General features: G+C 43.0%; 89 protein-coding genes and 1 tRNA gene (1 of these 90 running past the window's edge). 48 read left to right on the plus strand and 42 right to left on the minus strand.

What is annotated here, in order from left to right; translation table 11 throughout:
* A partial coding sequence (locus tag AC1DXF_RS09370) for a transposase (protein WP_477448047.1) occupies positions 1-247 on the plus strand: 247 nt, incomplete at its 5' end.
* Between the two features lie 167 nt (positions 248-414).
* Here the strand turns inward: AC1DXF_RS09370 and AC1DXF_RS09375 are convergent.
* The 5 genes from AC1DXF_RS09375 to AC1DXF_RS09395 all read right to left on the minus strand — a co-directional run bounded on the left by AC1DXF_RS09375 (position 415) and on the right by AC1DXF_RS09395 (position 4,676).
* Positions 415-2,325 carry an AMP-dependent synthetase/ligase gene (locus tag AC1DXF_RS09375; protein ID WP_477448048.1) on the minus strand — a complete coding sequence of 637 codons (1,911 nt, stop codon included), beginning with the start codon at positions 2,323-2,325 and terminating at the stop codon, positions 415-417.
* A gap of 67 nt (positions 2,326-2,392) precedes the next feature.
* Positions 2,393-3,121, minus strand: a complete 729-nt coding sequence (locus AC1DXF_RS09380; protein WP_477448049.1) for a DUF2625 domain-containing protein — start codon at positions 3,119-3,121, stop codon at positions 2,393-2,395.
* A gap of 194 nt (positions 3,122-3,315) precedes the next feature.
* Positions 3,316-3,657, minus strand: a complete 342-nt coding sequence (locus AC1DXF_RS09385; RefSeq protein WP_477448050.1) for an RBBP9/YdeN family alpha/beta hydrolase — start codon at positions 3,655-3,657, stop codon at positions 3,316-3,318.
* Between the two features lie 44 nt (positions 3,658-3,701).
* Positions 3,702-3,872, minus strand: a complete 171-nt coding sequence (locus tag AC1DXF_RS09390; protein ID WP_477448051.1) for a hypothetical protein — start codon at positions 3,870-3,872, stop codon at positions 3,702-3,704.
* Entirely contained in the window at positions 3,873-4,676 is an 804-nt protein-coding gene (locus AC1DXF_RS09395; protein ID WP_477448052.1) for an alpha/beta fold hydrolase, read from the minus strand.
* Between the two features lie 382 nt (positions 4,677-5,058).
* On the opposite strand from AC1DXF_RS09395, the gene AC1DXF_RS09400 reads away from it, so the two are divergent.
* The 5 genes from AC1DXF_RS09400 to AC1DXF_RS09420 all read left to right on the plus strand — a co-directional run bounded on the left by AC1DXF_RS09400 (position 5,059) and on the right by AC1DXF_RS09420 (position 13,023).
* Positions 5,059-8,502 carry a ThuA domain-containing protein gene (locus tag AC1DXF_RS09400; RefSeq protein WP_477448053.1) on the plus strand — a complete coding sequence of 1,148 codons (3,444 nt, stop codon included), beginning with the start codon at positions 5,059-5,061 and terminating at the stop codon, positions 8,500-8,502.
* Between the two features lie 24 nt (positions 8,503-8,526).
* Complete coding sequence (locus tag AC1DXF_RS09405; RefSeq protein ID WP_477448054.1) at positions 8,527-9,387, plus strand: sugar phosphate isomerase/epimerase family protein; 861 nt, start codon at positions 8,527-8,529, stop codon at positions 9,385-9,387.
* A gap of 227 nt (positions 9,388-9,614) precedes the next feature.
* On the plus strand, positions 9,615-10,970 hold the full coding sequence (locus tag AC1DXF_RS09410; protein WP_477448055.1) for a Gfo/Idh/MocA family protein: 1,356 nt from the start codon (positions 9,615-9,617) through the stop codon (positions 10,968-10,970).
* Positions 10,971-10,976: 6 nt separating this feature from the next.
* On the plus strand, positions 10,977-12,026 hold the full coding sequence (locus AC1DXF_RS09415; RefSeq protein WP_477448056.1) for a DUF6807 domain-containing protein: 1,050 nt from the start codon (positions 10,977-10,979) through the stop codon (positions 12,024-12,026).
* A gap of 313 nt (positions 12,027-12,339) precedes the next feature.
* The gene (locus AC1DXF_RS09420) at positions 12,340-13,023 is read left to right on the plus strand and encodes a tetratricopeptide repeat protein (RefSeq protein ID WP_477448057.1); all 684 of its coding nucleotides are present in this window, start codon (positions 12,340-12,342) and stop codon (positions 13,021-13,023) included.
* A gap of 28 nt (positions 13,024-13,051) precedes the next feature.
* Here AC1DXF_RS09420 and AC1DXF_RS09425 read toward each other — a convergent pair whose 3' ends face one another.
* Complete coding sequence (locus AC1DXF_RS09425) at positions 13,052-14,140, minus strand: MBL fold metallo-hydrolase (RefSeq protein ID WP_477448058.1); 1,089 nt, start codon at positions 14,138-14,140, stop codon at positions 13,052-13,054.
* Positions 14,141-14,514: 374 nt separating this feature from the next.
* On the opposite strand from AC1DXF_RS09425, the gene AC1DXF_RS09430 reads away from it, so the two are divergent.
* The 7 genes from AC1DXF_RS09430 to AC1DXF_RS09460 all read left to right on the plus strand — a co-directional run bounded on the left by AC1DXF_RS09430 (position 14,515) and on the right by AC1DXF_RS09460 (position 28,685).
* Positions 14,515-15,384, plus strand: a complete 870-nt coding sequence (locus tag AC1DXF_RS09430; protein ID WP_477448059.1) for an OmpA/MotB family protein — start codon at positions 14,515-14,517, stop codon at positions 15,382-15,384.
* A 182-nt stretch (positions 15,385-15,566) separates the two neighbouring features.
* Positions 15,567-17,885: a PSD1 and planctomycete cytochrome C domain-containing protein gene (locus AC1DXF_RS09435; RefSeq protein ID WP_477448060.1), complete on the plus strand. Its 2,319-nt coding sequence runs from the start codon at positions 15,567-15,569 to the stop codon at positions 17,883-17,885.
* Between the two features lies 1 nt (position 17,886).
* Complete coding sequence (locus tag AC1DXF_RS09440) at positions 17,887-19,344, plus strand: DUF1501 domain-containing protein (RefSeq protein WP_477448061.1); 1,458 nt, start codon at positions 17,887-17,889, stop codon at positions 19,342-19,344.
* 150 nt (positions 19,345-19,494) lie between these two features.
* The gene (locus tag AC1DXF_RS09445; RefSeq protein WP_477448062.1) at positions 19,495-21,651 is read left to right on the plus strand and encodes a c-type cytochrome domain-containing protein; all 2,157 of its coding nucleotides are present in this window, start codon (positions 19,495-19,497) and stop codon (positions 21,649-21,651) included.
* Between the two features lie 167 nt (positions 21,652-21,818).
* On the plus strand, positions 21,819-25,178 hold the full coding sequence (locus AC1DXF_RS09450) for a transglutaminase family protein (protein ID WP_477448063.1): 3,360 nt from the start codon (positions 21,819-21,821) through the stop codon (positions 25,176-25,178).
* Positions 25,179-25,201: 23 nt separating this feature from the next.
* Entirely contained in the window at positions 25,202-27,754 is a 2,553-nt protein-coding gene (locus AC1DXF_RS09455) for a circularly permuted type 2 ATP-grasp protein (RefSeq protein WP_477448064.1), read from the plus strand.
* A 55-nt stretch (positions 27,755-27,809) separates the two neighbouring features.
* Entirely contained in the window at positions 27,810-28,685 is an 876-nt protein-coding gene (locus AC1DXF_RS09460) for a transglutaminase family protein (RefSeq protein WP_477448065.1), read from the plus strand.
* Between the two features lie 297 nt (positions 28,686-28,982).
* On the opposite strand, the gene AC1DXF_RS09465 is transcribed toward AC1DXF_RS09460, so the two are convergent.
* Together AC1DXF_RS09465 and AC1DXF_RS09470 are read right to left on the minus strand one after the other, a co-directional pair.
* Positions 28,983-30,080, minus strand: a complete 1,098-nt coding sequence (locus tag AC1DXF_RS09465; RefSeq protein WP_477448066.1) for a zinc-binding metallopeptidase family protein — start codon at positions 30,078-30,080, stop codon at positions 28,983-28,985.
* A gap of 116 nt (positions 30,081-30,196) precedes the next feature.
* Positions 30,197-30,278: transfer RNA gene (locus AC1DXF_RS09470), tRNA-Leu, on the minus strand.
* Between the two features lie 217 nt (positions 30,279-30,495).
* On the opposite strand from AC1DXF_RS09470, the gene AC1DXF_RS09475 reads away from it, so the two are divergent.
* The 6 genes from AC1DXF_RS09475 to AC1DXF_RS09500 all read left to right on the plus strand — a co-directional run bounded on the left by AC1DXF_RS09475 (position 30,496) and on the right by AC1DXF_RS09500 (position 36,930).
* Positions 30,496-30,837 (plus strand): hypothetical protein, encoded by a 342-nt coding sequence (locus tag AC1DXF_RS09475; RefSeq protein ID WP_477448067.1) that lies wholly within the window; start codon positions 30,496-30,498, stop codon positions 30,835-30,837.
* 35 nt (positions 30,838-30,872) lie between these two features.
* Positions 30,873-31,334 (plus strand): DUF4268 domain-containing protein, encoded by a 462-nt coding sequence (locus AC1DXF_RS09480; RefSeq protein ID WP_477448068.1) that lies wholly within the window; start codon positions 30,873-30,875, stop codon positions 31,332-31,334.
* A 287-nt stretch (positions 31,335-31,621) separates the two neighbouring features.
* Positions 31,622-34,090: a glutaminase family protein gene (locus AC1DXF_RS09485; RefSeq protein ID WP_477448069.1), complete on the plus strand. Its 2,469-nt coding sequence runs from the start codon at positions 31,622-31,624 to the stop codon at positions 34,088-34,090.
* A 173-nt stretch (positions 34,091-34,263) separates the two neighbouring features.
* A complete protein-coding gene (locus tag AC1DXF_RS09490) occupies positions 34,264-35,589 on the plus strand; it encodes an MFS transporter (protein WP_477448070.1) in 1,326 nt (441 codons plus the stop codon).
* A gap of 9 nt (positions 35,590-35,598) precedes the next feature.
* The gene (locus AC1DXF_RS09495) at positions 35,599-36,327 is read left to right on the plus strand and encodes a (Fe-S)-binding protein (protein ID WP_090647326.1); all 729 of its coding nucleotides are present in this window, start codon (positions 35,599-35,601) and stop codon (positions 36,325-36,327) included.
* Between the two features lie 63 nt (positions 36,328-36,390).
* Positions 36,391-36,930, plus strand: coding sequence for a DinB family protein (locus tag AC1DXF_RS09500; protein ID WP_477448071.1), 540 nt, complete (start codon positions 36,391-36,393; stop codon positions 36,928-36,930).
* Here the strand turns inward: AC1DXF_RS09500 and AC1DXF_RS09505 are convergent.
* Entirely contained in the window at positions 36,927-37,526 is a 600-nt protein-coding gene (locus AC1DXF_RS09505; RefSeq protein WP_477448072.1) for a hypothetical protein, read from the minus strand. The two genes, AC1DXF_RS09500 and AC1DXF_RS09505, sit on opposite strands and share 4 nt — an antisense overlap.
* Before the next feature lie 214 nt (positions 37,527-37,740).
* On the opposite strand from AC1DXF_RS09505, the gene AC1DXF_RS09510 reads away from it, so the two are divergent.
* From AC1DXF_RS09510 to rplT, 6 genes are all read left to right on the plus strand, one after another.
* A complete protein-coding gene (locus tag AC1DXF_RS09510) occupies positions 37,741-37,905 on the plus strand; it encodes a hypothetical protein (RefSeq protein WP_477448073.1) in 165 nt (54 codons plus the stop codon).
* 5 nt (positions 37,906-37,910) lie between these two features.
* A complete protein-coding gene (locus tag AC1DXF_RS09515) occupies positions 37,911-38,393 on the plus strand; it encodes a hypothetical protein (protein WP_477448074.1) in 483 nt (160 codons plus the stop codon).
* Positions 38,394-38,542: 149 nt separating this feature from the next.
* Positions 38,543-40,468: a threonine--tRNA ligase gene (gene thrS / locus AC1DXF_RS09520; RefSeq protein WP_477448075.1), complete on the plus strand. Its 1,926-nt coding sequence runs from the start codon at positions 38,543-38,545 to the stop codon at positions 40,466-40,468.
* Position 40,469: 1 nt separating this feature from the next.
* Positions 40,470-41,036, plus strand: coding sequence for a translation initiation factor IF-3 (gene infC / locus AC1DXF_RS09525; RefSeq protein WP_090647343.1), 567 nt, complete (start codon positions 40,470-40,472; stop codon positions 41,034-41,036).
* A 125-nt stretch (positions 41,037-41,161) separates the two neighbouring features.
* Positions 41,162-41,362 carry a 50S ribosomal protein L35 gene (rpmI, locus tag AC1DXF_RS09530; RefSeq protein WP_090647347.1) on the plus strand — a complete coding sequence of 67 codons (201 nt, stop codon included), beginning with the start codon at positions 41,162-41,164 and terminating at the stop codon, positions 41,360-41,362.
* Between the two features lie 79 nt (positions 41,363-41,441).
* Positions 41,442-41,786 (plus strand): 50S ribosomal protein L20, encoded by a 345-nt coding sequence (rplT, locus tag AC1DXF_RS09535; protein WP_076369188.1) that lies wholly within the window; start codon positions 41,442-41,444, stop codon positions 41,784-41,786.
* An 87-nt stretch (positions 41,787-41,873) separates the two neighbouring features.
* On the opposite strand, the gene AC1DXF_RS09540 is transcribed toward rplT, so the two are convergent.
* The 3 genes from AC1DXF_RS09540 to AC1DXF_RS09550 form a co-directional block, all read right to left on the minus strand.
* Positions 41,874-42,617 (minus strand): SRPBCC family protein, encoded by a 744-nt coding sequence (locus AC1DXF_RS09540; RefSeq protein WP_477448076.1) that lies wholly within the window; start codon positions 42,615-42,617, stop codon positions 41,874-41,876.
* A gap of 127 nt (positions 42,618-42,744) precedes the next feature.
* Entirely contained in the window at positions 42,745-44,001 is a 1,257-nt protein-coding gene (locus AC1DXF_RS09545; protein WP_477448077.1) for a serine hydrolase, read from the minus strand.
* A gap of 124 nt (positions 44,002-44,125) precedes the next feature.
* Complete coding sequence (locus AC1DXF_RS09550; protein ID WP_090647357.1) at positions 44,126-44,350, minus strand: CDGSH iron-sulfur domain-containing protein; 225 nt, start codon at positions 44,348-44,350, stop codon at positions 44,126-44,128.
* 262 nt (positions 44,351-44,612) lie between these two features.
* Here AC1DXF_RS09550 and AC1DXF_RS09555 point away from each other — a divergent pair, with 262 nt between their 5' ends.
* The 3 genes from AC1DXF_RS09555 to AC1DXF_RS09565 all read left to right on the plus strand — a co-directional run bounded on the left by AC1DXF_RS09555 (position 44,613) and on the right by AC1DXF_RS09565 (position 48,838).
* Positions 44,613-45,644 carry an aldo/keto reductase gene (locus tag AC1DXF_RS09555; protein WP_477448078.1) on the plus strand — a complete coding sequence of 344 codons (1,032 nt, stop codon included), beginning with the start codon at positions 44,613-44,615 and terminating at the stop codon, positions 45,642-45,644.
* 360 nt (positions 45,645-46,004) lie between these two features.
* Positions 46,005-47,336: a Gfo/Idh/MocA family protein gene (locus AC1DXF_RS09560; RefSeq protein ID WP_477448079.1), complete on the plus strand. Its 1,332-nt coding sequence runs from the start codon at positions 46,005-46,007 to the stop codon at positions 47,334-47,336.
* Between the two features lie 149 nt (positions 47,337-47,485).
* Positions 47,486-48,838 (plus strand): 3-keto-disaccharide hydrolase, encoded by a 1,353-nt coding sequence (locus AC1DXF_RS09565; RefSeq protein WP_477448080.1) that lies wholly within the window; start codon positions 47,486-47,488, stop codon positions 48,836-48,838.
* Between the two features lie 95 nt (positions 48,839-48,933).
* Here the strand turns inward: AC1DXF_RS09565 and AC1DXF_RS09570 are convergent, their stop codons facing one another.
* Both AC1DXF_RS09570 and AC1DXF_RS09575 read right to left on the minus strand, forming a co-directional pair.
* On the minus strand, positions 48,934-49,578 hold the full coding sequence (locus AC1DXF_RS09570) for an NAD(P)-dependent oxidoreductase (protein ID WP_477448081.1): 645 nt from the start codon (positions 49,576-49,578) through the stop codon (positions 48,934-48,936).
* A gap of 59 nt (positions 49,579-49,637) precedes the next feature.
* Positions 49,638-50,045 (minus strand): Rrf2 family transcriptional regulator, encoded by a 408-nt coding sequence (locus tag AC1DXF_RS09575; RefSeq protein WP_477448082.1) that lies wholly within the window; start codon positions 50,043-50,045, stop codon positions 49,638-49,640.
* A 203-nt stretch (positions 50,046-50,248) separates the two neighbouring features.
* Here AC1DXF_RS09575 and AC1DXF_RS09580 point away from each other — a divergent pair, with 203 nt between their 5' ends.
* Together AC1DXF_RS09580 and AC1DXF_RS09585 are read left to right on the plus strand one after the other, a co-directional pair.
* The gene (locus AC1DXF_RS09580; protein WP_477448083.1) at positions 50,249-51,106 is read left to right on the plus strand and encodes a DUF4261 domain-containing protein; all 858 of its coding nucleotides are present in this window, start codon (positions 50,249-50,251) and stop codon (positions 51,104-51,106) included.
* Between the two features lie 228 nt (positions 51,107-51,334).
* Positions 51,335-51,676 (plus strand): helix-turn-helix domain-containing protein, encoded by a 342-nt coding sequence (locus AC1DXF_RS09585; RefSeq protein ID WP_076378169.1) that lies wholly within the window; start codon positions 51,335-51,337, stop codon positions 51,674-51,676.
* Positions 51,677-51,704: 28 nt separating this feature from the next.
* Here AC1DXF_RS09585 and AC1DXF_RS09590 read toward each other — a convergent pair whose 3' ends face one another.
* From AC1DXF_RS09590 to mqnC, 4 genes are all read right to left on the minus strand, one after another.
* A complete protein-coding gene (locus AC1DXF_RS09590) occupies positions 51,705-52,823 on the minus strand; it encodes a GNAT family N-acetyltransferase (protein WP_477448084.1) in 1,119 nt (372 codons plus the stop codon).
* A 77-nt stretch (positions 52,824-52,900) separates the two neighbouring features.
* Positions 52,901-53,095 carry a hypothetical protein gene (locus AC1DXF_RS09595; RefSeq protein ID WP_477362982.1) on the minus strand — a complete coding sequence of 65 codons (195 nt, stop codon included), beginning with the start codon at positions 53,093-53,095 and terminating at the stop codon, positions 52,901-52,903.
* 140 nt (positions 53,096-53,235) lie between these two features.
* Positions 53,236-53,787 carry an SMC-Scp complex subunit ScpB gene (scpB, locus tag AC1DXF_RS09600; RefSeq protein ID WP_477448085.1) on the minus strand — a complete coding sequence of 184 codons (552 nt, stop codon included), beginning with the start codon at positions 53,785-53,787 and terminating at the stop codon, positions 53,236-53,238.
* A gap of 113 nt (positions 53,788-53,900) precedes the next feature.
* Entirely contained in the window at positions 53,901-55,025 is a 1,125-nt protein-coding gene (gene mqnC / locus AC1DXF_RS09605; RefSeq protein WP_477448086.1) for a cyclic dehypoxanthinyl futalosine synthase, read from the minus strand.
* A gap of 260 nt (positions 55,026-55,285) precedes the next feature.
* On the opposite strand from mqnC, the gene AC1DXF_RS09610 reads away from it, so the two are divergent.
* The 3 genes from AC1DXF_RS09610 (at position 55,286) to AC1DXF_RS09620 (ending at position 58,375) form a co-directional block, all read left to right on the plus strand.
* Positions 55,286-56,527: an acyltransferase family protein gene (locus AC1DXF_RS09610; protein ID WP_477448087.1), complete on the plus strand. Its 1,242-nt coding sequence runs from the start codon at positions 55,286-55,288 to the stop codon at positions 56,525-56,527.
* Between the two features lie 115 nt (positions 56,528-56,642).
* On the plus strand, positions 56,643-57,680 hold the full coding sequence (locus tag AC1DXF_RS09615) for a sensor histidine kinase (RefSeq protein ID WP_477448088.1): 1,038 nt from the start codon (positions 56,643-56,645) through the stop codon (positions 57,678-57,680).
* The gene (locus tag AC1DXF_RS09620; RefSeq protein ID WP_477448089.1) at positions 57,671-58,375 is read left to right on the plus strand and encodes a LytR/AlgR family response regulator transcription factor; all 705 of its coding nucleotides are present in this window, start codon (positions 57,671-57,673) and stop codon (positions 58,373-58,375) included. The genes AC1DXF_RS09615 and AC1DXF_RS09620 overlap by 10 nt, the downstream gene beginning before the upstream one ends.
* A 96-nt stretch (positions 58,376-58,471) precedes the next feature.
* Here AC1DXF_RS09620 and AC1DXF_RS09625 read toward each other — a convergent pair whose 3' ends face one another.
* The 5 genes from AC1DXF_RS09625 to AC1DXF_RS09645 form a co-directional block, all read right to left on the minus strand.
* The gene (locus AC1DXF_RS09625) at positions 58,472-59,062 is read right to left on the minus strand and encodes a hypothetical protein (RefSeq protein WP_090650382.1); all 591 of its coding nucleotides are present in this window, start codon (positions 59,060-59,062) and stop codon (positions 58,472-58,474) included.
* On the minus strand, positions 59,049-59,546 hold the full coding sequence (locus AC1DXF_RS09630; RefSeq protein WP_147060001.1) for an RNA polymerase sigma factor: 498 nt from the start codon (positions 59,544-59,546) through the stop codon (positions 59,049-59,051). Before AC1DXF_RS09630 ends, AC1DXF_RS09625 begins: the two co-directional genes overlap by 14 nt.
* A gap of 45 nt (positions 59,547-59,591) precedes the next feature.
* Entirely contained in the window at positions 59,592-60,119 is a 528-nt protein-coding gene (locus tag AC1DXF_RS09635; protein ID WP_477448090.1) for a hypothetical protein, read from the minus strand.
* 176 nt (positions 60,120-60,295) lie between these two features.
* Positions 60,296-62,167 carry a CocE/NonD family hydrolase gene (locus AC1DXF_RS09640; RefSeq protein ID WP_477448091.1) on the minus strand — a complete coding sequence of 624 codons (1,872 nt, stop codon included), beginning with the start codon at positions 62,165-62,167 and terminating at the stop codon, positions 60,296-60,298.
* 149 nt (positions 62,168-62,316) lie between these two features.
* Positions 62,317-62,799 (minus strand): VOC family protein, encoded by a 483-nt coding sequence (locus AC1DXF_RS09645; RefSeq protein WP_477448092.1) that lies wholly within the window; start codon positions 62,797-62,799, stop codon positions 62,317-62,319.
* A 310-nt stretch (positions 62,800-63,109) separates the two neighbouring features.
* On the opposite strand from AC1DXF_RS09645, the gene AC1DXF_RS09650 reads away from it, so the two are divergent.
* From AC1DXF_RS09650 to AC1DXF_RS09680, 7 genes are all read left to right on the plus strand, one after another.
* Positions 63,110-66,490, plus strand: a complete 3,381-nt coding sequence (locus tag AC1DXF_RS09650; RefSeq protein WP_477448093.1) for a SusC/RagA family TonB-linked outer membrane protein — start codon at positions 63,110-63,112, stop codon at positions 66,488-66,490.
* Between the two features lie 34 nt (positions 66,491-66,524).
* Positions 66,525-68,138: a SusD/RagB family nutrient-binding outer membrane lipoprotein gene (locus AC1DXF_RS09655; protein WP_477448094.1), complete on the plus strand. Its 1,614-nt coding sequence runs from the start codon at positions 66,525-66,527 to the stop codon at positions 68,136-68,138.
* Positions 68,139-68,216: 78 nt separating this feature from the next.
* On the plus strand, positions 68,217-69,032 hold the full coding sequence (locus AC1DXF_RS09660) for a tyrosine-protein phosphatase (RefSeq protein WP_477448095.1): 816 nt from the start codon (positions 68,217-68,219) through the stop codon (positions 69,030-69,032).
* A 102-nt stretch (positions 69,033-69,134) separates the two neighbouring features.
* Positions 69,135-70,196 carry a proline iminopeptidase-family hydrolase gene (locus tag AC1DXF_RS09665; protein ID WP_477448096.1) on the plus strand — a complete coding sequence of 354 codons (1,062 nt, stop codon included), beginning with the start codon at positions 69,135-69,137 and terminating at the stop codon, positions 70,194-70,196.
* 495 nt (positions 70,197-70,691) lie between these two features.
* The gene (locus tag AC1DXF_RS09670) at positions 70,692-72,986 is read left to right on the plus strand and encodes a GH92 family glycosyl hydrolase (RefSeq protein ID WP_477448097.1); all 2,295 of its coding nucleotides are present in this window, start codon (positions 70,692-70,694) and stop codon (positions 72,984-72,986) included.
* An 84-nt stretch (positions 72,987-73,070) separates the two neighbouring features.
* Positions 73,071-73,826 carry a glucosamine-6-phosphate deaminase gene (locus AC1DXF_RS09675; RefSeq protein WP_477448098.1) on the plus strand — a complete coding sequence of 252 codons (756 nt, stop codon included), beginning with the start codon at positions 73,071-73,073 and terminating at the stop codon, positions 73,824-73,826.
* Between the two features lie 61 nt (positions 73,827-73,887).
* Positions 73,888-75,426, plus strand: coding sequence for a beta-N-acetylhexosaminidase (locus tag AC1DXF_RS09680; protein WP_477448099.1), 1,539 nt, complete (start codon positions 73,888-73,890; stop codon positions 75,424-75,426).
* A 102-nt stretch (positions 75,427-75,528) separates the two neighbouring features.
* Here AC1DXF_RS09680 and AC1DXF_RS09685 read toward each other — a convergent pair whose 3' ends face one another.
* Entirely contained in the window at positions 75,529-76,557 is a 1,029-nt protein-coding gene (locus AC1DXF_RS09685) for a LacI family DNA-binding transcriptional regulator (RefSeq protein WP_477448100.1), read from the minus strand.
* A 272-nt stretch (positions 76,558-76,829) separates the two neighbouring features.
* Here AC1DXF_RS09685 and AC1DXF_RS09690 point away from each other — a divergent pair, with 272 nt between their 5' ends.
* From AC1DXF_RS09690 to AC1DXF_RS09700, 3 genes are all read left to right on the plus strand, one after another.
* A complete protein-coding gene (locus AC1DXF_RS09690) occupies positions 76,830-78,140 on the plus strand; it encodes a DUF3472 domain-containing protein (protein WP_477448101.1) in 1,311 nt (436 codons plus the stop codon).
* A gap of 192 nt (positions 78,141-78,332) precedes the next feature.
* Positions 78,333-79,685: a Gfo/Idh/MocA family protein gene (locus AC1DXF_RS09695; RefSeq protein WP_477448102.1), complete on the plus strand. Its 1,353-nt coding sequence runs from the start codon at positions 78,333-78,335 to the stop codon at positions 79,683-79,685.
* A gap of 260 nt (positions 79,686-79,945) precedes the next feature.
* The gene (locus AC1DXF_RS09700; RefSeq protein ID WP_477448103.1) at positions 79,946-82,936 is read left to right on the plus strand and encodes a glycoside hydrolase domain-containing protein; all 2,991 of its coding nucleotides are present in this window, start codon (positions 79,946-79,948) and stop codon (positions 82,934-82,936) included.
* 73 nt (positions 82,937-83,009) lie between these two features.
* On the opposite strand, the gene AC1DXF_RS09705 is transcribed toward AC1DXF_RS09700, so the two are convergent.
* The 7 genes from AC1DXF_RS09705 to AC1DXF_RS09735 form a co-directional block, all read right to left on the minus strand.
* Entirely contained in the window at positions 83,010-85,175 is a 2,166-nt protein-coding gene (locus AC1DXF_RS09705; RefSeq protein WP_477448104.1) for a glycoside hydrolase family 3 N-terminal domain-containing protein, read from the minus strand.
* A 57-nt stretch (positions 85,176-85,232) separates the two neighbouring features.
* A complete protein-coding gene (locus tag AC1DXF_RS09710; RefSeq protein ID WP_477448105.1) occupies positions 85,233-86,576 on the minus strand; it encodes a vanadium-dependent haloperoxidase in 1,344 nt (447 codons plus the stop codon).
* The gene (locus AC1DXF_RS09715) at positions 86,576-89,773 is read right to left on the minus strand and encodes a VCBS repeat-containing protein (RefSeq protein WP_477448106.1); all 3,198 of its coding nucleotides are present in this window, start codon (positions 89,771-89,773) and stop codon (positions 86,576-86,578) included. Before AC1DXF_RS09715 ends, AC1DXF_RS09710 begins: the two co-directional genes overlap by 1 nt.
* Positions 89,774-90,014: 241 nt before the next feature.
* On the minus strand, positions 90,015-91,604 hold the full coding sequence (locus AC1DXF_RS09720) for a SusD/RagB family nutrient-binding outer membrane lipoprotein (RefSeq protein ID WP_477448107.1): 1,590 nt from the start codon (positions 91,602-91,604) through the stop codon (positions 90,015-90,017).
* A gap of 5 nt (positions 91,605-91,609) precedes the next feature.
* On the minus strand, positions 91,610-94,924 hold the full coding sequence (locus tag AC1DXF_RS09725) for a SusC/RagA family TonB-linked outer membrane protein (protein WP_477448108.1): 3,315 nt from the start codon (positions 94,922-94,924) through the stop codon (positions 91,610-91,612).
* Positions 94,925-95,165: 241 nt separating this feature from the next.
* Complete coding sequence (locus AC1DXF_RS09730; protein WP_477448109.1) at positions 95,166-96,260, minus strand: FecR family protein; 1,095 nt, start codon at positions 96,258-96,260, stop codon at positions 95,166-95,168.
* Between the two features lie 92 nt (positions 96,261-96,352).
* Entirely contained in the window at positions 96,353-96,973 is a 621-nt protein-coding gene (locus AC1DXF_RS09735) for an RNA polymerase sigma-70 factor (protein WP_477448110.1), read from the minus strand.
* Positions 96,974-97,436: 463 nt separating this feature from the next.
* On the opposite strand from AC1DXF_RS09735, the gene AC1DXF_RS09740 reads away from it, so the two are divergent.
* Positions 97,437-98,876 carry an alpha-L-fucosidase gene (locus tag AC1DXF_RS09740; RefSeq protein ID WP_477448111.1) on the plus strand — a complete coding sequence of 480 codons (1,440 nt, stop codon included), beginning with the start codon at positions 97,437-97,439 and terminating at the stop codon, positions 98,874-98,876.
* A 56-nt stretch (positions 98,877-98,932) separates the two neighbouring features.
* Entirely contained in the window at positions 98,933-101,605 is a 2,673-nt protein-coding gene (locus AC1DXF_RS09745) for a glycoside hydrolase family 2 protein (protein ID WP_477448112.1), read from the plus strand.
* A 162-nt stretch (positions 101,606-101,767) separates the two neighbouring features.
* Here AC1DXF_RS09745 and AC1DXF_RS09750 read toward each other — a convergent pair whose 3' ends face one another.
* The 11 genes from AC1DXF_RS09750 to AC1DXF_RS09800 all read right to left on the minus strand — a co-directional run bounded on the left by AC1DXF_RS09750 (position 101,768) and on the right by AC1DXF_RS09800 (position 113,568).
* The gene (locus AC1DXF_RS09750) at positions 101,768-102,673 is read right to left on the minus strand and encodes a PepSY-like domain-containing protein (protein WP_477448113.1); all 906 of its coding nucleotides are present in this window, start codon (positions 102,671-102,673) and stop codon (positions 101,768-101,770) included.
* A gap of 133 nt (positions 102,674-102,806) precedes the next feature.
* Positions 102,807-103,904: a hypothetical protein gene (locus AC1DXF_RS09755; RefSeq protein ID WP_477448114.1), complete on the minus strand. Its 1,098-nt coding sequence runs from the start codon at positions 103,902-103,904 to the stop codon at positions 102,807-102,809.
* Positions 103,905-104,053: 149 nt separating this feature from the next.
* Positions 104,054-104,674: a tetratricopeptide repeat protein gene (locus AC1DXF_RS09760; protein WP_477448115.1), complete on the minus strand. Its 621-nt coding sequence runs from the start codon at positions 104,672-104,674 to the stop codon at positions 104,054-104,056.
* Positions 104,662-105,846 (minus strand): hypothetical protein, encoded by a 1,185-nt coding sequence (locus AC1DXF_RS09765; RefSeq protein WP_477448116.1) that lies wholly within the window; start codon positions 105,844-105,846, stop codon positions 104,662-104,664. Before AC1DXF_RS09765 ends, AC1DXF_RS09760 begins: the two co-directional genes overlap by 13 nt.
* Complete coding sequence (locus AC1DXF_RS09770) at positions 105,828-107,987, minus strand: urea transporter (RefSeq protein ID WP_477448117.1); 2,160 nt, start codon at positions 107,985-107,987, stop codon at positions 105,828-105,830. Before AC1DXF_RS09770 ends, AC1DXF_RS09765 begins: the two co-directional genes overlap by 19 nt.
* Positions 107,984-109,339 carry a hypothetical protein gene (locus AC1DXF_RS09775; RefSeq protein WP_477448118.1) on the minus strand — a complete coding sequence of 452 codons (1,356 nt, stop codon included), beginning with the start codon at positions 109,337-109,339 and terminating at the stop codon, positions 107,984-107,986. The genes AC1DXF_RS09770 and AC1DXF_RS09775 overlap by 4 nt, the downstream gene beginning before the upstream one ends.
* A gap of 8 nt (positions 109,340-109,347) precedes the next feature.
* A complete protein-coding gene (locus AC1DXF_RS09780) occupies positions 109,348-110,400 on the minus strand; it encodes an ATP-grasp domain-containing protein (RefSeq protein ID WP_477448119.1) in 1,053 nt (350 codons plus the stop codon).
* Complete coding sequence (locus AC1DXF_RS09785) at positions 110,400-110,648, minus strand: PqqD family protein (protein ID WP_477448120.1); 249 nt, start codon at positions 110,646-110,648, stop codon at positions 110,400-110,402. The genes AC1DXF_RS09780 and AC1DXF_RS09785 overlap by 1 nt, the downstream gene beginning before the upstream one ends.
* A 251-nt stretch (positions 110,649-110,899) precedes the next feature.
* Complete coding sequence (locus AC1DXF_RS09790) at positions 110,900-111,277, minus strand: response regulator (protein WP_477448121.1); 378 nt, start codon at positions 111,275-111,277, stop codon at positions 110,900-110,902.
* 275 nt (positions 111,278-111,552) lie between these two features.
* Entirely contained in the window at positions 111,553-112,248 is a 696-nt protein-coding gene (locus AC1DXF_RS09795) for a LytR/AlgR family response regulator transcription factor (protein ID WP_477448122.1), read from the minus strand.
* A 141-nt stretch (positions 112,249-112,389) separates the two neighbouring features.
* Positions 112,390-113,568 carry a sensor histidine kinase gene (locus AC1DXF_RS09800; RefSeq protein ID WP_477448123.1) on the minus strand — a complete coding sequence of 393 codons (1,179 nt, stop codon included), beginning with the start codon at positions 113,566-113,568 and terminating at the stop codon, positions 112,390-112,392.
* A 358-nt stretch (positions 113,569-113,926) separates the two neighbouring features.
* Here AC1DXF_RS09800 and AC1DXF_RS09805 point away from each other — a divergent pair, with 358 nt between their 5' ends.
* From AC1DXF_RS09805 to AC1DXF_RS09815, 3 genes are all read left to right on the plus strand, one after another.
* Entirely contained in the window at positions 113,927-114,373 is a 447-nt protein-coding gene (locus tag AC1DXF_RS09805; RefSeq protein ID WP_477448124.1) for a DUF421 domain-containing protein, read from the plus strand.
* A 201-nt stretch (positions 114,374-114,574) separates the two neighbouring features.
* Positions 114,575-115,105: a hypothetical protein gene (locus AC1DXF_RS09810; protein ID WP_477448125.1), complete on the plus strand. Its 531-nt coding sequence runs from the start codon at positions 114,575-114,577 to the stop codon at positions 115,103-115,105.
* 4 nt (positions 115,106-115,109) lie between these two features.
* Positions 115,110-115,343 carry the start of an alpha/beta hydrolase gene (locus AC1DXF_RS09815; protein WP_477448126.1) on the plus strand. The gene runs 708 nt beyond the window's last position, so the window shows 234 of its 942 coding nt (coding positions 1-234); the start codon lies at positions 115,110-115,112; its stop codon lies off the right edge, out of view.

A 115,343-nucleotide genomic window follows, 5' to 3' on the forward strand; every position in this document is an offset into this window, starting at 1 on the left:
AAAATATCCGGAAAATATCCGGCGACATTGGGCGATAGAAAACAAGCTGCATTGGACGCTTGACGTTGTCTTTCACGAAGATGCCGACAGAAAAAGGAACAAACACGCAGCCCAAAACTTTTCCCTGATCAATAAGGTAGCTTTAAATATACTTAAAAATGATCAAACGAAGAACATCAGTATCCGAAGAAAAAAGAACATTGCCGCATGGGATCTTAAATATTTACTTATGCTACTGAAATTTTAATGCGTTTGCCCTGGGATTAACAGGATTTTTTTCTGAACTCGGATTAAGCAGATTTTTCGGATTATTTGGATTTGATTTGGAATCCAATCCTGTCAATCCCCTTAATCCCCGAAATTGTGGTTCATACCAAAAGCATCTTCAAATTCTCAAATCTTCAAATTCTCAAATTAATCTTCTTCCGCTTCACCAGCGTACAACTCATCAATTTCTGCGGCGTACTTTTTCTCAATAACTTTGCGTTTGGCTTTCATGGTTGGGGTTATTTCGCCTTCTTCCATGCTGAAAGGGTTACGCTTTACTTTGAATGATTTGATGCGTTCAAACTTGGCCAGCTCGTTGCTGAATTTGCGAATATCCTGGCTTATCCAGTCCACAATTTCCTGATCATCGATAAATACTTCGGGACGTTCAAAAAAATCGTTCTGGAGGCCGAATTGTTCCTGCAGGCCTTCTTTGCCAGGCACTATGATAGCGGCAATGTATTCGCGTTTATCGCCCACTAAAAACACCTGCTCAATTTTAGGGCTCTTCAGGTAGGTATTCTCTACCGGGGTAGGGTATATGTTTTTACCGTAGGCGTTTACCAGCATGTTTTTAAGCCTGTCGGTAATTTGCAGGTTACCACGGAAGAACCTGCCGATATCACCGGTATGAAACCAGTTATCCGTGTCGATAACTGTCGCTGTTTCTTCGGGTTTGTTCCAGTAGCCTTTCATTACGCAATGGCCGCGTACAATAATCTCGCCTTCTTCGGTTTGCGTGTCCTCCTTAAAATTATTGTGGGTTTGTACAGAGTAGATTTCTTTAGTTTCTACATTTTGAATAGCTACTTCTATACCCGGAATAATGCGTCCCACGGTGCCATAAATAACCCTGTGCCTTTCGGTTACGGCCATTACAGGCGATGTTTCGGTTAATCCAAAACCTTCCAGTATCACAATACCCAGGTCGCCAAAAAATTCACCGATGTTTTTGGGCAAAGCCCCTCCGCCCGATACCATAAACTGTAACCGGCCGCCGGTTTTTTCCTTAATCTTGCTGAATACCAATTTTTCTGCAATATTATGCTGAGCTTTTAGCAGCAGGCCTGGCGATTTGCCGGCTTCCTGCACGTGGCGTACTTTTTTGCCAATTTCAAATGCCCATAAAAAAATCTTTGTTTTAATGCCACCCGCTGATGTTCCGCTTTTGATAGCCCTGTCATGAATGCGTTCCAATAGTCGCGGTACGCAGCATAATATGGTTGGCTTAATTTCGCCCATGTTTTTGGCCAACAACTCCAAACTTTGGGCAAAGGCAATTTGTGACCCTTTTAAAATAGCGATATGATAAATAGTACGCTCAAATACATGCGACAACGGCAGGAACGAAAGGAATCGATCATCCTTGGTTACATACGGAATCTGGATAACGCTGTTCAGTGCGTTTTGAGTAAGGTTATAATGTGTGAGCATAACGCCCTTTGGGATGCCTGTTGTGCCGGATGTGTAAATCAGGCAGGATAGGTCGGTTGGTAAAATGGCCTCGCGCGCCGCGTTAATGGCATGGCGGAATTGTTCAACCAAAACCAAACCCTCTTTGATTACCTCGTCGAAACCAATAACGCCGGCGTTAAGTTTATGCTTATCACTATGCTTTTCAAAATCATCAAAAGCAGGTATAATGCGGATGAGTTCGGGGCAGTTGTTGGCTATTTTAAGCACCTTGCGGAAAAGGAAGGGGTTGCCCACGATGATGGTTTTAGCGCCGGAATCGTTTAGGATATACTCAATCTCGTTTTCGGTAAGGGTAGGATATATCGAAGCATTAACCGCGCCTATCTGTTGCAGGGCCTGGTCGTAATAAACATAATTTGGTCCGTTCTCGATAATGAGCGAAAGCCGGTCGCCCTTTCGGATACCAAGGCCCAGTAACCAGGCCGATATAGCATCAATCTTTTCGATGGCCTCGTGGTAGCTAATCTCCACCCAGGCATCTTTAACCTTATGGATTAAAAAAGTATGATTTTCGGGATGGATATTGGCAACCGTGTTGCGGATAAACGACGGAACGGTTGTAAGTTGATTAGCCTGGCTCATTAAGTGATGAATTGGTTCTGTTCAAACATCAAACTTATGTTTTTTACCGAGAAAATGCAACGGTACTTTATGGTTTAATGGTTTGCATGGTTTCGGTTAAAAAAACATAAGCCTCCTCGATGGGTACAACTGTACGCGCAACTTTATTGATGTCTTTTCCTTCCGTAGTCCACAGATAAGGGTAGAAGTTAAAAGCCTGATCACCGTTTACTTTTTTTAAATCTTCCTGCCATTCTTTCCATCGCAGGCCGTCGTAAAACTGGTTCATATCACCGTACCAGCAAAAGCTCAAAAATTCGGTATACCCTATGTGTAGTGCTTCCCACTTTAAGCGCTCAGGTGCCAGGTAATAAATTTTACCCAAATCGGTACCAAATTTGCCACCGTTAATAGCAAAAAGCCCTCCGTCGGCATCATCTGCTATTAGCAAAAATGGCGGCTGTTCGCCCAACTCATTAAAGCTTTTACCTTTATTCCAGCCAGGCAAGCTTCGTTTTAATTTTTCGCTGCCAGATCCTAATATGCGGATCCAGCCATTGTCAACCAATATCCCACCAGTAAAATAAATAACCGCGCCCATGTAGGAGTGAGTGGTTACCTGTGTTTGATACAATGCATCTTTGCCCTTGGATGCAGGCAAAATTTCGATTTTGTTTTTTGCTGTTTTGATATCTTCTAAAAGCAGGGGCCAGGCAGATGTATCATTGGTTAATTCGTCAACAGACCGCAACTTTAATTGAGCGACTGCCGGAAGAGTAAAAGCAAAAAGAAAAAGGATTAGGATTTGTTTTTTCATCTTAAGTAATAGCCAAAAGTAAACAAATGGCTAAAATAACTTATTAAATATGTGTTAGCCCTAAATTATTGTGGTAAAAAAAGCCGCCGCCATTTTTTATGTCTCAATTGTTTGAACATCACCCAGAGGTGCATCCTTCATGATGCTTATGCTTTGATTTGCGCCTACGGCCAGATGCACTGCTTACCTTGAATCTATAGGTCTTTGATGTCATTTGCCACCATATTAATGCTATCGCCCAGCTGATGCCCGCCGCTTTCAATTTCGCGAAAAGTGGCTGCCGGGAGTTTTTGCATGTACATTTCGAGGTGATTAAATGGGACCTCTTCATCGTCGCGGCAATGGTAAAAGAAGAAAAGGCTGCCTTGGGGAAGGTTTTCTGCAAAACCTTCCTGAAGTTTTAATCCTTGTTTCCATTCCTCTCTGCCGCTCCAAAATGGCGTAGCTAAGAGGAAAATGCCGGCTAAATTTTTGGATACTTTATTTTCAGACAGGTATTTTAGCAGCAATGATGCGCCAAGCGAATGGGCTGCCAAAATAATACCGTCGGCAGTCTTATCAATTTCGTCTCCTATTTGCTTCAGCCAACCAAAATCGGGGCAGTATCGTCGGTTTGCATCCGGGGATAGTTGAGCTCGTAATTTGCTCCTAAAGCCTTTTGTAGCGAGCCTGCCAGCTTCGCATCGGCCTCATAGCCATCATCACCTCCGCCCTGGATAAAAAGCACTTGTTTTTTATCAGCCGGCTGCATTTATTTTGCTTCTAAAAACTCATTAATCAACGCCACAAATAACTCCGGTACTTTACTATCCGGGTTTGGCGTCATAACCTCGCCCATAAAAGCGCCGTGGCTGCCGGGCATTATGGTCAGCCGGCCGTGTGGCAATAACCGCGACAATTCTATGGCATGCTCGGGCGTTATCACATCCTGATCGCTCACGATGACCAGGGTAGGGGCCTGGATGGCTTTGATATCGTCGGTGTTCCAATCCTTAAAGGTCTGCATCCGTTTGGCATCTTTATCCTGCATGTTGAGCAGGCCCGCTTGCGTATTGCCCGGTATGCCCAGGTAAACGTCTTTATAAATCTGCGGCATTGAAGAGATATCTGCTTTGCTTATAAAATCCCAAAACCACGGAAACGTCCCGGCGCGTTTATAAAGTGCCGAAATGGCAACCAGTTTATGTACCAATTCGGGATACCTGATAGCCAATTGCAGGGTAGTGCTGCCGCCGTTGCTAAAACCCATAACATCGGCACCTTTAATATTTAATTGTTTTAGTAGTTCGGCTACATCATCGGCATCCTGCTCAAAAGTTTCGGGAATGTCCCTTGCCGATGTACGCCCGTGATTTTGCAGATCGACGGCAATAACCATATGGGTTTTGGCCAGTTGGGGCATAATTTTACCAAACGACGTATGCATGGTTGAGCCACCGCCGTGGATTAATACCAGTGGCTGGCCTGTGCCATGAATTTCGTAATACATTTTTATGCCGTTTACCTGGGCATATTTACCGGCATCCTGTGCCTGGGTGGTGTTGGCTGTTGTCATAAGTATGAGTATAAAAGTAATAATCTTGATATATTGTATTGGCAAAAGTTTCATAATTCAAATTTAACGTGAAGGACTAATGGGGCAAATAGCAGTATGCGACAAAGTTTAGGGCAGTTTACGACAGGTTATAAATCGTTTCAGCAAACCAAGGGTAACAATTCACTTACAATGCACCAGGGGTGGTAAAATAAGGGTGTATTTATTACACAGTGATTTGCTAAATCGTTAATATTGTTCAACCAATTAGCCAACCGGTACTTTTTTGCCCTTACATAATACAATTTTACCGCAGGCCCGACCCCGGCTTTTCATCTGCTCTTATTGTAACTACCAGTGGGCTTATTGGGATAAAATGTACATCAACTAAATCTCTCAAATAATGTCATTAAAATTAAAACTCACCTGTATTTTATTGATAGGGCTCAGTTTTGGGCTGTATTCGTTTAAAAAGCCTGTGCCGCGGCAGCATGTGCTGGTTTTTTCAAAAACATTGGGCTGGCATCATTCCTGCATCCCGTTTGGTATAGCTGCTATCCAGAAGTTGGGTAAAGAAAACAATTTCGATGTTGATACCACAATCAACGCTGAAGCTTTTACCGATGAAAATCTTAAGAAATATGATGCTGTAATATTTCAATGCACTACCGGTAATGTACTTAATGCAACACAGCAGGCGGCATTTGAGCGGTACATCCAGGCGGGCGGGGGCTACGCGGGTTTTCACTCGGCAGCCGATACGGAATATGATTGGCCATGGTATGGTAAACTGGTAGGGGCTTATTTTTCAAGCCACCCTAATAATTCCAACATTCGTAAAGCTACCGTTGATGTCACCGATCGCGCAAACCCAATTACCGCCGGTTTGCCCGCCCGCTGGGAACGTACCGACGAATGGTACAACTACAAATCCATTTACAGCGGCATACATGTTTTGGCCAGTCTTGACGAGAATACATATGATGGCGGTACCAACGGTGCAAACCATCCTATTACCTGGTTTCATGAGTTTGATGGCGGCCGCTCTTTTTACACCGGCTGCGGCCACACCGACGAGAGTTATAGCGATCCGTTGTTTTTAAGCCAGATGCTTGGCGGCATTAAATATGCCATGGGCAATGGCAAGCCTTTGGATTACAGTAAATCGTACGCCAAAGTATCGCCCGATCAAACCCGCTTCCTGAAAACTGTATTGGTCAGTAATATTGCCTCGCCAATGGAACTGGCTACGGCTAAAGATGGCCGGGTATTTTTTACGCAATTGATGGGTAATTTTTCCGTGTACGATACCCGTACCAACAAGTATAAGATAATTCATAAATTCCCCATTACCTATGAGGGTGGTACAGGAGTTATCGGTTTAACGCTCGACCCCAAATTTGAAAGTAACCAGTTTGTTTATATTTATTATATGCCTGCCGGACAAACTATCGAGCCGCTGAACTTCCAGCTATCGAGGTTTAAACTCAGCCCGGCAAATGTGCTTGACTTGAAATCTGAAAAGATCCTGCTAAAAGTGCCCGTACAAAAGGTGAGCGGCGCACACCATGGCGGCTCATTGGCATGGGATAAAGCAGGGAATTTATACCTGTCGACCGGCGACAGCTCCAGTCCCTTCCCTTCAGATGGTTACGCGCCGATAGACGAACGGCCCGGAACAGAACATTACAGCCTTGACGCGCAACGCAGCGCGGGCAATACTAATGATCTTAAAGGCAAAATATTGCGTATCCATCCCGAGAGTGATGGTACCTATACTATCCCGGAAGGAAATCTTTTCCCCAAAGGTATGGCCAAAACCAGGCCCGAAATTTATGTGATGGGTTGTCGTAACCCATACCGTATCGCGGTAAATCCTAACACGTCGGTTTTATACTGGGGCGAGATTGGGCCCGATGCCGGTAAAGATTCGCCCCGCGGCCCACGGGGGTATGACGAATTTAACCAGGCCCGTAAGGCAGGTAACTTTGGCTGGCCATATTTTGTGGGTAATAATTTTGCCTATCCGCACTGGGATTTTACAACCAACACGCCGGGGCCAATGTTTGATGCTAAACTACCTGTAAATAACTCACCTAACAATACGGGCTTAAATGAACTGCCACCGGCAACGCCTGCAATGATCTGGTACCCATATGCAGCATCGGACGAGTTTCCGGAATTAGGGTTAGGCGGACGTTGCGCTATCGGGGGCGATTTTTATGAATACAATGCGAATGTTAAAAACCGCAATAAGTTCCCTGATTATTATGACGGTAAATTATTTGTGGCCGATTGGATGCGTAACTGGGTAGTAAGCCTGACGTTTGATGAAAACGAAAACTACGTGCGCAACGAAGCCTTTATGCCTGCCAATGGCGATTTCAGGAGGCCGATTGACATGCAGTTTGGCCCGGATGGCGCTTTATATATGCTGGAGTATGGATCGGTGTACGGGGCGCAAAATGAAGATGCCCGCCTGGTGAAAATAGAATACAACACCGGTAACCGCGCGCCAATTGCCAAAGCGGGTATTACCGATACCATTATGCAAGCCTACTACCAGCATACCAAATACCTAACTGCCGAGTTGAAAGAAATGCCCGTAAAAAAAGAGATATCCGGGCAGGCACCGCTTACGGTAGGCTTTAACAGCCAAAACAGTAAAGATTTGGATGATGATGATAAAATAACCTACCAATGGCTGTTTGATGGTAAAACGGTGGGCGCTGCCACAACTTCGGCAAGTTATACCTACGCTAAACCTGGCGTTTACAAGGCTATTTTAAAAGTGACCGATAAAGCCGGCACTACAGGCCGCGATACCATTATGGTGAGGGTGGGCAATACCCGGCCGGTAGTTACCATTGCCGGCACCAGCAACAAATCATTCATCCAAAAAGGGCAGCCCTTTAAATACCATGTGGTGGTGAAGGATAAAGAGGATGGCAAAATAGACCCGAAACGGATAAAGTTATTTTACATTTATAACCCGCAGCCATCAGCAGATGGTAAAACGGTGCAAAGTTTGGCTGCTTTATCGGCCAATGAGATCAGCTATCCCGGCAAGGCTTTGATGGCCGGCAGCGATTGTAAATCATGTCATTTGGTTAACAAAGTAGCTGTGGGGCCAAGCTTTATAGCTATAGCCAACAGGTATAAAACACAAAAAGGATCAGTTGATAAGCTATCAAAAAAAATCATAGCCGGTGGCGCAGGGAGCTGGGGAACCGAGCATGTAATGAGCGCCCACCCTCAGCTTTCGGCAGCTGATACCAAAGAAATAGTGAAATACATATTTTCATTAACCGATAGAAAAAGTAAAGCAACGCCTTTACCGCTTACAGGTAGCCTGAACCTGAAATTTAGCGATGCCGAACCACGCGGGCAGTATACGTTGCTGGCTTCATACACCGATAAAGGCGGTAAAGTGGTTGGCCCGCTTACCGGTACCGATGTGGTAACTTTACGCAACGCTGATGTGAAAGCCGTTTATGCCGATGAGTTGAAGGGTTTCAATCGTTTTAAAGACGATTTGTCCATGGGTAACCATAAATCGTTTGTGCTATTCAGGGATGTCGATCTCACCAATATCAAAAAACTGAGCTTCCGGTATGCCTCTAAAGGTATTGATGGCGAGATTGAAGTACGTATGGACTCACAGGCAGGCCCTGTTATTTGTTCTGTAGTTTACAGCGATAGCGGCAGTTGGGACAAGCTGGCCTGGCTAAGTGGCGATGTACAAAAAACGGTAACCGGCAAACATAATGTATTTGTTTTTGCTATTAAACGTACCAAACCAAACGAGGGCATCCTTAAATTAAGCGATATTCGCTTCGATCAATAATTTATAACATATAGAACACCACATATGAAAACATCATCAGTTATAATAAACGCCTGCGTAGGTTTAGGCTTATTAACCTCCAATGCTTTTGCCCAAAGCGGCAAACCAGTTTTTGTTGGCAAAATAGGTGTACAAGCCTATACCTTCCGCAGTAGTATGCCCAGGGCTACCATAGCAGTGCTGGATACCATTAAATCAATGGGTATAACCGAACTGGAAGGTCAGGAGCCCAAGGGCCTGCCGCCCGAAGAGTTCAGGAAGCTGTGTAACGAGCGTGGCATAACCATCCCATCCATAGGCGCCGGTTATGATGATATTGTGCGCAGCCCGGGTGACGTAGTTAAACAAGCCAAAATACTGGGTGCCAAATATGTAATGGTGGCCTGGATACCTCACGGTAAAGAATTTACTCTTGACGATGCAAAAAAGGCGGTGAAGGATTTTAATACAGTAGGGCAGATTTTGGCCGAAGCAGGTTTAACTTTTTGCTACCATAACCATGGTTACGAGTTTGGCCCTTATGAGGATGGTACATTGTTCGACTACATCGCTAAAAACACCAATCCCAAATATGTGTCATTTGAGATAGATCTGTTGTGGTCGTTTCATGGCGGCCAGGACCCGGTTAAACTTATCGAAAAATATCCAACCCGCATCAAGTTGATGCACCTGAAAGATATCCGCAAAGGCGTAGCCAACGACCTTACCGGCGGCACCGATACCAAAAACGACGTAGCCCTGGGCACCGGGCAAATTGATATCCCGGCGGTGCTTAAAGCCGCAAGGAAAGCCGGCGTAAGACATTATTTTATTGAGGACGAAAGCCCATCGTACGTTATGCAAATCCCCCTTACTATTGAATATATCAAAGGCTTAAAATATTAGGCTATGGCCGAAAGCTTGAACAGGCAGCATATTTTGAAAATGATCGGTTTAACAACATACCGCCGCCGTGTTAAGCGGCGGGGATTTCGTTATACATTGTAATACGGTTCTTACAAAAAGAATAATATTTTATGCAGTATTTCTTCGATATTTGATTTTTGCGGTACTACAAGCCGCCGTTTAAAACCAATTTACATCTACACCGAAAAAGCAGTAAATCTAACATCATGGAAAACTCTCGTCGTACATTTATAAAACAGGCCGCGATAGCCGGGGCAGGTGCTTTGGTCACTAAAAATGCATGGAGTGCAAAAAGCTATAAACGCATTATTGGTGCTAATGACCGGGTTAGGGTTGGCGTTGTCGGCTTTTCCGACAGGCATAAAAGTTCGCATATTCCCAGCTTTATGAACCATTGTAAAGAGCTTAATTTCGAAGTGGTTGGCGTATCCGACATCTGGAAAAACCGCCGCGAAGAAGGTGCCGCCACATGGAAAGAAAAAATGCAGAATGATGTAAAGGCGTACCGCAATAACGAGGAGTTGTACGATAGTAAAACGGTAGACGCGGTATTCATCAGCACGGCCGATTTTCAGCATGCGCGCCATGCCATTGAGGCTGTTAAAGCAGGCTGTGACGCCTATGTGGAAAAACCATTTGCCGAAACCATGGAGGATAACCGCGCCGCGCTTAAAGCCGTTAAGGAATCTGGAAAAATAGTGCAGATAGGATCGCAGCGCAGGAGCGGGGATAATTACCATGCTGCCAATGATTTTATACGCTCGGGAAAGTTTGGACCTATTACCATGGTCGAGCTTACCTGGAACGTTAACCAGCCAGGCCGCTGGCGCCGGCCCGAATTGCTTAGTAAGTTAAAAGAGGAAGACACCGACTGGAAGCGTTTTATCATGAACCGGCCGTATGAAGCTTTCGACCCGCGCAAATATTTGGAATATCGTTTGTTTTGGCCATACTCCTCCGGATTGCCCGGCCAGTGGATGAGCCACCAGATTGATACGGTACATTGGTTTACCGGATTGAAGCACCCGCGCAGCGTTGTTGCCAACGGAGGTATTTATATGTGGAAAGATGGCCGCCGCAACTGGGATACCATTTTGGCAGCCTTTGACTATGGCCCGCTGGATGATCCGTCGACCGGTTTCCAGGTTACTTTTGGCTCGCGCATGCATAATGGAGATGAACACCCGGCCGAGATCTACTATTCTAACGGGGGCGAACTAAACCTGATCACCAATAAAGTGTCGCCAAATGGCGGGCTCACAGAAAAAATGGCTGCCGCTATGGGCATGAAAGCCAACCTGCTGCCCGAGATTGGCCTGGCAAATACACAGCAGGTTGTAGCATCGGCCAACACTGGCGGCGATGTGCTTACGTCAAACCATGTACGCAACTGGATGGAATGCATACGCAGCCGCAAACAACCCAATGCACCAGTGGAAGCGGGGTACAGTCATTCTATCGCCAATATCATGACCAATGCGGCGGTACACACCGGTGTTAAGGCAACGTTTGATGAAAGCACCCAGGAAGTAATGGCAAATGGTAAAGTTTTTAAATATTGATAAGTAATGATGATAAATACTTTAAAAAAAACAGGGTTAATGATAGCCTCAATAGCTTTTGCCACAGGCGTAGCCGCCCAAAAAAGCGAACCTGTAAAGGTTGTAGAGTCAAAAAAGGAACGCAGGGTAGATGTGTTTATTGGCGGTAAGCCGTTTACAAGTTTCCTGTACCCGGATAGCCTGGAGAAACCGGTTTTATATCCTTTACGTACAGCCAATGGTATTGTTGTTACCCGTGGTTTTCCACTTGATCCAAAACCCGGAGACCCAACCGACCATCCACATCACATTGGCCTTTGGTTTAATTTTGAAAACCTGAACGGGCTGGACTTTTGGAATAACTCCTACGCCATTCATAAAGAGAAAAAGAATTTATACGGCTGGATCCGTACCGACAAGGTGTTGGAAACCAAAAGCGGTACAACCGGCGTATTGACATACCATGCAAACTGGACTAACCAGCAAAAAGATGTTATTTTAGAAGAAACCACCCGTTTTGAATTCAGCGGTACAGCCAACCAACGCATTATCGACCGTATTACTACATTAAAGGCCGCCGTGGATGCAACTTTTACAGATGCCAAAGACGGCCTGCTTGGCCTGCGCCTGGCACATGACCTGCAAATGCCCGCCACTGAAGATCAAAAATTTACCGACGACAAAGGCAACGTAACCATAGTTAAAGCCGGCACCGATAAAGTGGCCAATGGTAATTACCTAACAAGCGCCGGCAAAACCGGTAACGATGCGTGGAGCAGTCGCGGTGCATGGTGCAAGGTTTACGGTAAAATGGGCGCCGATTCGGTAAGCATTGCGATTATAGATCATCCTCAAAACCCTAATTATCCTACATTTTGGCATGCCAGGGGATATGGTTTGTTTGCAGCTAACCCTTTAGGCGAGAAGATTTTTACTAATGGTAAATCAGCGAAGAACTTGCATTTGAATAAGGGAGAGTCGGTGACTTTCCGTTTTCGTGTAGTTATCAGTAATGGCGGGCAAACTATCAATAGTTTGGAATTAAATAAAGTGGCGACCGAATTTAGTAAGGAATAACCATTCGCATTGGAATTTCAATTAATCAAATATATGTGAGCATTAACCTGTTATTTGGGACAAGACGGATGTTTTGACGCAGGTATGTTTGTTTTTCAAAACGTTTGATGTGTACTTGACAATCTTTTTTCAAGAAGATTTATACTCAAAATCGCTTTTGTTTGGAGTTTTTTCTTTAATGAAATAATCAGTTATAGAATAAGCTAAGACATCATTAATAGTTTGTAAAGTAATGCGGGCGGGATCGCAAAGACATGTAAATGTTTATTAGTTTACAGCTAATCTGATAACGTGGAAATTAAATAAAATAGAAATGAGGTCGGAGCTAACAACTTATGAGGATTGGATTCGGCTGTTAGCGCTTGCTAATACTGGTGATAACATCGCTCAATATGAAGTCGCGGTACATTACGATAGCGGGTTAGTTGTAAATGGTATTAAAATTGTCGATGAAAGTCAACCAATGGCTTTTAAATGGTACTACACCGCTTATGAAAATGGTAATGTTGAGGCAAGTATCCGTATTGCGGATTTTTTAATTGAAGGGATTCATTGTAAACAAAACATTGAATTAGCCATTGAACTTTATAGAAAAGGAATTGATAACGGCTACGGTATAGCGGCAAATAATTTGGCCACATTTTATAGGGATAAGCAAGATTATAAAGAAGCGTTTGAACTTTATAAAATTGCACAGCATCTTTATAATTCAGATTCACTGCCTTTGGCGTTGTGCTATTATTTTGGTATTGGAACAGTAAAAGACTTGAAGTTGGCTTTTGAGATATTTAAGAATATTTCGAATGACAAATCGAAAGCCGGAAATTATCAATATGATATTGATGAGGCAAACTATTTTTTAGGAAGAATATACTTAGATGGAGAAATAGTTGAAAAATCAATCACTAAGGCACGCGCTTTTTTACAGCTTGCCGATGCAGATGATGATCATCGTTCGGCACGGGAACTTTTAATGATCATTGGTAAAAATGATTAAATTACCTTAGGTCATCATCTCCAATAATTTACTTAAAATCCCACCATATTTTGGTCCTGAGCGGATCGCCCAAAGTATAAGGCTCACCGATACGCGGAACGTTTACCTCAACCCCCAGCTTTTCAGCAGCCGGCAGCAGCTTTTCTATAGGTTCGTTCCAGGGATGATCAGATTCTACAAACTTACCCCAGTGGATAGGCTGTATCAAACAAGCCTGCAGGTCAACAGCAGCCTGGGCGGTTTGTCCAAACCATAGATGTGTCCATGGCCAATTCGGGCTGTACTGTCCGCATTCCAGCAGCGCCAGGTCGAAGGGGCCATATTGTTGACCTATTTGTTTAAAGAGGGGCCCATAACCACTATCGCCACTGTAAAACAGCCGGTAATGCCCTGCCTGTATCACGTATGATGCCCAAAGTGTTTTATTTTCCTGAGAATAAGTACGGTTGCTGCGGTGCTGCGCCGGGGTGGCGGTAACCTGGAGGCCACCAGGCAGCGTCACCGATTGGCCCCAATTTAATTCGATAATCTTTTTACGATCAAATCCCCAGTACACCAAATCCGAACCTACACCCATCGGCACTACTGCCATTTTAATATCGTCTTTCAATTTTTTGAGAGTGCGATAGTCCAGGTGGTCATAGTGGTCATGGGAAATGATGAGCACATCAATTGGCGGCATATCCTCCGCATGGTAATTCATAGTGCCTTCAAATGCTTTCATCACCCCAGGCACCGGCCCGGCATGGTTGCTAAAAATAGGATCGATGAGTACATTACCCTGCCCGGTTTTGATGAGCAAAGAGGAATGCCCGAACCATACAACAGTAGGTGCAGGAGAGGCCAGCGTATTCAAATCAGTTTTAATCCAGGGCAGTGCGTGGGAGGGGCGGATGGTTTTAGGGCGGCTGTGGAGAAAAAGAAATTTACGCTTGACGGTCGAGTCTGAACGCTCGGCTAAATTTTCGAAACTTCCATTTTTGTAATTAGACAAAGCATTCAACCGGGTAAGTTCTTCTCCCTCCGGACTTTTACCCATCGACTTTACCAAACCACAGCCCACGATTGTCATTAGCAACAGCGCAGCTATCCCAATCCCCACACATCCGAATTTCATATCCCAAAAGTACAAATAAATACTTAATGTAAGCAATTGCCCGCAGCAGGCAATCACCCGGGAAGCAACATTTGAAGCTTTTATGTATTCCTGTTAATGCAGGTATTTATCGGGGAGGGGTTAAATATTTTTGCGGCGTGCAACACAGATGCTAAGAAAAACCGGCAAATTGCTTTGCGGCCTGGTGATCTTTGTACGGGATCTAACAGTATAATATTAAATGGATAGATAGTGCCCTGTTTAAATGATAAATAGTGAAGTTTTAAAGTAATTGTCTGTGTAAATATGGCATGGTAAACTTTTTAAGCAAAGTGTTGTTGTAAATGCTATGCTGCTTATAAATAATTATAACCGGCTATTAAACATTTACAGATATGAAAATTTATCATCTATTACCATTGGTGCTCATCGTAGCAACGGTAACCCAAAGTTGCGTCAGCAACAGAAAATACAAGGAATTACAGGGCAATTACACACAATTGCAAAATAGCACACAAGACCTGAGCGTAAAATATCAAAGAAGCGAGCAGGCGCTTGCCGTTTCAAACGGGAGGATTGCCAGCCTGGAAGAGCAACTAACTTCCGAACGGTCAAATAACGCATCCTTAAAAGACGCCTTGAGCAAATGTTTGGCAGGCAATAACCAGGGCGGCGCAAATATTGCAAAACTGGTTGACGAGATTAACGCCTCTAACAAATACATTCAATACCTGGTAGCTACCAAAAACAAAAGCGATTCGCTTAATATGGTGTTAACCAATAACCTCACCCGCTCATTAAGCAGGGAAGAGGCACAGGGAGTTGATGTACAAGTGCTTAAGGGGGTAGTGTATATCTCGCTGTCTGATAATATGTTATACAAATCAGGCAGTTATGAAATTTCAGACAAAGCAGGAACTGCTTTGGCCAAAATTGCTAAAATCATTACCGACTACTCAACCTATGATGTATTGATTGAAGGTAACACCGATAATGTACCAATCAAGCAAACCAACATCCGTAATAACTGGGATTTGAGCACGCTAAGGGCTTCATCGGTAGTACAAGCCTTGCAGAATACTTATAACGTCGACCCTAAACGCTTAACTGCAGGTGGCCGCGGCGAGTATAATCCAATTGCCGATAATGCCACACCGGCAGGTAAAAGCCAAAACAGGCGTACCCAGATTATCATCACACCAAAACTAGATCAGTTTATGGATTTGATAGGTAAAGCACCGGATACCACCCCGGTTAAACAATAAAAAAGAGTCAAGAGATTAGAATTAAGATTTAAGAGGAAAAACGGGCTTAGCATTAGTGTTAGGCTCGTTTTTTTGTGCGTTAATTACTGTAGTTGAAATGTTACCAATGGCCCGGAAATCAAATTGCAGATTACGATTGAAATTAATAACTTTAATTTCTTAATTAACCAATTAGTAGACTGATGTTCCGGAAGTTGTATTTAGTGTGGCTTGTAATAGCCGCCGGTGTTTTGTATACCCTGCATGCCTGCAATCGTGCTGGTAAAACAGATGCGGAGCAAATGCCCGATACCATTAGCTACAACTTCAATATCCGCCCTATATTATCTGATAAATGTTTTAAATGCCACGGCCCCGACGCGGCGCACCGCCAGGCCGATTTAAGGCTTGATATTCCCGAAAGCGCATTTAAAGCGCTGAAAGATAACTCAGCAGCCCATGCGCTTGTAGCAGGCGATCCAATGATGTCTGAAGTTTATCGCCGTATATCAACCAAAGATACTTCTGAACAAATGCCGCCGCCGTCATCCAACCTCAAAAAATTAACCCCTTTTGAAGTTGACCTGATTAAGAAATGGATTAAACAAGGTGCCAGGTATGAAAAGCATTGGGCTTTTGTGCCGCCCCGTTCGTATGCTGTTCCGCAGGTGCAAAATACTGCCTGGCCGAAAAATCCGATAGATAATTTTGTGCTTCAAAAAATGGAGCAAAAAGGCTTTGAGCCTAACCCTGAAGCCGATAAAGAACGTTTGCTAAAACGCGTATCGCTTGATTTGACAGGCTTGCCACCAACATTGCAAATGATGGACAGCTTTTTGGCCGATAACAGTGCCAACGCTTACCAAAAGGTAGTCGACCAGTTAATAGCAAGCCCGCAGTATGGCGAAAAAATGACCCTGCATTGGCTGGATGTTGCCCGCTACGCCGATTCGCACGGTTACCAGGACGATAACTACCGCAGCCAGTGGCCCTGGCGAGATTGGGTAATTCATGCCTTCAACGAAAACCTGCCTTACGATAAATTCATTACCTGGCAAATAGCCGGCGACGAGCTACCTAATGCCACCACCGAGCAATTGCTGGCAACAGGTTTTAACCGCAACCACAAAATTACCGAGGAGGGTGGTGTAATTGACGAAGAATACCGGGTAAGCTACGTAACCGACCGCATCAACACATTCGGCAAAGCCTTGCTTGGGGTTACTTTAGAATGTGCCCATTGCCACGATCATAAATACGACCCGTTTTCGCAAAAGGACTATTACCAAATGTTTGCCTTTTTCAATAACGTAAAAGAAGTAGGTCTTGAGTCGGTTGTGGGCGGGCCCGAAACTTATGCCAAACGACCGCTAATGCAGATTAGCAACGACGAAATTAAAAAGGTGATGAAATTTATCAATAAGCAGGATACAGATAAGCTCATTGTATCTATCATGACCGATAGTGATAAAGTACGGCCCACCTATATCCTCAAACGGGGTAATTACGATGCCCATGGTGATGTTGTTGAGCCGGGTACACCTAAAGCCATACTACCATTTGCAGCCAGCTATCCAAAAAATCGCATGGGACTGGCCGAATGGCTCTTTAATAAAAACAACCCGCTTGCGGCAAGGGTATTTGTAAACCAGGTTTGGCAGGAGTTTTTTGGCAAAGGCATTGTAAAAAGTTCGGGCGATTTTGGAATGCAGGGCGATTTGCCGTCGCACCCCGAATTATTGGATTGGCTTGCTGTTGATTTCAGGGATCATGGCTGGGATATCAAACGGCTGGTAAAACAAATTGTTATGTCGGCTACCTACCGGCAATCAGCAGTGATAAATCCCGAAAAGTTAAAGGACGATCCTGAAAATACCTGGCTGGCGCGCGGCCCCCGTAGCCGCTTGCCTGCCGAGTTTGTGCGCGATTTGGTTTTGGCCAGCAGTGGTTTACTTAACCAGACCGTTGGCGGCCCAAGTGTTAACCCGTACCAGCCGCCGGGCTTGTGGGAAAACGCGACATCGGGCCGCGGGCAGTTGGCCAGCTATAAGCAGGTACATGGCCCCAACCTCTACCGCAGGGGTATGTATACACTCATCAAACGCACTGTGCCGCCGGCCTCGCTGGGTATTTTTGATGCCAGCAACCGCGATCAATGTGAGGTAAAACGCCTGCGCACCAACACGCCCTTACAGGCTTTGGTGATGCTCAATGACCCTACGGTGCTGGAGGCGGCCCGTGTTTTAGCCGCAAAGTTATTGCAGGATAACAGTCGCCCGCAGGATAAAATAACCAAAGCTTTCCGGTTGATTATGTGCCGTCATCCACAGGAAAAAGAATTGGCCATACTTACAGCCTACTACAACGATGAACTGAAGGGGATGAATAAGGCCGATGCCCAAAAGCTGTTAAGCGTTGGCGAATACCCGATACCTGCCAACCTTGATAAAGTAACGTTGGCAGCCATGATGAAAGTGGTTGATGCTATGTACAATGTAGAAGAAGCGATAACAAAAACCTGATATGGAAAAAGATTTTTTAGAGAGCAGGCTCAATATTAACCGGCGCAAGTTTCTCTCCAGGTTAAGCCTGGGGATAGGTAGTGTTGCGTTAGGATCATTACTTATTCCCGATCTTTTTAGTGGCAGCGGTGCCGATGCCGAAGCTGATTTTGTGCCGGGTATCCCCAACTTTGCACCCAAAGCAAAAAGGGTGATCTATCTTTTCCAGGATGGCGCCCCTTCACAACTGGAATCCTTTGATTACAAGCCCAAATTACGCGAGATGATGGGGCAGGAGCTGCCTGCTTCGGTACGGGGCAACCAGATACTTACCGGGATGACGGCTAAGCAGGCCTCGTTCCCGCTGGTGGGTTCATTTTACGATTTTAAACAGTACGGCGAATCGGGGGCATGGGTAAGCGACCTGTTCCCCTATATAGGCAAAATTGCCGATGATATCTGTATCATCCGTTCAATGAACACCGATGCCATAAACCACGATCCTGCGCTTACTTTTTTCCAGACGGGTGCGCAGCAGGGTAACCGCCCAAGTATGGGATCATGGGTAAGCTATGGCCTTGGCAGCGAGAATAAAAACCTGCCTGCCTTTACGGTCTTACTATCCAAGGGAAAAGGCAACGGACAAGGGGTTTACTCCAAATTGTGGAGTAATGGCTTTTTAGATTCCATTCACCAGGGGGTACAATTCAGCAGCGGTGAAAACCCTATATTGTACCTGAACGATCCCGAAGGGTTAAACCGGCACGAACGCCGCAAAATGCTGGACAACCTGGCCGCTTTAAATGATATCAACTATAAACAGTTCGGCGATCCGGAGATAAACACCAAGATACAGCAGTACGAAATGGCTTACCGTATGCAAACTGCCGTGCCCGAAATTATGGATGTATCCAAAGAATCAGACGACATCGTGAAGATGTACGGCCCCGAATGTTTAATTCCCGGAACTTACGCGGCCAATTGTTTGCTGGCCAGGAAGCTATCAGAAAACGGCGTTCGCTTTGTGCAGCTTTACCACCAGGGGTGGGATCAGCATAGTAACCTGCCACAGGAAATGGCCGGGCAGGCTAAGGATGTGGATCAGGCTTCGGCCGCTTTGGTTACCGATTTAAAACAACGCGGCCTGCTGGATGAAACCCTGGTGATATGGGGCGGCGAATTTGGCCGTACCAATTACAGCCAGGGTAAGTTAGAGAAAGCAAACTACGGGCGCGACCATCACCCGCGCTGCTTTAGTGTGTGGATGGCCGGCGGTGGTATTAAACCGGGCATGGTTTATGGCGAATCGGACGATTTTGGGTATAACATTGTTAAAGATCCTGTGCATGTGCATGATTTTCATGCTACCATGCTCAACCAGTTAGGTATCGATCATAAAAAGCTTACGTTTAAAAGCTTAGGCCGGAGGTACAGGCTGACGGATGTGGCCGGAAATGTGGTAAAGGGCATTATCACTTAATACAATTTGGGTCTTTAGCAGGATTTGAAGAAAATGTAGTCAGAATAAACGCATTTGAAACTTACGAAGTTTTTAAAACTTCGTAAGTTTAGTACCCGCCATATAAGTAATTATCAAAATATAAGCAATCAACACAATTAGCGGTTATTTATGAAGAGCAGCCATAAAGGTTTTGCAGACGGAGCGTTGTTTGCGCTTAATATTTTCATTTTAGTTTTACTGGTAGCCGGCGATAGCCTGGTTGTGCCGCAATGGTTACAACCGGTTGGGCGGTTGCACCCCTTAATTTTGCATTTCCCTATCGTAATATTGATGCTGGCTATGGTGCTGGAGTTTTTCCGGTTCAGGGCCGAGTTTGTAAACGAGAAGTTTTACCAAAACTTTACCAACTATTTACTGGTGCTGGGCGCGCTTTTATCGTCGTTAACGGTAATCATGGGCCTGCTGTTATCGCGTGAGCCGGGCTACGAGGGGGGCAATTTGTTATGGCATAAATGGTTTGGTATCAGTGTGGCGTTTGTGGGCTATGGTGTTTATCTTATTCGCAATACAACAAAATACACGGCTACGCTGGCCAAAACAGGGGCTTTGGTTACGGTTTTTTGTTTAATAGTGGCCGGGCATTTTGGTGCAAACCTTACCCATGGCGACGATTTTGTTTTAGGCCCGGTAATGGATAAAGAAAAAAACAAAGTCCCAATCGATAAAGCTTTTGTTTACCAGGACGTTATCAGGCCAATTTTTGAAGCTAAATGCCAAAGCTGCCACAATGCAGATAAAATGAAAGGCGGACTAATGCTCACCAGCCAGTCGGCAATATTAAAAGGTGGCAAAAATGGTAAACTTTTTATTCCCGGCGATCCGGCTATGAGCCTGCTGCTGCAACGGGTACACATGCCAGAAACGGAGAAGAAGCATATGCCGCCTACCGGTAAACCGCAGCTAACCGACGAAGAAAAAGTACTGCTTTACCTCTGGGTAAAAAACAAGCCCGACTTTAAGAAAAAGGTTCTTGACCTGCCTGCAACCGATTCGCTCCGGATGATTGCGGCAACATTGTTAAAACCCGCCGAAAGCGCGGAAGAGACATACGATTTTTCGGCAGCTGATGATAAGGAGATTAAAAAACTCAACAATAATTACCGGGTAATTTATCCGCTGGCTAAGGAATCGCCAGCTCTGGCCGTTAATATTTACAATAAAAGCACCTACAACATCAAGGCGCTGGACGAGCTTAGTCCCATTAAAAAACAAGTGGTATCGCTCGATCTGAATAAAATGCCGGTGAAGGATGCTGATATGAAAACGATAGCCCAATTTGAAAACCTGCGCAGGCTTAACCTCAATTTTAGCGATGTCACCGGCGCTGGGTTAAAAGAATTGGCTTCGCTTAATTTGCTTAAAAGTCTGTCGTTGGCCGGCGTTAAATTGAATGCTACGGATGTTAGGCAGTTGGCAGCCATCAAGAGCCTTACCGAACTGGCCATCTGGGATACTGGCCTTAAAACCGCCGATCTTGCGCCACTACAAAAAGCAAATAAGCACGTTACCCTATTAACCGGTTTTAAAGATGATGGCAAGCCTTTAAAACTTACCAGTCCGCAGTTAAAAAACACTACGGTAATATTTAAGCAAAGTTACCTGTTACAGCTCGGCAACCCGATAAAAGGAACCGATATCCGGTATACTACCGATGGTAGCGCGCCGGATAGTATTCATGCTATATCCTATAAACCAGGCGTTTCATTTACGCAAAGCACGGTAATTCGCGCCAGGGCATTTAAAGCCGGTTGGATAGGCAGCGATACGGTTCAGTTTAATATTTATAAATCAACCTATACCCCTGATAGCATCAGTTTTTCAACCTATCCCGATAGTAAGTACAAAGGTGAGGGCGCCAAAACAATGATAGATAAAGAATTGGGCAGCGGTAACTTTGGCGACGGCAAATGGCTGGCATCGCAAAAAGACCTGGAATTGCTGATGTGGTTTAATAAGCCCGTCGATTTGCACACGGTTAACCTGAACGTGATGCGCAATACTGGTCCCCAGATATTTTTACCGGCGAAGGTAGAGGTGTGGGGCGGTCCCGATCAATCTCACCTCAAATTGTTAGGGAGTGTTACACCTGCCGCGCCCCTTAAAAAAGATACTTACAGCATCATGAACCTGGAATGTAAATTAAAAAACGGCCAGCCCATATCCTGTATAAAACTGGTTGCCAGGCCGCTTAAAAGTGTTCCAACCTGGCATCCGGCAAAAGGAAAACCAGCCTGGGTTTTTATGGATGAGGTGTTTTTGAATTAGTGTGCCCGATAAATAAACAACTTATCGCCGCGGCTTAGCTACAACTCATAATGTTATTGATATTGGGGATAGTGAATTTATAAATATTAAAAAATCTATAAAAAAAAGCCATTTCCATTGCGTATTTTACTGTAAATAGGCTATGTTTATAACATAAAACATAGCCGATGTCAATAAAAGTAGCAATTCGTCATTTTACAAGTTACAAGTACGATAAACATATCACGCTTTCGCCACAAGTTATCCGTTTACGGCCTGCCGCGCACTCGCGTACCATGATTAAAGGCTACTCGCTAAAAATATTACCCGAAAAGCACTTTATAAACTGGCAACAGGACCCCTTTGGTAATTACCTTGCCCGCATTGTTTTCCCGGAAAAGGTAAACGAATTTGTGATTGATGTAGAGGTGATTGCCGATATGGTGGTGATAAACCCTTTTGATTTTTTTGTGGAGGAGTATGCTAATCACTACCCCTTTGAGTATGAAGAATCATTAAAAAAGAACCTGGTGCCATACCTGGAAATAACCGAGCGTGGCCCGCTGTTAATGGATTTAACAGAAAAAGCCGCCGAGTTATTGAAGAAAAACGCGGTTACCCAGGATTTTTTGGTTACCCTTAACAGGTTACTTTACCTGGAGATCTCCTACAATATCCGCATGGAGCCGGGTGTACAATCATGCGAGGAAACGCTGGAGCTTAAGTCGGGCTCATGCCGGGATACAGCATGGCTGTTTGTGCAATTGCTTAGGCATTTTGGCTTGGCGGCGCGTTTTGCATCGGGTTACCTGGTACAGCTAAAGCCGGATATAAAATCATTAGATGGCCCATCAGGCCCGGAGCAGGATTTTACAGATCTGCATGCCTGGACAGAAGTTTACCTGCCTGGCGCGGGCTGGATAGGACTCGACCCAACATCCGGTTTATTTGCCGGCGAGGGACACATTCCATTGGCCTGTACGCCTGATCCGCAGAGTGCGGCCCCAATCAGCGGCGGTATCATCAGCGATACAAACGACCCCATCGAAACAGAGTTTCATTTTGAAAATACCATTACCCGTATTGAAGAAAAACCACGGGTAACCAAACCATTTTCTGACGAGCAATGGGAAGATATTATGGCCCTTGGCGATAAGGTTGACGAGGAATTTGCCGCTAACAACGTACGCCTTACCATGGGGGGCGAACCTACATTTGTATCGGTAGATAATAACGAAGCGCCCGAATGGAACTCGGCAGCCGATGGCGAGCATAAACGCCGCCTATCCAATATCCTGTTCCACAAACTTAAAAACGAGTATGGTGAAGGTGCGCTAATGCAATACGGGCAAGGCAAATGGTATCCTGGCGAGCCATTACCCCGTTGGAAACTCGCCTGCTATTGGCGTAAGGATCATGTGCCGTTGTGGAACAACGATACGTTAATGGCCGACCTGTCGAAAGATTACGGCCTTGGCCCTAAGGATGCCAAAAGCTTTATGAAGTTGCTTACCAAGGAATTGCACATCGACCCTAAAAATATTAACCCGACTTACGAAGACCCTTTTTACTTTCTGTGGGAAGAGAGTAAAACGCCCATCAATGTCGATCCGCTTAAGGTTGATCTGAAATCTCCGCTGGAGCGCCAGAAACTGGCCGAGTTACTAAATACCGGCCTGAACGAGCCTGTTGGCTATGTGGTACCTATTAAATGGGATCTGGAACAAAGCAATTGGCAAAGTTGTAAATGGTCGTTCAGGCGGCAAAATTTATTTCTTGTTCCGGGTAATTCGCCGGTAGGGTTGCGCCTGCCGCTTGATTCGGTGCAATATTTTGATCCGGCAGAGCAGGAGGAACTACCGGAAAGAAGCCTTTTTGCCGATGTGGATGCTTTGCCTGATGGCGATCATTTGATTCCCGAAACGGGATCGAAATTCAATAACAGCAAAACCATTTTTAAAACGGCTTTGGTAGTTGAGGTAAGGCAAGGCAAGTTGTTTATATTTTTCCCGCCTACCAGCTATTTTGAGCATTATTTATACCTGGTGAATGCTGTTGAGCGTACGGCCGAGAAGCTAAAGATGCCGGTATTGATTGAAGGCTACGATCCGCCATCTGATAACCGCATCACCAAAATGATGATAACGCCTGACCCAGGCGTTATCGAGGTGAACATTCACCCGGCGGCAAGCTGGCGTGACCTGGCTAAAAATTACGATATCCTCTATAAAAAGGCGGCGGAATCGCGCCTGGCGACAGAAAAATTTAACATCGATGGCAGGCATACCGGAACGGGTGGGGGTAACCACGTAACCTTGGGTGGCGAAACACCGGCTGATAGCCCACTATTGCGCCGGCCAGATATTTTGCGCAGTTTTATAACCTTCTGGCAGCATCACCCTTGCTTGTCGTACTTGTTCTCTACCCAGTTTATAGGTCCCACCAGCCAGGCGCCACGGGTTGACGAAGGACGGATGGAAACACTATACGAACTGGAAATAGCGTTTCAGCAAGTACCCGACCGGGCCGAAAATGAAGTCCCTTTTTGGCTGGTTGATAGGATTTTCCGTCACTTTTTAACAGATATCACGGGCAATACCCACCGGTCGGAGTTTTGTATCGATAAGCTTTACTCGCCCGATTCATCAAGCGGCCGCTTGGGCATCCTGGAGTTCAGGGGCTTTGATATGCCTCCGCATTACCGCATGAGTATGGTGCAGTTTCTGCTGATCCGTACGCTGCTGGCATGGTTCTGGAAAACCCCATACAACCATAAACTGGTGCGCTGGGGAACCGAACTGCACGACCGTTTCCTGCTGCCGCATTATTGCTATAAGGATATGACCGAGGTGGTAAATAGCCTGCGCGATGCCGGTTATGGTTTTGATATCTCGTGGTTTGAGCCTTTCTTCAGCTTCCGTTTCCCATTCCTGGGCGAGTTGCAGGTGGATGATATCAATATCGAAATTAAGATGGCCATTGAGCCATGGCATGTATTGGGCGAAGAAATGTCGAGCACAGGCACATCGCGGTTTGTGGATTCATCACTGGAGCGTATCCAGGTTAAAATATCTGGCCTTACCGATTCGCGTTACACCTTCTTATGTAACGGTTTAAAAATTCCCCTAAAAAGCACCGGCGTACAGGGCGAGTATATTGCCGGTGTACGCTACCGGGCCTGGCAGCCGCCATCAGCGCTGCATCCAACCATTGGTACCGATACGCCGCTGGTGTTTGATTTGTTTGACACCTGGACGCAAAAATCAGTGGCTGCATGCCAGTACCATGTATCGCATCCCGGAGGGCGCAGTTACGATACCTTCCCGGTAAACAGCTACGAAGCCGAATCGCGCATAATTTCCCGCTTTTTTGACTTTGGCCACTCGGTTAACCTGGTTGAGCCGGCGGTAGCCCAGCAAACAGCAGGAGGGAGGTTTGTTACCAAAATGAATATATTACCACAATATACCATCACCAATGAAGTAGTTAGCCCGGAATACCCGTATACCATGGATTTGAGGCGATATAAAAATGCCAAGAATTTGTAGCAGAAAAATCAGACATTTGGAAAATGATTGAGACTTACCTGGAGCGGAACGGTAAAACTGCCAAACCTTTTTTTGATGAGCTTGCCGCACCCGAGGGTGTAGTGCGTGAGCATTGGAAAAAGCTTGCCCATGCCTATGACGAGCTGGGCCTTGAAAAAATGGAGCAGCGGAGCCGGGAAATTAGCCAGGAGTTGCGCGACAATGGGGTTACTTATAACGTGTACAGCGATCCCGACGGCATTAACCGCCCCTGGAAGCTTGACCCCGTGCCAATGGTATTTAGCCAGCAGGAATGGGAGAACATTGAAAAGGGCTTAGTACAGCGTGCCGAATTGCTTAACCTGATCATAGCTGATATTTATGGCGAACGCAGGCTGATTAAAGAGGGGTTTATTCCCTTTGATCTGGTATTTACCCACAAAGGGTTTTTAAGGCAGGCCGATAAAATTAAAATACCCGGCAAATTCCAGCTTATCCAATACTCGGCCGACTTGGTACGTGGGCCGCTTGGCAAAATGTGGGTACTACATGACCGTGCCGACGCACCATCGGGTGCCGGTTACACACTAGAAAACAGGGCCGCCATGACCAGGGTTTTTCCCGATCTGATCCGTGAAAACCAGGTGCGTAAAATTTCGTCCTATTATCAAACGTTAAAAAATACGCTAACCAGGCTCGCTTTACAAAATAAAGAGAACCCAAGGGTGGTGCTTTTATCGCCCGGTACGGCCAACGAAACTTACTTTGAGCACGCCTACCTGGCATCGTCATTAGGTTTTACCCTTGTTTTTGGGCAGGATTTAACCGTGAGCGACGGCTATGTGTGGTTAAAAACTTTAAAAGGGCTGGAGAAAGTAGATGTTATTGTACGCCGTGTTGACGATATATTTTGCGATCCGCTGGAGTTTTTAGGCGATTCGCACTTAGGCGTGGTTGGGTTGATGGAAGCCGTACGGCAAAAAAAGGTGACCATTATTAACCCATTAGGCGGCCGCATATTGGAGAACCCGGGGCTGATGGCTTTTTTGCCGCGCCTTTGCAAGCACCTGTTAAACGAAGAGCTAATATTACCATCGGTAGCCACCTGGTGGTGCGGGCACGAGAAAGAAAAAAAGTATGTGCTGGATAACCTGCCCTTCCTTATTATCCGGTCTATATACCGGAGTAACGAAAACCGCCCATACATCGGCAGCGAACTGAGCAAAAAGCAGATAGATGATTTGAGGACCGAAATAAACACCCGGCCTTATTTATATGTAGCACAAGAGGTAGTAAGCTTCAGCACCACGCCCTCATTAATTGGCAACAACCTGGAAGCCTGCAACGCTGTTTTCAGGAGTTATATTGTAGCCGATATGGATAAAGAGGTTTACCATGTAATGCCGGGCGGTTTATCAAGAAGCTTTCCTACAAAAGGCGAGTTTATTATTTCTAACCAATCTGGTGGTATCAGTAAGGATACCTGGGTGCTGGGACCATCGCCCCAAAGCCAGGCAAAGCCCGCCGTTAATCAGCCGGTATTGCGGCAGGTAAAAAATATTTTACCAAGCCGCACCGGCGAGAGCTTGTTTTGGCTGGGCCGGTACCTTGACAGGGCAGTTATAAACGTGCGGCTAATGCGTATTGTGCTTAAAATTTACAATGAGCGCGACGACGAAATTCATCCCGAAACCAACCAAACACTGGTAATACTGCTTAAAACTTTAAGCGCGGTAACGGGTACATTACCCGGCTTTGCCTCAGCTGATCAGGCCAAATTAAGGCAGCCCGAAAAAGAATTATTGTCGCTGGCGGTTGAAACAGGCAGGGCGGGTACCTTGGCGCAATCCCTGCAATCATTTTTAACAAACGGCTATGCCGTACGTGATCGTTTAAGCCTGGATACCTGGAGGATTTTGGATAGCATATCCGAAGAGTTTGAGCTGATGAAGGAAAACGGTAACGATTTGCGCAAGATTTACCATAACCTCGATCAGTTTATCATCAAGTTGATGGCTTTTATCGGCCTTAATAACGATAACATGACCAGGGCATCCAGTTGGCGGTTACTTAACATCGGCCGTTTTTTAGAGTCATCGTTAAATACATGCATCATTTTACAGGCTGCGTTGGCCAACAACGTAACACCGGAGGTGGAGAAGCAATTGATGGAACTGGTGCTGATGTGCAACGAGAGTTTGGTTACCTACCGTTACTTATACCGATCGACGCTGCAATTGCCGGGTGTGCTTAATTTGCTGCTTGTAAACGAGGATAATCCAAAATCGGTGGCCTTTTTGATTGCCAAAATTGATGAGCACCTGGCGCACCTGCCAGATAATCATAAAGAAGGCGGCCTTAGCCCGGCGCACAAAAAACTGCTGGAGGCGTTAACCATGATCCGGCTTTGCGATGTAAACAAGATGGTACCATCGGCCAATGCCAATGGTTTTGGTAAAAAGGAGCTTAACGGCTTTTTACACCACCTGATTACCTTATTGAGCCAGGCATCAACCATTATATTTGAAAGCTATTTTAGCCCAACGCAAAGCCAGTACAGCTTTGTGAAAAATAATAACGCGCTACCCGAATTATGAGAACCGCTAATACAAAGGCATTTTTTAACAGGTGTTTTCACAACAGCCAAAGCTTATGAAATACCAGGTAACCCATATTACCAAATATGAATACCAGTTGCCGGCATCGTTATGCCATAACCAGGTGTACCAGGTGCCGGTTAACCACAGTTTTCAGGAAGTGGAGAAGGTGAACTACCAAATTCACCCGGTACCACATTTGGTAGTGACCAGGGAGGACTTTTTTAGTAATAAATTCATCTATTTTTCGATAGAAGAGTTTCATCAACGGTTAACTGTCGAGATAAAAAGCGAGGTTAAAATTTCCGAACCGGTATGGATAAGCGCAGCTCCCCAAAATACAGCGCCCTGGGAAAACGTGGTGATCTGGCTGAAAAGTACCGATGCCGAAAGTGACATCAGGCAATTTTATCTTGAATCGGATCATGTGGTGTTTATACCGGGCATCAGGGAGTATGCATTAAAATCATTCACGCCCGGCAGGCCAATTATGGAAGCCATGCTTGATCTTAATTCGCGCATATTTAATGATTTTGATTTCACGCCCGGCTTTACAGATGTTACTACCAAGCTGGAAGAAGTTTTTTTACATAAAAAAGGCGTTTGCCAGGATTTTGCGCATTTCTCGCTGGCCTGCTTACGTTCGATCGGCTTATCGGCCAGGTATGTAAGCGGCTATATCGAAACGCTGCCGCCACCAGGAAAACCAAAACTATTTGGATCAGACGCCTCGCACGCCTGGATAGCATTGTACATTCCCGATATCGGGTGGACGGAGTTTGACGCCACCAATAACCTGTTGGTTAACGACCGCCACATCCGTACCGCCATCGGCCGCGATTTTGCCGATGTCGTGCCATTAAAAGGTGTGGTTTACAGTGGTGCCGGCCAACGTATGTATGTAAATGTGGATGTGCGGAGGGCAGAATAGTAAAACTATGTCGCCAAGTATTTTATATTGTGTTCTGTCATCCTTCGTAACTACCCATGATAAGTTGAAAAACGGAAGTCATCCTGAACTTGTTTCAGGATCCCACAGGACAGGTGACCCGCATGAAGTACACTTAGCATTTGGGGTGCTGAAACAAGTTCAGCATGACATCTGGGGTAAATCATTATCATTTCCGAGTTTCGCGAAATTTTTACCACTCAGGATGACGACCTTCTTATTTTAAACTTCATTCATCCTTCGGTGCTTTCAACTATATTTTAAAGCCAATTGCTTTTACTAACTCACTCTTGATGCATAACAAACCTTATGTATAAAGCTCAGTTTTTCTACCACTTTGGGCGGTATTACAAAAGGGTATAAATCCTTGTTGCCCATGCTGCGGTTCATGCTGTTCATGGCAAAAGTTAATGGCAGCCATAAACTAAGCAGGTCTGCAAAATTTTGCTGCTTAAAGGGGCTCACGTTGATGATGGCCTTCAGGTTGCTTTTTTTATCAGCAAGGCGGGGAGATACCGTCATCCCGAAGGCATCGGCGGTTTCAAGCGTATCCATAATGTGCAGGTAATGGGCCCAGGTTTCGGCCCAGTCTTCCCATGGGTGCGAGCTTGCGTAGCTGCTAATGAAATTTAAGTTCCAATCGACGGGTGGTCCCTGGCTATAATTCCGTTCAAGCGCCTGGGCATAATCCTGGCGTTCATCGCCAAATATTTGGCGGTATTCGTCAATAAATGCGCTGTTATCTATTAATCTGTCCCAGTAGAAATGCCCCACTTCGTGCCTGAAATGCCCTAATAAAGTACGATAAGGCTCGTTCATTTGCTTGCGCGATAGTTCGCGTTTATCATCATCCGCTTCATCAACATTCAGGGTAATTAAGCCATCTTCATGCCCTGTTAAAACCCGTTGAGCGGCATCCGCCTCTGTAAGGAAATCAAAACTGAGCCCTTTTGCTGCGTCTTGTATCTTACTTACCAGGGGTAGTTTCATTTGCAACAAAGTATAAATAAGCCTGTGCTTGGCAGATTCTATCAACCGCCACTGCCTTAAATGATCGGGGTCGGCTAAATTGGGTACAATGTGGTTTAATTCACATGCGCGGCAAAATATATTAGGGCTATCAGCCGGTATCAACCAGTTGCAAACATCAAACTCATGATTTTTGCAATACTTAAACAATTGTTTTTTATTATTGAGTAGGCCGCCCAATAACGGCTTTATATTGCTGTTTAAACGATAAAAGGCGTTGTTGTCCTGAACAAGTGTGGCCAGGTTGAGATCACCAGCAATAAAACCCAGAGGGCTTTTGCAACATTCGCATATACTATTTTCAAAATATAAGAGCTGACCGCAGTTGGTACATTTAAACAATTTCATAATCTGTATTAAGGCTGTTCATTGTTGAATAGCTTGTGAGTTAACAGATTATAGGGCGGTGGGTTTTGAGTATTTAAACAAAAAACCCGATCAAATTGACCGGGTTTTAACTGCTGTGCGGAAGAAGGGACTCGAACCCCCACGCCTCGCGGCGCCAGATCCTAAGTCTGGTGCGGCTACCAATTACGCCACTTCCGCATTAGGATTTTTAACAGGTCGCAAAGATAGTGTTTTAGGGTAAATTATAAAACATAATTTTTGTTTTTTGTTTATCTGCCTCATTACTTTGATGTTAATTTAACGTCATCAATAAAATGACCGGCGGTTCCTGAATTTAGTTTCGTTTTCATGCCTCACCTGCCCGAACAATTTTGACGCTAACTTGTAATACAACATAATAAACAACAACTAAACTATGCCACGTACAGTAAGCTACCAAATTAATAACGACAACGGAAACCCGATAAATATTATCATTGAGCCGGTACAAACCCAGGCAGCAAACAACCGCCTTGATTTTACAGGTGTTTATACCCTTTACAAAGGCGACGGCCACGGCGAGGTGCACCTGTTGGAAATACAGGAGATAGCACCCGAAATAGGGGACAGCCTTCCCCTGGCAGATGATGCGGTGAACCCCGATTTTTTAGGACGTTTTACTTACAATAGCAACAAATTAAAATGGGAGTATACCGGCGGTCCGCTTTCGACAAATGAGCAGGAGCAGGTGGTAGCGTTTATACAAAGCGCGAAATAATCTATAAATTCGCTGCCGGATAAATATAACAGCTATTGTACTCGCGCGATCAGGCATCACAAATTAAACAGGCATTCTGGACAGCTTTTGGCCAATATATTGCGCCGCAACCATCGGTCGATGGTTTACGCATCAACTGGATCAATTATAAAACAGGCATCAAGCACCTTCATTTTAAGATGCAGGCCGAAAAAAAGTCGGCATTTATCGCTATCGAAATTTCGCATCCCGATTTGGGTATACAAGAACTCGTTTTTGATCAGTTTAAAGAGCTCAAAACAGTATTTGACGCCAGCATAGGCGAAGAATGGGACTGGCAATTGCACACCACCGATGATAATCAAAAAACAGTAAGCCGCATCATCAAAACCCTTCCCGACGTCAGCATTTTTAACCAAAACGACTGGCCCGCACTAATCTCCTTTTTCAAACCCAGGATCATCGCACTAGACGATTTCTGGAGCACTGCCAGCTACAGCTTTGATTTGTTTAAGTAGGTTTTCAGATGTGCAGATTTCAGATGACGGGATGATATTAAATGAGATGACGGATTAAACTCTGCTAATTCTTTAATTTAAACAATTTAGGTTCAGACAATCCTTCATCTGCACATCCGCAGCTCATCTGCACATCTGAAATCTGCATATCTGCACATCCTTCTACAATTCGTCTCAATTAATCGTCTATTTGACGCTTTCTGGTAAAAGCGTTTAGTAATTGAAAAGAAAAAACAAATATTTACCGTTGGTACTTATTTATCTACATTATAACATTACTAAAACACATGAAGAGGTTTCCATTAACCGTTTGTATTTCAATTTTGGGGCTGTTTGCCCGGGCGCAGGATACTAAAGCGCCGGCTTATCCGCTAATTACGCATAATCCTTACTTCAGCATCTGGTCGTTTACCGATGATTTGAACGAATCGACAACTCATCACTGGACAGGAAAAGATCAATCACTATTGGGCCTGATAAAGGTAGATGGCGTGGTTTACCGTTTTATGGGTAAAGAGCCGGTACACTACAAAACCCTGGTACCCGGCGGCGATGAAAAACCATACACGGTTAAATACACCGAAACACAGCCTTCACAAAATTGGGCCGATGAAAAATTTGACGATACAGCATGGAAAACAGGTACGGCACCCTTCAGCGACGACCCCAAACAAGGTAAAACAGTATGGACAAGCCGCGACATTTGGGTGCGCCGTGTATTTACCTTTCACAAAGCAGACATTAATAAACTGTTCCTGAAACTTCACCATGATGATGAAGCCGAAGTATACCTTAACGGCGAAAAAATAAACGTAAGTAGCGGCGCCAACGGCGATTTGCAAATGATGCCGCTTAAGGATGATGTAGCCGGTAAACTGAAAGAGGGCGAAAACGTATTGGCTTTACATTGCACCAATACCGGAGGCGGCGCGGCCCTTGATGCCGGCTTTGCTGATGAACTAAAACCTACCCAACATGCCGATATTCAGGTAGCTAAACAAACCCACGTTGAGGTTACGGCTACCCAAACCATGTACACATTTAAATGCGGTAAAATTGATTTGCAGGTAACGTTTACATCACCTTTGTTAATGAATAACCTTGATTTGATGGCAAGGCCAATATCGTACATTACTTACAGTGTAAAATCAAACAACAGCCAGGCGCACAACGTACAAGTTTATTTAGGTGCATCTGCGGATATTGCCCGTAACAAACCATCACAGCCGGTTACAACTCAAAAGTATGAAACAAGCACTTTGTCGGTGTTAAAAGCAGGAACTGTTGAGCAGCCCATTTTACAAAAACGCGGCGACGATTTACGAATAGATTGGGGATACATGTATGTTGCTGCGCCAAAATCGGCTGCTGCCACACAGTACATCAGCACAGGCGATGAGGCCGTTACTTCGTTTTTTAAAAACGACAGTAAATCAACCGTAAAAGAAGGTACAGATGTGGTACTAAACACGGTAGTACCTTTTGGTAAAGTAGGTAAAACAGCGGTTGAACATTTTGTTGAATTGGGCTACGATGATATCACGCCCGTTCAATACTTTCATGTAAACTTAAAACCGTACTGGCAAAACGCGCAAATCAAAACTATTGATCAGTTACTGGCCAAAGCAGCTACCGATTACCCCGTGATTACTAAAAACTGCGCAGCTTTTAACGCACTGATGTATCACGATGCCTTAAAAGCAGGTGGCGATAAATATGCTAAACTTTGCGTGTTGGCTTATCGCCAGGCAATAAGCGCTCATATATTAGTAAAAAGTCCGCAGGGCGAAATCTTATTTTTATCGAAGGAGAATTTCAGTAACGGATCTATTAACACAGTTGACGTAACTTATCCTTCGGCGCCACTGTTCCTCATTTACAATCCAAAACTAATGGAAGGCATGTTGAATGGTATTTTCTACTTCAGCGAAACCGGTAAATTTCCGCATGATTTTGCGGCGCACGACTTAGGTACGTATCCGCTGGCAAACGGCCAAACTTATGGCGAAGGTATGCCGGTTGAAGAGTCGGGCAATATGCTGGCGCTTACCGCGGCCATTGTTAAAGCAAATGGCAATAACCCGGCTTATGCTAAAAAGCATTGGAAAACTTTAACCGCATGGACTAACTACCTGGTTCGTGAAGGCGGCGATCCGGCCAACCAGTTGTGTACCGATGATTTTGCCGGTCACCTGGCGCGCAACGCAAACTTATCGGCCAAAGCCATAGTAGGCGTGGGCTGTTACGCTCACCTGGCCGATTTAATGGGCGATAAAGCTACAGGCACCAAATACAGGGCCATTGCCAAAGAAATGGTTGCCAAATGGATGAAACTTGCCGATGCCGGTGATCATTACTCGCTGGTGTTTGAAAAGCCTGAAACCTGGAGCCAGAAATATAACATTGTTTGGGATAAAATTCTTGGCTTAAACCTGTTCCCGCAATCGGTTTATGACCGCGAGGTTAAATTTTATCTCACCAAACAAAATGAATTTGGCTTACCATTGGATAGCCGTAAAACTTATACCAAAAGCGACTGGATTATATGGACAGCCACCCTGGCCAAAAGCAACGATGATTTTAAAACCCTTGTTGCCCCTGTTTACAAATACGCTATGGAAACCCCAACCCGCGTACCGCTAAGCGATTGGCATGAAACTATTGATGGCAAACAGGTAGGCTTCCAGGCACGCAGCGTTGTTGGCGGATACTTTATTAAGGAGCTACAGGAAAAGTGGAAACCAACTGTGAAATAGAATCAAGAGGTTAGAGTCAAGAATTAAGACTTTGAAACACCGCGACGGCAACCGTTGCGGTGTTTTTGTTGGTTAGGTAAATCAAATTAGATATGCCGCTCTTTAATCCTTGTTTAAAGTCTTAATTCTTGACTCTTGATTCTTAACTCTTTTTCCCTACTTTTAAAGTATCAATGGAAACCAAGAATAACAAGAAAACCATCCGGGCCTGGGCATTTTTTGATTGGGCCAATTCGGCCTATAACCTGGTCATCACCTCAACAATTTTTCCGGCTTATTATGTGGCTATAACCGCTAACCCAGCTAACGGAAACAGGGTCACCTTTTTTGGAAAAAGTTTTGTGAATACGGCTTTGTCCGACTATGCGTTGGCAACTGCTTATATGATCATGGTTTTATTGTTGCCTATACTATCGTCTATAGCCGATTATAAGGGTAATAAAAAGCTTTTTATGCAATTTTTTACAGCAATCGGGTCGTTATCATGCTGTTATTTGTTTTATTTTAAACCCCACGAGCCTATTGAGGCCAGTATTATAGCATTTGCACTTGCTGCAATTGGGTACAGCGGCGGTTTTGTGTTTTACAATTCATACCTGCCAGAAATTGCAACGGTTGATATGCAGGACAAAGTAAGCGCGAAGGGTTTTACTTACGGCTATATTGGTAGTGTTTTGCTTCAAATAGTTTGTTTTGTATTTGTTAAAAAACCGGAGTGGTTTGGGATTACCGATAGCAGTTTTGCGCCGCGTTTATCATTTCTTTTGGTTGGTTTATGGTGGATGGCCTTTGCCATTATTCCGTTTGTGGTGCTGCCTAAAGGGAGCCCTAATGCGGTGGTGCATAATCATCACATCATCAAAGGAGGTTTTATTGAGTTAGGCAACGTTTGGAAAAAAGTAAAAGAAATGCCTTTACTCAAAAGATTTTTGCCGGCATTTTTCTTTTACTCTATGGGTGTACAAACAATTATGCTGGTGGCAACAGGCTTTGCAGCCAAGGAGTTAAAAATGGATACATCAGCTTTGATTACCATTATTCTGATCATTCAGCTTGTTGCAATTGCAGGCGCAACGCTAATGTCGAGGTTATCGGGTAAATATGGCAACGTCAGGGTTTTGATTGGTACGGTTATCATTTGGATAATGGTTTGTATTGCCGCCTATTACACCACAACCGATAGCCAGTTTTATGTCATTGCAGTAATTGTAGGTTTGGTAATGGGAGGCATTCAATCCATGTCGAGGTCTACATATTCCAAGTACTTACCTGAGAATATTCCGGACACGGCATCTTTCTTCAGCTTTTATGACGTTACCGAAAAGCTGGCGATTGTTGGTGGCCTGTTTAGTTTTGGTTTTTTTGAGGAAATAACCGGCAGTCCGCGTAATTCGGTGTTGGTATTAGCTATATTTTTTATCGTAGGATTAATTTTATTGTTTTCTTTGTTGAAAGCCGAAAAAAGCATTCAAAAAAATGCGGAATTTAGCGCCGAATAATTTGTGCCGATGAAGATAGAGCTGTTTGTACCATGTTTTGTAGATCAATTATTTCCTGATACTGCATTTAATACCATAAAAGTACTGGAAAAGGCAGGCTGTAAGGTTAGCTTTAACCCAAACCAAACCTGCTGCGGGCAACCGGCATTTAACGCTGGTTTCTGGGATGATGCCAAAGCAGTAGGCAGCAAATTCCTGAATGATTTTTCGGAAGATAGCGTGATTGTTACGCCATCGGCCTCGTGCACGGGCATGGTGAAAAATTACTATAACGATTTATTTACCAATACAGCCCTGCACAATAAATGCCGGGCCATACAGGGTAATATTTACGAGCTGTCGGATTTCCTGGTGAACATTCTCCAGTTTGATTACTTCGGCGCCGAACTGGATGGCAAAGCTGTATACCATGATAGTTGCGCCGCCCTGCGCGAATGCAAGATCAGGACGGAACCAAGGCAGTTGTTGTCCAAAGTATTAGGCCTCGAATTGCTCGAACTAAAAGATAACGAAACCTGTTGCGGCTTCGGCGGTACATTTGCCGTTAAGTTTGAAGCTATCTCCACCGCGATGGCGCAGCAAAAAGTAGATAATGCGCTGGCCGCCGGAGCGGAATATATCATCTCGACAGATGCTTCATGCCTGATGCAGCTACAAACTTATATAGACAAAAACAGCCTTCCTATACGCACTATCCACCTGGCTGATGTTTTGGCATTGGGGTGGGGGAATGTGTGATATGGATTGAGAAACTGGGATTTGGGAATTTTGTCGTTCCTTTTATACAGATAGTTATTTGTTATGCGATTAATACAGCCACCTAAGGAAGGCGAATATCCGCCATATGCCATTATGTACATGAAGCTGGTACCCACAGATGGCTTTGTGCTAAATCACCTGCAGGATAATTTTCAATCGGTTAAGCAACTGATCTACTCATTACCGCCTGATATGTTATATCATCGGTACACGCTGTGTAAATGGAGTATCAAAGAAGTGTTGGTACATATTATTGATGACGAGCGCATTTTTGCATACCGCGCCCTGCGTTTTGCACGCAACGAAAAAAATAACCTGATAGGCTTTGACCAGGACGCTTATGCCAATTATTCGGATGCCGATAACAGGGATCTGGATAATATATTTGAGGAATATGAAGCGGTAAGGCGATCAACCATAGCCTTATTTAATGGGCTACCCGAAGAAGCATTTAACAGAATGGGACATGGCACGGGTACGGCAAATGATGCCACTGTGAGGGCCTTAGCCTACCATATTGCCGGGCATGAACTACATCATATCAACATTATTAAAGAAAAATATCTCGGCGAAAGGTTCTAATTTCTTTCAATATCCAGTATTTGCTCTTTTTTATCCATTAGTTTCAAATCGTCAGTACTTATGCCATCTTCTTCAATTTCAAACTCCTTACTTTTTAAGTCATCGATACCCGATTCCAAATTTGTTTGATACTTATTGGTAACGCAGTATATGCTGTCGCCAACAACTCTGTTAACTTTAATCAAGGTGTATGCATCGTCCTTTAATTTAATTTGAAGGATATCATCCTTTTTAAGCGAAGTAATCATGTTGCTTACCTTTTTTGCCGTTTGCCTGCCGGAAATAGTTACGCCTATCGCTATCAGCCCGATAATAAAAACGCCAGAAAATGTCCATACAGGTATCGCGGTATGCTTTTTAATATTGTAATAGCTCATTTTGAGCGAAGGCGTCATTTGGTCGAATTTTAACACCTGTTTGCAATTGGTACATTGCGAAACGCCGGTTTTACCGATAGGAAAAAAGGGTATCCAGTAAACATGCGCGTACCGTTGAAATACATTCATCTGCATCACGTTACCTGTGCCGCAGGCCGGGCACGCATCTGCAATATAGTCGGTTTTTCGAAGGGTAGCTTTTGTGCCGTAGATGATCATTGTTTGGTGTGATAAAGGTTTTGGCAATTTAAGTTGATTAAACGAACTGAAAATAAACAAAAAATTATTCTGCATGAAATTATAACCGGTATATTTTTAGGCACGCGTTACAATAGTAGCCGGGCTTATAGGTATTGCTAAACCAGAAATCGCCCGGTTTTGGTTATTAGTCAACATTTACATAAATTTGAATTAATTGGCAATGCTAAATGTTATGGAAAAAAACATACTGTCGTTTACTCCGGCCGAATTGGAATATTTGAAAGAGGGGCTCAAACGCAGCTACAAAGAACGGTTTGAAATGGCTACCCGTTTATACAAAATACAACAGACCATGAATAAAGCAACTATAACGCATAAGCCATTTATTAGCAAGTAACTTCTGTGGATATTTTTGATGAGGATATTTTAGATTTTTGGAGATCGCTGCAAGAATTTGATGTGAAATATATCATGGTTGGGGGATATGCCACTAACCTTCATGGATACCAGCGCTTTACCGGTGATATGGATATCTGGCTTAAGGATACCCTGGAAAACAGGCAACAACTTCGTAAGGTTTTCATCAAATGTGATATCGGTGATTACCCAATGATCGATTATATGCAATTTGTGCCAGGCTGGACCGATTTTCATCTTAACAACGGTTTGAGTCTTGATATTCTTATTGATATGAAAGGGCTGGAGGGGTATACCTTTGATGAATGTTTGCAAATGGCATCGGTAGCTGATATTGAAAATATAAGCATTCCTTTTCTTCATATAAACCAACTGATAGAAAATAAAAGGGTAGTAAATCGCTTGAAAGATCAGATTGATGTATTGGCGCTTGAACAAATTAAGCAATTGAGAGAAGACAACCTCTAGTTGTCAGAGCTATTCCCCTTCTCAAACTGAATTCCCGCATCCGCAATCCCAATTCAAAAAATAATCCTATTTTTGCACCTCAAAATATACAATCACTTTGTAGGTGATTGTGCAAACGTAATTTTATAAACTTTAAATCATAGTTGTAGATGATTAGTATTACACTTCCCGATGGTTCCGTTCGTCAGTACGACAAAGGGATCACTTCTGCCCAGATCGCGTTGTCGATCTCCGAAGGATTAGCACGTAACGTATTAGCAGCCGAAGTTGATGGCGAGGTTTGGGATGCCAGTCGCCCTATCGAAAAAGATTCGCACGTTAAATTATTAACCTGGAACGATGCTTCAGGTAAATCAACTTTCTGGCATTCATCGGCCCACTTATTGGCCGAAGCTTTGGAAGCGCTTTATCCGGGTACCAAATTTGGTATTGGCCCGGCGATTGAAACAGGTTTTTACTATGATGTTGACTTTGGCGACCGAGAATTCTCGTCAGATGAGTTCAAAAAAATCGAAGATAAAATTATTGAGTTAGCTAAAACCAAAGAGGAATACATTCGCAAGCCGGTAAGCAAGGCCGACGCTATTGAGTATTTTACCGATAAAGGCGATGAGTATAAGCTCGATCTTATCAAAGATCTGCCGGATGGCGCCATTACATTTTACACACAAGGTAACTTTACCGACTTGTGCCGGGGGCCGCATATTCCTAACACAGGTTTTATAAAAGCTGTTAAGCTGATGAGCGTTGCAGGTGCCTATTGGCGCGGCGATGAAACACGCAAGCAGTTAACCCGCATTTATGCAGTAACTTTCCCTAAAGCCAGCGAGCTTACCGAATACCTGCACATGATTGAAGAAGCTAAAAAGCGCGATCACAGGAAATTAGGTAAAGAGCTGGAACTGTTTGCCTTCTCAGAAAAAGTAGGTATGGGCCTGCCTTTGTGGTTACCTAAAGGTACCGCCCTGCGCGAGCGTTTAACTAACTTTTTGCAAAAAGCACAGGTTAAAGCGGGGTATGAGCAGGTAATTACGCCACATATCGGCCATAAAAATCTGTATGTAACATCAGGTCACTATGAAAAATATGGCGCCGATTCGTTTCAGCCGATAAAAACACCGCAGGAGGGAGAGGAGTTCTTTTTAAAACCGATGAACTGCCCGCACCACTGCGAAATTTATAAAACAAAACCACGCTCGTACAAGGATCTTCCTGTTCGTTTGGCCGAGTTTGGTACGGTATACCGTTATGAGCAAAGCGGCGAGCTGCACGGCTTAACCCGTGTACGCGGCTTTACTCAGGACGACGCCCACTTATTTTGCCGTCCCGACCAGGTAAAGGATGAATTTAAAAAAGTAATTGACCTAGTATTATACGTGTTTAAAGCCCTGGGTTTCGAAAACTATACCGCGCAGGTATCTCTACGCGATCCGGAAAATAAAGCCAAATACATCGGTACAGATGAGAACTGGGCATTGGCGGAATCGGCTATCATTGAAGCGGCAGACGAGAAAGGTCTTACTACTGTTGTAGAATATGGCGAAGCGGCATTTTATGGCCCCAAACTCGATTTTATGGTGCGTGATGCCCTGGGCCGTAAATGGCAATTGGGTACCATCCAGGTAGATTATAATCTGCCGGAGCGTTTTGAGTTGGAATACACTGGCAGCGACAACTTAAAACATCGCCCGGTAATGATTCACAGGGCGCCGTTTGGCTCGATGGAACGCTTTATTGCTGTGTTAATTGAGCATTGCGCAGGTAATTTTCCGTTGTGGTTATCTCCCGAGCAATTTATTATCCTGCCGATATCAGAAAAATACGAGGAATATGCAAAAAAACTTTCTGATGTGTTAAAAGATTCCGATATTTGCGGGCTGATTGATTTCAGGGACGAGAAGATAGGGCGTAAGATACGCGATGCTGAAGTCAAAAAGATCCCTTATATGTTGATAGTGGGTGAAAAAGAAGCTGCCGAAGGCATGGTTTCTGTAAGGAAACATGGTTTGGGCGACTTAGGAAGTATGAGCATAGAAGATTTTAAAGAACAAATAATTAAAGAAATAAAAGTATAACTTGGCATTAAACAAACCTTTCAATAGAGGACCAAGGCTTCCTTTTAAGAAAAAAGAAGCTGAACACAACATCAATCAATTCATTAGGGCTCAGGAAGTTCGCCTTGTAGGTGATAACGTAGAGCAAGGTATTTTTTCATTAAGAGATGCCCTTGCTATAGCGCAGGAGCAGGAACTTGACCTGGTTGAAATATCTCCGAACGCCGTACCACCGGTTTGTAAAGTAACGGACTATAACAAGTTCATTTACGAACAGAAGAAAAAGCTTAAAGAGATAAAGAGCAATGCCAAGCAAACTGTTATAAAGGAGATCCGTTTCGGGCCGAACACTGATGATCATGACTTTGAATTTAAATTAAAGCATGCCATTAAGTTTTTGGAAGCCGGCGAAAAGGTGAGGGCTTACGTACACTTTAAAGGTCGTGCCATTGTTTACAAAGAACAAGGCGAGATATTACTACTCCGTTTTGCGCAGGCATTGGAGGATGTAGGTAAAGTGGAGCAATTACCAAAGCTTGAAGGTAAAAGGATGTTTTTAACCCTTGCGCCTAAAGCTGCTAAAAAATAAAATTTAAATGTGCGGATTTCAGATGTGCAGATGTGCAGATGAAGAAAGCATTAAAGATCAAACCCGCGGGTGTAATGATTTGCACATTTGCATATCTGCACATCTGCACATATAATTAAATAGTTATGCCAAAAATGAAAACCAATTCCAGTGCTAAAAAGCGCTTTAAGCTTACTGGAACAGGTAAAATCACTCGGAAGAATGCATTCAAAAGCCACATCTTAACCAAGATGTCGACTAAACGTAAGCGTAACCTTGGCCACACCAGCTTAGTTTCTAAAGCTGATAGTGGAAATGTTAAACGCATGCTTTGCATCGGAAAGTAATTCACAATTTTTTTTAACCAGGTATTAGAGTTTTAAGTTCGGCTGTAAAGGCAGACACTCACTACCAAAATCAAACAACATGCCACGTTCAGTTAACGCAGTAGCGTCGAGAAGACGCCGGAAAAGGATCATGAACCTCGCCAAAGGTTATTGGGGTTCACGCAGCAAGGTTTATACCGTTGCAAAAAACACAGTAGAAAAAGGTTTACAGTACGCTTATCGTGACCGTAAAACCAAGAAAAGAGAGTTCAGGGCTTTATGGATCCAGCGTATCAACGCCGGTGCCCGTCAGCACGGAATTTCTTACTCTCAATTAATAGGTAAATTAGCAGCAAAAGAAATCGGTTTAAACCGTAAAGTATTAGCTGATTTAGCGATGAATCATCCTGATGCTTTCAAAGCCGTTATTGATGCAGTAAAATAATAACATTCACCGGCAGTTTGCCATTGAATTTTAAAGCCGCCTTGCAATTATCGCAAGGCGGCTTTTTTATGTACTTGTTTTTAACTTTTAGGATATGATAATGACCTCGGGCGTATCAAGTGACATTTCCAGCCCGTTATCAAGATCCATATACTGTTTAAAATTTTGTACGTCTTTATCAACCATGTTTTTAAACAACGGATTCAATACCTGCGCTATACCCGCGCCTATGCCGCCTGCGGGTGGCTGATAACTGATCACAATATCAACTACAGTACCCATTCCGTCAATAGTGTCCTGGAAACGTACCTTGCCTGCGTTATTAATGGCCGAATCGGGCAACGAGCTCCAGCCTATCATTTCGTTTGGCTCATCCTTTACAATTTCGGCATGCCAGCTTACGGTTGCCATATCGGCAGGTAGCTTTAAAACCCAGTAAGAATATTTTGAGTCAATAATTTCCACGCTTTCCAGGTGTTTCATAAACAGCGGCAGGTTATCCAGCTTGCGCCAAAAATTGTAAACCTTGTGCCTTGGCTGGTTTACCGTAAATGACGACCGGATGTTCACATTAATGGGGCTGGTTGAAAGCTTGCCAATTCGTTTATAAAGCTCACAATGCCCCGTAAGGCCGCGGTTTAGCAGGTAACCACCCGCGCCAATTTTTAAAACACTTGAAAACGGGCTCGAGAAAATGTTCTTAAAGCCCGACCAGCCGAGTTTTACACCACCAATGATAGATGTATAACGTTCCGGCCAGTTCAGGTTCACCCTGTCATCGCCATAAAGTATGGGGAAATTATCTTTGTATTCAATTATGGTAGTTGCCATGTGCTTGTTTTAATGGTACTAAAACTAAACGCAGGATGGCGAGGTAAGTTTTGTTGAATTGTATTTTATAACACGAATTGGACTAATTAAGGCGAATTACACGAATTAAGAAACGCCAATCAATTTTTCAATTAGTGTAATTCGATACCATTCGCGGCAATTCGCGTTTGTTTTTTTTAGGTCGATGCAATTCATGTTGATAGATTACCTGCCCAAGATTTTTCAGAAAGGGGAGGCAAACCGTGGCATACTCGTACTTGTTGTCATTATAGATCCCGTCCTCGTTTGATTGCACAACGGCTGTAAGTAAAAACTCTACGTTATTTTTAAAGTCGACTATATAAGCATTGTCAATATTATAGCCATAGCTGTCGCCATATTTATTAAAAATTCTAATGTTTGCATCGGGTACAGCGGTGCTATCAGCACCATAAAAAAAGAGTTTGCTCATCACCGGATAATTTTGCGGCCGGCTATAGGTGGGTTTAATACTTTCTGTGGGGAACATACTCATATACTTGTAGATGAGCCGATAATCTGCCTGCGTTAAATTGAAGCGTTGCGCTTTAGCGAAAGCTTCGGGGAAAAGCAACCGTTTTAAAACCATCTGCTGATCGGCAATGGTATAAACGTTTTTCTGGCTGAAGTCAAACGGCTGCATTACCAGTTTGTCGTTTTTATCCAGGTAGCCTTTGCCTTGCAGCATGTTATCCATCTGCATGGGGTAATCGTTGCCATCAAAAAGGGCTGGTTTGTGGTAAACCAGTTTATCGCCGTTGTAAAAATCAATGGGGTTGGTGTGTTTTGTGCTTTCGCCTGCGTCGTTTACTGCCAGCCTGCTGATGATCCGGGTGTTGTTAAGCTGGTATTTTTTTAGTTTTTGGTTAATCTCTTCCCGTCCTACAAACTCATATAATCGGTTATAAGCATCGTTATCGCTCACCAACAGTATCTTTTTGATATAGTTTTCTACCGATGGCAGGCCACTCACAGATGAAGTATCCGCTTTAACTTTGGTTTGCCCGGCAAAAGCGCTGTCGGTTATCATTGCCGAACTTTTTGTAAGGCCTTTAATTTTAAGCTCATTTAGCTTTTCGAGCGCGAAAATGCTGGTTGGCAGCTTTACCGTACTTGCCGGATAAAAATATCGCTTAGGATTGAGGTGATAACTGAATGATTTAAAATGTGGTACGTTGTTTTTGTCACGATCTATTTGCGTATAAAGGATCTGTACTTCGTTTTGTGTTGGATGGTTGAGTATGCCTTTAAATAACTCCGGATGCGATTGCAGCAGATTTTTTAGGAAGATGGTATCGGGCTGTTGTGCTGAGGTTGTTAAACCGGTTATAATCATTGCCAGTAGGATACAATATGGTTTCATCATTATAAATATACGTAGTATGATCAAATAACCATATGCCTGTAACACAAAAAGCCCCCGAGGAGCTTTTTGTGTTATAAAACAGCATATACCGGAGACTTGATAAGCCGGCCCGCTATTGAATTATTTATACCTTTTTAGGAGGCAAATCAAATGCGATTGCATCGTGCTCAAAATGACCTTTATGCGAACCATCGCAAAATGGCTTGTTGGCCGATAAACCACAACGGCAGATAGAAACGATTGTTCTGCCTTGTAAGCCATAGTTGTTGCCCTGCATATCTACAATTTCAAAATCGCCATCGATTTTTACAGATCCGTTGTTATTGATAGTAAGTTTAGTTGTTGCCATATGTTAAATTTTGACCCAAAGTTAACATATGCGATGGCCTTTGATAACCCTATTTACTATTTAGAAGTGTTCCTGATTGAAAAGAAGAGTCAAGAGAAAAGAATCAAGAGTTAAGATGGGTGTATTCTTCTGCTTGCACAATCACAAATGACAAAATGATGATGCATAAAACCCACGCTTCACGGCATAAATTTTAGCTTTGTATACATAGCAAAAGCTTTAAGCCTTCTGCTTTAGGCTTTCTGCCCAAATAACTACAATTATGGAATACAGACAATTAGGAGCATCGGGATTGAGGGTTCCCGTATTAAGTTTCGGCACGGCCACTTTTGGCGGTGGTAACGAGTTTTTTAAAGCCTGGGGCAATACACAGGTTGATGAAGCCAAAATCTTGATTAATTTATGCCTTGACGCGGGTGTGAACTTTTTTGATACCGCGAATATATACTCAAGGGGAATATCTGAAGAAATATTAGGCAAGGCATTGGAAGGGCTGCGTAACGAGGTGCTCATCAGCACCAAGGCTACGCTCCCCATGGGCGATGGCGCTAACGATTATGGTTCATCGCGCCTGCATTTGGTGAAACAGGCAGAAGATAGCCTTAAACGCTTACAAACCGACCATATTGATTTATACCACATGCACAGTTTTGATGCCACAACCCCGGTTGAAGAAACACTGCGTGCGCTTGACGACCTGGTGACCAGCGGCAAGGTGCGTTATATTGCCTGTTCAAACTTTTCGGGCTGGCATTTAATGAAATCGCTGTCGGTATCTGAACGTTATGGCTGGAGCAGATACATCGCCAACCAGGCTTATTATTCGTTGTTAGACCGCGAATTTGAATGGGAGCTGATGCCTTTGGCTATCGATCAAAATGTGAGTACCATAGTTTGGAGCCCGCTGGCATCAGGCAAGGTGAGCGGTAAATTCAGGAGAGGGCAGCCCATACCGGCAGATTCAAGAACCGTGCAAGGCGGTGCTCATGGCCCGGAAACCAACTTCGATCGCCTTTACAACATTGTTGATGCTTTGGACGAAGTTGCCGAAGAAACAGGTAAATCTGTAGCACAGGTTTCAATTAACTGGTTATTGCAAAGGCCAACCGTTGCCAATATCATTATAGGTGCACGTAACCAGGAACAGCTAATGCAGAACCTGGGCGCCATTGGCTGGAATTTGACTACCGACCAGGTTAAAAAACTTGATGCAGCAAGTGATTTAACGCCAATATATCCCTACTGGCACCAACGCCAAAATCCAAAACTCATACCTCCGCCAATACAATACTAATATCATGGCCTAGGTAAATACCTTTTTAATTACGTAAAAACACGTGTAAAAACTACTCAAATACCGTATTACTACTAATTTGATAACAACAGGGGATGTTTATTTTTACAAAGTAGACAGTTAATAGTTAAAATAGTTAATGCCCTAAACATTATCATTTAAAAAACAAGCCAGGTTTCCTGCCTGCTTGTTTTTTTATTTTCAGGCCGTGCCATTGAGATGCCGGATAGTTGAAGTAACAGCTAAATTACAATCAACATTAAAAAAAACGAACAGTTTTCTTCGAAGCTTTACAAAACTTAACTAATTTGCCTGCCTACCCAATGGGCAATGTGCTATAAACCAATTTACCTGTAATCAATGCTTAACCGAAGACAATTCATTCAGAGTACGTCAGTTGCCGGGACAAGTTTTTTACTTGCGCCCCAATTATCAAAGGCGGCTGGTTTTTTCAAAGGCTCGCCTAATGAAAAAGTAGTTTTAGGTTTTATGGGCACCAATAGCCGCGGCCTTTACCTGGCGCAGCGCTATGCTAAAATCCCGAATGTCGAGATAGGTTATATCTGCGATGTCGACTCTAAAGTAGTTGATAGGACCGTTGAAGAAATTTTTAAAATAACGGGTAAGCGGCCAAAGGGTATCACCGATATCCGCAAAATGCTGGAGATAAAGGATATAGATGCCGTTGTTGTTGCCCCGCCCGATCATTGGCATGCCCCGGCAACCATTATGGCCTGCCAGGCAGGCAAACATGTTTATGTAGAAAAGCCCTGCAGCCACAACCCGCACGAGGGCGAGATGGCTGTTGAAGCGGCAAAAAAATATAATCGCCTGGTACAAATGGGCAGCCAGAGGCGCTCATTCTCCAATGTGCAGGCCATGGTTAAGGAGTTGCATGATGGCGTTATTGGCCGCGCTTATTATGCTAAAGGCTGGTACACTAACCACAGGCTAAGCATCGGTCATGGAAAACAGGTGCCTGTGCCTGCTAATTTAAATTACGATTTGTGGCAAGGGCCTGCGCCGCGTAAACCCTACCAGGATAACCTGATTCACTACAACTGGCATTGGTTTTGGAACTGGGGAACCGGCGAAGCCCTGAACAACGGCACCCATGAACTGGATGTAATCCGCTGGGGTTTGGGCGTTGATTATCCTAATAAAGTAGTATCAACAGGTGGCCGCTTCCATTTTAATGATGACTGGCAAACGCCCGATACCCAAAATATACTGTACAACTTCCCCAATAATACCGCTGCCGAATGGGAAAGCCGCAGCAGCAATGGTTTTAATATTGAGCAATTAAGCCGCGGCGTTATATTTTATGGCGATAAAGGTACCCTGTTTTATGGCAGCGGCAACGGTTACCAGGTTTATGATGGCGATAACAAGCTGGTAAAGGAAGTTAAAGACGATACCAGGGTTGATGGTACCAATAAAGTAAGTCCGACAGAAGCGCTTGACGGTTTTCACCTGAAAAATTTCATAGATGGCATCAGGGGAGTGGCCCCGTTAAATTGTCCTATTGAAATCGGTTTTAAATCGACCCTGCTGCCGCAATTGGGCAATATTTCATACCGGGTTGACCGCGTGTTGCATATAGATCCAACAAATGGCCATATCCAGAACGATCCGGAAGCTGAAAAGCTTTGGAGCCGGGAGTATGAAAAAGGTTGGGAAGTGAAGGTGTAAAGCCTCACATATGCCACATTTCTCGCCATTATGTCATTGCGAGGAACGAAGCAACCTCGTAGATATGCATCTCCGCCCGGTAAGCGAAGAGGTTGCCACGCTGCGCTCGCAATGACATAGTTTAATAATTTGAATAACAACACGATACCATGAAAAAATACATTTACCCTTTAGCTCTTTTACTAACAACGGCCTCACTAACCCAGGCGCAAACCAAAATATTCGATGGCAAAACCCTCAAGGGCTGGAAACGCCTTGCCGGCACTGCCGATTACAAGGTAGAGGATGGCGCCATTGTTGGCACTACCGTTTTAAACTCCGGTAATACCTTTTTAGCTACCGAAAAAGAATACGGTGATTTTATTTTAGAGCTGGATGCTAAAATAGAAAGCAAACTAAGTAACTCGGGGGTGCAAACACGTAGTCATTATAATCCGGCAGGTCATGACGGTAAGGGTTTGGTTTATGGCCGTCAGTTCGAGATCGATCCGTCGGACCGCAAATGGGCGGGCGGTATATATGATGAGGGCCGCCGCGATTGGCTATATCCTTTGGATTTGAATGCGCCTGCCAAAGATGCCTTTAAAGTAGGCGAGTACAATCACATCCGAATCGAGTGTATCGGTAACGAAATGAAAACCTGGGTAAACGGTATCCCGACTGCTGATGTGGTGGATACAATTGATGCTAAAGGCTTCATTGCCTTACAGGTACATGCAGTGAACGATGAAAAACAAGCCGGTAAAAAAGTGTATTTCAAAAATTTTAACCTGCAAACCACCAATTTAAAACCAAAGCCATTCCCTAAAAATATATATGTTGTAAACCTGCGGCCTAACAGCATTACCGCAGCCGAAAAAGCTGCCGGATGGAAACTACTATATGATGGTAAAACCAGCACCGGTTGGCACGGGGCAACCCTCAAAACTTTCCCTAACCATGGCTGGGAAGTGGCCAACGGAACCATGCATGTGCTGCCATCTTCGGGCAAAGAAGAATCGGGTGGCGGCGATGTAGTTACAGATGATAATTACAGCGCTTTTGACCTTTCGTTTGAGTTTAAACTGACTCCTGGCGCAAACAGTGGCGTTAAATATTTTGTAACCTTAAGCGAAGTTACCACAGGCTCGGCAATTGGCCTGGAATACCAGGTATTGGATGACAAACTACACCCCGATGCCAAGCTCGGCCGCGATGGCGACAGAACGCTGGCGTCATTGTACGACCTGATTAAAGCAGATAAACCAGTGCGCTTTGTACATCCGATAGGAGCATGGAACATTGGCAGGGTAGTCGTTTACTCTAACAACCACGTTGAGCACTATTTGAATGGTGTAAAGGTGCTGGAATACGAACGCGGCTCTAAAGCCTTTAAAGATCTGGTTGCCATCAGCAAATACACCATCTGGAAAAACTTTGGCGAAGCCCCACAAGGGCATTTATTACTGCAGGATCATGGTAATGAGGTGTTTTTCAGGAGCATAAAGGTGAAACCCCTCTAAATATCCCCTAAAGGGGAGACTTTAAAAAGGAAGTCATTAAATAAAAGTCTTTTAAAAATCTCCCCCTTCAGGGGGAGATTTAGAGGGGGCTGTGCTTAATATCCTACTGTAAACCTTCTTTTTACAAACTCATTGTTTTCCAGTTCATTTAAAATAGCAACAGCCAGATCTTCAACCGTGATTTCGTGATGGCCTTTATCGTTAAATAATGGTTCATCGGTGCCGGTACGGAATTTGCCGGTGCGCTCGCCGGGGTGCAGGTTAATGGCGGGGCTTAAAAATGTCCAATCCAACTCATCTTCTTTTTTCAGGATGTTCAGATAATCACGGGCCGCTGTGGCGCCTGCTTTCCACTCGGCAGGGAATTGAGGGCTATCAACCAATTGCACACCTGGTGCTACGTATAAACTACCTGCGCCACCCACAACCAATAAGCGCTTAACGCCCGATTGTTTTACAGCCTGTTGGATGGCTTCGCTGCCTTTTAAGAAATCGTCATACAGATTTGGATTGCCCCAACCTGCGTTAAACGTGCTCACTACGGCATCGTGGCCCTCAAGTGCTGCTGCAAGTTTGTCGGCGTCAAAAATATCAACAGCAGCGGTTGTAAGCTTATCGCTGTTACCTTCAATAGTTTGAGGGTTGCGGGCGATAGCAGTTACATCATAACCGCGTTGTAACGCTTCGTTTAATACTGCTTTACCTACAAAGCCGGTAGCGCCTATTAGTGCTAATTTCATAATTGTTGTTTTTTATATTGTAATTTAATTTGTTACAGTTTTGTTTAAATTTTTTTTATTTAATTGAATTTACCGCTAAAATCGGCAAGGGTAATAGTATTTAGTTTGTTAACTATACTGGTGTCAACTTCATCGGCCAGGGCATCCAAATGCTGGCTTATCTGTTTACCTATAGCACAAGCCGGGTTGGGTTTGTTTTTTGCCTGGCCAAGGGCAGGTGCAACTTTCACGGCTTTGTATACATCGCTCAGCAGTATTTTTTGCGATGGCAATCCTAAGGCATAACCACCTGACTTGCCTTCTTTACTATCTATCAAGCCAAACTTTCGCAGGTTGCTTATTTCTTTACGAACCAGGGCCGGGTTAATATTGATGCTGCCGGCAATATAATCAGATGATAGCAACTCATCCGGCTGCTTGCTAAGCAGCGTGAGGATATGTACAGCTATCTGAAATTGTCCGTTCATTCTGTAATTAAAATTATTACAGTACAAAGGTAGGTTTGTTATTTGAAAGTGCAAATAATGTTTAACGGTTATTTTTTAAATTGCAGTTTTGTGATAATTTGCTATTATACTTCGGATGCCAAAATTATTTTATAAGAACCTTTACTTATATTGTGCCATTTAAACCGCCGGTAGCAGCGGCAAATCGAACCATTTAAATACTTATGGGCCTATTTAGCATTTTTAAAAAGAAACCTGTACCATCGACGAATGAGCCAGTAGCTGAATCGCAGCGTTTGGAGAACTTTCCTGAACTGTTGATGTTTAAATTGCTTTTTATTGATAAGCCAGGACTTGATTTTAATAAAATATTAACCGAAGCGAAGAGGTATTTCACAAACATTCAGGGCTCGGAGAATGAGGGTTCTTTTTTATTTTCATTCCCGGATCTTAAGATTGAGTTGGCCGATGCCATTATAAATGCCCAGGGAGTTATTGCTCAAAATGAAAATGTGAGCCTGCCAGAATTTGCCTTTCAACAAAACTGGAATTGGGAGGAGGCCAATGATGTTGCTAACAAATGTAAATACGAAGTGTTGGTGACAGAGATGTTTTCAAGAACGCTTGGGTATAAACAAAGGGTAAACTGGTTTATGAACTTTTTGGTGGCCGTAACTAAGGCCACTAAACCCGATGCTGTTTACTCTTTTCATGGCCAAAAAATAATTAAACCTGTTGAATTGGTAAGTAACTGGGATAACGCAGAAAAGCAGGTTTTATACAGCATATGTAACGTACGGCTTTACAATATAAGCGATTCGGCCGAAGGTGAATTGCTTATGGATACCGTTGGGCTTCATTCACTTGGCTTACCTGATTTTCAGATGAGATTTGCAGGTTTTGAAGCTAACGAAATTGCCGGGTTGTTATGGAATTACGCTTATTATATTTACGACCACGGAGATGTGATAGAAAATGGAAATACGCTTGAAGGTACAATTGCTGGTACCAAATGGAAGTGCGAAAGAATGGTTTCTTCCCTTCATCCGGCGCGGGTTATTATAAATATACAACCCGGCTAAATGGTGAATATTTTATAAGTTTAAACATTCATTGTTGGCGATTCATGATATTTAAAAAAGGACGATTGGAACTTGTTTAATGGCTGTAACGCAGATAATTGCGATTTATTTTGTTTGCTTGCGTTTTTAAATAAAATATTGTGCAAATTAGTTGATAATTAGCCTGATAATAAATATTATTGTAAAGTAATTAACTTTTGCGAAACCTTTACTATTATTTGAATTCACATGAAAACACTTGGAAAAAAAATCAGACTATTACGTCATCAAAAAGGGTGGAGCCAGGAGGATGTTGCAAAGCGGTTAGATATTTCTATTCCTGCATTCTCAAAGATTGAAACAGGAATTACAGATATTAACTTATCAAGGCTTGAACAAATAGCAACTTTGTTCGAAATGTCGGTAGTTCAGCTACTTACATTTAATGATGCCGAGCAGGATCAAAAATTTGTTAACGAATTGGAAACAGTTAACAAACGCTTGATGGATCGTGAAACTGAAGTTATCGATCTGCAGAAAAAGGTGATTGAGCTGTTTGAAGAGCTTAGGCATTCAAAAGCTACCGCATAAATTTAAACCCGGCTGCAACCGGGTTTGCTTAAAATGCACAACGCATTGTTAAATGCTTTTTGCCAAATGTAGCCCCTACGGCCGCGTGAATGGCAATCATTTTCTCATTAAAATCTCCAACCCAGGATAATTCCAGTTCGTCGTATTGTTTTAAAGGCAAAACATATTCCTTAAGCTTGATGAATATGGCTGATTCGAGGCCGTGTTTCTGGTATTTTTGCTTGGTTCCCATTACTATGGCGCGCATGCGCGATACGCCTTTCCAACGGTAGTATAAAAATTTAAGCTTACCAATCAGGTCGAGTTTGCCGTTTAGCGGCTTAAGCATCTGGTTGGCATCAGGCAAAATAATAACAAATGCTGCAGGCTCATCATCGATGTAGGCAAACCAGATAAGTTTTTCGTCCATTAGCGGCTTCATTTTTTCAAAACTTTCGGCAATCGTTGCCTGGGTTATAGGTACAAAATTTTCAAAATCGCGCCAGGCATCGTTATAAATCTCAATAAAATCTGCCGCAAATTTTTCCATCTTTTTTATCTCAAAATGCCTGAAATCATAACCGGGCTTTTTAATAACCCAGTTGGCAATTTTGGTAAAACGCTCCGAAAAAGGTTTATTCACATCCAGGTGATTGGTGATTTGCTCGTACAGGGTTTTAAAACCGTAATCTTCAAAAAATGCCCGGTAGTATGGAAAATTATAGTTCATGCCATAGGAGGGGTGGGTAAATCCCTCTACCAGTAGCCCCCAGAAGTTATCGTTCTCGCCAAAATTGATAGGCCCGTCCATCGCTTGCATGCCATTGTCCTGTAACCAATTTTTTGCGGTATCAAACAGCAGGAATGCAGCTTTTTTGTTATCAATGCATTCAAAAAAGCCCATACCGCCCGTTGGTTGCTCATAATGATAGGCCTTTTTATTGTTAATGAAAGCAGCAACACGGCCTATCACCTTGCCGTTATCGTCGGTAAGAATCCAACGGGTGCACTTGCCATCGGCATGGAAATTGTTTTTAGCCGGGTCAAATACCGCTTCAATATCATTATCCAGCGGGCAAACCCAGTTTTTATCGTCCCTGTACAACGCACGTGCAAGGTTTAAAAATGCTTTTTTTGATGCTTTATCTTTTACTTCAGTTATAATCATAGGAGGGCTAAATATAAAAAAAGCATTCAGGGCATATGCTGAATGCTTTATAAAATAGAACTATGTATCGTTAACGATTAAAAATCGTCATCATCGTCGTCATCAAATGAATCATAACCCCTGCCCAGATCGTCATCTAAAGGGCCGTCAAAATCATCATCATCGTCCTCAACTTTTTTCTTTTTTGGGTCGAGACTCAGATCGTCGTCGTCATCAAGGTCGTCATCAGAATTGTCGATCTTCTTAGTGGTTGGTTTTTTTGGCGCTCCCATTGTAATGGATTTTATTTGTAAAACTTTGTCAATAATACTTTAAATCGGGCAAAAAGCAGGATTTTTTTTAGAAGCTTTTATTTCCCATTTCAATAGTAAAAATAATCAAAATCATTTTCATTAAAAACATGAAATAAAAATTATTCTGTTTGTTCGCCAATGGCTACAGATGTACTTGTAAAATCCTTAATCTGAGGTAATTCCTGTATGCTGTTGATGCCAAAGTAATCCATAAAAAGGCTGCTGGTGCCATAAAGGATAGGTTTTCCTAAGGCTTCCGACTTGCCGGTTATAGCTATCAACTCTTTTTCGAGCAGTTTTTGGATGGAATAATCGCAGTTTACACCACGAATTTGCTCCACATCGGTTTTGGTTACCGGCTGTTTGTAGGCAATAATGGCAAGGGTTTCTAAAGCGGCCTGGCTCAATCTTTTCTTTGATCGTTGCAATTGTAACAGGTTAATAACCGGGTGGTATTTTTTTTTTGTAAAAAACTGGTAACCGTTGCCCACTTTTACCAACTCGATGGCCAGGTTATCGTCGCTATATTTTAGTTGTATGGCTTTCAGGCTCTCGTTAACTTCATCGGCAGTGAAATCGCGCTCAAAGGCGGCCTGAAGGCAATACATGATTTCCTCTAACCTGATACCTTGTTCAGATGCGAAGATGAGGGCTTCTATATGATGGGTCATTTGGTGAGTGGTGAGTAGTCAGTGGTGAGTGGTCAGTTGTGAGTGGTGAAATATAGCTTTCAATCTTAAAGCCCCATTCACTACTCACTATTCACCACTCACCAACCTACCAATTAATAATCAATAACTTGTTCCTCAATTTCAACCGGTACGTCGCGCCAATCGTATTTTTGGGTACGGAGCTGAGGTTCAAAACCGGCTTCCCTGATGGATTCCTGGATGCCTTTGGCCGTAAACCTATGTGGCGCGCCTGCGGCGGATACTACGTTTTCTTCGATCATGATAGATCCAAAATCATTAGCGCCTGCGTGTAAGCACAATTGGGCCACTTGTTTACCAACGGTAAGCCACGAAGCCTGTATGTTTTTAATATTAGGCAGCATGATGCGGCTCAATGCTATCATACGGATATATTCATCGCCCGTTACATTATTGGTAATGCCACGAACTTTGCGCAAAAGCGTTCCATCATCCTGGAAAGGCCAGGGTATAAAGGCAACAAACCCATAATGACCTTCCGGTTTTTCGGATTGTACCTCACGGATCCAAACCAGGTGCTCAAAACGTTCTTCGATGGTTTCAATATGGCCAAACATCATGGTGGCAGATGTTGGTAAGTTTAATTGATGGGCGGCACGCATTACATCCAGCCATTCTTTACCACCGCATTTGCCTTTTGATATCAGGCGGCGTACGCGGTCGTTCAATATCTCGGCACCAGCACCGGGCAGTGAATCCAGTCCAGACTCTTTCATAGCCCTGAGCACGTCTATATGGCTCATATTCTCCAGTTTGGCTACGTGAGCTATTTCCGGCGGACCTAAAGAGTGCAGTTTTAACTTTGGATATAATTGTTTTAGCTCCCTGAACAGATCGGTATAGAATTTTAACCCTAAATCGGGGTGGTGACCACCCTGTAGCAGCAACTGATCGCCGCCGTAGCGGAAAGTTTCCTCAATCTTTTTTTTGTAGGTTTCAATATCAGTAATGTAACTATCCTCATGGCCGGGCCGGCGAAAAAAGTTACAAAATTTGCAATTGGCTATACATACATTGGTAGTATTAACATTACGATCAATTTGCCAGGTAACCTTACCATGCGGAACCTGCTTTTTACGCAGTTCGTTGGCAGTGTACATTAAATCGGCAGTAGGCGCATTATTATAAAGATAAACCCCTTCTTCCCGGGTCAAAAAATCAAACCGCAAAGCGCGTTGCAACAGATCGGCTGTGTTCATATAGCAAAGATAAGCTTTACCTTATTAATTGTTTAACGTTAAAGTAAGATTGACAAATTTATGAGAGGGAAGCCCCCAAGCTTCCTGAAAAGGGGGAGCTTCTGATTTGCAATTAATCTCGTTTATTACTACCCCTTTAGGGGATGGAAGACTCAAATCCAGGCTTTTCCCAACCGTTGGTCAAAGGTTTTTCACCATTGGTCAAACTAATTTCAGGCGTTTGCATCAAGTTGCTTCTTTTGATAAAAAAAGAAAGACTAATGGAAACCACACAACGTCAAACATACCTCGATTGGTTAAGGATCATCTCAATCCTGGGTGTACTATTTTTTCATTCGGCCATGCCCTTTGTGGCCGAGGATAGCTGGCACATTAAAAATGCGCAAACCAGCAACCTGATGATGGAATCAAATCACTTTTTGCACCTTTTTCGCATGCCGCTGCTCTTTTTTATTTCTGGTACCGTGAGTTACTACATGATGCAGCGGCGATCTGCTTTAAACTTCATCGGCTTACGTTTCCGCAGGCTGTTTATTCCATTACTGGTGGGCATGTTTATCATTGTCCCCCCTCAAATTTATATGGAGCGGCTGGCAAATGGCTATCACGGCAGCTACTGGCACTTTTATGCAAGTGTATTTAATTTTGTGCCTTATCCCAAAGGCAGTTTCAGCTGGCATCACCTATGGTTTATTGCTTACCTGTTTATTTACGATTTAATATTTGCCCCGGTATTTGCATGGATGGTCTCGCCCAAAAGTGATGGCTTTAAAACTAAACTCGCAGTCCTGGCGAAGGGTAAATGGATTTACCTGCTCATGTTGCCCGGCGTTATTTGGTTTACATTTTTAAGCTGGCAATTACCCGAAACAAACGACTTGATTCACGACGGATGCTATTTTGTTTACTGGCTGTTTTTTGTGTTGGCCGGCTTGATATGCATTGTACAGCCTAAACTAATGGACAGCCTGCAACGGAACCGGCGTTTTGCTTTAACTATTGGCTTTTTGAGCCTCATGTTATGGGAATGCCTGAGGTGGAATGGAATCGAACCTTTACACGCCCGCTGGCCATTTCAAAATATATTGTTTAGTTATGCTTTTACTGCTTTAAGGCCAATAATTGCCTGGGGATGGGTATTGGCTTTGGTTGGCTATGGCAAACAATATCTTAACCGCACCCATAAAGTGTTAAGTTATTTAAACCAGGCTGTGTATCCTTTTTATATTCTTCACCAAACTGTGATAGTGCTGCTGGTTTATTACATTGTGCAGGCGCCAAATGAAAGTATCCTGTCGAAATATATTTATACCGTTGGGATCACCTTTTTTATAACTATGCTTATTTATCATTTACTGGTGCGTCCATATGCCTTAACCCGCTTTTTATTTGGGATGAAACCTTTGGGGAAGAGTCAAGAACCAAGAGTCAAGAATCAAGAAGATGTTGCTGAACTGGAAAAGCTTGGCAGCCGCGAACCCCTTACTACATCCGTGGTATGAAATTGAGTTGCCAGGTAAGCAAATTTGCATAGTAAAAACAATTGTCATACCTTAAACAAGATCAAATTACGGCCTTAGCCTTAACTCTTGATTCTTAACTCTTGACTCTTTTCCCATGAAGTTTTTCAGGAAATATATTTTCCCCGCGTTGTATGGCCTGCTGGTATATTTTACCGTAAGGCTGCTGCATGACATTGAACATGATGAACTGTTTTGGAAAAGAGACTGGGGTTTAAATGTCCTTGAAATGACCTGCAGTGTATTGGTGGGCTATGTAGGCATATATATATTTGAGTGGCTCTTTCGGTTTTATGACAGGCGCTGGCCACTGCAGTTTAATTATCGGGGAGTAGTAAGAGAATTAATTATACTGGTGTCTGCTAACCTGGTTTTGGTGAACGTGATATTTACTCCAATGGCTGCATTGACTGACGACGGCCTATCCTGGGGTGATCTGGCAGATCTCACCATGATACCAACCCTATATGCCATTATTTATTATGGCATAGCCCGTAGCAGTACATGGTTAAAGGCCTACATTGCCAACAAGGTACAACTGGAAAAGTTGACTACCGATCAGTTGGAAACCGAACTTAAGTTTTTGAAAGCCCAATATCATCCACACTTTTTGTTTAATGCTTTAAACACCATTTATTTTCAGATGGATGAGGATGTGCCGGCGGCCAAGCAAAGCACAGAATTGCTTTCCAGTTTGTTAAGATACCAACTTTACGATCAGCAGCAACAGGTTCCTATAAGCCACGAATTGGAATACCTTCAAAACTACATCCGCTTTCAGCAAATTAGGGCCAGCAGTAAGTTGAAGCTTAATGTTTGCTTTGATGAAAAGTTAACAGACCAGCCAATTTACCCATTACTACTGCTGCCATTAGTTGAAAATGCTTTTAAATACGCGGGCGGCAATTTTGAAATCAGCATCAGTGCGAATATTAACGATGGGAAATTTATTTTTGCGGTAGTTAATGATGTGCCGGCGCAGATACTGCCTAAAGAAAGCTATACTGGTATTGGGTTAGGTAATCTGGGTCGCCGTTTACAGTTACTGTATCCTGGTAAACACAGGTTGGCTGTTGGCCGTGAAGGAAACCGTTTTTCGGCAGAGATAGAAATAGATTTTAACGAATGGGCCTGATAACTTGCATAATAACCGACGATGAACCTTTTGCCAGAAAAGGCTTGCAGGGCTATGTAGACAAGACCAGCTTTTTTGATTTAAAAGCGCAATGTGAGGATGCGATGGAACTAAGCGAGGTATTGGCAAAACAACCCGTCGACTTGTTGTTTTTAGATATTCAGATGCCGCATTTAACTGGGGTTGAGTTTATAAAGTCGTTACAAAATCCGCCAAAAGTGATATTTACAACCGCTTTTAAGGAATATGCGACAGATGGTTTTGACCTGGATGTGTTGGATTACCTGTTAAAACCCATCTCGTTTGAGCGTTTTATGAAAGCTGCCTTTAAGGCTAAAGATTATTTTGATCAAAAGGGGAGTAGCGGCATCGAAGTGGGATACATATTTGTTAAGAGCGAAGGCAAGCTTGAAAAAGTTGTTTTTGATGAGGTGTTGTTTGTGCAGGGCATGGAGAACTATGTAGTGATACAAACGGTCAACAAAAAAATCATCACCCACAGTACATTAAAAGCTTTTGGCGAAAGGCTACCGCAGCGTAAGTTCTTGCAAACTCATAAATCGTACTATGTGGCGTATGATAAGGTAACCTCAATTGATGGCAATATGCTGGATGTAGGAACACACCAGGTGCCTATCAGCAGGCAGCTACGGGAACAGGTAATGCAGTTGTTGATTAACAGGGGGAATAAATAATGATTTGTCGTAACACCAAACTTCGGAAGTTTTTGACCGGAACAGAATTTATGAGCTGTTTGAAAACACACGTTACTAATTCCGGTTCAATAATACTTAATTAAACTGTTCTTTTAACCGAACCAGTCTATCTATCATTAGGTTAAGTTTTTCTTCCTCGTTTTTAAACATCCTGGGTTTTAAGTAAAAAGTGGTAAACAAAAACCAGATGGTGATGGAGCTATAAGTGCCAATTTTAAATGCCAGGGAAGAGTTTTCCAACACCTCGATAAAGTATAACGCCAGCCCGGCGCTGATTAATAGTATGTAGATATAATAAAACCAACCTGTAATTTTCGACCGTGTTTTTTGATACTCTTTTAGGCTGTCCAAATACTCGGCCGGGTTAATGGTTGCGTCGCGCTTGCTTAAAATGTGATAGTGCCTCACGGTAAGCGCCAAATACATCAGCATGGTAAGCAATACTATTAAAATACCCGCCGTTGTAACCCCCGACTTGAACGCCAGGAAAAATGTAACAATGGCGGCAAATACGGTAACGGCCACCATGGCCACAATTGTCCAATACAACTTGTTGGTTATGCCGCGAATCCCCTTCTTTACCTGCTTCAGCACATCATCCACTGAAAGCTGATCTTGCTTTGGCTGTCCCTGCCAAACCGACATCAAATGATCAAAGTCTTTCATATTGGTTATATAATTCTGTTAACTTCTGTTTAATACGATAAATTTTCACCCTCAAATTCCCTTCTGATATGCCCGAAACTTCTGCTATTTCGGGGTACGGCACTTCATCAAGCACCAGTGTTATTATAATTCTTTCCGACTCCTCCAATTTTGATATACATTTATATAGCAAAGCAACCTGTTCGTTCTTTTCAGAGAATTCCTCTCGCTTAGTTTCGGCTATTTGTTCTGTAAGTTCATCTTTAGCCTGTCGTTTTTCCGATCGCAGGTAAGTTAAACACGTGTTTACGGCAATACGGTAGATCCAGGTAGAGATCATAGCCTGGTTGCGGAATTTATCCAGGTTTTGCCATACTTTTAAAAAAGTTTCCTGTAACAGGTCGTTCGCGGCGTCATCGTCGCCGGTATAACCATAGCACAAATGGAAAATCTTTTTAGAATTAGCTGCATAAATTTCCTTGAATGCTGCTTCTTTGTTGGCCACTGTTAATAGAATTTATATAGGTTAGATTATCTTAGTGTACATATGTTACAACAGGTAATCACTCTTTTTAAACCAGCTTAGTTTTTTTTCGGCGTCGGTAATCAACGCGTTATAGTTATCGGCAAAATCATATTGCAAATCTTCATGCAGTTTATTAATTAATGTTTTTACTTTTTCAACCTGCCGGGTCAATATCAACCGGATGGGTTTGTATGATGTACGCCTGTCGGCATATTCCAGGTAATTGCTGCAAAAATTCAGCAAAAACTCAATCTCGGCTGTTTTTGATCCGGTGAACTTAGTGTATTTACTTAGTAACCTTAAAATTTTGCGCATGCCTTTGGCTGCATTGTAGCTGAGGGCGGGCAGTTGGCTAAACATGAAGCCCGCTTCGGCTTTAACTTTTTCGATAAAGGCGGCTTCGTCATGTGCCTCAAATAGTAAATAGGCCAGCAATTCTTTATTTTCCTTTTTATAACGCGCCAGGCGAAGCAGCAATTCAGACAATTGCTCATGCGGCAAATGCTGAATTTCTTTTTTGATATGCTGTAGTCCGTAGGTAGTAACCGTCATGCGTTGTAAAGTTGGGTAAAATACTAAATAGAATCAAGTGCAGGAAATCCTGACGGAAAATGGTGCGTGGCAGAGAACAAAGCCAGGTTTACTGGATATTACTGGGTAGGATGAAAAAAAACAGGGTTAGCGAACATATTTCGCTAACCCTGTTTACTATTTAAGCTTCATTTATATTACTCAAGTACGGTAACGGTTACCGATGATTTATTTTGGGCATCGTGGTAAATGCGGTGAGTAGCTTTTTGAAAATCGGCATCGGTTGCCTGGTATATATCCACAAATTTTTGCGGATTACGGTCAACCAGCGGGAACCAGGAGTTTTGTACCTGGATCATTATCCGGTGACCTTTTCTGAAAGTATGGCCTACATCCGGCAGCGCATATTTCACTTCCGTAACTTTGCCCGGCACAAAAGCTTCGGGTTTTTCGAACGAGTTACGGAAGCGGCCCCTGAAAACTTCGCCCCGGATCAGCATCTGGTAACCGGCAAGTGTTACATTTTTAGGGTTAGGATTGGGGTTGGGGTAATCATCCGGGAAAACGTCAATCAGCTTTACCACATAGTCGGCATCGGTACCTGTGGTTGATGCAAACAGATCGGCTATTACAGGGCCCGTTAAGGTCATATCTTCGGTAAGGGTATCTGTTTGGTAAACCTTAACATCGGGGCGCCGGCCGGCAAAGCGCTGGTCGTCCAGCATGTATTCGCGTGTACGGCCTTTTTGTATGCCGTCCTGGTAGGGTACCGGTGCATTCGGGTCGCTCACATACTCGTCGAAGCTATCGGATGCCGATGGCGCTGTAAATGATAGCTTGCCATTGGGCTGAAAGTAAAGCGTTTTCTCTGTGGTGTTTTTTGGTGGCCAGGTTTCAAATTTTTTCCATTGGTTGCTGCCGGTTACAAATATGCTGGCTTCGGGCAGCTCCATTTTGCCTTCATCTTTAAGGTAATAATTAAAAAACGGAAGCTCAATATTTTCGCGGAACCATTCGGCGGTATTTGATCCAAAGTTTTGATCGGCAAACAAAGTAGCATCCTTACTCTCCCAGCCGCCATGAAACCATGGGCCCATAACCAGCATGTTTTTGTGGCTTTGAGGGTTTTGCTTTTCCAATGCGTCATACACATGCAGTGCGCCAAAACAGTCTTCGGCATCAAAAAAACCGCCCACTGTTATAGTAGCAGGTTTGATATTGGTTAAATGCGGGCGAATATTCATGGCCTTCCAAAATTCATCGTAATTTGGGTGCGACATTAAATCGTTCCAAAATTTGATCGAATCGCCCATGTAACGTTTTTTGAAGTTAGGCAGCGCGCCCATTTCCAGGTAAAACTTGTAGTTATCTTTAAATACGGGCTTTATATTGGTTTTAAATTCTTTTGGCGTGATAGGCTTAGGGCGCGGAACACCAAAGCTGCTATAAAAGTTGAAGGCATCCATCATCATAAAGGCTCCATTATGATGAAAATCGTCGCCAATGAACCAATCGGTAACCGGCGCCTGCGGTGATACCGCTTTTAATGCCGGGTGGGCATTTGGCAGCGAAGCAGTTGAATAAAAACCAGGGTAAGAAATACCCTCGATACCAACCCTGCCATTATTGTTAGGCAAGTTTTTTACCAGCCAGTCTATAGTGTCGTAAGTATCGGTACTTTCGTCAATATCAGTTTTGCTTTTTTTCTTGCCTGTTATCGGGCGTACATCTACATAATCTCCCTCACTCATCCATCTGCCGCGCACGTCCTGGTAAACAAATATATAACCGGCTTTGGCAAACAGCATATTTTGCCCAAGCGTACGCCTGTATTCGTTTTCGCCGTAAGGTGCAACGGTGTACGGTGTACGCGTCATCATGATGGGATATTTTTTTGTTTTATCCTTTGGCAGGTAAATGGAAGTGAATAGCTTTTTACCATCGCGCATGGTAATATACTTTTCCATCTTAGTGTAGTTGTCTTTAATGTAGGTAGCATCGTCGGGCGCCTGGGCACCGGCAAGCAAACACCATAAAGTAAGCCCTAAGCAAAGTAGCAGTTGTTTCATAAGTCAGTCAGTTAAGTGGCAATTTAACCAATTATGCGTAATTGGGTTGTTTGCCAACTTAATTGTTACAATGCCTGCAAAATTTATGTAAACAAAAACAACCGGCGTATATGCATGTACACCGGTCGTTTTAAATATTGCAGTAAATGTTATTTGCCGTCGTAGGCGTCCTGCAGGTCTTTAACAATCAGTTTATCCATTTTCATCATCGCTTGCATTGCCCTTGCCGAACCTTGGGGGTCGGCGCCGTATAACACCTTGCCCAGGGTATCGGGCACTATCTGCCACGACAGGCCAAATTTATCTTTCAGCCATCCGCATCTTGATTTTTGGCCCCCTTCAGATAGTTTATCCCAAAAGTAATCTACTTCATCCTGGTCTTTGCAATCAACAAACAGCGATATAGCTTCATTAAATTTAAACATGGGGCCGCCGTTAAGCGCCATAAATTGCTGGCCTGCCAGTGTGAAGGTGCCGGTCATCAGCCTGCCTGTTTTGCCGGGGCCTGCATCGCCATACCGGGCAAGGTCGCCTACGGCCGATCCTTCAAATACGGCGATATAAAAATTGATGGCCTCTTCGGCATTATTGTCGAACCATAAAAATGGGGTGATTTTTTGTCTGATTTCCATAATAGTTGATCAATTGATTTTGAATAATCAAATGTAGTTGCAAACAGGCTGCTTAATGCGGGCTAATCAAGACATTTTAGGGGGGCATTAACGAAAAACAACGATCGAAAGTTTTGGCGCGTGAAAATGCTGCATTAATTTATAGTATATATTTTTCTGATAGGTTATTATTTAAATTCTTTTTAACAATAAGAAAACATGACGCTATCGCCCTTGTAATTTGTTCACAATTAGGTAATTGATTGATATTGATATCGAGATTTTGGCTTAACCGGCGAAGGATATTTTTGTGCAAATTAATCAATTTGTAATGAAAAAAAATTTACTTAAGATTTCAAGGTTGTTACTTATTATAATTACTTCGGTACTTATGTGCGGTAACCTGTACGCCCAAAACATTACGGTTCGGGGTATAGTTTTAGACGAAAATAATCAACCCTTTCCTGGCGTGAGTGTTCAGATTAAAGGGACGGCGGCTGGTACCTTAACAAGCGGGGAGGGCCGGTTTACAATCGGTGCCGAAAAAGGCCAGGTATTAACCTTCAAATTTTTAGGTTATGCACCACAAGAGGTTACAATTGGCACTGACTTAAATTTGTCGATACAACTAAAAACCGATTCAAAAGCGTTAACAGAGATAGTAATTACTGCTTATGGCGTGAAAAAAGAAGTTAAGAGATTGGGTTACGCCGTTCAGGAAGTTAAAGGGTCTGAATTGATTAAAGCCCGTGACCCTAACCCTATTAACTCATTGGTAGGTAAAGTTGCCGGTTTATCAATAGGTGCCAATGCCGAGATGCTTGGCAGGCCAGAGATCGTTTTACGCGGTAGTAAAGATTTACTATTCGTAGTAGACGGTTCGCCAATTAACTCCGATACCTGGAACATAAGCGCCGATGACATTGAAACATATACGGTATTAAAGGGACCCAATGCCGCTGCTTTGTACGGCTCACGTGGCATTAACGGTGCCATCATCATCACTACCAAAAAAGGTTCAAAAGATAAAAAAGGCTGGCAAGTTGATTTCAATAGCAGTACTGTTTTGGATGGCTCCTGGATAGCTGTACCTAAGGCGCAAACCGAGTATGGCCGCGGTAACGGTTATCACTATGAATACCAGGCTAAAGACGGTTCGGGCAGCGCGCTTTATACGCCACAAGCCGATGCTTTGTATGACAACGGTAACCGGTTGGGTGAATATGGTCCGCGTTTTGAAGGTCAGTTGTTACGCCAGTACGATAGCCCGTATGATGCAGCTACGGGTAAAAGAACACCAACCCCCTGGGTTGCAAGAGGCAAGGATAACTACGATAACTTTGCACAACAAGGTTTTACAAATACAAGCAATATCGCTTTTGCCGGTAGCGGTACCAACTATTCAACCCGATTTTCTTATTCTCACCTTTATCAAAAAGGTATTTTCCCAAATACTGCTTTAAATTCAGATAACTTTAACCTTAGCGCAAGCTACAATATCAACGCTAAGCTGACGGTTGATGGTAACATTAACTTTAACAAACAATATAGTCCTAATGTGCCAGACGTTACATACGGTCCAAACAGCTATATCTATATGTTTAAAGTATATGGCTCGGCAGATTATGACGTTCGCGATTTAGAAGATATTTATAAAGGCCCTACCGGCGTCCCGGATTTGGTTCAATACGCGCAGGAATACGGACGTTTGAACAACCCTTGGTTTGTTGCAAAAAAATGGCTGCGTGGTCATGATAAAACTGATATTTACGCTTACCTAAAATTAAACTACGCTATAAGCAAAGACTTTAACGCAAGTTTACGTTCGCAGATCAGTACCTGGACTCAAAGAAAAACCGAGCAGGTTCCTTCTTCAGCTAATTTAAACAGCTATACCGGTATTATTGCCGATTATGCTTTTGGCTGGTATGGAGATTACCGGGAAGACAATCGTCAATTGTTTGAAAATAACACCGATTTTGCGTTAAATTACAACCATAAATTTGGTAAATGGAACGTTGGTGGTTTATTAGGTGCTAACTCACGTACTTTTACCTACAATTCTTTCTATGGTACCACCAGGGGCTTAGCATTGCCTAACGTTTACGTATTATCTAATTCGTCACTACCGGCATTAGAGTATACCTGGGATTCTAAAATGCAGGTATACAGCGGTTATTATTCACTTGACTTTGGTTACGATAAATATTTTAACGTTAACACCACCGGTCGTGTAGATAATCTTTCTACTTTACCAAAATCAAAAAATACATTCTTCTATCCATCAGTTTCATTATCAACTGTTGTAACAGATTACATAAAGCTGCCAGATTTTATTTCATTCCTGAAATTACGTGCATCTGTTGCTGATGTGAAAGGTGCATTAACCCAGTCTACCATAACTTCGGCTTTAACCCAGGTTACAGGTTATTCTACAAATACATTCTTAGGTTATAGCACAGATGTATATACAGCCTATGACGGCCCAAGCTATGCCAACCAAAATACCGCTGCTTATGCCAGCTACTATAACAACACAGCTTCTGTAGCCTATTCAAATACTTTGGCTAATGCTGCTTTAAAGCCTTTCAACCGTTTGTCATGGGAGTATGGTGCCGATTTGCGCTTATTCCAAAATCGTTTAAATTTTGATGCGACTTATTTTGATACCCAAAATGGCCCGCAGATTTATCCTTATACCCTTGCTCCGTCAACAGGTTATTCTGCTGTAAACGTTAACGCTATTACCACTAAACGTACAGGTTTTGAAATAGCTGCTAACCTAGGTATCTTCAGAAAATCAGGTGGCTTTAATTGGGACTTGGGCGTAAACTACTCAACATTTAAAGAAACCTTATCGTCGGTTCTTGATAACGATAAATCAGTTACCACACTTGCGCTGGGTAACCACGTTTATAAAATAGGCGACAGGTTAGACGAAGTTTACGGTACTAAATATCTCCGTGACGGTAGCGGTAACGTTGTTTATAAAGCCGACGGAACCTTACTTACTGCTTCGGGTACCAACGCTCAAACTACTGGTTCATTAGGTTTTCTTAACCCCGATTATACCTTCGGTATCATTAACAGATTTTCATATAAATCTTTCGGTTTAAGCTTCCAGTTTGATGGCCGTGTTGGTGGTAAAATTTATGATTACAATTACTATGCTGCACGCCAGGGCGGTACAGATCTGTCAACTGTAACAGGTGTAGTAGGCGCTGCCCGTTTAGCCGAATGGCAGTCGACCAAAACCGGTACACAAGCACCAACTCCGGCTTTGGTTGGTAATGAGTTAGGTAGTGGTGTTGTTATCACTTCTGGTACCCCTCAATTTGTTAATGGAGTGATCTCAAACGCAGATCAGTTGACTTTCAGTCCAAATAGTAAACCAATCCTGGTTCAAGCTTACCTAAACGGTACAATTAAAAGCATTGATGAGGCCTGGATGATCAGTCGTTCATTCGCCAAACTGCGTGAGGTTACTTTAAGTTATACGCTGCCACAAAGCGCGTTAAAAAACACATTTATCAAAAGCCTTACCTTCTCGTTGGTTGGCCGTAACTTATTGTATTTCGCTGCCCGTAAGGATTTCGACATCGACCAATATGCTTCAGGTTTCAACTCAAGCGACCGTACTACTCAAAACAATAGCGGTTTGCAGAGCTCAACCACCCGTAAATACGGCTTTAACCTGAATCTTTCATTCTAATAACACATAGTTGATCAATCATAAAATGAATCACATGACAAAAAAATTAAAAATTGTAGCTGCCGGATTAATGTTAGCAGCCACAATTAGCAGTTGCCAAAAGGGTAACCTGCCGGCAAATCCCAATGCTATAAACGCTGAAGCCACGGTGCCGGTATCGTTGATATTAAACCACATTACGGCCAACTTCATTCGTCAAGAAGAAATGCCTCTTGGTCAGGACGCTTCGTATAATAAAAATGGATACAAAGCGGCTCAGTTTATGGTATCTAACTACGATAAATATTGGGGTACCAATGAATATAGCTGGAGCTACAGCGGTCACGCATACGATATTTTGAAATACGCCATCCAGTTAGAGAATCAGTCAGTAAAACAAGTGGGCGCAAACAATAAATATCTTGCTGTTGCTAAGTTTTTCCGTGCTTATTCTGCTATTTGGTTATCGCAGCGTGTTGGTGATATACCCATGAGCCAGGCTGGCGATCCTATCAAATACCCAACACCTGTTTTTGATACGCAGCACGATGTTTATAAAAACGCGCTGCAATTATTGGATGATGCAAATACCATGTTCAATGCCATTTTAACATCTGCAACACAAAACTCATCTTTTGCTCCGGGTGGTGATATCTTTAACTTAACTAACCTGCAATGGCAAAAATTGGTTAACACTTACCGTTTACGTGTGTTGATAAGCTTAAGTAAACGTGCAGTTGATAACGCCGATTTGAACATCAAAACGCAATTTGCTGCAATTTTGGGTAACCCAACAAAATACCCAATTATGACGGCAAACAGCGATAATATGGTTTATAAATTTAACTCGGTTAACTTATATCCAATTTTTGCTTCCGGTACCAATAACTACAATAACTTTTTGTTTGTTGGTAAACCCGTTTTAGACATCACAACCTCTACTGCCGATCCGCGCACATTTTTGATGGCAACCCCGGTTGATAAAACCAAATTTGCCTCATTCTCCAGTTACCAGGGAGCCCCTACAGGCGCTTCAATTTCTGTATTGTTCTCCAGCACTTATTCAAACTTTAACGGTTTCCGTTATGATTTAGTTAAAACCGGTGACAATGCCGAGCCATTCATCTTTATTGGTTACCCGGAAATGTGTTTCAATATAGCCGAAGCCATCAATCGTGGTTGGGTTAGTACTTCAGGTGTATCTGATGCCCAAAGCTGGTATAACAAAGGCGTGACAGCATCTTTTGCAAACTTTGGTTTAACGCTTAACGCTGCCGCAAATCAAAATGTTAATACGTCGGATGTGGGTGGTACTATTTTAGGGTCTGTAACTACTGATTATAGTACATTCCTGAATAACATTGCTTATAATACCACTAATAGCGCTGCTGCTTTAACTCAAATTTTAACTCAAAAGTACGTAGCTATGTTTAACAACTCTGGTTGGGAAGCATTTTACAATTATCGCCGTACTGGTGTTCCGGCATTTGCAACAGGTACTGCAAATACAGGTTATGGTACTGTAGCTGGTCAGGTTGGTATTATACCTCGTCGTCTTTTATACCCATTAGACGAAATTAATGCCAATAACGCCAACTATAAAACATCAATAGGCACCCAGTTTGGTGGTACCGATGATGTTACAAAAGATACCTGGTTGACAAAATAAAATCATCCTAAACTATATACACTTTACTGAAACAGGGGCTTAGCAATAAGCACCCTGTTTTTACATTTTAATCAGCATATGAAAACATTTAAATTACTACTGGGCATTATTTGTTTAGCCGCCTCGGCCCGGGCACAGGTTGCCGACAGTGCGAAACGTAAAGTTGAACTTCAGGGTGCTGTAAACTTTCGCGATCTGGGCGGATATACAACCAAAGATGGCCGCCATGTAAAATGGGGCAAAATTTACCGCAGCGCCGATATGAGCAAACTTACCGACCAGGACCTGGCCGTATTAAGCGACCGTAAAATTAATTATGATGTCGACTTACGCGGAACCGAGGAATCAAAGAAAGCCCCGGACAGGTTAAACCCCAATACCGATTACATTTTATGTCCTGCAGGTAGCGATAGTGTGGGCAATATGATGGCAAGCTTTAGAGGTAAAACCAGCGGAGACTCGATAATGCAAGCTTACTATAGCAATACTACTTACCTGGCTGATAGATATAAACCCTTTTTTGGCAAGCTTTTAGGTATGCCGGAAGATAAAAGCCTGGTATTCCATTGCACCGCAGGTAAAGACAGAACAGGAATAGGCGCCGCTTTATTACTTTATAGTCTTGGCGTTCCGTATGAAACCATTATAAACGATTATAAAGCATCAAACTATTACCGTGCAGCCGAAAATGAGAAAACAGCAAAAAGCATGGCTAAGTTTATGCAAATAAATGAAACCGTTGCAAAGGATGTAATGAGCGTAAAAAAAGAATACCTTGATGCAACCTTTAATGCAATAAAAAAACGATATGGCTCGGTAGACAATTTCCTCAAAGCACAAATGGGCTTAAGCGCTGATGATTTGAAAACCTTACGTAAAAAATACCTTGATTAATTGCTGCCAATTAATTTGATTTCATGAGGCCACTTTTAGTGGCCTTTGTTTTTGGAGTTGTAATATTTTGGTTAGCTTTAAAGCAATAACATCTAATATCAAATGACAAGACAATTCATAAAATGGATAGCGCCTGCAATTATTGCAGCGTTGTTTTTTGCCTGCAAGCAACCTTCGATTTCCCAGCCGGGCGATGTTACTTTAAGCAGTTATTTTAGCGATACAACAGCCGGCGTAAAAACCGGAGGCGTGCAGGTTGTAACCATAAATACCCCTAAGGGCAAATTTCATGTATGGACAAAAAAAATAGGCAGCAACCCTAAAATTAAGTTATTGCTGCTTAACGGCGGCCCGGGCGCTACACACGAATACTTTGAGTGTATGGAAAGCTTTTTGCCTGCCGAGGGCATCGAGTTGATTTATTATGATCAGTTGGGTTGTGGTAACTCAGATAACCCAAAGGATACGTCCATGTGGAGCCTGCCCCGTTATGTTGAAGAGGTAGAGCAGGTGCGACATGCCTTAAAGCTGGATAGCACTAACTTTTACCTGCTTGGCCACTCGTGGGGGGGCATCCTTGCCATGGAGTACGCTCAAAAATATCAGCAAAACCTGAAAGGGCTTATCATTTCAAATATGATGATGAGCGTGCCTGCTTATGGCAAGTATGCCGATGAAGTGTTGGCAAAGCAACTTGATCCTAAAGTTTTGGCGCGCATAAGGGCGATAGAAGCTAAAGGGGATTTTGAAAACCCGGAATATATGGCTTTGCTTATGCCTAATTTTTATGTAAAACACATTTGCCGTATCCCGCTTGACCAATGGCCCGAGCCGGTGAACCGTTCATTTGCTAAAATGAACCAATCGTTATATGTAACCATGCAAGGCCCAAGCGAATTTGGTGTTGCCGGTAAGCTGCTAAACTGGGACAGGATGGCCGATTTGCCAAAAATTGCCGTGCCAACACTAAGTATAGGCGGGCAGTATGACACTATGGATCCTAAACATATGGAAAAAGTATCTCAATTGCTACAAAACGGTAGTTACCTGTATTGCCCCAACGGAAGCCATATGAGTATGTATGACGACCAGCAAACCTACATGACAGGCCTCATCAAATTTATAAAAGGAGTGGATGCAGGCGAAAAGAAGATAAAACTGTAACCGCCTTCAAATTCAAAATACAACGCCCTGAGCCTTTATCTGCCGGGGCGTTTTGCTTTGGTAAACTGTTTTTTTGTGGGCAAACAATACAAATTTACAAGCTTCCTTTTATATCGCAAAATCGCCTTTTATTCATGCACAAAACAGGTAAAAAGAGGTTATTAATTCAAACTTTTTTGCAATAAATGTGCTATTTATTGATACAAATACTACATTTTTTAACACAAAAATAAAATGGAGCTTTTTTTTCAAAAAAAATCAAAAAAGCGCCCGGAAAAATCGGAAATCGTAAGCTTTAAAACAGGCTGCTCGGCCAGCTCTCCACTCTTGTGGTTGAGGCGGCAAAATTAAACCGGCCGGTAAAATGATTAAAATGTTTAAACATGCAATTTATCATTGAACAAAAAAAAGTTTACCACTTTTAACCGGAATGATTTTAAAATAAGAGATTTGCTGTCGCCGAGTTATAAATACATCTAAACACCCTATTGAAAAATGATTTTTGCATCGTACCCTAAATTTAAAAAAGGCGCCTGTTTACTGGCCGCCGGCTTACTGCTCGCCGGAACAGTTAATGCCCAGCAAAACACTACAAAAACTCAAAAAGACGAAGTAGACTTTGTTAACCCACTGATAGGTACCGCCATTACCGGTTTTGCCAAAGGCCTTGATGGCGGCGGCACCATGCCCTGCGTAAATGTGCCCTTTGCCATGACAAACTTTGTTGCCCAAACAGGCGAAAGCAAAATGGGCCGTATGTGTTATCAATACGAGGATAAAACCGTTATCGGCCTGCTGGCCACTCACCAACCAACGGTTTGGATGGGCGATTACGGTTATGTATCTATCATGCCCCAGGTAGGTAACCTGCGCGTATTACCAAACGAACGCAAATTAACCTACAATCATAAAGACGAGATAGCAAAGCCTTACTACTATTCGGTTAAGTTAAAGGCTGATAATAAAACGTTTATCAAATCGGAGATAGCAGGAGCAAATACCTGCGGCATGTTCCGGTTTACTTTTCCGGCTGCCGAAAGAGCCCACCTCATTATCCAGGGCATAAACCTAAATCCCCCGCTTAAAGATTGGGCGAACGATTATGCACCGAGACTTAAAAAGCTAAGGGGCTATGTGCATATTGATACCATCAATAATGAGATAACCGGCTACAATCCCGATAGGCAATCGGCCCAGATAGGGCCCGAGCTTAAAAATTTTAAAGGCTATTTTATTATCAGGTTTGATAAGCAGATCCGTAAATACGGCACCTGGGATAAAAATGTCATCAAAAAAGGCGGTAAAGAACAATTTGGTACCCGCATGGGCGCATTCATTTCTTTTAAAACAATAACCAATACCCAGATCAAGGTAGCCGTGGCCACATCATTTATTAGTATTGACCAGGCCCGCCACAATCTTAAAAAAGAAATTCCCGATTGGGATTTTGAGAAAGTGGTAAAGGATACCCGCGACAACTGGCAGCAGCAACTAAAGGTACTCCAGGTGAACGGCGTAACCAACGAGCAAAGAACAATATTTTATACAGCGCTATATCATACATTATTGTTCCCAAGGCAATTTTCGGAGTATGGCAGGTACTATAGCGCTTTTGACGATAAAGTACATAACGGAGTTTCATATAATGATTATTCGCTTTGGGATACGTTCCGGGCTTTGCACCCCTTATTAACATTAACCCAGCCCGAACGTGTAAACGGCATGGTGAAATCGTTATTGCAGATGTACAAAGAGGGCGGCTGGATGCCTATGTGGCCGAACCCAACTTATACCAATATTATGATAGGTACCCATGCCGACGCTGTGGTAGCCGATGCTTATGTGAAAGGTTTTCGCGGGTATAGCACCAAACTGGCTTATGAAGCCATGCATAAAGATGCTTTTACGGCTCCCGATGGCGATACACAAAAAAAATGGGGCGACCGCGACCTTTGGACAAGCTATGAAGCCCGCGGCGGCCTTATTAACTATCATAAACTGGGTTATGTTCCTGTTGATAAAACCCGTGAGTCGGTTTCGCGGACTATTGAGTATGGCATTGATGATTATTGCGTGGCCCAGGTGGCTAAGGCATTGGGTAAGGATGACGACTATAAACAGCTGATGGCCTGGAGCCAAAACTATAAAAACGTATATAACAACGCTACAGGCTTTATGGCACCGCGTAACGCCAACGGACAATGGTCGGCCAAGCCGGATAGCGGGTTTACCGAAGGCACCAAGTGGACATATACCTTTGGCGCCATGCAGGACGTACCGGGCATGATAGCCCTTATGGGCGGCGAAAAAGCATTTGCCGATAAGCTATCCCATAATTTTACCGACGGCCACTACAGGGCCGATAATGAGCCAGGGCACCATTACATATACCTGTTTAACTATTGCGGCATGCCCTGGAAAACCCAGGAACTGGTAAGGCAAAACGTAGGCTGGCAAAATTACCGCAACGCCCCGGTAGGCATCAACGGTAACGATGATTGCGGCCAAACATCTGCCTGGTATATTTTTAGTACCATGGGCTTTTACCCGGTTACCCCTGCGTCGGGCATGTATAGTATTGGTGCTCCTCAATTTCCTTATATTGCCCTAAGCCTGCAAAATGGCAATAAGCTGGTTATTAAAGCCATCGATCTATCGGCACAAAACAAATACGTGAAGGCAGTTACATTTGATGGCCAGCCCATAAAAAACCATATGATATCGCACGAGCAGATAAGCCACGGCGGCACATTGGAATTTAAGATGACGAGTGTACCGCAAAAAGATTGATGTGCAGATTTCAGATGTGCAGATTTTTTCCTTACCGGTGGTCGGCGCAGGATATCGAAATAGAATTTAAATAATTCACAGTTGATGAAAGAATTGATGATAGATCAATTGAAAGTTGAAGTATCGGGCAGCCGGCACCTCATGGGCATAGCGGCAGCAAACGCCGTCACGGAAAAAATCAACCAATTGCTAAAAGCAAAGCAATTCGTTAATATCATTTTCGCGGCGGCCCCGTCGCAAAATGAGTTTTTGGATGAATTGCTGAAAAGGGATATAGATTGGACAAGTGTCAGAGCTTTTCACATGGATGAATACCTTAACCTGGATGCGGACGCACCACAAGGTTTTGGCAATTTTTTAAAAGAACGCCTGTTTGGCAAGGTTCCTTTTAAAGCGGTACATTATCTTAACGGCAACGCCGCCGATGCGGAGCAGGAATGTCTCCGTTACGTAGACTTGCTAAACCAATTCCCGCCGGATGTTGTTTGCCTGGGCATCGGCGAAAACACGCACCTTGCTTTCAACGACCCACATGTGGCCGATTTTAATGATCAGGTTTTAGTTAAAATTGTCGATCTGGACAATGCCTGTCGCGTACAGCAGGTAAATGATGGTTGTTTTGCCAGGATAGAAGATGTGCCCACCCATGCCTTAACACTCACTATTCCCGCATTGATAAATACCCCTTTTGCGTTTGCCATTGTGCCGGGCGAAAATAAAGCAGTGGCAGTTGGGCATACGATAAATGCAGCAATATCAGAAAAATACCCTTCAACGATATTGCGAACGCACCCGGATGCTGTATTATTTGTTGATGATAAAAGTGGAGCGTATATTTAAGCATCCCGTTTAAAAAATAAATTTGGGAAACGAAAGCAGCACCCGCTAAGATTGCGATTCCATGAAAAAATTAATACCCGCTTTATTACTGTTAATTAGTTTAAACGCCGCTATCGCGCAGCAGGCAAAATCGCCTTTTGCGGTACGCGGTTTTCACCTCGATCTGCGCATCCAGGTAATGACCATGCCGGCGCTTAAGGCTTTTGCCTTAAAACTAAAGCAAAACGACATGAATACGCTGGTGATGGAGTGGGAGGGTACCTATCCTTTCGAAAAACATCCGCTGATACCCAACCGCTACGCTTACAGCAAGCAGGAAATTAAAAGCTTTATCCGCTACTGCGACAGCCTGGGTATTGATGTGATACCGCTGCAACAAAGTTTTGGCCATGTGGAATACATCTTACGGCACCAACGGTATAAAAATCTGCGCGAAGACCAAAAAGATGTATCGCAGGTGTGCCCCCTGGAAACAGATGGAGATAAGGCATTGTTTACCGATTTGTATACCGAACTTGCGGCAACGCATACCTCTAAATACATCCACATTGGCGGCGATGAAACTTACCTGCTGGGGCACGATGCCAAATGTAAGGCCAAAGCCGAAAAGGAAGGTAAATCCAAACTATATACCGATTACATTAAAATGCTGTGCGAAATTGTGATTAAGCTGGGTAAACGCCCCGTACTTTGGGCCGATATCGCGCTGAAATATCCCGATGCCATTAAGTCATTGCCCAAAGAAACTGTTTTTGTAGATTGGAACTATGGCTGGGATATGAGCTATTTTGGCAACCACCAAAAGTTGATGGAAAGCGGTTTCGAAATCTGGGGATCGCCGGCAATCCGGTCGAGCCCGGATAATTATAACCTCACCCTTTGGGAAAAACACCTGAAAAATATCAGCAATTTCATCCCGGCTGCAAGCAAGTTGGGCTATAAAGGGATGATCATGACGTCGTGGTCAACATCCGGCCAATACTCGGCGGTATATGAATCCGAAGCGGATATGGCCGAGCTGTATGCCATCAGGCACGTGTACCCCTTGTCTGGGTTCAATATGTCTATAGCCGCATATTTCGATGTCCTTAAAAGTAACCTGCCTTTAAATATCACCAACTTTGTTTACAATTACGGCCAAAATCAGTTCGGATTTGATAAGGCCGGGGCCATATCATTTTGGGATGCACTTAAAACAGCACCTTATGAAATTCAGCAAGGCGAGGTAAAATCGCCCACACCATTATCAGTTAGCCAATTGCTGGATAGCTGCACTATAGCCCGGCAAAAGCTGTATGCCCTAAAGCCAACGAAAAATCAGCAGGAGTTTGAGCATTTTAAATTAATGGCCGATATCAGGGTGTATTATCTTACTTACCAGGCCATCGAAGAGCAGGTGAATGAGGCGTCGTTTGATAATACGCAAAAGCCCGCAGTAATTGCTGCGTTAAAGCAACTGTTGGCTACATCAAAAAGCCTGGATGAAAGGTTTGAGCAATTGAATAAAGATTTCCTAAACCCATCGGCCATCCAGGCGGAAAACGAACTGCGTAATATGAAAGTAATAGGTTTATTTGATAGATTGGCAGGGGATAAATAATTTAATAAAGCTACCGCGAGGTTTCATCTCGTGGTTAAACATGGTTTCAGCTTTCAGCTGAAATACACTTAACAAACCGGCACGCAAACGTTTGACCGTTCTTTATTTATCTTTATTCTCGATCAGTTGCGATTCTATAATGATTTTATAATAGGCGCTTTGCTCATTACTGCCCTTATCCTGGTGATGGAGCAAGTCCATCAGAATATCAGCAGCTTTTTGCCCCTGCAGGTAGGGGAATTGCTCAACCGAGGCTGTCGGGATGTTTTCCATATAATTGATCAATGGTAAATTGGCGTAGCTTACAAATTCAATGTCTTTATTTATCCTGATGTTGAGCTTTCGTGCGTGTTTAATAGCAAACAAGGCTACATAGTCGTTAAACGTAACAATGGCAGTTGGTTTTCTTTTGTTGGCCAACAACTCATCGAAAGCTTTTTTTGTGCCCTCCTCCGTTAAATCGCAGGATACAATAAGCGAAGGATCAAATTTTAGCCGGTTTTTGGTCATGGCCTTAATGTAGCCTTCTTTTCGTTCGCCGGTGGCCACCATAGTTTGGGGACCATTGATCATGCCTATGGCACGGTGACCTTTTTTTAACAGGAAACTAACTGCCGCTATAGTACCAATTTCCATATTACAGGCCACGTAATGGATGTTGGCAATGTTGGGAATTCTATCAAAATAAACTATAGGGATGTTATATTTTTTAAGGTTTTCAAAATGCTGAAAAGACGAAGTGTTTTTGCCTACCGATACCAGCAGCCCATCTACACGGTGATTTTTCATTTTTTCTACCAGTTCTTTTTCTTTCTGCTCATCATCATGTGATTGTGCAAGCAATACCGTATAATTCTTTTTATAAGCGGTATCTTCAATGGCGCTAATGGCCGATGAAAAAAAGGCTTCAGAAAGTTCGGGCAAAATAACACCGATGGTGCGGGTTTTTCCCTTCTGTAAAAAAATGGCAGTTTGATTAGGCTCGTAGTTTAGTTCGCCGGCCAGTTTCTTAACTTTTACCCTGGTACTGAGTCCGATGCTGGGATGATCATGCAGGGCCCTTGAAACTGTAGATACCGAGATACCCAGTAGTCGGGCTATCTCTTTTATAGTAGTCGGCTTTGATTGCATTATCCTTTTGGTGTACTTGAAATAAAATTAAAGTTAGCAGATTATTATCAAATTATCACCCGTTTGTGGGGTATTGCAAACGTTTGTGTGTTGTTTTCGAGCAAGAAAAAGCTGTTTTTAGATGCTTAATAACTAATTTGAGCACAGCAAAAAAAGTTATTCCAATTTGTTAATTTAAAATCCCTATCAGCAAAAAATATGAGCGGCAATACTATAGCGGTAAAAAACACATTTTTAAAAGGATACCGCTGGTATCCCATTGATAACCGAACATGAAAAAAACAACAGCCGGCTGCTTTTCTTTTTTACTAAGTTTTTTTATAGCCGCCATTTCGCTGGCGCAGGGTACAAATTCTGAAACGGGCCGATTAAGGCAGGTGATCCCGTTAGGTGGTAATGCCTGGGTAAACGCACCCGATACCATTACTGATGAAGGGCTGGTGAATTGGAAAAATCCTAAATCAACCGCGAATATCTATTTCAGGGTTTCGGTTGCGCAGGATATTAAAGTATCGTTGCGGCTGCGGGTGCCACAGGGCGAAAATAAGATCCAGATAAAAGAAGGTGAAAATTATATATTCAAAAAGATAAGCAACCGGGCCTTTGATACCATTGAGATGGGAACCATCCATTTAAAGCATGCCGGTCATGTTAAAATTGAACTGAAGGGCATTAGTAAAACAGGCGCTGTTTATGCGGATGTAAGCGACCTGATCATCCAAACCAGACAGCCCGATGCCGATATTGCTTTTGTAAAGCAAGGCAGCTCGTTCCATTTTGGCAGGAGGGGCCCGTCAGTGCACCTTAGGTTTACAGTGCCCGATGATAAAAAAAATAAAGTGAAATGGTTTTACAACCAGATAATTGTTCCTAAAAGTCAGGACGTTGTCGGTTCCTATTTTATGGCAGATGGTTTTGGCCAGGGATATTTTGGCATGCAGGTAAACTCGGCTACCGAACGCCGGGTGTTATTTTCTGTATGGAGCCCATTTAATACCGAAGACCCCAAAAGCATTCCCGATAGCATGCGCATTAAATTAGTTAAAGGCGGTGCAGGCGTACACATTGGCGAATTTGGCAACGAAGGATCGGGTGGGCAAAGTTATATGCATTACCCATGGGAAGCCGGGAAAGCCTATGCCTTTTTGTTAAGCGCTGAACCTGACCCTGCTAAAAATTCAACAACGTTTACCGCCTATTTTGAAGATGTTGCCACCGGCAAATGGTTCCTGGTGGCCAGCTTTAACCGGCCGCAAAAAGCTACCTACCTAACCAGCCTCTATTCTTTTGTAGAGAATTTTGAGCCCGAAAATGGCGATAAAACCCGTAAGGCGCTGTTTACCAACCAATGGATTGGCGATAGCGACAATAACTGGCAACAACTTACCCATGCTGTATATACAGGCGATGCAACCGCCAAAGCCAACTACCGGAAAGATTATGCAGGCGGCGTTGAAGGAGATAAATTTTACCTGCAAAACGGCGGTTTTTTTGATGATTTCGTGAAACTGAACACGCCCTTTACAAGGGCAGCGGCAGGCGTAAAGCCTGTTATTGATATTAATAAATTACCTGTTAAATAAAAAATCAAGAGCAAAGAATCAAGAATTAAGAACAAAAGCAAGCCGATTTACGATCAATTTTAAGGAAGAAACAGTTCATATCGTGATATTTTTTATGCTCAAACCCTGTGCGCTTATCTTATTTCTTGATTCTTTGCTCTTAATTCTTAATTCATATTACCTGTTAAATAAAACTGATATATAACTTATAAAATGGAAAGAAGAGAGTTTATAAAAACCGGCGCTATTGCCGCAGCAGGCTTCAGCATATTGCCATCTGGTAGCTTGTTTGCATCTGCACCGGCCAAAGTAAGGCTGGGCTACATTGGTGTTGGTGCCCGCGGCATGAGCCACATTGCCGAAGGTTTGCTGCGCGATGACGTAGAAGTAGTAGCCATTTGCGATACCCAGGAACATTCCCTGAAAATTTGCCGCGAATACATAGCCAAAAAGGGTCATGCCGCGGTAACGGAATACACAGGCGGCCTGGATGCCTACAAAAAACTTTTAGACCGTAAGGATATTGATGCAGTGATCATCGCCACGCCATGGCAGTTTCATCATCCGCAGGCCATTGACGCCATGAAGGCCGGTAAATATGTGGGCTGTGAGGTTATTGCCGGTTTAACGGTAGACGAACATTGGGACATTGTACATACCTCCGAAAAAACAGGCATGCCTTATATGACATTGGAGAATGTTTGTTACCGGCGCGATGTAATGGCTGCACTTAATATGGCGCGCCAGGACCTTTTTGGCGAGATTATCCATTTGGAAGGCGGTTACCAGCACAATTTAAGACCAGTATTATTCAATGATGGTAAAGGCCGCTACGGTAACACCGGCGTTGAATTTGGTGCTAAAGCCTTAAGCGAAGCCCAATGGCGTACCCAATTTAATATAGATGTGGATGGCGATATCTATCCAACCCATGGTGTAGGTCCTTGTATGCATTACGCCAATATCAACGCGGGTAACCGGTTCACCAACCTGGTATCTTTTAGCTCAAAGGCGCGTGGTTTGGGTGCTTATATCGAAGAATTGTCGCCCGGCCATCCCAACGCTAAAATCAACTATAAAAATGGCGACGTAACCACCACCATGATCAACTGCGCCAATGGTGAAACTGTAATGTTGAGCCACGATACGCATTTGCCACGCCCGTATTCTTTAGGTTTCCGCGTACAGGGCACAAAGGGATTGTGGATGGATGCAAACAAAAGTGTTTATATCGACCATAAATCAAAAGAAGATGATTCCTGGGATCCGGCACAACAATGGTTTGATAAATACGATCATCCATTGTGGAAAAAATACGAAAAAATGGCCGAGGGCGCCGGTCACGGCGGTATGGATTGGTTTGTATTTAACGCCTTTATCGAATCGGTAAAAAATAAACGCCAAACACCTATTGATGTTTATGATTCAGTTACGATGAGCGTTATTACGCCATTATCAACCAAATCACTTAAAGAAGGCAATGCAAGTGTGGCCTTTCCTGATTTTACAAAAGGTAAATGGAAAGATAGGAAAAACAGCTTTGCCCTGGATGATAGCGGTTTTTAGGTATGTGATGATGTCGCCGGTTTATTTCAGCACCCTAATTGCTAAGTGTACAGCCTGGTAATTAGGGTGCTTGAGTTGCTAAAGTCAATTAAGTTGGGTGTGGCGGGTATGGTATCAATAATTTTACCTTTTTTAATTTCCAAAAGTTATAACATTCTTACAATAGATTTTAATTTTTGATAGCTTGCTTTGCGTATTGGTGATTGCACGAAATCAAAATTGCCCAAGCCGATATTCAGAAATTATAAGTTCTAACTAAAATGAAAAAACAATTTGTTGCCATTATTTTCCTGTTAAGTAGTTTTACTTCTTCGGCACAAAAAATACCTTATACCAATTGCGAAAAATGTTGGCTGCCCGATTCGTTAGGAAATCACCGGGTAGTATTATCATACACTGGTTCGTCGTCGGCAATAGCGGTTGCAGATATTCCCTGGAGAAGACGCGACGCCAACCCGCAGGATAAGCGTATTATTTTGGTTGACGCAAAAACAAACAAAAAAATAACCAACGTATACGTAAGCGATATCACCCGGGAAAAAGGTAAAATAACTTTTGAGCCAACTTCGGGAACGGGCACCTACTACGTTTACTACATGCCCTACAAAAATGAAGGCCGTTCTAACTATCCCAAGGGAGTTTATTTAAAGCCCGAAAAAACGGCATCCGCCGAATGGACACAGACACTGAAAATCAATAATACCATAAACTTTGCCACGGTAAAGGCTTTTCAATCCATTGATGCTTTCAACAGCTTTTATCCTATGGAAGTGATCGCGACTAAAGCAGAGACTGACGCTTTGATCGGCAAAAATAAAAAAGAGGCCTTCCTGGTTTTTCCGGAAGACAGGTTAAACGCTATCCGTATGACCAAAGATTTGCCACAACGATGGATAGAACTTGGGCCGCAAAATAAATATACTGGTGTAGCTGCCCGGGGCGAAAATTTTGCCTTTCAGTTGGGTGTTTACGCATTGCAGAACATCGAAAATGTAAAGGTTACGTTCAGTAACCTTACTTCGCCGGCTGGCAAAACCATCCTCGCATCAGCGTTGTTTTGTATTAATACAGGCGGTACCACTTATGATGCTAAACCGCTAACCAAAACGGTAAATATAGCACAGGGCGATATCCAGGCTTTATGGTGCGGTGTTGATGTGCCCGTCTCGGCTTTACCATCAATTTATACGGGTAAAGCTACTATCCTGGCTAATGGTAAAGCTGCTAAAGTGATTACAATATCCATAAAAGTAAACAGCAAAATATTAAAAGATGGCGGCGTAAATGAGCCTTATAAAATGACCCGCCTGGGCTGGCTAAATTCAACCATGGCGCAGGAAAATACGGTAATAGCACCATACACGCCCTTAACGGTGGATGGCAATATCATCAGCTTGCTCGGCAGAAAGGTAGAAGTAAATAAAGATGGTTTCCCTAAACAGGTACAAACATACTTTATGCCCGAAATGACGGAATACGCCGCCACGCCAAATAACCTGCTTACCGAAGGCATTCACTTTCATTTTATAAATACTGCCGGCAAAAAAATTAACCTGAAAAGCCAGGGCGTGCAATTCAGCAAAAAAGAAGCCGGTACGGTACAATGGACGGCGGTAAGCGCTAATGATAGCCTGCAAATGGATGTATCCGCATCGCTGGAGTTTGACGGCTTTATGGCCTATACAGTAAAGGTGACGGCCTTGCAGGATGTAAGTTTAAAGGAGATAAATATGCATATCCCCCTTAAAAAAGATTTTGCCAAATACATGATGGGGCTTGGCCAAAAAGGAGGGGGCCGTCCGGAAAGTTTTGAGTGGAAATGGGATGTGGCCCATAAAAACCAGGATGGCGCCTGGGTTGGCAACGTAAACGGCGGTTTGCAATATTCGCTGCGCGACGAAAAATACGTTCGTCCGCTCAATACTAACTTCTACCTGCAAAAACCATTGATACTGCCATCGTCATGGGGCAATGAAAATAAAGGCGGTATCAAAATAGCCTTTGATGGTAAAGCGGTGTTGGTAAACAACTACAGCGGCGAGCGAAATTTGAAAAAAGGGGAGGAGTTGTACTACGACTTTACCTTACTTATTACCCCGTTTCATACTATTAACACCGATTTTCAGTGGGCTACCAGGTTTTATCATGCTTATAAACCTATTGATACCATTAAGGCAGCTGGGGCAACTTTAATAAACATTCACCATGCCACAGCTATCAACCCAACTATTAACTACCCTTTTATCGCCTGGCATAAAATGAAGGCCTATGATGATTCGGCTCATGCGGCTGGGTTAAAAGTGAAAATTTACAACACCATACGCGAGTTATCCAACCACGCTTATGAAACCTTCGCGCTCCGTAGCCTTGGGCATGAAATCTATTCGCCCGGCAAAGGTGGCGGTTTCAGCTGGTTACAGGAACACGTTGGCGACGATTACATTGCCGCCTGGTTTGTTCCCGAAATTAAGGATGCCGCCATTATTAACAGCGGCATGAACCGCTGGCATAATTACTATGTAGAAGGCATGAACTGGCTTACCCAAAACGTAGGCATCGATGGTATTTATTTAGATGATGTGGCGTTTGACCGTGTAACCATGAAACGGGTAAAACGCGTACTTACAAAAGACGGGCACCCCGGTATTATTGATCTTCACTCGGCCAATCAATACAACAAAAGTGATGGTTTTAATAACAGCGCCAACCTGTATATGGAGCATTTCCCATACCTGAACCGTTTGTGGTTTGGCGAATATTTTGACTACGAAAAGAATGACCCTGATTTTTTCCTGACCGAAGTGAGCGGTATTCCGTTTGGCCTAATGGGCGAAATGCTACAAGGCGGCGGTAATAAATGGCGGGGAATGGTGTACGGTATGACCAACCGTATGCCCTGGAGTGATGGCGCTGACCCGCGGCCAATATGGAAGGCATGGGATGACTTTGGCTTGAAGGGCACAAAAATGATTGGTTACTGGGTTGACGATAATCCGGTGAAAACCGATAAAGTTAAAGTATTGGCAACTGTTTACCAGAAGGCAGGAGCGGTTATGGTTTCAATAGCGAGTTGGGAAGATACCGATACTGATTTCAAACTGGTAATTGACTGGAAGAAATTGGGCATTGATCCTGCTAAAGCCACCATCATCGCACCCGAAATAAAAAGTTTTCAACCGGCTAAAATGTTCGGTTTGGATGACAGGATTTCGGTTGAAAAAGGTAAGGGATGGTTACTGGTTATCAGGTAAAAACTGGCTGATAAAAATGATTGCCGCCGGTATACATTTGCGTGCCAGTGGCAATCATTTCCATTACGACTGTCTATTTACTGCCTATCTTAAATTCTGCTGTCAGCTTTTCATCCGCCGAGTTGCTGCCCAGGATCAGCTTATAATCCCCTGGATAAAGTTTCCAGCTGTGCTTTTGCAAATCCCATTTTTGCAATTCTTTCACCCGTATTTTTATGGTTATCAATTGCTCGTTTCCTTTGCCAACACTCACTCTTTTAAATCCTTTTAGTTCTTTAACCGGCATCCTGTCAAGGGCCGGGTATTTAATATAAGCCTGCACAACTTCATCGGCATCCATATTACCCGTGTTTTTTACTTTAACAGTCACACTGATGGTATCTTTAGCAGCATATTGCTTAGCTGGAGCAGAAGTAACCTCATAATTAAACGAAGTATAGCTTAAACCGAAACCAAATGGATATTGCACGGCGCCCCCAAAGTAACGGTAGGTACGGCCTTTCATGCTATAGCTGGTATACTCAGGTAAGTCCTTAACCGAATTATAAAATGTAAGCGGCAGGTGGCCAGATGGGCTTATCTTCCCAAAAACAATATCCGCAAGTGCGTTTCCGCCCTGCTCGCCAGGATACCAGGCATAAATGATGGCGTCGGCGTACGGCGCTATAGCGGCCACGTCTACATCGCTGCCGGCAGTTATTACAGCTATGATAGGTTTCTTAACGCCCTTGCGTAATTCTCTCATAAAGGCTATTTCGCTTGCAGGCAGGCTCAGCGTCTTTTTGTCGCCTCCAGATTCGGCCAGGAAAGCGTCTCCGGCTTCGCCTTCCAATACAGGAGATAAGCCTATTACGGCGATCGTTACATCGGCATTGCCTGCACCCCAGATACCGCCAAAATGGGTGGTGTCGCGGTAATCGCAGCCCAGGTCATATTCTACACGGGTACCCTTATCCACATTGCCGGTAATGCCCTCTACAAAGTTTACTACTTTGCTGCTCACACCATGGTAACTGCCAACCATAGCATCTAAAGCGGCCGCATTGGGGCCTAATACCATAAAGCTGGTGTATTGCCCTTGTTTAAACGGTAGTATATTGTTATCGTTTTTTAGCAATACCATACTTTGTTGTGCAACCTTACGGGCAAGCGCAATATGAGCCTCGTTGTGGATACTATCAGCACCGTAATTTTTAAAAGGCGCGGCGCCGCCTTCGTCAAAAAAGCCTAATTTAAACTGGGTTTTCAGGATACGTGACAGGGCTACATCAACTTCTTTTTCTGTAAGCAGTTTTTGTTGTACAGCCTTCACCAGGTCGCCCTGGAAAACCGACGAACAGTCCAGGTCGATGCCTGCCTTTATGCCCGCGGCAGCTGTCTCCACAGCTGTCGGGATGGTTTTGTGAGCTAAAAAAACATCGTCAAGCGCGCCGCAATCAGTTACCACGTGACCTTTAAAGCCCCATTCGTTCCTTAAAATATCGGTTACCAGGTTTTTATTTACAGAGTTTGGTACGCCATTAATACTGTTATAAGCTGTCATTACAGATTCTACACCAGAATTTACCAGCGCATGGAACGCATACAGGTACGTTTCGCGCATGTCCTTTTCATCAACAATTGCATCAAAGGAATCGCGGGTAGCTTCGGGGCCGCTATGTGCTGCAAAATGTTTTGCGGTAGCGGCCGCTTTCAGGTAACGACTATCTTTTCCCTGCATCCCGTGTACAAATGCCGATCCTATGTGCGCCGTCAAAAACGGGTCTTCGCCATAGGTTTCCTGCCCGCGTCCCCATCGTGGATCGCGAAAGATGTTGATGTTGGGTGTCCAGAAAGTAAGGCCCATATATTGCAATCGGCGCCCCAATGATGTGGATACATTGTATTTGGCCCTCGCTTCGGTCGAGATTGCATCTGCAACGGAGTCGACCAATTTTTCATTAAACGTCGCAGCCATGCCAATAGCCTGCGGAAATATGGTAGCATCACCTGCACGTGCTACACCGTGTAAGCCTTCGTTCCACCAGTTATAAGCGGGGATGCCTAAACGGGGTACGGCTTTGCTCCTGTAGCCCAATAGGGATACCTTTTCTTCTAATGTCAATTTAGAAATCAAATCCTTTATTCTGATATCAATCGATTGTGAAGCATCTTTATAAACAGGCGTATTTTGCGCCAAGGCAGATAAGGAAGATAGTATTAAGGCGCAACCTGATAAACAGGCGGCGCTTTTTTTCATGATGATATGTGTAATATATTTCATTCGAAGGCAGATAATTATGCAGATAGATGAATTCTATTTAACAAGCGGCAATATACCAGCTTTTTTTATTTTGGTGATAATGGCGTTTCCAACTTTCTTCCCTTGTGCGTTGCCATTTTCTATACTTTGCATATAGTGGATGCCGCCATAAAAACGAGACATGGAAGCTTCGGCCGCTGCCTGGCGGAATGACTTGAAATCGCGCTGACCGCTGCCAAAAGGAATCTCGGTGTTATCGGTATAGGCAAAATTATCGCCCAGCAAATAGGTTAGCATTTCGGCCGATGCGTTGGAGATAACGGCGTGTCCGCTGGTGTACTCCGGGAAAGGCGGGGTTTGCAAAACGGGTTGCCATTTCACATCCATGTACCGGTTAATAAAAGTTTCGGGGCGGATTCTGTTACTGGTAAATTTTTCTTCCCAACAGCTGATGAAGGCATCCATCAGGGTAACGCCCACTAAAGTTGTTACCTCGATTGAATGGTCAAAATCAAGCCCCGCCTGGCGGGTGACCAAACCAGTTACATGCATCCAATGACCACCCGGACTAATCTTTTTATAGCCGATTGCCATATGGCCGGATGTGGTGATGGCAAATGGGTTACAGTCCCAAAACAAGGCAATGTTGATCTGCTCTGTTGAAAGGTGTTTTGATACATCGTAAACAGCCTTTACCTGTTTATAAAATGCCGATGAGGTATCTTTACTGAAAGGGATTAACGGAGCGGGCTTGTATTGATTGGCCGAATCTATCACCATCGTGCGGATGGTTTTCCAGTTGGGCTCCAGGGCTTCAAAATATCCCGGCGGGGTGGGGTACCATTTACTTTCGTCTTTTATAGGGGTATATCTCTTTAGTGCACTCAACTGGCTGTAATGGTCTGTTTTTGAAAACGCGACAGCGGCCGCGGAAGCCAACTTTGCTACTTTAATTGAGTTTTGAATGATGGTGGAGTCTATATTTGTTTTTTTTAACAGCTGCATAAAGGCATCCTGATCATCAGTCATCATAAATCCGGATGGCAGCAGCAGTTTGGCAGTTTCCAGGATGCTGTAAAAAGCAGCAATTTTATAGTCGTATTTTAAGCTGATAGTATCCAGGGTACTGTTGGCCTTGTAATCTTTGATGAATTTTTGAAGTTCGGGAATGTTTTTATTGTTGGCAGCTACAATATTATAGGCGCCCAACATTACATAAGCGTAGTAACGCGCGGCAACAGGAGGGCCTACCACATCATGTACCATTACCATAGTTACTGCGTTTACTGCATGGTCTGGCTGCAAATAATCGGGATAATTATTATTAGTGTTTTGTGCGTAGCATTGATGTGCAATCAACGTGCAAAATATCAGGAGCGATTTTTTTAAGTAATTCATTATTCTTTATAAAATTGAAGCGGCCCATCGCTTACGCCTATCAGTAAATATAATGTATTGTTAATGCTGACCTCCACTGCCGATTTTACATCGCCCATAACCGAAAGTCCTGATGTTGGCTGATTAACATAAGTAAAACCACCTTTGCCATCGCCTTTTAACAGGCAGCCATAATTTGCATCAATACTGCCAATCTTTAGGCGATTGTCCGAGTGGTTACCTAACAAAAGTATATCGGTGTGACCATCGTGGTCAAAATCGCCTGTCAGTATCTGGCTTACAGGGGCAAACTGCGCTTCTGTTGGTAAAGGTGCCGCCGTGAATTTGCCATTAATATTGAGGTACAACGTTGTCTGCATATTATTAATGCTCAATTTTCCGGCTTTGGCCATGTTATCGGCGCTAAAAATTTCGTTAATAGTGGCATCAGCATACATTTTGTACGAATTGAACTTGCGGCGCATAGGGTAAATCTGCTCATTCAATTCATCGCGGCTCACAAAGGGGTAGCTTTTACCCTGGATATAAAAATTAAAAAACGGATCGATAGAACCATTGCCGTCAACATCGGTAAAATACATTTCGGCAGGCTCCTTATCTGTGGCTTTAATCTGGGTGTTAAGCCCAAGATTACCTGCAATCAGATCTGGTTTGCCGTCACCGTTTACATCGGCAAAGGCAATTTTGTTCCAGAATCCTTTTTGCGGGGTATTAAAATAATCAGCGGTTTTATCGGCAAATCCTTCCATAGTGTTGATGAAAATGGTTACCGGCATAAATTCACCGCATAAAACAAGGTCTTTGCGGCCATCGTTATTCAGGTCTATCCATTGGGCATCGGTTACCATGCCAATTTTATCAAATGGTGCAACGGCGGTGGTAAACTTACCTTTGCCATCGTTAACCAACAGATAGCTTTGCGGCGCAACGGGGTATTGGCCTGGTATTATGCGGCCACCTATAAACAAGTCAAGATCGCCATCACCATCAAAATCGCATGCTTTAACTACCGATTTGCTGTTGGCATTCATTACCGGCAGGGCAGTAGGCGATAATACAAACCGGCCATTACCCTCGTTTATATAAAGTTCGTCCTGTAAATCGGCGGTGTTGGGCTCGTATAAGGAATAGCCGCCTTTTGCAATGTACAAATCGGCTTTTCCGTCGCTATTGGCGTCAAAAAAAGTCGCTGCCGCTGTTGTGCCGATATTATTCATGCCGCCCCGAATTATGTCTTTAGCCAGATACTTACCGCCCGCTTGTTGAAGGTATATTTTGCCGGGGCTGTCTTTTTCGCCGCTCACAAATAAATCTTCCAGGCCATCGCCATTTACATCGGCTTTGGTAATAACCGGCGCTGTTTTGGAGTACATGAACAGCATTAATAACTGGCGTTTAAAATCGTTCAGTGTAATTTCTTCAGGTTTGAATTCGATAACAGGCTCAGTGCGCTTAAATATGGTTTTCTTTACTTCGGCAATTTGTCCCGAAAGTTTTCCGCTTGGATCATAGTTAACAGTAAGCAACTGATTGGCATTAACATCCTTCAATAATTGGATTGAGTTATCGGGCCAGGTAACCCGGATAGAATCAACCTTCTTTAGATCTCCTAAACCAAAATTTAGCGTTGTTGATACACATGACAAATATCCCCTGTTTGGGTTTACTTCCTGGTATTGAATGCTTTTGCCGCCATATACGCTTACTTTTGCACCTATGGCATTAGTGTTTTTGCCTGTGCCTTTTAATTTTACCGCAATGTACGAAGTGTTATTTGCCTCGCGACTGGTATTTTGGTAGATGGATGCCGGCTGGTTGATGTTGTTTACCACCAGGTCCAGGTCGCCATCGTTATCCAGGTCGGCATATACTGCGCCGCTTGATATGTTTTGCTGATTGAGGCCCCATTCTACTTGTTTATTGGTAAAAGTAAGGTTGTGATTGTTTTTGAAAATATAATCGGGCACTGCTGTTGAAGGCATGGCCATCACCAGGTCCATGAGGCGGAATGGTTCGGCAGCCATTGCTTTTTTTATCTTGTAATCGCCCCAGTAACGTAAAAAGTCTTTATTGGTGTAGTCCCTCAGATAGCCGTTGGTGATAAAGATGTCTTTGTAACCATCATTGTCAAAATCGGCAATAAGGGGGCACCAGCTCCAATCGGTGTTTGATAGGCCGGCCAGCTGGGCTATTTCGCTAAATGTGCCGTCGCCATTGTTTAGCTGCAGCATATTACGCATATATTGTTTGTAAAGTCCCTGGTTTTGCATTAGGGCAAAGGACTCGTAGTTTTCTTCCAGTTGAAGTGATTTTTGCCTGTGGTTATCCTCGGGCAACATATCAAGGGTCATAATGTCGGGCAGGCCGTCATTATTAAAATCGGCAATATCAACCCCCATAGAAAAGTGCGACATATGCCTCAGCATTTCTTTTGATTTTTCGGCAAAAGTACCGTTGTGGTTATTGATGTAAATGTAATCCGGTTCGTTGTAATCGTTGGTTACATAAATATCGGGCCATCCATCCTTATTAATATCGGCAATGGCCACGCCCAGCCCAAAGGTGAGCGGATTTTGTACTATACCAGCCGCTTTTGATACATCGGTAAAATGCCCGTTATCATTGCGGAATAGTTTGTTGCTCGCCAAATCATCGGTTTGATCTTTATAACGGGCCAGTTCCATGTTGTCAATCTTTTTAATATTATGGTTCAGCAGGAACATGTCCAGGTCGCCATCATTATCATAGTCAAAAAATACGGCCTGGGTGCTGTAACCCGGGTCGGCTAAACCGTATTCTTTTGCTTGTTCTTTAAATTTGTTATTGCCCTGGTTTATAAATAACTGGTTGCTCCGGGTGGCATTATCAGTTTTACCCGAGTAGCATACATAAATATCCAGGAATCCGTCGCCGTTAACATCGGCCATGGTTACACCGGTTTTCCAGGAGTCCGGCCGGCCGCCCAAATCAGGGCTCGCGCTATCGGTTATGTCCTTAAACTTCATGTGCCCCTGGTTAAGGTAAAGCTTGTTGGATTTCATATTCCCGGTAAACATCAGGTCGGGGAGACCATCATTGTTGATATCGCCGACTGCTACGCCGCCACCATTATAAAAATACTCGTATGACAGCACGTTGAGCGACTCAGTCTCGTTGATATCATTGCTGAATTTAACGTTGGTTTCCTTGCTATTCAATAACTTGAATAAAGGCTGCTGAGCATTGGAGGGAAGCACCGAAAAAACAAACGCAACAGTTACTAAAGCGGGTAAACCCACACAGCGTTTTAAGAAATATGAATTAAACAGGGACATAAATACTTTAATTAAAACTTATGTTTTGAGTACACAGTTCTAAAAGGATTGCTAAACAATGTAGCGGTAGTAAAAGCAAACAGGGAGGCAGTAGTGCCTCCCTGTTTGTTAAGAAATGAAAATTTTATTTATCCCACCATACTTTAGCAGAGAAAGTATCTCCGCCGCTAAGTCTTGCAACAGCAGCGGCATAATTTGCTGCGTTTGTTGATGGCAATGTAATTGGATAAGGCATTCTTCTTGGGATAGTTCCACTGGTGAACTGGCCTGAATAGGTCACAGCTGTTAAAGCAGGATATCCAGATCTTCTCCAATTGGCCCATGTTTCATTGAAGTTAAAAGTTGAAGATGTTTCAACGAAATACTCCATGTTAATTTGCTGTAGAGCAGTAGCGGTTACCAATGGATGAGCGGCCACGTATGTAGCAATCGCAGCAGCATCAACAGCTGATGATGATCCAAACTGTGACAATGTTTGCATGTCGGCCGTAAGCGCGTTAGCATAATGGGTTGCTGCAACACCAGTACTCCAGCCTTTTACGGCGGCTTCTGCTAATAAAAGCTCGCTTTCGCCATAGGTTAATATGAAGTTATAACGATTCTTGTTATCATATACAACAAACCGAGGACGTGAATATTTGCCATCTGGTGCAGGAGAATCGGTTGAAGAAGCTGCAGGTGAGGTTCCCGGGTAATTCGGAGCTTTTGAAATATCAGTAGAACCACCATTGAGATCATAACCGTTAGGCATACCAAATTGAAGGCTTGCGGTGTTGTTGCCGGCAGCTAATACTTCATTTGCAGCTTTACCTGTGCCCGCAGATACCTCAGCTATAGCGCTAATACGCGGATCATTAGTTGATTTCATATAACTGATCAAAGTATTTGACCAGCGTACTTCTCTAAAATCTGCAACTACTAATAAAGCATTAGCATCGCTATTGCTGTTACCACTTGCATCATCAGCTAATACTTTTGCATTATCAGCTATAGCGCTCATTGTACCGCCAGTGTAAGCCATCTCAGCATAAGTTTTGGCAGTAGCGGCATCAACTTTAGTTAAACGCATCGCAATCCTAAGCATCAAAGAATAACCTAATTTTTTCCATCGGGCTATATCGCCACCATAAAAAAGATCGCTGGTTGGGGCTGCTTTTGAAGTACTCAAAGCTGGCACAGCTGTGGCAAGTTGGGTAAGCATAGATTTGTAAATGCTTTCCTGTGTGTCAAAAACAGGTGAAGTTATACCCGCTTTTGCTTGTCCTTCCTGTGAAAACGGTATATCACCATATGCATCAGTAATGCGCTCGAGCATCATAATACGTAAAATGGTGCCGCAGTTATCAAGATTGCTTAAATCAGCCTTGCCGGCAACCAGGTTTTTCATCTCATCAACAAGGGTCACCGCGCCATAACTTGTAGTCCAGGTGCGCGATTTATAGTTATCATTGCTACCGGAGGCTACATATTTATCTCCATTGCTGTAATAATCATAAGTTGATGCCAATGATTGTGACCACATGCTTTGATATAACAATTGGTCATAACCCGTATTTGAAAATTTGATCTGAGCCTGCGCCATTAAAAAGTTTGGGTCAAATAATGTGGCGCTTACTTTAGTAGGATTAGTATTAATTGCATCAAAATTTTTAGTACAACCCGCTATAAAGGTAGCACCTATAAGCAGGCAACTATATATATATCGTTTTTTCATCTTCGTTATTTTTTAAATTTAAAGTTTACATTTAAACCATAAGTCCTTACAGCTGGTACGCTTGTACCTTCAATACCGGCATAGTTAATACCTGGAGCAAAATTTGATTCAGGATCAATGTTATCGGTATGCTTCATAATGGTCCATAAGTTGCGCGCCACTAATGAAAACGTTATCGAGTTAAATGGTGTACCTGCAATAATGGTTTTTGGGATGCTATAACCAACAGATATTTGACGTAGCTTAATGAAGCTGCCATCTAATACGTTTACTGACGAAACTTTTGCCAGGCCTTGGTAATATGCCTGAGCCGTAGCATTAGTTGTATTAGTTGCTCCGGTTACCTGGTCAACACCGGCGCCAACTATACCTGTTTCGCGGCCAACTAAGGTCATTTTATTTAATCCTCTGTAAATGCTGTAATAGCTTGTTGCCGATAATACTTTGTTACCAAAGCGATAATCAACAAGGAAAGAAAGATTGAAGTTTTTGTAAGCAAAATCGTTATTTAAACCACCGTAAACTTTAGGTACTACGCTGCCGAACGGCTTGTAAGCGCCCTGTTGCGGAACACCATCTTTATAAATTATTTGACCAGAGGCGTTACGTAGGTAGTCATACGCTAAAATTTGTGGTCCATCCATGCCTACTACAAAAGCAGTTGATGCATTAAGCGGGCGGTAAGTTCCTAAGCCGATGTTGGCACTTGTTTCATTGGTAGACAGTACTTTATTTTTTACGTAAGTAAAGTTAAATGAAGTAGACCAACTAAAATTGTTAGATTTAATTGGAGCGCCATGTATCTCCACTTCGACACCGCGGTTCTGATTAGATGCTGTTGCGACGTAAGCATTGGTGTAACCACTTGAAATGTCGATAGTGCTATTGAGGATCTCGTTTTTAGTCTTTTTAGCAAAGTAGGCAACGTCTAAGCCCAAACGATCATTAAAGAACTTTAATTCTGTACCAACTTCAAACTCACCCAAAGTATATGGTTTTAAAAATAGATTTGGTAATTGAGTGTCGAAACTGCCGGCATTTGTGCCGTTGATTGAATTGGCTACATTATAATATACCTGGTTAGCGTATGGCGAAGGGCTACCGCTTGTTTTGGCATAAGATAAACGTAATTTACCGAAGTCTAATCCTTCAATATGCACTAAATCTGAGAAAATGAAACTTGCGGATACCGAAGGGGTAAATATACCTCTGCCGGCTGCACTTGATATACTACTATAAGCATCGTAACGCCCTGTTGTACTTAACACAAGATAATTTTTGATGCCAAAATCAGCAGTATAGTATAAAGAGTTAACCTGCTGGTCGCTTACTCCCTGGGTGCCACTATCTCTTGTTTTGCCGTTAGAAAGGTCATAGAAATATGGAATAATCAGGTTATTAGCGTTTACATAAGTTCCTGAACCGTTGGCTTTACGGATGTTTCCGCCCGCAGACACATCAAGGTTTAACCAATCTTTGATAATGTCGTGTTTTGCACCTATTAAAACATCACCGTTAAATTCGGTAGTTTGTGTAGTTTGTGTTTGCATTGAGCCGTTTGAGCCGCTTAAATAAGCCGTACCAGTAGGGGTAATGCTTAAGCGGGTGTCATGAATTTTATCATAACCAATACGGCCTTGTACGTAGGCCCATGGGTTAAGGGCATACCTTGCAGAGATTGAGGATATTAAGCGTTCTCTTTTTGTATTGGTAACAAACTTATAAGCTGCAAAGTAAGGGTTGGTAACATATTCGTCATCATTCCATAACAATTCGCCACCGCTTGCGTTGGTTCCCGGAGCCAAAATGCTTTGCGCGATGTTGGGTGCTAAAAACTGAACGTTGTTAGGGTTACCCGGACCGTCGCTTAAGCCAGACCGGTTTTTTGAATCATCTAAAATATAGTTGGCAACAAAGTTTATATCCAGATTTTTAATTACAGTTTGAGAACCATTGAAGTTGAACGTTTTTCTATTCAATCCGCTGTTCGGAGTAATGGCATGATTGTTAAGGTCAGATAACGACAAACGGAAAGCCCCAGTCTCATTACCACCTGTTAAAGCTACTGTATTGGTAAACGTACCGCCGGTTCTATAGAATTTGGTATAATCATCGCTTGTTTTTGAATAGCTGTATTGTTTGCCATTAAATTGAATAGCTTGCGATCCATCTAATTTTCCACCCCATGCAAATCTTGTCGAGTTTTTTGCTACGTTAGCATCGGTAGGTTTAACACCTCCTGTACCTTGACCGTATTCAGTCTGAAAGTCTGTATTGTCGTAAATTTTATCGGCCTGGTAATTTGTGTTATATTCAACCCCGAAACCAGAATTTTTTTTACCTGATTTGGTGGTGATCAAAATAACACCATTTGCCGCGCGCGTACCGTAAAGAGCAGACGCAGATTGGCCTTTTAACACGGTCATGCTTTCAATATCATCTGGGTTGATGTTGGAGATACCATCTCCATAATCCGCACCACCCCATTCACCAGACTGACCACGTTGGGTATTATCCATAGGTACGCCGTTAATAACGAATAGCGGAGAACCTGCGCTCCCGCTGGTAACACCACGTAAAAGGATACGTGCAGATGAACCAGGACCGCCATTTGTACCACTGATACTTAAACCGGCAACACGGCCTTCCAATGAATAAGCAACGTTTGTTTCTTTGGCTTTATCCAATGAGGCGCCGCCAACCGTAGTTACAGAATAACCTAATTTTTTCTGGTCTTTTTTGATACCCAAAGCCGTTACAACAACTTCGTTCAGGCTTTTAGCAGATACGGTAAGTTTTACAGATAGTTCGCTTTTGCCGTCAACAGGTACTTCCTGGTTTTCATAACCCAAAAACGAAAAGATAAGTACAGCGTTGGCCGGGGCATTAATAGAGAAGTTACCATTGGCATCTGTGATAGTACCTGTGGTTGTTCCTTTAATGCGTACCGAAACGCCGGGCGCTGGTGTGCCATTCTCGTCAACTACCTTACCTTTTATTACCGCAGCATTTACAACCTCATTTTTTTGTGAGATAACGATCAGGTTGTTTTCAAGTTGGGTGTAGGTAAAGTCGGAGTTTGCCAATAATTTGTTCAAAACCGACGTAACTTCTTCGTTTTGTACATTAAGCGTTATCTTTTTGGTTGATGGGATTTTACGCTCGCTGAAAACGAAGTGGTAGTTAGTCTGCTTTTGAATGGCAGAGATAACCTTACTAAAATCTGCCGATTTTATGTTAAAGGTGACTTTTTGTTGCGAGTAGACATTTGCAATGGATTGCAGACTAAAGGCTACTACTAAAATAAATGTCAATTTCATTATTAATATGGACTTAAATAGCCAATAGTTATCTCTTACACCCTTTGGGTGTTTAAAATATTTCATACTTTTACTTAATTAAAGGTGACTTGATTAAATGGCAATGTTCTGTTCGAGAGAACATTGCATGATTAACTAACAGATCTTCATCTTCGCGGGAGTTACCTCTGGTAATTCCCGTTTTTTTTGTGGTATGTAAAGCTTTCTTTATGTCATAGGCTTATTTATTGGCTGTATTAAGTTAATAAATGTATATGGTTTCGTTTTTGTACTTATATGAAAATGGTTCTATCATTTGCAATGCTTTTAAGGCCTGCAATATGTTTTCCTTTTCAAAAACACCTGTAAAGCGATAGTCTTTTGTATCTGTGTTTTTGAATTTTATTTTGATGCCATACCAGCGTTCCATTTTATTGGCAATCTCGGTAAAGTCTTCGTCCTTGAATGTCAGGCGGTTATTTACCCATGAGGTTTCAACCACCGTGGTATCATTTGATTTCAAATAGGTAAGATTGGTTAACGCATAACTTGTTTTTGCGGTATCAGGTGTTTGCGCTACCAGGTTGCGGTTAATGGTATGCCTTTTAAACGTGGTGCTTTTTAAAATAAGCTTTTCGTTTGGTTTAAGGATAATCCTGTCCGATGGCCTGTCGGCCAGGGTAACTTCAATTGAGCCCCTGATAAGGGTTGCTTCACTTGCAATGTCGTTTTTATATGATTTTACGTTGAAGGCGGTACCTACAACCCTGATGCTCATTTTGCCCGCGTGTACTATAAAAGGATGCTTATGATCTTTGGCCACATCAAAAAAAGCTTCGCCATTGAGGTAAACCTCGCGTGTAGGCCCCGTAAATGATGGCGGGTATTTTAAAGTAGTTTCGGAATTTAATGTTACCACAGATCCGTCGCTTAAGTAAATTTTTGATTTTACACGGCTTGGCGTATTCTTTTGCTGAAGATCGGCCAGCGCAAAGCTTTTTTGATTATAACCTGTTAAATAATAAGTAACAGATAAGCCAATACCTATGGCCAATAATGCTGCCATACTGCGCAAAAATATGATCACGCGCCGGCTTTTAAAGCCCCCTGCAGGCGTTTCATCGTCCTCTTGTGTTTCTGCTGCAGGCATTTCTATTTTAGATACAATGCGCTCAAACATCAGGTTGGTGTTTGAATACAACTCTTCGTTTTTTACCCAGTAGGTTTTAAAGAAAGCGTTTTGTTGCCTGCAAGTCTCGTCGTTTGCCATCAAGAAATTGAATTCCTCCAATTCCGCGGCATTCATCTCGTCCGAGAGTTTTTTTGTTAACAGTTCAATAAACCTTTCGTTCACCATTTTTTTCGCTTAAAGCGGGCTTGTTTTTTAGATAGGACAATAGTTTTTTTAAAATTGCCTACAAGCTTTGAAAAAAAATTTAAAAAGAATTCCTATAACAACGAAAACCCCATGATGTCATGGTCAGAAGATGCCCTCTCTGATGATTTGGATGAAAGCTGGTGTGCCGAAAGAATGATGCTTAGTTTCTTCATCGCCCTAAAAAGCTGGGTTTGCACGGTACGCGGCGATATGTTTAAAATTTCGGCAACTTCTTTGTATTTCATGCCATCCTCTTTAATTAATTTAAAAATGATGCATGCCTGTTGCGGAAGGGAGGCAATAGCTTTATCTAATAAAAAATGAAGCTCTTTACGTTCTAATTCTTTTTCAGGGTCAAAGGTATTTACAAATTCAACTTCGTCCGAAGCTTCTATTTGTACAAGATGGATATTGGAGAATTTTTTTAGATAATTGAATGACTGATTCTTTACCGCTACAAACAAATAAGTTTCGGGATTGGCAACTCCGGTAAGGCTTTTACGTGACTCCCAGCACTTGATAAATACATCAGAAACGATATCTTCTGCTGCTTCTTTTTGGCGGATATAAAAAATACAGAACTTGATAAGCCGGGTGTTTAAATTATGAAACAATAACTCAAATGCTTTAATGTCGTCATTAAAACAAACCCGATTCCATAAACCCGAAGTATCTGTTTTAGAAATTTTCAATAGTTTAATAGTTAAGTGTTGCTCAAAACAATTATCGTGACGCAATGTAACAATTTGATAACAAAAACAAGCATTTATTTTAATTTCGACAACTTATTAATCAAAAATTCATCTAACTCAAAATTTATTTACTTAGTGTGTAGGCAAATTGGCTTATAAAGTTGTCAATAGGGTGTTTAATGGCCATTTTTGAGGTGTTTTAAAATGTTAAACTGACATTTTTACTCTGTATCTGAAATGGAATGAGGTGATATGGTAAGAAATTGATACTTTTTTAACATTTTTGCTGCTGCGGTAACTGTTGTATCTAATACACTAAGTAAGAATATTGTTAATTTATTACTCATAAAAATACACTTAAAATATCCGGATTTTACCCGGTATTTATTGGATTTTGTCGGAATTTGCTTTTGAAGCGTTTAAATTGGTTACTTTATAAAGAAACAAAAAAATACATATATAAATGAAAAAACTGTTGGTTTTTATCTCTTTTCTTTTGCCCCTGGGCAATGTTGTTGCGCAACAGCATAATATGTCAAAAGATTATGTGGTGCCTGACGATTCCCTGGTGCAAAAAAATCTTCATAAATGGAAGGGGCTTAAGTTTGGCCTTTTTATGCACTGGGGTACTTATAGCCAGTGGGGCGTGGTTGAAAGCTGGAGCATTTGTCCCGAAGATGAGGGGTGGACGCAGCGCCGCGGGCCTTATGGCGCCGACTATAACGGGTACAAAAAAGCCTATGAAAATTTGCAAACTACTTTTAATCCAACCAAATTTAACCCCGAAAAATGGGTAGCAGCGGCCAAATATGCCGGGATGAAGTATGTGGTATTTACTACTAAACATCATGATGGCTTTAGTATGTTTGATACAAAACAAACAGATTATAAAATAACCAGTTCCAAAACACCTTTTTCAACCAATTCGCGGAGTAATGTAGCCAAAGAAATTTTCAGCGCGTTTAGTAAAGAAAATTTTATGATTGGCGCTTACTTTTCGAAACCCGATTGGCATACAGAAAACTATTGGTGGCCATATTTTCCGCCTAAAGACAGGAATGTGAACTACGATCCGGCTAAATATCCTGAACGCTGGCAAAAGTTTAAGGATTTTACCTTTAACCAGATCCAGGAACTGATGACCGGTTATGGTAAAGTTGATATTTTATGGCTTGATGGCGGTTGGGTAAGGCCCAAAAATACAATCGACCCTGCTGTTGACTGGCAACGCACCATCCCGTACGACCAGGATATTGATATGGCAAAAATTGCCAAAGCGGCCAGGATTAAGCAACCGGGCCTTATAGTTGTTGACCGTACCGTGGCAGGCCAATATGAAAACTACACCACGCCCGAGCAGCAGGTACCCGATGCACCGCTTGATCATCCCTGGGAAAGCTGTATCACCATGGGCAACTCCTGGAGTTATGTGCCGGGCGACCATTACAAGTCGGCCAATGAAATAGTAACCCTATTGGTGAAAATTGTTTCACGCGGCGGCAACCTGCTTATGAACATTGGCCCCGGCCCTGATGGTGATTGGGACCCGGTTGCTTATAGCCGCCTGAAACAAATTGGCGATTGGATGAAAATAAATGGCGAAGGTATTTATGCTTCGGAGGCGATAGCGCCTTACTCCGAAGGAAATACCTATTATACTAAAGCGGGCAAAAACGTTTACGCGTTTGTACTGGCTCCAAAAGATCAGGATGAAGTTGCTTTGCCGGCTCAAATAGTTATGCACTTAACGGGACAGGGCAAGGTTAAAAGAGTAAGCTTGTTGGGCACCAATCAAAAACTAAAATTTACTATAAATGAAGGTGTACTAAATGTAACAATACCTGCATCCTTACAAACACAAAACGGCTTGAAACAAGCAGCGGTATTTAAAATTCAATATTAATTAATACTCAAGCTAACGGTCAATTAAAACGACTACATTATTATAATCTACTAAAAATGTCCTCAACATTAACTTCCAGGCGGGCAAAGCTGAAATTGCTTGTTACGCTGGCCCTAATTCTGTCTTTTATAAATATATACGCCCAAAGCAGCTACGAATTAAACGCTGGCTGGAAATGTGCGCCCATAAGCAGCATAAAAGATAAAGGCGCGGTACTGTCAACACCCGCGTTTAATACCACAAACTGGATGCCGGCTACCGTGCCCGGAACGGTACTAACCACATTACTAAACAACCAAAAAGTGCCCGATCCGTTTTGGGGCATGAATAACGAGCATATAGCCGATATTTATAAAACCGGCGCCGACTATTACACCTATTGGTTTACTAAAGATTTTAAAGAAGCGCCGGCAACAGGCAGCAACCAGGTTTACCTGAATTTTAGGGGAGTAAACTATAGCTGCGATATTTATCTGAACGGACATAAACTGAACAAAACTATTCAAAAGGGGATGTTCTTACGGTTTAACTATAATATAACGCCATACCTGGCAAAAAATGGTGATAACCGCCTGGCTGTATTAGTACACCCGCCAGATGTAGTTGGTAATGCCAATGGCGGCCAGGGCGGCGATGGTACAATCGCGCGTAATGTTGGCCTACAATATACCGCCGGCTGGGACTGGATACAGCCAATGCGCGACAGGAATACCGGGATATGGGATAAAGTAATCATTCAAAAAACCGGCGCTGTACGTATTGCCGATGAGCACATTGTTACCTTAGTGCCTGGTGTACGCCTTCCCGAAGGAGCGCAGCAACCTGCAATTATTAAAGTTGCGGCCGGGTTAAGTAACCCAACACCGGCAGCGGTTAATGGTGTGTTAAGTTTTGAGTTAGCCGGCAAAACAGTTTCGAAGGCGGTTAGCTTGAAGCCAAATTCCACAATTGATGTTAGTTTTGCTGATTACAGCCTGCCAAATCCTAAGCTTTGGTGGCCAAATGGCTATGGTGATCAGCACCTTTACAATTTTAAATTGAAGTTTACCGCCGGTAAGGTTGTTTCAGATCAGCACCAGCTTAACGTAGGGGTAAGGCAGCTCACGAGCGAATACAACGAGCATACCGGCAGCCGCCAGATTATGGTTAACGGCCAAAGGATTTTTATTAAAGGCGGTAACTGGGTAATCTCTGACGCTATGTTGCGCCTGTCGGATATGCGGTATGATGCAGAAGTACGTTACCACCGTGATATGAACCTGAACCTGATGAGGGTTTGGGGAGGCGCGATGATTGAGCGCCCTGAGTTTTTTGAAGCATGCGATAAATATGGTATGCTGGTTTTCCAGGATTTATGGGGATCGGGCGATTGTAATGGCCGTTGGCAAGACCCGCAAAAGCTTGACGACCAATGGACACGCCGCAAATACCCCGATGATCATGGCCTGTTCCTGCGGTCGGCTATCGACCAGATAAAAATGGTGCGCAATTATGCCTCGCTGGCTATATGGTGTGGCGGTAACGAGATAACCCCGCCCGAAGATATCCTTACCGCTTTGCGCGATACCATTTTGCCAAAACTGGATAATACCCGTTGGTTTGTTGATTACTCCAACTCCGATAGTATGTCGCACAACGTATTGGGTGGCAATGGGGATGGGCCTTATGGTATTCAGCCCTTATCAGTATTCTGGGAGTTTAAAACCTTTCCTTTCAATTCCGAGGTAGGCTCGGTAGGCGTGGGCGATTATGAATCATTAAAACGTTTTATACCCTCGGCAAATATGATACCACCGGTGTATGACGAGGACACCCACAAAACAAAAACCGATAGCGTTTGGGATTATCATAAGTATATTGGTTATGATACCGCCATTAACAAATACGGAAAAGTCAAAAATGCTGCCGATTTTGCCATGAAGGCTCAATTGGTAAATTATGACCAATATCGTGGCCTGGCCGAGGGCTTTACATCGCATATGTGGGATTGGTATACGGGTTTCATTATCTGGAAAACCCAAAACCCATGGACAGCCATGCGCGGCCAGATGTATGATTATTACCTTGACCCCAACGCCTGCTTATATGGATTGCACAACGGAAGCGAGGCATTTCACATTATGTATAACCCAATTAATGGAATGGTAATGGTGGCCAACAATACTTTTAAAGCAAGGCGCAGCATGATGATGGTTGTAAAAACTTATGATATGGATGGTAAAGAGAAATTGCTTACCCAGGTTTTTGCAGATATAAATGCCAACACGGTAAAAAAATACTTTTCGGTAAAAAGTACGGTTGATAAGCTGGCAGCCAAGGAAGGCGTTTTCTTGTCGCTTCAATTATTGGATGAAGATAAAAAGGTAATTACCGATAATACCTATTGGATACCCGATAGCAAAGGGGAGTTTTCGGGTCTGCAAAAAATGAAGGCCGAAGAATTATCTGTAAAAGCTAAATATTTGAAACCGGGTAAGGTAGAAGTTACATTAGTTAATAAAGAGAATAACGTGCCTGGTTTTTTCAACAGGGTTTCATTAGTAGATGCAGATACCAAAACAAGAGTATTGCCTGCATTTTACAGCGATAATTATGTTACAGTGCTGCCAGGAGAGGAAAAAAAGTTAATTATTGACTATAATACACCCGCATCCAAGAAAAAGCTTGAAGTAAGCATTTATGGCTGGAATGGCTCAAATATTCCACGAACGATAAGTATTGACGAATAGAAACAAATATGAAAATCAGGCCGGCCATTTTAACCGTGCTTTTCTTGTTAACGTTGATGATCGGTCTGAATTTGTTTGCGAGAATATCTGTTTTATTGATCAATAAAAAACCGGCCTCTGTTTGAAGAGGGCCGGCTTTACTATATATTAACCGGGAAATTTTTAATGCACGGCAAAAGCTTTTACAAAGGTGCCCGTGGCATCAAATACAATTACGTACTTGGTGCTATTTGAAGTAATCTCTACATCGTATCCTTTGATGACGCCGCCTTCACTATGTGAAAAAGCTTTATCAAAAACGTATCCGGGATAAGTAGTAGTTAAATAAGTGGTGATAGCCGCGGGCAAGTTGGCCGCAGTTACCGCAGCGTGGGTACCAATATGCCTATCAATTTGGGTGCGTTTTATTAAAGTTCCGTTTGCTTTAACAACTGTTATAAACAGGCCGTTATTTTTGCTTACCAATACGTAAGCGCTATCGGGCGTAATAGAAGCATGCAGTAAAGTATCTGTTGGGTAAGTGGTTTTAAAGTAGCTGGTTACGGCGGTTGGCAATGCAGTTAAAGCTATCGTATCGCGGTGTTTGCCATCCCTGTTATCAAACGGTCCGTCACGGTGCCATCCCTGGCCCTTTAAATCACGGCCGTCGCGTTGTTCAAGTATGTTTACAAATACACCGGCTGCAGTAAACTTAAGGCCAACAAATGCATTGTTATATTTAATTACCACAATGTAGTTGATAACAGTTTTTGCACTATCGGTAATAGCATATGCTTTTTTAAAGGTGTAGCCACTGTAATTTGTAGCAAGGTAGGTGCCAATGGCGGTTGGCAGTGCACTAAATGCAACCGAGTCTTTTTTGTCATGATGGCCAAAACAGCCAACCATATACACGGTATCTGTTGTGCCCGATGCCAGGCTGATAGCAATAGCGCCCGTTGATGCGATGGTAGAAGAAGTTGGGGTAGTGGCGGTGGCTGTTTTAGATCCATTTTCTTTTTGGCATGAAGCAAGCCCGAACATAGCAGCCAGCACCAATACCCATGAATAGGTAAATTTTGTTTTCATCTGGATTAATTTTGATTAATAATGGTACCCGATATAACTATCGGGATTGTTAATTAAAATTACCCGGGATGGATTTGCCGCGCAACGATGTGTCGATAAAAGGCTATTATTTATCGATGAACAGATTTGGCCGCTAATTATTCTTTAACCCAATAATACGGCTTGCGTAATTTGTCAGATACTCATTCTTAATAAAAAAATCAAGGCTAAAAATGCTTCGGTAATCGCCTGTATTATTGGGATTTGCTACCTGTGTAAGGTTGCCTGTGCTTGATGTAACATAAGTGTAAGTAAAACCCTGGCTCGTTCTTAATGTAACTGTTGTATTTGTGGGCAATGATACAGCGGCAACAGCAAGCTTATCTTCAATAGTACTAACTGATGGTGTACCGGTATCAAATAAAAATACAGCATCAATGGTTTTGTTGTTATATGTTAGCGTTCCTTCAATATACGGGTTGTAACTGTATTTCGGCAAAAGCGGATGCATGATAAAGCCGGCCGATGATAAATCAGCATTGGTTAATCCAACAGTAAGTAAGTTGGAAACATATGTAGGTTTGCTCAGGAACGAGGTGTTACTTAAGGTTGCCAGTTTAAAACCGCTGGTAAGGCCCGTACCGTAAGAAAAAGACCTTAACGGGCTGGATATGCTTGTATTTGTACTGCTTGTGCCGGTTCCTACACCAAAAACATCTGCCGAATGGGCGGGATATACGTTACCATTGCTGTCTTTTATTTTGTAATATAAAAAAAACGGCACCCGTTTTAATTCCAGGCTTCCTAATGAATTACCTATCGTAATGTTGGCATAAGCCAGGTTACCATACTCTGTAGTTGTACTTACATTGTCGCCAAAACTAATATGAGAGGTTTTGGAGGTGACGGTGATACCGTTAACGACAACAGAATCGCCGGCTACCGTAATTCCATCGGCGGTTATCATCGAGGCCGGTAAAATATCGGTAGCATCCATGGTCATCCCTGGCGAACCGGTGTCAAATATACAGCCGTAATTCATGGCTTGTGTGCCTATTTTTGTAAGTGTGCCTATTTTTGTAATCGGTATCAATAATCTTTTATCGCTACCGCTGGCATATTCATACAAACCAATTGTTGCCGGGGTTGCATTTACAACGGCACTTGTTTTATCTTTTTTGCAGGAACTAAAAGTTATAGTTATTAAAATACAGCCAATTAGCTGTATTTTTAAAAGTAAATATTTTTTCATGTATAACTTATATACGGTAATAGTACGTTAACAGTTGTTTAATGATTTGCGCAGCAGGCTCACAAAATGCTTCAAAGTCAATCAAAAATAAAATGCAGGCCAAATAAAAAATATAGTGAACCGATAAACGGCCATATTGTACCGATTAATCAATTACAACGGTTTAAACCATCGCTACTGGAAGCATCGGCAGGTTTAATAACCAGCGCCCGTTCAAAAATGGCTTTAGCATCGTTTTTTTTGCCTGCCATCAGGTTGCTCCAGGCCAGCATGTGGTTACCATCATAATCAAAAGGATAAAGGTTTACCACTACTTTAAAACATCTTATGGCCGCATCGTATTGTTTACGGTTATAATAAATACTCCCAGCCCAATAATTGGCCTGGGTATTCTGTGGGTCTATCTTTAAAATAGCCATGTATTGTTCAAGCACCTTGTCCCAGCTTTGCAAAAACGAAAGGGGCTTCACATACCCAAACTTGGCTTCAATGGCGCCAGGTTTTATGCTGATGGCTTTTTGATAATAGGCTTGCGACGCCGTGTAATTTTTGTTTAAATAGTGCAGCCAGCCTAAACGGATATTTACCTCATAGCTATTGTCGGTTAAGTAGGGGTAAATATCATTTATAGCGGCCGTGTAGTTTTTATTCTGCTCGTTTACATAGCTGTTATGAAACGCTTTTTGCAATACGGTATTAGTTTGCGCCTGTAACTGTATTACAAGTAAAATTAAAAATACGGCTATAAACGTTTTCTTTAAAATTTCCATATCATACCTAACGTAACAGAATTTTGGTTATAGTTTACAGGACGGTAAATATCCGTCTTCTTTTCATAAATATAGTTTAAATTGAGCATGGCGTGGGCGCTTAACTGGTAAAAAACGGTTTCTCCGCATTTAAATTTTGTGGGGTCGATAGAATTATATACATAAAGGCCGTCGGCATCCAAATAGTCATCCTGGTTGCCAAAGGTTGCCGATGTTTCCAGCCAGGTTTTGTTAAATGCTTTAAAGCCTAATGCCTGGCAGTATACAAAACTGTTACTTCCGCTTAAATTTAAAACCGATGCCCTGCTTATTGTATACAAGTTAAGGTTGCCCAACGGATAAAAATTCAACTTTGTATTATATTGTTTTAGTGTTTTGTTTATTAATCTGCCAAAATTAACATCGCCCTGTAAGTCAACAAAGAGGCCACTGTATTTTATTCCTAATAAGCCTAAATTACTGCTATTGTTGCTACCCCGGTAAGTTGTGTAAATGTAATGGTATGAGCCAATGATACCAAAGCTGTGGCTAACCGAAAACTGCGCTTTAATAAAATATTCTGTTTGCTTATCTGTTTTACCTGATAAAGACTTGTCGAGGTCCTTATCGTCGAATAATGACCGGAATATATTTTGTGTGAAAAACATGAACGACTGATCTAATTGCAAGCGCCACGATAATCGTTGGCTTATGCCTGCGCGCTCAAAAAAGCCATTATCGCGCTGGCTATTGTTGGGAAGTTTTAAGCCGCTTTCCAATTCTGCATCTATCAATCCAAATGGCGAAAGCTTAAGAGAACGGCTGGTTTCCTTATCCAGGTTTGCGGCATAATATGAGGCCCCGGGGTCATTGTTTAAATAAGTATTGCAGTAATAAGCGTAAAGACGTGCTGTAGCGTTGGCCGAATCATCAGTTAATACCCGGTTAAACTGGCTGACAGCGGCTTTATAGTTCCCTGTTATCATGTAAGCATATCCAATTTTAAAGCGCAGGGCGGCAAAATCTACACTATCGGCAATTGCGTTGTTGCCAAAAATAATCAGCTGTTTCCAGTCACCGGCATTGTACAATTGTTGCGCGGTGCTATCGGCTATAGCAAATTTATTATCCTGTGCTTTGGCGGCTAGGGCAACAAATAAAGTAAAAATCAATATTAGTTTTTTGTACTCCATGTCGCTGTAATGTTTTTGCCATTTGTATTGATGCTGAAGGAAAGTAAATTACCATGATCTACATAAATGCTTAACTCAGTATCCTCATTTTTTTTACCAGCTATTTCAGTATCAATTTTAGATGTGATGCTCACTCCCTTTTTATTAACCAGTTTGTAGTTATGGTAATTGATCTTAATAAATCTGTAAAAAGGTGCTATAATATCCTGTATCCAAAGTAAGGGCTTATTGGCTGTTATATTTAACGGCAATTCGTCATTTACAGGCATTCCCTCGGTATTGTTAAAAATAACCTTATAAGCGGCCAGGTAAAAATTGTACAACAGCGAATTTTTATCGCCGTAAAAGCTGGTAAAATAAAACAGGATGCCATTATTTATAAAATAGGCAACAGCACCGGTTGTTTTACTGTAGATGTAGGATTGGCCCAAATTGTCTTTAAAAACTTCCCAATCTTCGGCAACGCCATTCTCCGGTTCCAGCTTTGCAATGTATCCGGGTTGAAAATCGAACGCCTTTTTTATTGGTGTATCAATTTCCGGATTGCCAATTAATTCGCCCTCTAAAGGTATGGCATAGCTTTTAAAACTGCTCTTGTTTCCTGCCCGGCTAAAATAGTATGCTATGGGATAACGCAACGTTCTTGACCCTATATACGGTGTGGCCTGCAGCTGAAAATGTAAATGCGGTTCTGGCGACCGGCCCGAATTGCCACACAAACCAAGCAGGTCGCCTGTTTTTACAACGTCGCCGGGCTTAACTTTGATGGAGTTTTTTTTGAGGTGCGATACTTTCGAATACAGATCTGCCGCATGGCGGATCACTACGGTATTTCCCCAATTTTCTTTGAGGTTTTCTTTACCGATAGGGTTATCTTCTATATGGTTTACAACCAGTTCTACAACGCCGCTGCTGCAGGCCAAAACCGGCTTGTTGAAGCAGTAAAAATGTTCGGGCAATGTGCCCGGATACTGATAGGTGTTTTGTTCATCGTCGGTGATCACAAAATCCAGCGCGTGCGCCCAGTCACCTTTGTGGGTAATGTTGCCGTTGTAGCCTTGCGACACCGTCCAATAACCCATAAATGGCAGGCTAATTTTGTAATATTTAACATCATTTAAGCGCTCCTGCTGGTTTAAAAACTGGTAGAGGTTCCTTTCCGGCGAAAAATGCTGAAAAACAACCAACTGCAGTTTCGCCTCAGCATGCCGCAGTTTTAAAAAATATAACAGGCTAATGTTGACAATACAAAACGGTAACGAAAATACGGGCAAGGCATGTACCGACATAAAACCGGTTAGCCCGTTAATGACGAGAAAACCAATAGGGATGCTTAAAACAGCCAGTAAATAGGAGCGAAGGGAAGGGATGGTGAAAAAGCTTCCTATGGCTACTGCGGCCATCATGAAATTTGCCCCTAAATGATAATAGCTAATGCCTTCGGGATAAGTATGGGTTAACTGGTTAAGGCCAATTGCAGTAACAAAGCTGATGATAAGCAAGCTAAACGCAATGCGCGAATGTATAAGCATCCCCGCGCCGATGAGCATTCCCGCTATGATATTATGCTGAAATAAAACCGCGCTTAACGAACGGAAGAAAAGACTTATTAGTTGGGGCAATGCTGCAGCCAGGTAACCTTCAACGCCCGCTATGTGGTTACCGGGGCCGGCATAGATCTCTTCTAACAGATAGCTGTCTTTTTGTTGCAGGCCCATAGCGAATATACTGTTTGAGGCCAGCAGCACCATCCAGAATACCAGGATAAAAGGTAGCGACAGCATGGGTAATCCTAACTTGCCTAACCGCGCCCAGATAATAATTGTAGCCATAATTACAACGCTGCACGCAATAAAAAGCCACAACAAAAACATCAGGTTTACGCCATAAAACGCGCCGAAGGCGATACCTAACAACAGGCAGTTAAAGCTGTAAACGCCTGTTTGCAAATCGTTACCATCAAATTTTAACAGCCTGCAAAACAACAAGGAGAGAATAACACAACCCAGCCCTGCAAAACCGGATACCGGGTTAAAAAAAGAAACCAACAACAATATAGCCCCCAATACCCGGTTCTGCGAAAAAAACAGTACCGAATAGGAATTGAAAACCGATTTTATAAATGCTGTGATTTGCTTCACTTACTAACTTTTAAATGTTCGGGCACAAGCTCGGGCGCTTCTGTGTATTCAAGCGTTTCGTTGCTGCGTATAAGGTGGGCACGCTGCTGTTCGTCTATCAAAACCACGGCAGGCCTCAAGGTGATAAACTGCATCCATTGCGTCATGTTGTATGCCCCCACTTTGTGTACAACCACGTGATCGCCCCGGTTAAGCAGTGGCAGGTTAATGCTTTCTCTTATCACATCAATGTTCATACACAGCGGGCCATAAACCACCATGTTTTCTGTATGCGGCATAAAGTCCTGCGCCGGGCTTATCTGGTGTTCGTACCAAAAGGAGGTGAATAAAATATTTACGCCAAAGTCCATTATGGTAGCCCTTTTGCCGTTACTTAAACGTTTGTTGGCTATTACCGTACCCAGTAAATAGCCGGCATCATCAATCAACAATCTGCCGCTTTCCAGGATAAGCAAAGGTAAATCGTCGCTGGCAAAACCAAAATTAAGCATCACCGAAGTAATAGTTTCGGCAAAATCCTCAATTGAAGGCACTGTATCGTTACCCGGCAAATAAGCGCCTTTTAAGGTATTGGTTGAAGGAAAGCCGCCACCCATATCAAGATATTCAATTTTGTGCCCTAATTGTGTTTGGCAGCGCATGGCCAAATCGCACAATTTAGTTGCAGCAATACCGTATGCCGCTGTTGTAAGCATATAGGTACCTATATGGCAATGTAGCCCGGTTAACTGTAGCTTACCCGAATCAAATATCCGGGATAGCGCTGTCCAGGCTTCGCCGTTTTCGTAATTAAAACCAAAACGGTCCCAAAGCGGATACACGCCCGTATCCATATTTACGCGGATGGCAACACGTGGTTTATTGGCCAGGCCATTGCTTAATGCAAGCAACTGGTTAAGTTCATCAAAATGATCTATGTGAATGAGCGAATCGTTTTCAATGGCCAGCTGCAATTCGTCAGTTGATTTGCCGGGGCCGTTAAAAATAATTTTGCCGCCCGGTACACCGTTGCGTAAAGCCTTTTTATATTCAAAACCGGATACTACTTCGGCCCAACTGCCTTCCTGGTGAAATACCTGGCAAACAGCATTCAGGTAATTGGTTTTATAGCTCCAGGCAAATTGTACCTTGGGATAACGGGTGCTGAAGGCCCGGTAGGCCGACCGATAGTTTTTGCGGATCTGTTTTTCTGATAACACAAAAACAGGCGAACCGTATTGCTCGATCAAATTTTTAACAGAAACGCCCTCGATGCTTTTAACAGGCTGTACACCGGTGCGTGTACCAAACTTGTTCATCACGCCGGCGTGCAGTTTTTTAATATATGGTTTTTCGTATTGCAGCTTTTCCATTGTCAAAATTATAATTCGCCAAATACCGAAATCTGCTGAAAATCGCTGATATCGGCAATATGGTCCCATGAATACCGCACAAACAATTTTCCGGCATGGTAATCACTGTATGGTAAAACATCATCGCCCAACGCCATTTTCACCATGGCTTCGGGTTGGTTTTGGCCGGCGGCGGCGGTTAAATAAACCCATGCCGGAAACCGCGGGTTTATTTCTAATATATATAAATGGCCTTCATTGGTGCTCATGATCTCCATTTCGTAACCACCTCTCCAGTTGGTTGCTTTTGCAAAATTATTGGCCAGCGCAATCAGCTTATCGTCCTTAATGGTAACACCCGCCCAGGCTTTGCCTTTATCGGTAATATATAATTTGCGCATGGCTACTATGCTGGTGTTGTTGCCTTTGCCATCGCCCAGCGCGGCTATATTAATTTCGGTACCTTTTACATATTGCTGGGCTATTACCGGCGCCCCCCACGCTGCGTTAAGCTGGTGGAAGGCTTTAAGTGCCTGGTCTGTTGTATATACCACATAGGCATCGTAAAACTTTCCTTTAATTACCATAGGGAAGTTAAATTCATCGGCCGCTTTTTTTAGTTCATCAACATGGTATAGTTTATGATCGGCAGGAACATACAACCCGTTTTTTGTGCCGAAATCCTTCAAATTTACTTTCTCGCGTAAGGCCAGTTGCTGCTGCGATGGCAGAAAGGTTGCTATGCCCATCTGCTGTAACTGCGGCGCTACCTTAATAAAATTAAATAGCTCCGAATCAAAATTAGGAATAATAACATCCAGGTTTTCCTGCTGATGGATGTACGCCAACCGTTCCAATAAAGCGCTTGTTCCTTCTGTTGGATAGGGTACCTGGTAGGTTTTGTTTACATGCTCCCGCAGATAAATCCCCGGCTCCAATGATTCGTACGATAAACCCACTATCCTTAAGCCCGATCCAAAGGCTTCCTTTAATGAACGGATAACCGCCATGCCCGGGCCCGGATTATCATTGGCGTTCAGCCCGGTAACGGCAATACACAAATTACTGTACTTGTTTGCCATTATGCCTCTGTTTCAAGCAGGTTTGCTTCCTTTAACTGTAGCATCCAGTCTTCCCAATCAAGATCAAGCTGGGCCTGGTTTACGTTATACCTGTTCAGGATGTCTTGCTTTATTTCATTTTCTGATTTGCCACCTTTCATGGCCAGCAACAACAAGGCAGCCATGCCGTTCCCCGAAAAGGAATCGCCGGTTGCCGGGTTAAAAATAAACCCGTTTTCGCTGGTGGCTATATTACTCTTTATCTTCATTTATAATTGCAGGTGCGGTAAATAATAAAAGCTAAACTTAACAGGTTTAAGCGGGTTTTACAAAACTGAATCTTTTTAGTTGATTAGGTTAGATTGAGTTGGATTGAGTTGATTAAGTTGGACTAGGTTAATTGGGCTAGATTGAGTTTTTTAATATCTTGCCCGACCTAATTTACTTATCTCCATTAACTCACTCTAACCTAATCAACTCAATCCAACCCAATCAACTTACTCCAACTCAATCAACCCAACTACGATGCCATTAAATATTCCATACGCGATGCAAGCAATTCCATATCCAATGGTTTTACAAATAAAGCATCGCATTTGTATGATTCCTGCTCTGCTTTTTTGCTTTTAAAAGCTGTAACTACAATGATGGGTACTTGCCTTAACTGCTCATCATCTTTAAAATCCTGGCAAACCATAGCACAATCAACATCCAGTAATAAATAATCCAAAATGATCAAATCAGGGTGTATCACCTTTGCCTTATCATAAATGGCATTGGGGTCGTAAGTAAGGTGAACATCAAAATCGCCATAATACATGATGTCATCAATTACAGATAACATCCTGCTGTTTTTATCTAAAATGAGGATCTTCTTTTTGCTGCCGATAGTTTTCATCTGTCAGGGGATTAAATAATTTATATAGTATAAAAATCGCCTTATTGCAGCTGTTTAAAAACAATGTGTCGGTTAATACCCTCAATGTGCCGATGAATGCTGTTAAGATAAGGAATTAAGGAAGGTTTAAATATTGAACACTGAACGTCCAATATCGAATAACGAAGGGAAAGCTTCGATGTTGGACATTCAATATTCATTATTCGACATTGCTATACCTTTCTTTTGCCTTAACTTAATCGCGCTCATGTGCCGACGAACCGGCTGAAAGGCGGTTATTTCGACCAGTCTTTAATGAAATCGGCGTAATTTGTGCCCACCGGCAGCTCGATATTGCGCAGTTTAACCTTGCGGTTGTATATCGACCTGATTTGCGCCTTGGCTACCACAAAGCTTCTGTGGATGCGAATAAACTGTGTGGCCGGTATTTTTTCTATCATGCTTTTTAACGACATCAAGGTAAGAATGGGCTTTTCGGCGCTGAGCAAATGAATCTTGATATAATCCTGCATGCTTTCAATGTATTCGATATCGCGGATCCCGATCTTAATCACCCGGTATTCTGAATGCACATAGATGTGTTCATCCTCGGCTGTGTGGTCAATATGTTTAAATTGGTAATAATCAATGGCTTTATGTACAGCCGCGCCAAAGCGGTTACTGTTGATGGGTTTTAACAGGTAATCCAAAGCTTCCAGTTCAAAGCCTTCGAAAGCAAATTTTTTATAAGCCGTTGTAAATATAATCATGGGCTTTTCCTGTAATGAACGCACCAGGTCTACACCCGTAATGTCGGGCATATTGATATCGACAAACAGTACATCTACCTGGTTTTTTTTCAGGTATTCGGCGCCCGAAATGGCGTCTTCAAAAGTATTTACCATCTTCAGGGATGGATAATCGGATACATATTTTTTGATGATCTCCAGCGCCAGCGGCTCATCATCAATGGCTACACATTTTAATTGCATAATGGTATTTGGTTAAGCTGAAAGCTAAATGCATAAAGCAAAAAGCTAAGTATCTTGTCAATGGAAATGAGTGTTAGTCTTAAGCTCTAAGTTCTGAAAAGACAGGTTTCGACTTATGGCTTCCGACTATGTACTTATAATTTAAGCGTCTATTTCCAGTTCAACCCTAAATATTGCAGCTTCCTGGCTAATGTTGAGCCTGTGCCTGCCGGGGTAAATATGCTGTAACCGTTGCCGCGTATTGGCAATACCAATGCCCCTGCGGCTGCTTGCAGGGCGGTTATCAAATATGGTGTTCTCGCAGGTGAACAATATTTTGTCGTCGGTTACTTTTAAGTTTATGCTGATTACCGAAGGCTCGTGTTTGCTTACGCCATATTTAAACACGTTTTCAATAAAGGTCATCAACACCAATGGGGGCACTTTTTTTTGTGCCATGTCGCCGTAAAAGTTAAAATCCAACTTGGTTTTTTTTCCTAAGCGCAGTTTTTGCAAATCAATGTAATCGTTAATACAATCTATCTCGCTTTGCAGCAGTACAAAATCTTCGGTTACCTCATCTGTTACGTAGCGCATAATATTGGATAGCTTCATAATGCTTTCTGACGTATGCTCGCTGTCGGTAACCGATAAAGCGTAGATATTATTGAGCGTATTGAACAAAAAATGCGGATTGATTTGTGCTTTCAAAAATGATAGCTCGGCATGCGTTTTTTCCGCCTCGGCCCTGATCACCATCTGCTCGGTAAGCTGCCACTTTTGTACCGTGCTCATAGCTATACCCAAACCAATAACAATAATAAAAATGAACAGGCCAACCATATCGATATTACCCGATTGATGAATAAAAATGATTTGGTTGGATGGTTTTTTCAGGCTGGGGTCTTGCATCCTTAAATCTTCATGGGGCAGCGGCCCGAAAGGCAGATTTTTGGGATCGGCATTACCGCTATCAGCACCGGGTATCAATTGCGGGCCGATAGGGGCCGCGGTATTTTGTTTCTCTTTCAGTAAGTTATGCAAAAGCAGGTTATCAAACGGTTGCAAAAAGTACACGCAGCCAGAAAGCAGCAAAACGATAAGCCCGTAAACCACATATTTTTTATGAAACACAAAGCGTGGCACCAGGTACCAGGCATTAAAATAAAACATGAAAATATAGGTAAGGCAAAACAGCCAGTAATAGGGCGATAAAATAACGTTGTATGTGCTGCTACTGCTTTGCTGCGTACGGTTCATGAATAACAAAGGGAAGCCAAAAAATACTAGCCAGCCGGCTGCATGAATGAATATATTGGTGGCTTTTTTAGAAACGATCATCTGGTTAAAAAATTTATTAAATATAGCAGCCGTTGCAATGCCAATTACCGATCATGTTAAAATAGTTAAATTCAGTTGATCATTTGTTTTTCAATCGTGGTTCTGCCGGGCTTAAATAAGCGCCCCTGATTTAACAACGGGGGCGCTTGCAACCTTATGAAAAAAAACAGAACACACTGACCGGGAAATGTCCCGATATCCCGATCACTGGTTCAAAGGTGATGAATGACAGGGCAGGGGGCAACCGTTTATCGGTGAACCGTGGTTTTGTATAGATGAACGGGCAAAGTGTGATTTGGTAAACACAAACAATATTTGGTTGTTAAACTAATGTTATCAAAGCCTTAAGTACCGTAATATGGAGTTAATAGAAGGGATTTTTGGAGAAGGCAAAGATCTGAGCGTTATACAAATGAGCAGCCGGGGTATTGTTGTTTTTATAATTGCCCTTATATTGATCCGGGTATCGGGCAGGCGCTCATTTGGGATCCGCACGCCGCTTGATAATATTATTACAATTTCATTGGGTGCTATACTAAGCAGGGCTATTGTCGGAGCATCAGGCTTTTTGCCGGTGGTAATTTGCTGCTTTGTGATTGTTTTAATGCACCGGGTATTTGGCTGGCTCATAGTTCGTCATAAAGCCTTTGGGGAATTTATTGAGGGCGATAAAATAGAACTGTACAAAAACGGAGAGTTCATTAAAAGTAACCTTCAAAGGGGCCTGGTGTGCGAGGAAGACGTGATGCAGGGTGTCGGTAAATCGGGCTTTACCGAAGACCTCGGAAAAATAGAAAAGGTATAAATGGAACGTAACGGCGAGATTAGCCCGATAAAAAGGGCGCAATAAACCGAAGATTTTCGGGGGCGTTACGTGTTTACAACAAATGAAAATCTAAAAGCCAGGCGGTATTAAACGTTGTCCCGATGCGTGTTTTTACGCTTTATGCCCACAAATCGTCCGCGGTAGTTAATAATTACATAACTTGCTGAAAATCTTATCACAATGAGAAAAATATTACCCCTGCTTATTGCTGCTCATATTTTTGCAATTTGCAAACCGGCAGCGGCCCAGGTACACACTTTTGATGTAGGGCTCCGCTTTCAAAAAAGCATCGGCCTTTACTATGAAAACGGGATAACCGGCCAATACAACCTCACCCGGCGTTGGGCATTGGGCGTAACCTATGTAACCAGCAGGCTGGGCACTGCCTGGGGCACAAACGCTATAAAGCAAGACAATGTATTGCTATCCGGTACTTATAAATTCCGGCCCGCGCATGCGCTTCAGCCGTTCCTGCGGGGAAATCTGGGCTATTTTACTGCCGATTATGGCTCGCCCTTGTTTGATAGTTTACCACACACATCGGCCATCGCTTCGGTTGATGGTGGCATATCATATCAATTCAAACTACCGGTTAAAGTAAACCTTTCGCTGGGCTATAATGCCATTACAGGCAACGGCGCATCGGGCGCAGGTACATTGTACCCGGTGTTTTACCAATTAAGTGTCACTTATAACATAGCAAAGCTGTAACGCCATGAAAAAAATTATACTCTTTATATTTTCTGCCGCCTTATTATTTCCGGCCTGTAAAAAGGATCCTAAATTTACGCCGGATATGCTGGGTGGTAGCAGCGAACTTTACGATCCATCATTGTATACGCCCGAAAATTATCTTGTATCGGCTGCAAAGCCCAATCCAACACCGGATGAAGCTAAAAAACCTGTTATCATTGTTGTACACGGCTACAGTGCCACTACTTTTGAATGG

It is taken from the genome of Mucilaginibacter sp. P2_A5 (genome assembly GCF_056404995.1).

Bases quoted from the DNA above. Each gene is read 5' to 3' on its own strand.
- AC1DXF_RS09375 (WP_477448048.1), bottom strand. From the start codon at position 2,325: ATGAGCCAGGCTAATCAACTTACAACCGTTCCGTCGTTTATCCGCAAC.
- AC1DXF_RS09380 (WP_477448049.1), bottom strand. From the start codon at position 3,121: ATGAAAAAACAAATCCTAATCCTTTTTCTTTTTGCTTTTACTCTTCCG.
- AC1DXF_RS09390 (WP_477448051.1), bottom strand. From the start codon at position 3,872: ATGCAGCCGGCTGATAAAAAACAAGTGCTTTTTATCCAGGGCGGAGGT.
- AC1DXF_RS09395 (WP_477448052.1), bottom strand. From the start codon at position 4,676: ATGACAACAGCCAACACCACCCAGGCACAGGATGCCGGTAAATATGCC.
- AC1DXF_RS09400 (WP_477448053.1), top strand. From the start codon at position 5,059: ATGTCATTAAAATTAAAACTCACCTGTATTTTATTGATAGGGCTCAGT.
- AC1DXF_RS09405 (WP_477448054.1), top strand. From the start codon at position 8,527: ATGAAAACATCATCAGTTATAATAAACGCCTGCGTAGGTTTAGGCTTA.
- AC1DXF_RS09410 (WP_477448055.1), top strand. From the start codon at position 9,615: ATGGAAAACTCTCGTCGTACATTTATAAAACAGGCCGCGATAGCCGGG.
- AC1DXF_RS09415 (WP_477448056.1), top strand. From the start codon at position 10,977: ATGATGATAAATACTTTAAAAAAAACAGGGTTAATGATAGCCTCAATA.
- AC1DXF_RS09420 (WP_477448057.1), top strand. From the start codon at position 12,340: ATGAGGTCGGAGCTAACAACTTATGAGGATTGGATTCGGCTGTTAGCG.
- AC1DXF_RS09425 (WP_477448058.1), bottom strand. From the start codon at position 14,140: ATGAAATTCGGATGTGTGGGGATTGGGATAGCTGCGCTGTTGCTAATG.
- AC1DXF_RS09430 (WP_477448059.1), top strand. From the start codon at position 14,515: ATGAAAATTTATCATCTATTACCATTGGTGCTCATCGTAGCAACGGTA.
- AC1DXF_RS09435 (WP_477448060.1), top strand. From the start codon at position 15,567: ATGTTCCGGAAGTTGTATTTAGTGTGGCTTGTAATAGCCGCCGGTGTT.
- AC1DXF_RS09440 (WP_477448061.1), top strand. From the start codon at position 17,887: ATGGAAAAAGATTTTTTAGAGAGCAGGCTCAATATTAACCGGCGCAAG.
- AC1DXF_RS09445 (WP_477448062.1), top strand. From the start codon at position 19,495: ATGAAGAGCAGCCATAAAGGTTTTGCAGACGGAGCGTTGTTTGCGCTT.
- AC1DXF_RS09450 (WP_477448063.1), top strand. From the start codon at position 21,819: ATGTCAATAAAAGTAGCAATTCGTCATTTTACAAGTTACAAGTACGAT.
- AC1DXF_RS09455 (WP_477448064.1), top strand. From the start codon at position 25,202: ATGATTGAGACTTACCTGGAGCGGAACGGTAAAACTGCCAAACCTTTT.
- AC1DXF_RS09460 (WP_477448065.1), top strand. From the start codon at position 27,810: ATGAAATACCAGGTAACCCATATTACCAAATATGAATACCAGTTGCCG.
- AC1DXF_RS09465 (WP_477448066.1), bottom strand. From the start codon at position 30,080: ATGAAATTGTTTAAATGTACCAACTGCGGTCAGCTCTTATATTTTGAA.
- AC1DXF_RS09475 (WP_477448067.1), top strand. From the start codon at position 30,496: ATGCCACGTACAGTAAGCTACCAAATTAATAACGACAACGGAAACCCG.
- AC1DXF_RS09485 (WP_477448069.1), top strand. From the start codon at position 31,622: ATGAAGAGGTTTCCATTAACCGTTTGTATTTCAATTTTGGGGCTGTTT.
- AC1DXF_RS09490 (WP_477448070.1), top strand. From the start codon at position 34,264: ATGGAAACCAAGAATAACAAGAAAACCATCCGGGCCTGGGCATTTTTT.
- AC1DXF_RS09495 (WP_090647326.1), top strand. From the start codon at position 35,599: ATGAAGATAGAGCTGTTTGTACCATGTTTTGTAGATCAATTATTTCCT.
- AC1DXF_RS09500 (WP_477448071.1), top strand. From the start codon at position 36,391: ATGCGATTAATACAGCCACCTAAGGAAGGCGAATATCCGCCATATGCC.
- AC1DXF_RS09505 (WP_477448072.1), bottom strand. From the start codon at position 37,526: ATGATCATCTACGGCACAAAAGCTACCCTTCGAAAAACCGACTATATT.
- AC1DXF_RS09510 (WP_477448073.1), top strand. From the start codon at position 37,741: ATGGAAAAAAACATACTGTCGTTTACTCCGGCCGAATTGGAATATTTG.
- thrS (WP_477448075.1), top strand. From the start codon at position 38,543: ATGATTAGTATTACACTTCCCGATGGTTCCGTTCGTCAGTACGACAAA.
- rpmI (WP_090647347.1), top strand. From the start codon at position 41,162: ATGCCAAAAATGAAAACCAATTCCAGTGCTAAAAAGCGCTTTAAGCTT.
- rplT (WP_076369188.1), top strand. From the start codon at position 41,442: ATGCCACGTTCAGTTAACGCAGTAGCGTCGAGAAGACGCCGGAAAAGG.
- AC1DXF_RS09540 (WP_477448076.1), bottom strand. From the start codon at position 42,617: ATGGCAACTACCATAATTGAATACAAAGATAATTTCCCCATACTTTAT.
- AC1DXF_RS09545 (WP_477448077.1), bottom strand. From the start codon at position 44,001: ATGATGAAACCATATTGTATCCTACTGGCAATGATTATAACCGGTTTA.
- AC1DXF_RS09550 (WP_090647357.1), bottom strand. From the start codon at position 44,350: ATGGCAACAACTAAACTTACTATCAATAACAACGGATCTGTAAAAATC.
- AC1DXF_RS09555 (WP_477448078.1), top strand. From the start codon at position 44,613: ATGGAATACAGACAATTAGGAGCATCGGGATTGAGGGTTCCCGTATTA.
- AC1DXF_RS09560 (WP_477448079.1), top strand. From the start codon at position 46,005: ATGCTTAACCGAAGACAATTCATTCAGAGTACGTCAGTTGCCGGGACA.
- AC1DXF_RS09565 (WP_477448080.1), top strand. From the start codon at position 47,486: ATGAAAAAATACATTTACCCTTTAGCTCTTTTACTAACAACGGCCTCA.
- AC1DXF_RS09570 (WP_477448081.1), bottom strand. From the start codon at position 49,578: ATGAAATTAGCACTAATAGGCGCTACCGGCTTTGTAGGTAAAGCAGTA.
- AC1DXF_RS09575 (WP_477448082.1), bottom strand. From the start codon at position 50,045: ATGAACGGACAATTTCAGATAGCTGTACATATCCTCACGCTGCTTAGC.
- AC1DXF_RS09580 (WP_477448083.1), top strand. From the start codon at position 50,249: ATGGGCCTATTTAGCATTTTTAAAAAGAAACCTGTACCATCGACGAAT.
- AC1DXF_RS09585 (WP_076378169.1), top strand. From the start codon at position 51,335: ATGAAAACACTTGGAAAAAAAATCAGACTATTACGTCATCAAAAAGGG.
- AC1DXF_RS09590 (WP_477448084.1), bottom strand. From the start codon at position 52,823: ATGATTATAACTGAAGTAAAAGATAAAGCATCAAAAAAAGCATTTTTA.
- AC1DXF_RS09595 (WP_477362982.1), bottom strand. From the start codon at position 53,095: ATGGGAGCGCCAAAAAAACCAACCACTAAGAAGATCGACAATTCTGAT.
- scpB (WP_477448085.1), bottom strand. From the start codon at position 53,787: ATGACCCATCATATAGAAGCCCTCATCTTCGCATCTGAACAAGGTATC.
- mqnC (WP_477448086.1), bottom strand. From the start codon at position 55,025: ATGAACACAGCCGATCTGTTGCAACGCGCTTTGCGGTTTGATTTTTTG.
- AC1DXF_RS09610 (WP_477448087.1), top strand. From the start codon at position 55,286: ATGGAAACCACACAACGTCAAACATACCTCGATTGGTTAAGGATCATC.
- AC1DXF_RS09615 (WP_477448088.1), top strand. From the start codon at position 56,643: ATGAAGTTTTTCAGGAAATATATTTTCCCCGCGTTGTATGGCCTGCTG.
- AC1DXF_RS09620 (WP_477448089.1), top strand. From the start codon at position 57,671: ATGGGCCTGATAACTTGCATAATAACCGACGATGAACCTTTTGCCAGA.
- AC1DXF_RS09625 (WP_090650382.1), bottom strand. From the start codon at position 59,062: ATGAAAGACTTTGATCATTTGATGTCGGTTTGGCAGGGACAGCCAAAG.
- AC1DXF_RS09635 (WP_477448090.1), bottom strand. From the start codon at position 60,119: ATGACGGTTACTACCTACGGACTACAGCATATCAAAAAAGAAATTCAG.
- AC1DXF_RS09640 (WP_477448091.1), bottom strand. From the start codon at position 62,167: ATGAAACAACTGCTACTTTGCTTAGGGCTTACTTTATGGTGTTTGCTT.
- AC1DXF_RS09645 (WP_477448092.1), bottom strand. From the start codon at position 62,799: ATGGAAATCAGACAAAAAATCACCCCATTTTTATGGTTCGACAATAAT.
- AC1DXF_RS09650 (WP_477448093.1), top strand. From the start codon at position 63,110: ATGAAAAAAAATTTACTTAAGATTTCAAGGTTGTTACTTATTATAATT.
- AC1DXF_RS09655 (WP_477448094.1), top strand. From the start codon at position 66,525: ATGACAAAAAAATTAAAAATTGTAGCTGCCGGATTAATGTTAGCAGCC.
- AC1DXF_RS09660 (WP_477448095.1), top strand. From the start codon at position 68,217: ATGAAAACATTTAAATTACTACTGGGCATTATTTGTTTAGCCGCCTCG.
- AC1DXF_RS09665 (WP_477448096.1), top strand. From the start codon at position 69,135: ATGACAAGACAATTCATAAAATGGATAGCGCCTGCAATTATTGCAGCG.
- AC1DXF_RS09670 (WP_477448097.1), top strand. From the start codon at position 70,692: ATGATTTTTGCATCGTACCCTAAATTTAAAAAAGGCGCCTGTTTACTG.
- AC1DXF_RS09675 (WP_477448098.1), top strand. From the start codon at position 73,071: ATGAAAGAATTGATGATAGATCAATTGAAAGTTGAAGTATCGGGCAGC.
- AC1DXF_RS09680 (WP_477448099.1), top strand. From the start codon at position 73,888: ATGAAAAAATTAATACCCGCTTTATTACTGTTAATTAGTTTAAACGCC.
- AC1DXF_RS09685 (WP_477448100.1), bottom strand. From the start codon at position 76,557: ATGCAATCAAAGCCGACTACTATAAAAGAGATAGCCCGACTACTGGGT.
- AC1DXF_RS09690 (WP_477448101.1), top strand. From the start codon at position 76,830: ATGAAAAAAACAACAGCCGGCTGCTTTTCTTTTTTACTAAGTTTTTTT.
- AC1DXF_RS09695 (WP_477448102.1), top strand. From the start codon at position 78,333: ATGGAAAGAAGAGAGTTTATAAAAACCGGCGCTATTGCCGCAGCAGGC.
- AC1DXF_RS09700 (WP_477448103.1), top strand. From the start codon at position 79,946: ATGAAAAAACAATTTGTTGCCATTATTTTCCTGTTAAGTAGTTTTACT.
- AC1DXF_RS09705 (WP_477448104.1), bottom strand. From the start codon at position 85,175: ATGAAAAAAAGCGCCGCCTGTTTATCAGGTTGCGCCTTAATACTATCT.
- AC1DXF_RS09710 (WP_477448105.1), bottom strand. From the start codon at position 86,576: ATGAATTACTTAAAAAAATCGCTCCTGATATTTTGCACGTTGATTGCA.
- AC1DXF_RS09720 (WP_477448107.1), bottom strand. From the start codon at position 91,604: ATGAAAAAACGATATATATATAGTTGCCTGCTTATAGGTGCTACCTTT.
- AC1DXF_RS09725 (WP_477448108.1), bottom strand. From the start codon at position 94,924: ATGAAATTGACATTTATTTTAGTAGTAGCCTTTAGTCTGCAATCCATT.
- AC1DXF_RS09730 (WP_477448109.1), bottom strand. From the start codon at position 96,260: ATGGTGAACGAAAGGTTTATTGAACTGTTAACAAAAAAACTCTCGGAC.
- AC1DXF_RS09740 (WP_477448111.1), top strand. From the start codon at position 97,437: ATGAAAAAACTGTTGGTTTTTATCTCTTTTCTTTTGCCCCTGGGCAAT.
- AC1DXF_RS09745 (WP_477448112.1), top strand. From the start codon at position 98,933: ATGTCCTCAACATTAACTTCCAGGCGGGCAAAGCTGAAATTGCTTGTT.
- AC1DXF_RS09750 (WP_477448113.1), bottom strand. From the start codon at position 102,673: ATGAAAACAAAATTTACCTATTCATGGGTATTGGTGCTGGCTGCTATG.
- AC1DXF_RS09755 (WP_477448114.1), bottom strand. From the start codon at position 103,904: ATGAAAAAATATTTACTTTTAAAAATACAGCTAATTGGCTGTATTTTA.
- AC1DXF_RS09760 (WP_477448115.1), bottom strand. From the start codon at position 104,674: ATGGAAATTTTAAAGAAAACGTTTATAGCCGTATTTTTAATTTTACTT.
- AC1DXF_RS09765 (WP_477448116.1), bottom strand. From the start codon at position 105,846: ATGGAGTACAAAAAACTAATATTGATTTTTACTTTATTTGTTGCCCTA.
- AC1DXF_RS09775 (WP_477448118.1), bottom strand. From the start codon at position 109,339: ATGGAAAAGCTGCAATACGAAAAACCATATATTAAAAAACTGCACGCC.
- AC1DXF_RS09780 (WP_477448119.1), bottom strand. From the start codon at position 110,400: ATGGCAAACAAGTACAGTAATTTGTGTATTGCCGTTACCGGGCTGAAC.
- AC1DXF_RS09785 (WP_477448120.1), bottom strand. From the start codon at position 110,648: ATGAAGATAAAGAGTAATATAGCCACCAGCGAAAACGGGTTTATTTTT.
- AC1DXF_RS09790 (WP_477448121.1), bottom strand. From the start codon at position 111,277: ATGAAAACTATCGGCAGCAAAAAGAAGATCCTCATTTTAGATAAAAAC.
- AC1DXF_RS09795 (WP_477448122.1), bottom strand. From the start codon at position 112,248: ATGCAATTAAAATGTGTAGCCATTGATGATGAGCCGCTGGCGCTGGAG.
- AC1DXF_RS09800 (WP_477448123.1), bottom strand. From the start codon at position 113,568: ATGATCGTTTCTAAAAAAGCCACCAATATATTCATTCATGCAGCCGGC.
- AC1DXF_RS09805 (WP_477448124.1), top strand. From the start codon at position 113,927: ATGGAGTTAATAGAAGGGATTTTTGGAGAAGGCAAAGATCTGAGCGTT.
- AC1DXF_RS09810 (WP_477448125.1), top strand. From the start codon at position 114,575: ATGAGAAAAATATTACCCCTGCTTATTGCTGCTCATATTTTTGCAATT.